This window comes from Mycobacterium sp. 20KCMC460 (assembly GCF_022179425.1).
In the GTDB taxonomy this organism is placed as follows: Bacteria; Actinomycetota; Actinomycetes; order Mycobacteriales; family Mycobacteriaceae; genus Mycobacterium; species Mycobacterium kiyosense.
On record NZ_AP025524.1, the window covers coordinates 4,977,011 to 5,090,223 of the forward strand.

The window sequence follows — 113,213 nt, forward strand, 5'->3', positions numbered from 1 at the left end:
CCACCGTCGCCCTGGATACCTTGGTACAGCAATGAATACCTACGATCCCCGGACCACGCTCGACGCGATCTCGCACAACGCGATCGCCGTCGTTGCAATCGGCGGGCTGTCGATTGTCGCGATGTTCGTCTTCTTCATCGAAGGCGCCCGGATGGGAAAACGCGACCGGGTTTATCCGATGGCGCTGTGGATGACGGCCCTCTGGTGGCCGCACGACGGGTCCTATCTGCTGCACTTCAGCGACTGGTTCGGCGGCCGGCACAGTCACTGGTTCATGCAGCTGTTCTGGTTCGCCATCATCGTGACGTTTGCCGCCGAGTCGATTTTCGCTTGGCAGACAATTCAATACGGCCGCGACGAGCTCTCCCCCGGCCGGTCCCAGCGGGAGCACACCATCCGGATCGTCGGCGCCATGTCCGCCGGCGTGGTCAGCTGGGCACTGTTGAAAGGCGCACTCGCCGACGATCTGTACCTGTTGTCGTTCATGGCGACGCTGTTGTGGGGCGGACCCTCGGCGAGCGCGATGCTGGGCCGTCGCCCCGACGGGCGTGGTCAATCCCTGCTGGAGTGGATCGGCTACTCCGTTATGGCCGTGCTCTATTCGGTCGTGTCGATTTTCTTCTTCGGCGGCGGATTCTTTCACTCCTGGCAGTACGTCGGCATCTGCCTTGCCGCGTGCGTCTGGAGCTTCGTGATCATCGTCGATGCCAAGCGTGCTGGAGCGCCGATGACGTCGTGGCGGTCGAGCCCCGCGCCAGTCGGCCGTAGCCCCGGGGCGCGGTCGAGGTAGGTCTAGCGGCCGAGCGCGAGAATTTCGTCCAGACTCTCCTGCATCGAGTTCCACAGCAGATCAAGGTCTTTGAACACCTCGCCGTCGGCGTTCATGGCGATACAGCACACGCCGCAGTGGGTGCACATGGCCGAGGTCAAAACGGTGCCCGGCAACGGCGCGAAGACGAACATCCGGTCGAAGCGCGCGCCCGCCATGTAGCGGTCCTCGGTAATGCCCGGCCATGAGCTGGTGGTGAGCACCGCTCCCCCGACAGCGCCGAGGATCGCCGCGGCCACACCCGAAGGGGTGCGGTTGAGCACCGGGGTGATGGCACCGAGGAAGCCCAGGGCGGGTTCGGACCGCACGTGCTGGACCCGCTCGTGCATCGCCCGGATCCGCTCGGCAGGATCTGCCACGCCGGACGGCACCAGGAAATAGGCGGCGGCAAAGTCATTGCCGCCGGTCGCGTTGTCCGCAGAGCGCATGGCCACTGGCATCGAGATCGGAACATCTTCCAGTTCTTCGCCGTTGGCGCTGCAATACCGCCGCAGCCCACCGAGGAGCGCACTGACGTACGCGTCATTTAGCGTGCCGCCTGCCGCTTTCGCCGCACGTTTCAGGTCGTCGAGTTCGCATTCCATGGTCCCGAAGCGCCACATCTTTCGGGAACCGCCCTGCAGGACCTTGGACGGATTCTTCGGGGGCGGTCCGGCCACCCGCGCCAACGAAGTCACGTAGTCCGCGGTAGAGCGAAGGTTGCCGACCGCTTTGACTACCGCTCGCCCAGTCCCGAAAAGAGCCTTCGGGGTGCCGGCGATCTGATGGCCGATCTGTTCGACTGCCACACCGATGGGGCTGCGCCGCACCGGTTCGTGCACCGGCATGGGTTTGTCGGGCTGATGCTCACGGCCCGTGTTGAGGACACGCTCGTGCAACCGTGCCAGCGCCAGCCCATCCATGAAGACGTGATGAGCGTGCATAACGTAGGCCGCGCGGCCACCCTCCAGGCCTTCGACCAGGTAGCCCTCCCAGGGCGGGCGGGACCGGTCCAACGGCGTCAGCCCGATCGTCTGCGCGAGTTCGAGCAACTGACTGCGCGTGCCGGGTGCGGGCAACGACACCCGCCGCAGGTGGTAGTCCAGGTCGAAGGACGGGTCGTCCTCCCACATCGGTGGGCCGACCGGAAGCACCGGATCGACCACTCGCTGCGCGAACCGCGGAACGATCTCCACGAACCACTCATGAGCAGCCCGAAGCCGCTCCCAATCCGGGACGGTGTCAAGCAGCTGCACCACCACCCCAGACCATGCGCCCTGCGGGTGCCGATCGGTACGCCACATCAGCGCATCCAGTTCGGACAGCACTGGATCGCGGCCCCAGTTCTCCAGGTCGGACCAAAGTTCCTCCCGGTTCATCCCCAGTTCTCCTCTCCGAAAGTATTCTCCCACTGCGCAATCCGGGCGCCGGCCTGACTATCGTCACGGTCGACCACGTCCGTTGCGGAGTCTCTCGCGGCCCGGCCGGCCCTGGGGTCGCGGACGAAATCGATGATCAAAGCCGCAGTCTCGGCGGGCTTCTCGAGCATCGCGCAGTGTGCGACGTCATCGAGTACCACCAGCTGCGCATCGGGAATGGCTGCTGCCAGTTGGCGTCCCGACGAGAGTGGAACGATTCGGTCGCCACGGCCCCACACCACCAACGCGGGAGCGCGGACAGCTTCGGGGGTAGCTTCTCCCACCGCCTTGCCAGCGGCTTCCATGCCGGCGATGAACCCCGGCGCCGCCATCCGCGGCACCAGTTCGGCGGCCAACGACCGCGTGATGTGATGTGTCTCCGCCACGGCGAGCTTGAAGAACGCGGCCCGTAGGCGACGCCATCGCACGATAATGCGCGGCACGGTGGGAAACCGGAAAACCCGGTCGAACAATCGGAAGCCCAACAAGATCGCCCGCAGTCGCGCCGGACCCATGATGTTGCTACCGGAGCCGATCAACATCAACCCGTCGACCCGGTGGGGGTGGTCGCACGCAACTTTGAGCGAGACGAGGCCGCCCATCGAGTGACCCACGATGGTCGCTTTGGCCAGCCGCAACTCGTCCAACAGTCCGACCACGGTAGCGACCTGTTCCTCGAAGACATCCCCGGCGCCCACCGGCTCCGATGCGCCGAAGCCCGCGAGGTCGAGCGCAATCACCCGGTGGTGGCGCGCCACCGCGGGGATGACCCGCAGCCACCATTGCCATGCTCCGCCCTGGCCGTGCGTCAGCACCACCGGCCGGCCGGTTCCGACGTCGACGTAGTGCACGTACCGGCCACGTACGGCAGCGCCACGCACGTGCTGATTCCAGTCCATCTCCGCCCACTCGCGGTCGGGGTGTTCGGAGTGCGTCGCGCCGGTATTCGGTCGCCGACGTCCGCGCAGACCCAGGCGTCGGCGCGTGCGATCCCGCATCGATATTTTGACCATCAGTCGCAATAAGTCCGATCGTTCACAGCGTGATACGCACTACATTAGAGGTATTACCAGCTATGTCGATGCTATAAAGAAACGATCGTTATCGCAATTATCTAGGTTGAGACATGCCCCACGCTGAGTTCGAGGTCGAGGCGGACGGCGCCGGTGATGACGGCGATATGAGCTGCGAACGCGCTCGCCTGCTCTATGAGACAGGCAACGTCGCGCTACGGGCGGCGGCCGAGAAGTGGTGGCGGCGTGCGGCAAGATCTGGAGACCACGAAGCTCAATACAGCCTCGGTGTGATGCTGCACGAAGATGCAACAGGACGATCGGGCGAAGAGGCCGAATACTGGTGGCGCCTTGCGGCATCGGGAGGCCATGTCGAGGCGCGGTATAACCTCGGCGTGCGGTTGCAGCTGCGGGGCGACCCCGAGGCAGAGGACTGGTTGCGCCTGGTCGCCGGAACCGGCCACACCGATGCGCAATACAACCTCGGCGTGCTGCTCGATCTCACCGGCACCGAATCGGCGCGGTCCGAAGCTCGGTGTTGGTGGCGCGTAGCAGCACAGGCGGGGCACGCCGGGGCGCAATACAACCTCGGGGTCGATTGCCAAGATCGTGGCGCCCAACGGGCTGCCGAGCGCTGGTGGCGCAGCGCCGCCGAGTCCAGTCATGTTGACGCCCAATATCATTTGGGCGTCAGTCATCACATGCGGGGCGAACATGACGTCGCCGAACACTGGTGGCGCATCGCCGCACGGGCCGGACACCGCGACGCCCAGTACAACGTCGGCACCTACCGCTATCAGCACGGCGACATTGCGGCCGCCGAGCGATGGTGGCGCGCTGCGGCCGAGGCCGGGCAGCCCGAAGCGAGCACTACGCTCTGCTGGCTGCGGAGCCGACGTGCTGGTGACTGAGCGCGGAGCGATCTGCACTGTCGTGCGATGCTGTTGACCTACCCGGGAGAAGGGCGCCGAAATGTCAACGTTCGTTCTCGTCCATGGCGCGATGCACGGATCGTGGTGCTGGGACCGGGTAGCGGAACCATTGCGCGAACAGGGGCATCACGTCGAGGCGGTCGACCTGCCGGGGCGTCCGGGCGGCGCCACGTTGGCGCGCCCGCACCTGGCCTCCTATGCGGCGACGGTGATCGCGGCGATCGACCGTTGCCAGGAGCCGGTGATACTCGTCGCGCACAGCTTGGGTGGTCTTGCCGCCACCCTCGCCGCAGAGGCGCGGGCAAAGTCTTTGGCCCGAGCCGTCTTCGTAAACTCACTGATCCTGCGTGACGGCGAGGGCGCGTTGCAGACCATTCTGGCGCCCACATCACAGAGCTTCTTCGCCCGCGAAGGCACGTTGACCACATCGGATGACGGGGCCAGTATTTTCGTGTCGTCCGCGCAGGCCGCGGTCGAAGGGTTCTTCAACCGGTGCGACCACGCGGACGCGATGGCAACCGCATCCCGACTCGTCCCCGAGCCGCTGCCTCCGGTCCTCGAAATCGTGCGGGTGACGGGATCGCGATTCGGTGCCGTGCCGAAGACCTACATCGGGTCGAGGGAGGACCGTGCGGTGCCCTGGCAGCTGCAACGGGACATGAGCGAACGGGCAGGAGCCGAATTCATCGAGCTCGACGCCGACCACTCGCCGTTCCTGTCGGCCACCGACGACCTGATCGCGGCCCTCACCGGACTTTGAGGCCACAGCCGTCTTGACGCTGGCGCGCGGCCGTCGTTACAGTTTTACACTGTGGGCGTACTCGGTGTAAAGCAACCTCAGCGGTCTCCGTCGCTCGACGGCTTCCTCGAGGACCCGATCGACGCCTTCGCGGGCTCGCTGACCCGGATGAACGGCATCGAGTCCGACGCCCTGCAAGACCTGCAACGGGATGCGCTTCGCACCCGGTTCACGCAGTTGCGCAACGAGATCCCGCTGCTGCGCCGAGTGGCCGACGAGCTGAATGTGCAGCGCGTCGACACGCTGGATGATGTCGTTCCGCTGCTGTTCGATCACGCCTTCTACAAGTCTTACCCGGCATCGTTGATCGACCGGAAACGCTTCGCGGACCTCACCCGTTGGCTTTCGCGCCTGACCACCGTCGACCTCACTGGCTTCGATGCCGGCGAATGTCGTTGCCTTGACGACTGGTTCATGCAATTGGACGCACAGACTCCACTGCGGGTCTGTCACTCCTCGGGCACATCCGGTTCGTTTTCACTGGTGCCGTGGAGCCAAGCGGAATTCGACACCCTGGGCGCCGCATTCGCCGCCGTGTTCATCCAAGACTTCGGTACCGATGAGGACTGCCGCCAGACCGCCCCGATCGAGGTCTTGTTTCCCTATTTCCGCCACGGCAGCGCAATGGTCACCCGGCTCAACGACGCAATCGCGGCACACGTCGCGAAGGGCGAGGAGCACTTTCACGCCGCCCTACCGTCGCGACTGAGCTCCGACGTGATGTATCTGGCCGGACGGCTGCGCGATGCCACCGCCAAAGGCACAGTGCGCCAGCTGAATCCGGATCCAACGCTATTGGCCCGCAAGGAGGAGTTCGACACCTTGCTCTCGGCGATGCCGCAACTGCTGCTGGAATTCCTGGACCGGGTCACCACCGAGCTGGCGGGCCGCCGGATCTTCACCGTCGCGGTCTGGCATACCGTGCACAACCTGGCGCTGGCCGGCCTGGCCGCGGGTCGGCGCGACGTGTTCGCGCCTGACTCGGTACTGGCGTTGGGCGGTGGCGCCAAGGGCATGGTCCAGCCCGACGGCTGGGAAGACGACGTGGTGGAGTTCTTCGGCGCGAAGCGGATCCGTCCCGGCTACGGCATGTCCGAAATCACCTTGGCCGCACGCGAATGCGATCATGGCCGGTTTCATTTCAACCCGTGGCTGATACCGTTCGTGCTGGATTCCCAGACCGGCGCTCCGCTGCCCCGATCCGGTAGCGTGACCGGACGCGCCGCATTCTTCGACCTCGCGGTGAAGACCCGTTGGGGTGGATTCATCACCGGCGACAAGGTCAAGGTCCACTACGACCCATGCCCCTGCGGGCAAACCACCCCCGGTTGTGAGCGCGATATCGAGCGGTTCGGCGCGGCGCGCGACGGCGAGGACAAGATCACCTGTGCGGCCACCGACGCGGCCCACCGCGAAACCGTCGAATTCCTGTCGTCGATATGAACGCCCCGAAGCTCACGCAGAACGTGGTGCCACTGGTCGTGCGGGGCCGGGTTGTCACCGAGGATCTGCAGGAGTTCGGTGCGCGCTCCGACAGCGGGGTGTTCCTGGCCCCCGACATCTCGCGTCACCTGGCGTCGCTGCCGCTGACCGATCCGACCGCGCTGAGCGACCTGCTGGCGTTGCCGGTCGCCGAGATCATTGACTACCTGGTCGAACTCGGCGGCCGGCTGGACTGCCGCAGCAACCAACACCTCGCGCTGGCGCGGGAGATGTCGTATGCGGCGGCGCCCACGACCCAGCCGATCGTCGACGAGCAATACCGTTTGATGCCGGCGCTTTTCGCGCGCCCCGCGCTCGACGACATGGTCGATATCGGCATCGGCCGTGCCTACCTCGACGGCTGGGTCCCCACCGTGCTTTCGGACGGCCGAACGCTGCGGGTCCGCGCATTCGGCAGCAGGTGTGTGCACATCACGGCGGGCAACTCACCAATGCTGTCCGCGCTGAGCGTGATTCGCAATGCGCTGACCCGGGGCGACGCGATCATCAAGAGCCCCTCCAACGACCCGATGACAGCCACGGCGATCGCGATGACGATGTGCGAGATGGCGCCCGATCATCCCGTCACCCGGCATCTGAGCGCCGCCTACTGGCGCGGCGGCGACGAGCGGGTGGAACGGTCGCTCTACCAGCCCGCTCACTTCGACAAGGTGGTGGCATGGGGCGGGTTCGCGTCCATCAAACACCTGACCCGGTATCTGCAGCCCGGCCTCGAGCTGGTGAGCTTCGACCCGAAACGCAGTGCGAGCGTGATCGGTGCCGCGGCGTTCGCCGGTGACGCGGCTTTCGGCGAGGCGGCCCGCCGGCTGGCGGTCGACATCGGTCACCTGAACCAGGCCGCGTGCGCCAACGCTAGAACGGTGTTCGTGGAGTCCGGTACCGACGGCCGGGGTGTCGAACGCCTCGCCGAATTCGGCGATCGGGTTTACCGCGAATTGATCGCGCTGCCCGAGCACGTCAGCACCCGGCCCAAGCGCGGAATCGCCCCCGCCTTGCGCGGCGCGCTGGATGCCGCACGCTTCGACGAGGACTGGTTCACCGTCATCGGTGGTCGCGACGGCGAGGGCGCGATCATCGTCTCCCGGCTTCCGGAGCCGGTGGACTTTGCCGCGGCCCTCGACGACCGCGTCGCCAACCTGGTTCCGGTGGACTCGGTCGCCGACGCGGTCAACCAGTTCGACAGCTACACACAGACTGTCGGTGTTTATCCCGAGGCCCTCAAAGAACAGCTGCGCGACGCTGCCGCCTTGTGTGGCGCGCAGCGCATCGTGTCGCTCGGCTACTCGTGCGTACCGACTTTCGCGGGGCCGCAAGACGCGTTCGAGCCGCTGCACCGGCTCTGCAGGTGGGTGACCGACGAAGAGCTCACTCCCGCGTCGCACCCGCTCGGGAGCCTGTTCCTCGACGGCAGCCAAGCCGGTAGCTGCTGAACCGCGCTCAGACGCGGAAGAAGGCGGGCAGCACCCGGGAAGCGACCACGGCCGGTGTCCTGCGCGCCGCTGTGGCGGCAACGCGGACAACGGCGTTGGGGATGGCCTCCCGCCTGCCGCGCTGCAGCGCCGCGAAGGCGGCGGCGACGCAATCCGCGGGGGTGGCCTTGGCGAAAGCCGGCATCGCGGACATCGTCTTTTCCAGGCCGGAGCTGACACCGAACTCCGTGTCGATCGGGCCCGGGCACAGCGCGGTCACCGAAACGTCGACTTTGGCCATCTCGTAGTGGAGCGCGTGCGCGTAGCGCAACGAAGCCCCCTTGCTGGCCCCATAGGCTGCGAAATTGACTGGTGGACAGAGTATCCCGGCAAGGGACGAAACGATCACCACAGCGCCGGACCGGCGCGCGGCCATAGCCGGCGTCAGCGCCCCGCACAACGCGAACACCGCTTCCACATTGGTGCGCAGCATCTCCACCGCGCGGTCCGGGTCGAATTCGCACACCGGCCCGCCGCCGCCGAAGCCGGCGCAATTGATCAGCACGTCGACCTGCCGGCCCGCGTCGGTGATGGCGCCCAACAGATTTGCGCGGGATTGCGGATCCGCGACGTCGCATCTGACCGGCAGCGCGTCGCCGAGTTCACCGGCCAATTTCTCCAACCGGTCCGCGCGCCGGGCGGCCAGAGTGACGTGGTGGCCCCGGGCGGATAGTTGGCGGGCGAACTCGTCGCCGATGCCGGAGGACGCGCCGGTTACCAGAGCAGTGCCGGTGCGCCGCGGTGCGGGTAGGCCGCGTCGGGATCCAGATGTCATACAGAGTTCTTACAGCATGTCCGCACTGCGGGTAAGACATCGTTGACATTGAGTGCGCACTCTTCGTAAGGTCTTGCGAATGGCGCTCGTGAGCAACATCGATCCAGCCCTGGCGACCGAGTCGCTCGCCGGATGGCTCGCCGGGCGTCTTCCCGCCGGCGCGGACCCGGTGATCACCAATTTGCGCGTGCCGAAGGAAAGTGGGCTCTCGGCCGAGACGGTGATGTTCGATGCCGAGTGGACGCAGGACGGCGTACGCAGCGCGCGGCCGCTGGTGGCGCGGGTGGCGCCGACCGGACCCGGCATCTACATGGATTACGACGTGCTGCGCGAGGCTCGGGTATTGCGCGCGGTGGCCGAGCATTCGAGCGTCCCCGTCCCGGAGGTGCTGTGGTCGGAGGGCGACACCTCGGTGCTGGGTGCGCAGTTCTTGGTGATGACTCACCTCGACGGGCGGGTGCCGCGCGATGATCCGCCTTTCACCGCCGAGGGGTGGGTGCTCGACCTCACCCCTGGTGAGCAGGCGACGATGTATGACAACAGCCTCGCCGCGATGGCCGCGGTGCATGCGATCGATGTCGACGCCACCGGACTACGGTCTGCGTTCGCCCGACCCGATCTCGGCGACACACTGGTGGCGCAGCACGTCGGCTATGTGGCGTCGATGGTGGATTGGGCCTGCGGCGGCCGACCTAATCCGGTGATCGATGCGGGCCTTGCCTGGCTCCGCGCCAACCAGCCGGCCGAGCCCGATCGGTCGTGTTTATGTTGGGGCGACGGCAGATTGGGTAACGTCATGTTTGCCGACGATCTGTCGGTGGCCGCGGTGCTGGACTGGGAGGCCGCCACGGTCGCAGTCCCGGAATACGACCTGGGCTGGTGGCGCTTTGCGATGCGCCATCACTCCGATGGCATGGGATTGCCGCTGCCACCGGGCTTTCCGCCGGACGACGAGGTGTCCGCCCGGTTCGCGGCGATCAGCGGCCAAAACTTGGCCGACGTCGAGTTCTGGGAGATCCTCAACGGGGTGCGGTTCTGTTGCATCGTGGCCCGCGGCGCTTCCCTGATGATCGCCGGCGGGCTGCTGCCTCCGGACGCCCCGATGGCGGTGAACAACCCCGGCACCCGCGTACTCGCGGATATTCTCGGAATCCCAGCCCCCACTGGGCAATCCGCATACTACGTCGGAAATCGTTAGACGCTGCCCGCCGGTTGGTACAGCGTGAACCACACCGTATCGGCCCACGCTTCGACCAACTCCCGCACACCCCGCTCGGGTGCGGGACCGATAATGTGCCGCAGCCCGTTCTCGGTCAGATAGATCAACCACCGCGCCGTTTCGCCGTCGTCCAGCGCGGCGTTGGCCCACCCCTCCTGCTGGCCTCGCGAGATATGTTGGCGCAGCGCACCTTCCATCGACTCGAGCGCCGCCGCGAGCTGTGACCGCAGTTCGGCGTCGCTTGCCGCAGTTTCGTACACAGCGGCAACCAACGGCAACCGCGGCCGGTACACGGCCGCGACCTTCCGCATCCCTTCGGCCAGCCCGGCGCGAGTCGGTGCCGCCACACCGGACCATGTTCGCGGCGCCTGGTCGAGCAATTGGATGAATTCGCCGAGCCAGCTGGCCAGTACGTCGACTTTGCTATCGAAATATTTGTAGAAGCTGGTGCGTGAAATGCCTGCCGCAGTCACGAGCCGCTCCAGCGTCAACTCCGTGAACCGCGGTTCATCGGCGATCAGGCGCTCCAGCGTCGCGACCAACGTCCGCTCCACCTCGGAACGTCGCTGTGCCCGAGAGTCGGCCCGAGTCCCGTTTCGCACCACGACTAAACCGCCTCGTACAAGGTGAACCAGTGCACATCGGTCATCGCAGCGACCGCCTCGGGTGCGGCCGTCGAACGCCCGGCGAAAGCGCGCCGCAAACCGAGCTCGGTCATCCATGCCAGCCACCGCGCGGTCGCCAACGGGCGCAGACCGGCTCGGACCAGCCCCGAACGTTGGCCTTCGGCGATGTGTTCGGCCACGCGACGCGCCGCGGCCTCCATGGAGGCGATGAAGGCGTCGTGCAATTCGGCATCATAGGCCGCGACCTCGGCGGCCGCGGCCATCACTTTGCGGTGCGGAGCGTATCCCTCGAACAGCTGTGTCATCGCCTGATTCAGCTCGGCCCGGGTGGACTTCGGGGCGTCCAGCCAGGAGGCCGAGACACCGACCAGTTCGCCGATGGTGTCGGCGGCGATGGCGCGAATCAGCTCGACCTTGTCGTCAAAGTACGCGTAGAACGTCGGCCGCGAGGTGCCGGCTGCCGCGCAGATGGCGGCGACGGTCAGTTCGGTGTAGTTGCTGATCTCTTGCTCGAGAAGCGATTCCACCGCCGCGCGCAGACGTGCAATCAACGCTTCGCGGGCCGAAAGTGGGCTGCTCATCAGGACCAAGGTACTGCACCGCGCTGATTGACACGTAGTACGCACTCTTTGTAAACTGCCGCAATGTCAAGTCTGACCGCAGTTGATGAGATCGATGCTCCGGCGCCCGTGCTCGAGGACCTCGGTATTTTTCTCACCGCGGGCCGCCAGCGCAGGCCCGGGGTGATCCTTGAGGAAGCCGTCCTGGCGGAGCGCCTCGGGCTGCGCCGGGGGTTCCTCTCCGAGCGGTACGACATCAAAGTGACCGGCCCGCTGCTGGGCGGTGTTGGCGCGGTCACCTCACGACTGTCGCTGGGCACCGGCGTGCTGGCCGCGGGTGCCCGTCACCCGGTGCTCACCGCCGCGCTCGGCGCCACGATGCAGGCCGCCTACGGTGAACGGACCGTGCTCGGGCTGGGCCGCGGCCACACCACCTGGATGGAAACCCTGGGGCTGGCGAACCAGCCGGGTGCCTTGGGCAAGATGTACTCGCTGGGCGCATTCGTCGACTACATCGACATCATCCGCAGGCTGTGGCGCGGCGAGACCATCGATTACGACGGTCCGGCCGGACGCTACGAAGGCATCTTCATGGCCGACCCGCCCCAGTGCGCGCCACCCCCGATCTGGTGGGGCCTGATGGGCGGACCCAAAGCAGCAAAGCTGGCCGCCACCGCCGCCGATGGGGCCATCATGCTGGATCTCGTCACCCCGGACGCCGTCGCGCGGACCGCACACATCATCCGGACCGAGCGGGAAAAGGCGGGCCTCGACCCCGCGGCATTCCGATTGGCCGTCGGCGTCATCACCACGCCCGACTTCGACGACGTCGGCGTGCTCAACCAGACCGCTGCTCGGTTGCTCACCTACATCGTCGGCATGCCGTCGGTCGTCGAGACCTACTCGAAGGTCAACGGCTGGGATGCCGAGACCTTGCACAAGCTCACCGAACACGAACTGTTCAAGGCACAGAAGACCAAGACCGCCGACCTGACCTATCACCGGCACCAGCTCATCGAAGCGGCCAAGCATGTGCCGATGGAATGGATGCGGGACAGCTGCGCCATCGGCACCGCCGCCGAATGCGTCACCAGCCTGCAGCGCTTCCGCGACGCCGGTGCCGACGAGATAGTCATCTACGGCAGCAACCCGACGGACAACGCCAAGCTGGTCGATCTCTGGCGTAACCGCCCGCACGCCGGCAACTGAGCACGGTCAACGCCTTCAAGGCAGTGACCGGCTACTCGATCGGGATTCCGAAGTAGTCCTGGTAGCCCTGCAGTGCCTGCCGGGCGCGAGCGACCACGTCGGATGAGCCGAAATTGAACCGGTGCGGCGGGCGGTTGTCGCGCGGGTTGTCGATCATGTACTGGCCCATGGCTTTACGTCCTTCTTCGGTCAGCTCGATGCCGAAGTGGCAGTACATGTCCTCGATCGTCCCCAGCACGTCGCCGACCAGATCCTGGTAGAGCACGTTGAATATCTGATCCGACGGAATGGCGCCCGTTTCCATCTGGTTGATCACCGCGGCGAACCGGGCCGCCGAAATATTGGGATCTGTCATGTATTCCAGTGACACGCCGTTGAACGGGTGGTCACTGCGGCTCCACTGGATGGTCCCGATGATGCTGACCAACGACGCCAATGCACGGGTGGGATCACGATGCGGCCAAACGAATTTGGCGTCGGGATAAACCTTGAGCAGGTCTGGCATCCGATCAAGGTGCATCGGATCTTTGAGCACCCAACGCTTGCGGGGATTGCGCCATTGCAGCAGCTTGAGAACCCGCTGGTGCCAGTGAAAAGCCGGTGCGGTGTCCTGGGCGAAGATGTAGGCGTCGTAACTGGGTACCTGGCCGAAACAATCCAGCCAGGTGGGCGCCATGAAGTTGATGGCCATCATCGCGCTGTCCTCGAACGGCATGTCGCCGGCGAGTTCGTGCATCGAGGGCATGGTCGGCGTGACCCGGTTCCATTGGTCGACAAGCTTGTTGGCCTTCGCGATGCGCGGATCGGTGCGGTAGGTCGCGGTTTCCGGTGGCGGACAGGGAAACATCATCTCCCAGTGCATCAGGGTGCCGTTGTCGGGGTGGGCGGCCAGGACATTCTGCAGTAGAGACGTTCCGGAACGGCCTTGCCCGACGATGATGATCGGCTCGACGATCTGCTCGTCGTCGATCTCCGGATGGCGTTTGTAGGTATCTTCGATACGAAGTTTTGCTTCGAGCAATATCAGGATGTCCGAGCGCGTCCGCAGTCGCCCCACGAGGTTCAACTCGGCTTCGTCCTCGAGCGCCCTGATGAAATATCGGAAGGGCTCGCGCCAGTCGTCGGCGCCGAAGTCATCCAGACCCGTGTTGCGCTTAGCCGTTTCGAGAAGGGAGCGTTCGTCCAATGGCACGATGCCCCGGATGTCCATGCAGGCGCCCTCTTCGTTGACCACCCGGACCCAGTCCGGGCGCGGTGGCGGCTGCCACTGCATGCGGTGGTCGGGTTGCGCCGTTGCCGTCCCGAGATCTGTCACCGTCGCACTCCTCCTGATACCGGTTGGCTGGTCAAATGATGTGACGCTGCTGGAAAGCCGCGAACCGCTCGGCGAGTTGGTGTTCGCGTTCCTGCGGCGACAGCCACGTCGTGCCCGTCGGCAACGTGACCTTGAGATCGACGAGCTTGACCAGTTCGCCACGCGCAGAAGGATTTCCGCCCGCCCACGGCTGGTCGTCGGCGCCCGTATCGGCGCGCGGCAACAGTTGCCAACGCTGCATGAACAGCGTCTCGTGCAGTCCCAGGGTGTCCACCCAGTTGTGCACCCCGGGATCCTGAATGGAAAACACATAGGTGTACGTGCCGTCCGGGTTGGCGACGCTTTGGGTGGTGTTGAGACAACTGGTGCGACTCCAGAAGTTTCCACTCATCAGCCACCAGTCGTACAACGTGAGCACCCAGTAATCCGAGCCGCCCGGATCGAGCGTGAGCACGTAGGCCTCGTCGTCGGCCAGGCTCAGCCGACCGCGTAGCAGTTGTTGGGTCTGCATCCCTCCGACCCCGGAACTGTTGGCCGGCGCGGTGATCGTGTTGGGCTCCAGGAAGGCGACCATTTGTTTGAACCAGTAGTTCGTCGGGACATCGTCGATGATGAACCGTTTCGCCACTGCCGTGAGTTGTTCGACGGTCCGTGGCGGCGCTGTCGGCGCATCCAAGCGTTCGATCCGGTAAGCGTTGGGAACCTGCCCCCAATCGCGGCGGCCGTCGCGGATGAACAGGTACTTGGCATCGAGCGTCGTTTGCAGGTGATTGGGCCGCCCACTGGCCGGTTCGGGATCGATGGTGATGACGAAGGTGCCGTCATCGGCGATGACCACGTCGCGCCAGTCCAGCCAGGCTACGTTCATCGATTGGGACAGATTGCTGGTGATGAACATTGGACAGTCGCCGACCGGCTGGTCGGATACCTTGCCGTACAACGCAAACCGTGAATGCCCGTCGACCGGGACGAAGCTGTAGTGGTTGTCCGGGTTCTCCCCCGTGCCCAGGCCGCGGCAGCCGGGCACCTTCATGCCGAACCACTCGTGCGGCGGGCCGTATCCGTGGCCCAGCACCTTGGGGTAATTGGAATCGGAGTTCAGCGCCAGGATCACGTAGTGAAACGCCCACTCCGCCATCTTTTCGTCGATCCCGTCCAGCGCCTCCGCCGGAATGTCGGATCCGCCCATGATCTTGAAGCGCGTGGTGGCCTGCGCCTGCGCATCGACGATCGTCGGGGATTTCACGATTTCCAGCGCCAGTGCCTCCAGTTCGCGCTGATCGGCGGTGGCCGTCGGGTTGACCCGGGAGAGAAAGAATGCCTCGTCGGCGAAACGGTCGTTCACGGATCTCGACATAGCTGTCAACATAGGCACTGACTGCCACGACGTCAATACATGACAGTTGTATGCTGACTGCCATGGAACGTCCCACCCGTCTGATGGATCGCCGGCGGCAGGACGCACGGGCAGAGATCGTCGCCATCGCGCTTGACCTGTTCGTCCGCGACGGTTTCGAGGCGACGACCGTCGAGGCGATCGCGGGGGCCGCCGGGTGCGCCCCGCGCACGTTCTATCGGTACTTCGGATCCAAAGAAGACGTCATGTTCCACGACCTGCCGGATGTAATCGCTGGGCTTGGCACGCTTCTGGATGCCAAACTTGCAGCCGGAGTGGCCGAGTGGACCGCGGTGAGCGAGTCGTTGATCGACTTCATCGGGCGGTTCGATGCCTCCGACGTCCGCGCCGCGACCCAGCGAATGGACCTCTGGTTGCACGAGCCGGCGCTGCGAGCGCGCTACCTGCAATATGTCGCGCAAGCCGAAACCGTCGTCGTGGACTCGTTGTGCCGACACCGGGGCACCTCAGCGGACGAAGACGACGTCGCCAAGCTGATCGCGGTCGCCGCGGTCGGGGCGTACCGGGTCACCGTCAGCACCCACCGGGGTCGGGCACAACGCAGGCTCGGCGATCACCTTCGGGAGGCCCTCAGCACCCTGGGCGCCGGCCTCGCGGGACTTCGTTAACCACGACCAATCGACGACTGCTGGGTCGGGTGCGCACCGAAACCGTTGTGCCACAGCGTCTGTTGATGACTACCCGGATCGCTGTCGTTAGCTTTGCCCCGTCCGCCGCCGGCGTAAGAATGTGCGTGAGTGGTGCAGTGGCCAATAGTCTTGGCCTTCACCTAAAGCTGTTTGCCCGTCGAAGTCCCATTCGACCAACGACCAGAAGGTAGTCAGCCAGGCATATCCCTGCCAATTGAACATATTCCGCACGCGGCCCGTCGCCGCCAGGCGCCGGCCCAGCGAATCGGTTGCTTCGACCCGATAGGTCGCCGGTCGACCGGATTCGTCTCGCTGGGTCACCGCGATCGTGTTGCCTTCGCCAAGCGTCAGATCGCCGTAGCGTCCGTCCCTCAGGTAGTAGCCGAGGATCATGTCTTCTGCGGTGCCGATCACCGGATCATCCTCAGGTTTGCGGAAACTCACCGCCAGGGCATGGAAGCTGCTGCGCTCGCCCACCGCCCAGACCATCTGGCCGCGCGGGTTGTTGACGATGTCGCGGATACCCCATGACCGATCGCGCTGAGCGACACAGTTCACGGCGATCACTTCTCCGTCCACACACAGGGTTCCGGTCATTCGCCCCGGCTGGTCATAATGGCCCTTGCCCCACTCTTGGAGGCCACTCGGGAAACCCGTGTCGTGCGGGGGACAGTCGGCGACGAAGTCGAGGTCGACGGCCACGCCCGCGTTGAAGGCGGTCTGACCCCGATAGGTGAACCGGTAGTGGCGCAGTGGCTCGAGGAGTTCGACGCGCAACCCGTTGGCCAGCTCGAAGTCGAACATCTGTGCGCCGCTGGGAGTTTGAAAGCCTTCGCCCCAGTCGTACAGCAGGCAGTCGTACGTCTCGCTCCCGCTGCCGTCCCAGGCCGCTACTCCGCCCACCGTATAGCCGATGTTGGGCCGGTGATACAGGTAGACAAACCCCGAGAGGTCGCGTTCGGGGACCATAAAGGAGAACCAGCTGGCCTCGTTCCAGAATGGCTCGCCGTGCGGTGCCGGGTGAAACAAGTCGTCTTCGGCGGTGATGCCCATCGGCTCCTCCTCGTGATGGTCGGATGTGGCTACGTGGCCCGTTCGAGAACCTCGACCGTGCCGCTGGCGCCGTCGACGCGGACCCGGTCGCCGGTGCGCAGGCTCCTGGTGCCGGTACCGGTGTTCACGACGCACGGGATCCCCAACTCGCGGGCGACCACCGCGGCGTGGCTGAGCGTTCCGCCGATGTCGACCACCAGGGCCGACGAGATAAGCATCGCCGACGCCCACGACGGATCGGTGGTCGCGGCGACGAGCACATCTCCCGGTTGCGCCTCAGCCAAACTCGGGTCGGTGATCACCCGCACGACGCCCTCAACGACACCGGCACTCGCGCCGATACCGGACAGATCGGCAGTGGATTCCCCGGGTTCGGCGGACGTTGTCCAGACCGGCTCGGGGCAGCCCCAGAACGCGGTCGGGATGTCAAAGGAGCGGTAGCGGACCTGCTCTGCCCGGCGCTCGGCAACCAAGGTGCGCGCATGGTCGGGGATGACACCGGAGATCTCGGCGGCGGTCAAATACATGACGTCATCCACGGTGTCGAGAGCTTGCGTCGCCACGAGAATCTCGCCGATGCGGCGGGCGGCTGCACGAGCGACGTCGAGTGAGCGCAGGAAGTTGGCTTTGCCGATGCCTCGCATGGGCATGTTGCGACGGGCCAGCCAGAGGATGAGCCGCGCCGCCGTACGGCTGAGGGGGTTGGGCATCCGCGACAGCAGTTCGGCTTCCGCCGCCTTTCGCTCGACTGTTCGCCGCGCGGCGGTGCGACGAGGATCCTTGTCGTCCGGCTGGTTTCGGTAGATCTCGGCCAGCCGTCGGATGGGGGCCGGATCTTCGCGCCACACGCGTCCGGCGATGTCGCCCTCCAACGTTCCGTGAAAACCGTGCCGGCGCAGGAACTCTTCCTCGGTCAGCCGGCCACGCCCGAGGTCCCATAGGTCGATGACCACTTCCGTTTCGGCGTGCTCGCCACCACCAGCGGTCAGCGCTCCGAAAGAGTCTGCCATGCCGGCGCGGGCGACGAGCTTGCGCAGCGCGTCGAAGACCGGTGGCACCCCGACAATGTTGCCCTGCGCCTGTAACGCGGTCGCTTGCCGGAAGCGTCGGTTAGCCTCGCGGAATTGTTCCTGCGCACCAACAAGATCCAACTTCGGGGCGCGGAGCACCTCCGCTGCCCACCATGGCGCAATCTCTTTGTTTTGTTTTACGAGAACAGCTTTGGCGCGAGCAAAATTGCGCGGCATGTTCCACGCGACATGCGGGTAGCGGCGCCGGGTCGCGGCCTTCCTCATGCCCTCGGGCACGCTGCCCAGTAACTGCTCGGCAAGCATTTCACCGCTAGCGCCCGGAATCCGTTCGCCCATCGCATAAAACGCACTGACCGAGGCGACGGCGCGCCCGTAGGCGATCTGGATGATCCGCTCATGCGGGTCGTCGGGAACCCCAGCGGACGAGCGCTCCAGCACTCCCATCTGGACGAAGCCGTAGCGGGCAGCGATCTCCGCGGCGGGACCCCACACCGACCAGGTCAGCGGGGACAGCACACCCGGCGCGGCCTCACCGAGGTTGGCCGTGGAGTAGAACTGGGCGGGGTCGAGATCGCCGTGCAGGGTGCTGGGTGTGCCCAGGTCGGGGCGGTTGCTCCAGACGGTTTCGGGACGCGCCTGCAGTAGCAGCAGCGTGCCGTCGCGGTCGAGCGCCCATTCGACATCCATCGGATGACCGAACGCGGTCTCGATCGTGGCGCCGAGTTCGGCGAGGGACCGGGCCTGCGATGCATCGAGACTGGGCTGAGCGCCGATGGCGGGGTCGAGTGGTTGCAACGTCACCTGGCCGGTGGCGCGGTCGAACGCATACTGAGCGGTCTGCTCGCTGATCCGCGTTTTCCTCGGTGCTGCCAGGTCGCCTTTGGCGAACCAAAACTGGTCGGACAGCACATCGCCGACCACCACACCCTCACCGAGTCCGTGCGCGGATTCGATGTAGATCAGCCCCCGGTATCCACTGACCGGCTCCAGGGTCATCATGACTCCGCCCGCAGCCGCCTCGACCATCCGCTGCACCACGACGCCCATGGCCGTATGGTCGGCGTCGACCTCGAAGCGGCCCCGGTATCCGATCGCACCGGCGTTGTAGAGACTGGCCCAGCATCGCTTGATCTGTTGGTGTAGCGCATCTCGGCCCTGCACCCACAGGTAGGTGTCATGCTGGCCGGCGAAGGACGCGGCAGCGGTGTCCTCCGCGATGCCACTGGATCTCACGGCGACGGGCCCATTTCCGATCTCGGCGTAGGCGGCGTCTATCGCGGCGACCAGATCGACCGGTAGCCGCACCGCGGAGATCAATTCGCGGATCGCCGTTGACTTGTTCTCGTCGTTGAGATCTTGGCGCGCAAGCACTTCGGCGATTCGCGGCCCGATACCGGCGGCTGCGATCACGCTGCGGTAGGCGTCGGCAGTGACCACGAAACCGGCAGGTACCGGCAAACCGAGTTGAATCAGCGCATACAGGCCTTTGGCTTTGCCGCCGACTTGGTCTGTACGTTCGGGCGAGCATTGCGCCAGCGGGAGGACGACAGGCCGGGACGACTCGAGGCCATCCCTGAACTGCTGCGCGTCGTCTCCGTCCATGGCGTGGTCCCTCACTCTGCGTCCACTCTGACCCGAACAGAGCTAACTGTACACAGTGTGGATAGATCCGTCGTCGGCGGGTTACGCTCGGGTGGACGTGTACGTCCGAATCCCAGGAGGGACCATGGCGGTGCGGCAGCACCAACGCGCGCGCCCGGGACCGAAGCCACGGCTCAACCGGGACGAGATCGTCAGCGAGGCGCTGCAGATCCTGGCGGTCGATGGACCCGATCAACTTTCGTTGCGTCGGCTCGCAGCTCGGCTCGGCGTCACGGCCCGCACGTTGTACGGCTATTTCGACTCCAAGGAATCGCTGGAGTCGGCCCTGGTGCGGCGTGTCATGCCGGTGCCGCCGGCACTGGATCCGGCTCAACCATGGCATCAGCAGCTTCGCTCCTACGTTCTGCGAATTCATGACGCCTTCGTCGAGCAGCCCGGGGCAGCCCAGCTTTTCGCGGCGCGTTCGGCACGCAGCAGCGCAATGGACCAGGTACGCGAATATCTGTTGACGCTCTTGGTGGATGGCGGTCTGAGCCATGCCGACGCAATCGCCGCCCTGGGCACTCTAAGTCGCTACCTGATGGGCTGTGTCGTCATAGAAGCGCAGCGTCATGCCGAGGCCGACGTCATGGCCGGTCGGTTCGCCGGGCTTTCTCCTGAGATGTTCCCCGTGCTGGCGTCCTTCGCCGACGAATACGACGGGCGCGACTCGGAGGAATCGACGCGATATGGCTTAGACCTGATCCTGACAGGACTGCGGGATGTGGCGAATCGTCAAGCGCCAAGTGGCCGGACCAACGGCGCTTTGCCGGCCCGGGACTAATCAGTACGCCCGGCGTCCATGGTGTCGAGGACGGCGTTGACACCATATTCGAATGCGCGTTCCGACCAGTGCTGCGCATACTCGCCGGCCATCGCGGTCAGGTGTGGGTAGTCGTCCGGCGAGAGCTTGCCCAACCGTTCGTAGGCGTGATCGTTCAGGCCGATGTTCCTGGCGCGGGCTCCCACGGCGAAACCCAGCGTCAGCGCCACCAGGCTGCCAAGACCGTCGACCGCGGTGCGGTCGTCGATGCCGGCGTTGCGCAGGATCCCCAGCAGGCCATCGCGTTGCCTGTCGGCGCTGGGCGCCTCGTCGTCTTGAAAGCCGAGCAGTTCGATGAGACCGGGATGCTCGCGCAACGCGGTCCGCAATTTTCCCAACTCGGTCTTCAGCTGGTCCCGCCAACTCAGCGCCGGGTCCGGCGCGGGCGCTATGGAACCCATTGCGTGCGTGCCCAATTGAGAAACCAGGTCGTCTTTGCTCTCGAAAAAGCCGTACAACGTCATCACGCCGATGTCCGCGGCTTCGGCGAGCCGGCGCATGCTCAGCGCCGCCAGCCCCTCCCGATCGACGATCGTGAGTGCGGCGTCGAGGATCTCGCCCTTGCTGATGACGCGCCGCCGCCGGCGCGCCGAGGCGGCCCTCGCTGACGTCATCTGCTTCCTCCGGCCCTTGACGCGAATTCCGTCACAGCGTAGCGTCCGTACGCATGTACGTAAACCGTACGTTTGTACGTGCCAGCGCCGACCCTCAGGAGAAGACGATGCCCCGCTATGTCGTCGGCTTGGCGGACTGCTCAGGCGAGCGAGCAGCGGAGGTCGGCGGGAAGGCGGCCGGGCTGGGCGCGTTGCTGGCGGCGGGCATGCCGGTGCCCACGGGCTTCGCGGTGACCACCTCGGCCTACCGGGACTCAATTGCGGCCATCCGCAGTGCAATCGAAGCGATTGCAGCGGTGCCCGAAATCAGCGACGACGACGCATCTGTACGACTGCGCGCGCTGTTCGAGGAGCTGCCGCCGCCCGAGGCAGTAGCAGCTCAGTTGCGGGAGGCCTACCTGGCCCTGGATCCTGCTGGCACCGCGCTGGTCGCGGTCCGGTCCAGCGCCACCGCCGAGGATATGGCAGACGCGTCATTCGCCGGTCAACAAGACACCTACCTCGGCATCCGCGGGGTGGATTCGGTCATCACCCACGTCGCACGGTGCTGGGGAAGCCTGTTCACCCCGCACGCGATCGGCTACCGGCGCCGCTTCGAGGTCCCCGTCGACGATCTCGCCATGGCGGTGGTGGTGCAACAGCTGGTGGACGCGCAAGCGGCCGGCGTGATGATGTCGCTGGATCCTGTTACCGGCGACCGCGCAACGGTTTTCATCTCCGCGGCACACGGCCTCGGCGAAGGCGTCGTGGTCGGCGACGTCGAGTCGGACAGCATCTGGGTCGACAAGGACGGTCCGTCGGTCATTCGCCTGGAATCGGCGCACCAGACAGAGTCCTACCGCTACGACGTCGACGGCCGCGTGCGCCGGCAGCCGCTGGCTGCCGAACTGCAAGACCAGCCTGCGATTTCGCCCCGGGAGGCGATCGAGCTGGCGTGCATCGCGATTCGGATGGAACAACGGCAGGGTCGCCCGCAAGACCTCGAATGGGCGATCGACCTCGACGACACGGGCTCACGCAGAATCTGGCTGCTGCAGTCGCGTCCCGAGACGGTGTGGGCAAACCGAACCACCGCGGACCGCCCGCCCGCCCTACACGGCCCGACCCGACCCGACACCACCTGGACCACCACCAACGTCGGCGAATCGGTGCCCGGAATCCCGACTCCGCTGGGTTGGTCGATGTGGTCGGTGGCCGGCGAAATCGCCATGCGTTCGGCGTTTCACGCGATCGGCGCGCTCTCGCGTGACGAACTCGCCATACCGGCCGCGCCACAAGACCGTCTGCTCGGCATATTCCTCGGGCACGCAGCGCTGAGCGTCAGCCTGCTGTGTGAGTGGGCCGAACGGGTACCGGGAACCGACCCCGTCACCATGTGCGAACAGATCTTCTCGGCGCGGCCGCGAGACTACGTACCGCGCAGCCAGAAGCGGTACTACCCACGGGTGGCCCTCAAGGCCGGGGTACCTATGTTCCGCGTCAAGTCGATGGTGCTGCGCGACCGCGCCGACGCCGAGGCATTTCGGTCGAAAAGCCTTCGCGCGCTTGCCAGCTCCGACGACGAGACCACTCGTCGTATTCTTGCGGAGGCGCTCGAAATCCACCGGCGTTGCCTTTCGACGCAGACCCTGCTCACGATGGCGGTCTGCCAGCCCATCACCGACGCATTGCTACGGATCGCGGCCAGCGTAGGGTTCTCCGGCGAGGAATTGATGGCGGGCTACGGTGGGCACGACGAAACCGCAGCGGTCACCGACATGTGGGCGTGCTCGCGCGGCAAGCTGGACCTCGACACGTTCCTGGCCAGACACGGATTCCACGCCTGGCAGGAGGGTGAGCTCTCGGCCCGCAGCTGGCGGGAAGACCCCACGCCGGTACGCAATCTCATCGAAAGCTACCGGGCACGCGGCGACGAGGCCGACCCGGCCATCGCCGAGTGGTTGCGGATGGCGGCCCGGGAAAGGCTGGAGCGGCAATTCCTGTCCGCGCTACCCCGCACGCGAAAGCCGTTGGGCCAGTTGTTACTTCGCATGGCTCGCTCGTATGTTCCCCTGCGGGGAATTGCCAAAGGGTCGTTCGTCCAATCGCTCGATGTGGTTCGCGCGGCGGCGCGCCGACTCGGCACTCTGCTGCGCGACCGCGGCGTACTGGCCGAGAGCGACGACATCTTCTACCTGACTCTGCCCGAGCTGCGCGGCGGGTTGCCGGCCGACGTGCGCGCGGTAATCACCGAGCGCAAGCGCGAACGTGCCAGTTATGCAGCGCTCGAATTACCCACCGTGTGGGTTGGCGAAGCGGCCCCGACGCAGACCACACCCATCGCCGACGACGACATGATCGTCGGCTCCGGGGCCAGTCCAGGCGTCGTCGAGGGACGGGCACGAGTGGTGACGCATCCCGACCACGCTCACATCGCCGAGGGCGAGATCCTGATCGCCCACAACACGGACCCCAGCTGGGCGTCGTTGATGTTCCTCTCGTCGGGGCTGGTGGCTGATATCGGCGGCGTCATGTCGCACACGGCGATCGTCGCCAGGGAACTCAGCCTCCCCTGCGTGGTCAACACGAAATCCGCCAGCAAGGCGGTGCGGACCGGCGACCTCATTCGCGTCAACGGAGCGCGCGGCACCGTGGAAATACTCGAGCGATTCTCAACGCCGCCAACGACCGTCGAAACCCAGTCATTACCAACATCGCCGAGCGGACGGGACGCCAGATGACCATCAACGAGATAACAAGCACCGTGCAGGCTGCCGAATACCAGCGCGACCCGATCTGGGGCGCCATGAGCCATCCCGCGCTCGACAGCATCGCGGAAGGCTGCGCACCGTGGAAAGACCACATTTACATCGCCTTTTGGGATCCCACCCACGAGGCTTACGGGTTTTTGCACTGGAACTCATCGCCCAACCACGACACCACCAAGGTCCAGGCAAACATCTCGCTGCGCGGACAGCAGATCGACATCATCGAGGGACTCCGTCCGCAGACGGATCATTTCAGTAGTGACTCAGCCGAATTCGACCTCAAAAGCGAGATCAGGTACCACCACGAGCGACTTTCGGGGACGCTCACCATGGCGCCCCGCTTTTCGATCATCGACTTCGGCCCGGGCGGTTCGCTTCCGCCCCTCGGTGACAACGAACCCCTCCAGCACTTCGAGCACGGTCTCACCGTCACCGGACGGCTCACCCTCGACGGCGCGAGTCACGACATCGATGCAGTCGGATTCCGCACTCGCACTTGGGGTTACCGGGATGACTCGCAGCAGTTCGCCGAGTACTTCTTCCTTTGGGCGACCTACGAAGATTATGCGGTCGGCTTCATCAAGCAGCTGCACCCGGACGGCAGCCAGCGAACGGGCGGCGGGCTGGTCCGTGACGGTGCCGTGCAGACCATCGTCGATGCCCACCTACCGAAGAACCGGGCGGGTTTCGCCCAACGGGTCATCGTCGAACTGGACGACGGCACCGAAGTGACGCTGCAGCGCGGCGAGCGGGTCTGGGGCGGCTGGTGCCCGATCGGTCTACCCGAACGGAATGGTCCCGCCTTCAGCGCCTACGACGAGATCGTCGACTGGACCGGACCCGGCGGCGAAGTGGGCTTCGGACTCTCCGAATACGGCCAGATTCGCAACGTGTACTGACGCCTAGGCGTACTGATCGGGCGGTGCGCCGCCGAGGATCTCGACGCAACCCGTCGTGCCGTCCACCCGCACCCGCATACCGTCTCGCAGGGTGGTGGTCCCGGTACGGGTACCGGCAACACACGGCAGGCCCAATTCACGGCAGACGATGGCGGCATGGCTCATGGCACTCCCGACATCGGTGATCACGGCTTCGGCAAGCGGGAACAGGGAGGCCCAGCTGGGATCGGTCGCCCGGCACACCAGCACGGTGCCCTCGTCTATGTCCGCCTCGTCGAGATCGTGGATCACTCGCACGACGCCCTCGGCGATCCCGGCGCTGACGCCGAGACCCTCCAGCATGCCGGGCCACCGGCCGGCTTGCGTTGTGTCGATTTGCGTTGTGTCGTCTTGCGTTTCGACGGCCGGGGCGGTGACCTCGACCGGGGGTTCGCCGCGCCAGACGTGTGGAAGCACGATTCGGTCGAACGCCGCGTGTTCACGCCGGCGCCGGCCCACCAGCTCGGGCCAGCGGTCGCGATCGCCTTCGGCGATCTCGTCGATGGTCAGAAACCGGATGTCCGCGGGATCGTCGAGCACTCCGGCATCGGCCAGGTCACGACCCACAATCCGCGATGCCGCTCGGGCGCCGTCTACCGCTCGCAACATGCTGGCACGGCCGGTCTCACGCCAGGTCGGCGCGTGTGCGGCGAAGCGGACGAGAGCCCGCGCCGGTATGGCACGGATCGGGCCGAGCGCCTGTTCCAGGCGCTGGACCGCCGCGGCATGCTCGTGCCGGCGGCGGACTACCAACTGATCCACGTCCTCGGAGGCCTGACGCGAGCGGTAGGTCGCCGCCAGCTCGAGGATGGGCCGCGAATCCTCGCGCCACACCGTCGATTCCACCAGTCCCTCGCGCGGCCCGTGGTAGCCGTGCCGGCGCAGAAAATCCTCGACTGTGATCCGGTCAGCAGACAACCGCCACAGGTCGCGGACCAGATCGAATTCGGCGGTCCCCTCCTCACTCTTGATCAGTTCGTGTTGCAGGCCCTCGAGACCGGCATTGATCGCCAAAGTCTCGACCCGCCCCATGACACCTTGGCACGCCATCGACAACACCATGTGAATGACCAGAATGGTCTCGAACCGTCGGCGCGCTTCGACCAATGCACGCACCGCCGAATCACCCCGGAGCCCTTCGTGTTCGAAGACGGTGGCTCGCCACCATCGCGCGGTCTCATCAGCGCATGGCTCGAGGGCGCGCATCGCACGTCGCAGCGCGACCGGAAATTTCGCGATGACAAAGGGATATCGGCGCATCTTACGCAGGCCGGTGGGCTCGGGGTCCCCTCCGCGCTGCACCGAGCCGAAAAGCTGTGCTTCCATCAAGGCAGCAGATCCGCCCGGCACCCGTGCGGCCATTCGGCCCATCTGGTCGAGGTTGGCGATGGCATGACCGTAGGCCACAGACAGAAAGCGAGCGTCGACGTCGTCGGGAATGGGCCGCTGCGACTTCGGCAGCACACCCAGGTCCACCCAGCAACCGCGCATGGTGGCTTCGGTCGGCGGAAAGTACATGGACCAGGTCAACGGCGTGACCGTTCCGGGCAAGCCCTCGTCGACATTGGCTGTGGTCCAACGCAGCCGGGTACCGGGCCAGTGCACCGGGCTGGCGGCCAGCACATCGGGCGTGAGGTCAGCTGCGGGTTGCGGCTGCATATCAGCGCACCTTCGGCGAAAGGTGAAGGACTGTCGGTAGGGCGAGCACAGCCGAGGGGCCGTCGCCGATCGGTACACGGCGAACGATGGCAGACCGATGCATGCTCCAAGCATATGTAATCGCGATTAAATTCTTCGCAAGGTCGGGCGATCTGCCCGTCCCGGCGCGAAAGTGCGCTTGCCGAAAGATCGTAACGACTGCAAGCAACAGTGCGTCTCTTGACAAGGGACATTCTGTCCTCAATAGTGGGCGGCGTCACTGTCCGCAAAGGAGCCCGTCGTGTCAGTCGCCGCAATGTCCGAGGCAGGGAAAACCGGAGCGACGTCGATCCCGGTGGTCAACGATCTGAGCATCACGCTGCTGCCGGGGCGACAAAGCAGTTCACTGCCGGGACTACACGAAGCGATCGACGCGGAACGCCTCGGTTTCAAACGGGCTTGGTTGCCGGAGCGCTACAACGTCAAGGAAGCGGGTGTACTGCTCGGCGCGATGGGCGCCGTCACGTCGCGGATTCCGCTCGGACCGGGCCCGTTGTCGATCTCCTCTCGACCTCCGATCGTGATCGCCTCGATCGCGGCAACCTTTCAGTCCCTGTTCGGTGAACGCTTCATGCTCGGCCTGGGCCGCTCGAACGCGCTGTGGTTACAGGGCCATGGGTTCACCGAGCAGGGATACCGGGCCACGATCGACCGCGCGCGCATCATGAAGCAACTGTGGGCGGGTGAAGTGGTCGACTATGACGGACCTGCCGGTACCTACCGGCGGCTGACGATGATCGACCGCCCTGAAGGCCTGAGCCCACCGCCCGTGGTGTTCTTCCATCTGGGCGGCCCCGCTGCTTCTCGAGCGGCGGCCGACCCGGTGTGGGACGAGATAGCGCTGTGCAATCTGGTCAGCGCCGAAGCGATGGCCGAATCGATCGACATAACCAAAGCCGAGGCGGAACGCCAAGGCCGCGACCCCGATTCGCTGCACTTCATCGCCCCGGTCACGACGGCACCGGACATGGACGAGCTGGAAACCCGCGCCATGGTGGCCGCCCGGATCGTGATCGGGATACAACTACCCGGCATGGGCGATCGCCTCATAGAGCTCAATGGGTGGGATCGCGATGTGGTCGAGGACATCCGCAACCACCCACAGTTCGCCGACATGAACCGCGCCCTGATCGACCACAGCTTTCACCGCACCGGACTGCTGGGTCCCGCTGAACTTGTCCCCGAACGCTGGATGCGGCACAGCGCGGCAATCGGTTCGAGCGAAGAGGTGGTTGCCAAACTGCGCGAGTTCAAAGCAGCGGGCGCCCACGAGGTCGACCTCTACGGCTCCACGCCGGCGCAGAACGTACGGGTAATCGAACTTTGGCGCACCACTGCCGATAGCAAATCGGAAGCGGGACAACATGTCTGACAGCGAGGAAGTTACCCTATTGCAGCCAGAGGCACTGATGGCTGCGGCCTGCGCGCAGACGGGCCTGACCGACTTCCGCGACGAAAACTTCCGCGAGCCCCTAGCGCAGTTTCTCGCCTCGGCGCGTGCGGAAGCACGCATGAGCGATATCGGCGTGGCGACCCTGGCCCAGGACGTTATCCGGCTGCTTGCCAATCGGCTGCTGCTGCAGGCCGACTTCACCGCTCATCCCGAAATCGCCGCTGAGGATGCCGCAGACCCGATCGTGATCGTCGGCAATCCACGAACGGGCACCACGAAGTTGCAGCGCATGCTCGGCGCGCACCCCCACATCCAATCGGTGAAACTGTGGCAGATCCTGTTTCCCGGTCGACTGCCCGGCGATCCCGATCCCCGCCTGGGCCTGGCCACAGCGTTTCAGCAGCAGCTCACCGACGCCTTTCCGGCATTCATGGCCGCCCACCCGATGGTGGCCGACGAACCCGAAGAAGAAGCGCTGCTGTTGCAGATGACTTTTGACCGGGTCGGTGCGCACAACTGGTTTTACCGCACACCGACCTATCACTCCTGGCTCAAAGACCGCGACCAGCACGCCGCCTATGCCTACCTGCGCGAGGTGTTGCAACACCTGCAGTGGCAGGGTGGCGGCCGGCGCGGTCCGTGGGTGCTGAAATCGCCCCTGCACACCGGGAACATCACCACATTTCTCGAGACATTTCCGCGGGCCACGCTTGTCCATTGCCACCGTGACCACGTCAAGACGGTGCCCTCGTTCTGTGGGCTCGTCGAGCTCATCCGGATGTCGCGCGGTCAAGAGGTGGACCGGGACGAACTCGGCGCGTTCCTGCGCGACGAATTGGCCGAACACTGGCGCCAAAACCTGGCCGCCCGAGCCGCCCTGCCCGCAGAGCAGATCCTCGACGTCGGCTTCGACGAAATAGTGACCGACCCGATTGCGGTGATACACAAGGTATTCGCGGCGCGCGAGGATCGGCTCGACGAGGCGGACGCCGAGACGATGCTGAGATGGAATCTCGACAATCCCGCGGGAAAGTACGGTGTTCACCACTACTCGCTCGAGCAGTACGGGTTGTCCGCCGATTCCGTCCACGATGCGTTCGCGGATTACTACGCGCATTTCGGACGGCTGCTGCCATCGGTAGCGCTCCGGTGAAACTCCCCGGCATGCACGCGGTGGTCACCGGGGCCTCACGGGGCATCGGTGAAGCGGTCACGCGTGAACTGATCGCACGTGGTTGCCGGGTGACGATGGTCGCCCGAACGGTCACGGCACTAGACACCATCGCCGCCGAGACCGGCGCCGCGGCTGTACCCATGGACCTGGCCTCCGGCGGTGGAATGGACACGGCAATTGCCGGCATAGAGACCCAGCACGGTCCCATCGACATCCTGATCAACAACGCGGCCCTGGGCGACGTTGCGCCGTTTCTCGAGCTACCGGTCGACGCGAGCCGACGCCATATCAATGCCAACCTCATCGCCCCCATGGAAATGACGCGACAGGTGCTACCCGGAATGGTCGAACGCAGACGCGGCACCATCGTCAACGTCTGTTCCCTCGCGGGCGAGATCGCGACCCGTAACGCAGCTCCGTACGCCACGAGCAAAGCCGGCCTGAGCATGTTCACCTCGTACCTGCACAGAGAACTGCGCAAATCACCGGTGACCCCCTTGCTGCTCCTACTCGGCGAAGTCGACACCGCGATACTCGAGCAGGTCCGCGCGGACCCGGTGATGAGTATCGTCGCCAAGCGGGTGGGCAAGCTGCGGGCGCTGACCCCACAGCAGGTGGCGACGAAGCTGGCCGACGCAATCGAAAAAGACAAGCGGATCCTGGTGTTACCCCCCGCTGCCCGCCCCATTCTGGGCGTGCGCCACGTTCCGAGCCGACTGATGGATCTGGCGATGATCGGTGTCCGGTGAGCCCGCCGATAGCATCACGTGATGGCTTCAACCGGTCCAGCACGCCGCCGCACGTCTGCAGAGGTCGTGGCGCTCATCCTCGCTGCCTCGGAGCGGGTGTTCCATGAGAAGGGCTACCTTGCGGCAACGACCGATGAGATTGCGGCAGAAGCCGGGGTGGCACGCTCGGTGCTCTACCGGCATTTCGCGAACAAAGCGGACCTGTTCCGCAGGTCGGTCCTGCTACCTTTCGTCGAATTCTTGCGGGACTACGGCCGGGCTTGGCGCTCACAGCTCGAATCGCCCTGGCCTGACGAGCGACTCATGCAGACCATGGTCGGGCTGTTCTACGACAGCTTCGAAACCCACCGCGACACGATCCTCACCATCGCGATCGCCGCGGATGACATCGATGCCGAAACCAACGCCTACCTCGAGACCGAACTCGACGAGTTCTTCGCCACCATGCTGATGATCAGTGAGAACGAGATCCACCGGCGGCCCTGGATGTCGCTGGACGGCCTGGACTTGACCATCCGGCTCACGCTGGGTTCCGTCGCCGCTGCGGTCGTGTTGTCGCGGCTGTTCATGCCACACGGCACTGCTCGCCCCAGCCGTGACCAAGTGGTTGATCACATTGCGCGAATGACACTTTGGGGCCTTCGGATGCGTGATCCCGACGAGGTCGCGCAGGGATGAACGCTGCCGGAATTACCGCTTAGGCGCCTAACTCTGCACGGCGACAGGCTGTTTGATCAGCCGGCAGATCTCGGCTGAGGCCTCGATGGTGGCTTCGGGCTCGACCGGTACCAGGATCGGACCGAAATCAGCGACCAGATTGATCGTGGAGCCAGCTTCGACGAAAGGCCTTATCTCCTTGGCGATATCGTCGGGAGTGCCATAGAAGAAAGTCCTACGCACCATTTCCGGCGTGACTCGGTCCGTGACCGCTTTGATCTCGTCAAGCGTCATCGAATTGGGCTTCATGTGGAAGGCGTAATGCCAGTCGAGCGGCATCACCGGCTCGATTCCCTCTGGCTCCCAATCCCGTTGGTTGATCCGACCACCGGTCGCCGCGTACCACTTCACCAGCGGGTTGTCGACGTACTGTTCGAAGTCGTCTTTGCTCTTGGTGATGAATGCGATGTGGTGCAGCGCGAAATGGAATGTGTCGTCGCCGCGACCCAGGTCGTTCAAGGTCTGCCGGTGGCCCTGCACCAACTTCTCGAAGCGTGCGGGGTCGGCGTAGACGAACGGGGCACCGGTGCCGAAACCGTCGGCGTATTTCAGTGCCATCTCCGTCAGCCGAGGTCCGCCGCCCATCGCGATGACCTCGGGCCGGCGGTCCTTACCGGCGTTGCCGATGAACGCATCCTCGAGTTTGAAGATCTCGCCATCGAAACTGACGGGTTCGCGGGCCGTCCACAACAGCCGGAGCACCTGCAACGTCTCGTTGAGCCGCTTGAGACCCAGTGAACGCTTACGGCCGAAAGGCCCGATGTTGCGCATCTCGCCGGCTCCCAGCGACAGCAACGCGGGACCGGACGTCGACGAGGCAAGGGTAAGCATGGTTTGCGCCAATTCCGGTGCGTCGCGCCGCAGCGCGTCGGTGCATATCGCAAAACCCAACCGGTCGACGGCGCTGAGCGCGAACGCCATCGTCGCGAAAGGATCTTGCAGAGAGTCGATGTCGGGGAATTCCGCTGCCAGCGGCGTGTTCTCGGGAGTGAACAGCTTGTTGGGCCACCAGCTGGTCAGCTGGTCCCAGATCACCGCGTAGTCGATCTGGCCAGTGGCCTGCAACGCTGCCGCGTAAGGCCCCGCGACTTTGGGATCAATGTGCCTGGATGCCCAGATACCGATGCCGGCACGGATTTCGTTCATGAGTGCTCCCACCTGCGACAGTGCTGCGGCGACAATATGGCCAATTTGTAAAGCCATATTGTGCAAACGTAGGTGCAAGCATCGCGCGATGTCAACAGTTACTCTGCTGCTTATGGCGAGCATCAACGTTTCCCCGCCCACCGCACGCGACGCGGCACGTGGCCAGGTTCTGGACGCGGCCCGCCGCTGCTTCCTGCGCGACGGATTACGCGCCAACACCATGGAAGACGTGGCACGCGCCGCGCAGACATCGCGGCAAACCGTGTACAAGTACTTCTCCGGGCGCCGCGAACTGATCGAAGCCGCGATCGCCGCGCGCATCGCCGAACTCGCCGACGACATCCTCGCTCACGACTGGAGCGCGACCACGTTGGTCGATGCGTTCGTGGCCCGCACCGCGGCCATCGTGCAGTCCATCCGCGACGACCATGAACTGGGTGTGTTGCTCGGTGAGGGATCGCCGCTGACTTTGCACGAAGCGCTGTGGCAACCGTCGGTACGGCAGCGCGGACTGGCCGACTGGCGGCCGTGGCTGCGAGAAGCCAGACGTGCCGGACTGATTCGCGGCGACGTCACCGACGACGATCTCTACGACTGGTTGCAGACCGTGCTTACCTCGGTGATTCTGCGTCCCGATCCCGACCCACCCTACGAGCGAATGCTTATCGAGACTTTCCTACTGAAGTCGTTGCGCGATGGCTGATTGACACAGGCCGGCCGGCCAGGCCGCTACCGCGCCCGGAGCAGGGCACGAGCCTGCTCGGTCGGCAGGCAGGACCAATCCTCGCCACCCGCAGTGAGCCCGTCGAAGCTCCATCTCATGCCCGCGCACAACTGGTAGGTGCGGTCATAGACGGGCCACACCAAGGTGTTCAGACTTGTCCCAGCGGCATCGAGCACACGGCCCCGGTCGTCGACGGCGTGCAACTCCGCGCGTCGGGCGCTCAGATCGGGCCCACGCTCGAGGACACGGCACGTCCCACCGGTGACCAGCCCACTCTGCCCGTCTCTGCAGTAGAAGCCGAAGGCAACGCTGTCCTGGACCCCGAGAACCGGATCCCGTTCGGGCCCTTGGGTACTCACCGAAAGCACCGAGAAATAATTGCGCTCCGACGCGCAGCACCACATCAGTTCCATCCGCCGCGCGGCAACCGCATCGCGCGGACCCCAAGACCGGTCGCGGATCGACGGCTGGTCAACCACGAGCGTCTCGCCGCCCACGGTCACCGTTCCCGTCATCCGGCCAAACTGCTGATAGTGGCCGTTGGTGAAGCCCTCTTCCGCTGTCGTCCATCCGTCCAGACCCTGGTTCTGGCCGAACGCGAATGGGTCGGTAAGTCTGCGCCACTCCAGATCAAGGTCCAGCGCGCCGCGGTGGCGGATCCGGAAGTGCCCGAAAGGCTCGATCATCTCTACCGACAGCCCGTTTTCGAGAGTGAAGTCGAACATGTCCGCCCCGGCGGGAAGTGCGAGATGCCGGTTGTAGTCATAGCCCAGGCAGTCGTACTCGCTGCTTCCGGACGGATCCCAGACCTTCACACCGCCGGAAGACAGATTCATGTTCGGCCGATGGAAGAAGTACACGTAGATGGTGGTCCGGCGCTCCGGCAGGACGACGCCGAACCAGGCGCTCTCATTCCAGTGCGGATGGGCGCTGCGGGCATGGAAGTGTTCGTCGGCGGCGTCGATCTGGATCGCATGGGTTTCCACGCTCATCTGGTCTTCTCCTGCTGCGTATCGGCGCTTCTACTTGACGAAGATGTCGAGGCCCACCAGAACCAAGAAGACCACCAGCACGTAGGCCTCGAAGAGCGCCCGTAGGGCGAGCGGCGCGGACCGCAAATCCATGAAGTGGACCCCGATCAGGCGAACCTTGAACAGCGCGATGCCCACGATGATGATCGCACCCACCGAAGCGAATCCGGCGCCCTGCTCGATGCCGACCAGAAACGATCCGAAAGTCAGCACCAGCAGCAGTACCCACACCAGCGTTACGCGACGGGTTGCCGTCATTGCCGTCATGCCGGTCACCTCACCAGGTAGAACAGCGCAAAGAGGACGACCCACAGCAGATCGACCATGTGCCAGAAGATCCCGCCGGTCTCACACAGTCGCGCCTGCTTATCTGCGAACTCCGGCCGCCGGACAACGACGATCAACCGGCTCAAGATCGCCATCCCGATCAGCACATGCAACAGGTGGATACCGGTGAACATGAAGTAGTACGAGAAGAATTCCCCGCTGCCCACACCTTTGTGGGCAGCGAACAGCTGGGTCCATTCGACAGCCTTGACGACGACGAAGCCGGCTCCGCACGCCAACGCACCCGCGAACAGCCGCCACGTGTCGGCCCGCCGTCCGGCGAGGACCCGCTGGACCGCCAGCACCACCAACAGCGAACTCGACAGCAGCAGAACGGTATTGATGGTCCCCAGCGCGACGTGCAACTGCGTGTGGTCGCGCGCGAAGATCTCCCGATTCTTGCCGCGGGAGAACATGAAGGTGGCGAAGAACAAGGCGAACACCGTCATGTCGCCCAGGACGAAGACCCAGATTCCTTCTTCGCCAGGGATTTTCCGCGAGGAATCGGCGGCTGCCTGGTGCACCCGCGATTGCTTGATCAAGGTCATCGCTGCAACTGGCTCCGTCGTAACTCATCCCCGGATGCCACCGGTTCGATCGGCTCGTCCTCGGAGACACCGACAGTCGCCCACAGCTGCCACGCCATGGTCAGGAACCAGACTCCGAAGAAAACCGCCACCAGCCAGAACGCCAGCAGACCGTTCCACGCGAACACACCGTTCTTGAACAACACCACCAAACCACCTGCGGCGAAAAGGAACCCACACCATACGTTGAAGTAGCCCAGCCAGCGGGGCCAAATCTGGTGCTTGGCACCGAAGATGGCAAATCCGATGGCCAAGCACTGGATGGTGGCGGCCGGCCAGTTCATGACGAAAGGCAGCCAGCCGAGGTCGTTGAGCGCCTGGGTGATCTGCGGATCACGCTCGGGACGGTAGGACGCCGCGGCGAAGAAGAAGACGGGCATGATGATCGCCATCACGGCCAGCCCGACCCCGACGAGCTCGGTATAGGCAAGCGCGGAGTATCGGCTACCCTCCATCTGCCTGATCCGCACCGCGACGAGCGCACCGAACGGCGCCTGTAGGCCCGAACCGGTCAACATCAAGACAAGCCCCAGCCGTTTGAGACCGGTGTTGGTCGACCAGAATTGAGCTATCTGATTGGCGTCCCGCATCGGTGATATCGGCGGCAGCAGACCGATCATGAGCATCGCCGGGAACAGGCACAGCACGAACGCCGCGCCGCAGATCGCCATCGTCTTCTGCATGCCTGGTGTCATGACAGGACTCCCTTATTGCCTAGGTGCAATTCGGCTCAGCGCCAATGGAACTCGCGTGGTGGGTCGTCCAGGGCTGCCCTGGACGACCCACCACGGAGATGCGTCAGACCGAGGCTTCGTGCCGACTCGGTTTCGCGGCCGCGCCGTTGGCGAACACCACCGTCGGGCCGACGATCAGCGCCTGCGTCGGGTCCTCGGGATCGGTCGCGATTCCGTCGCCGGGCTGCACGCCGCCTTCTTCGCACATCTTCTGCCACATGTGCATCCGCGTCGAGCGCTTCGGCGTCAGCTTTCCGTAGGCAAAGATCCGCCACAGCGTCCAGTTCGGCGCCGGCAGAGACTGCGGACGCCCAACAAGCTTGTGCAGGACGAACATCCAGCCCACCATCATCGCCATCATGATCGTGGTGGCGACCCAGCGCGCCGCGACCGGCAGCGTCGAGTTGTGCGCGAGCAGGTGGATCCAGCCGATCCCGAAGTAGTTCATCATCATCCCGGTCGGTGCGATGAGCAACAGCCACAGCTTGTGCGCACCCTTCAGGCGCGGCACCGCGAAGGCCAGCATCGCGCCAATGGTGACGAACGAACCGCCATTGATGAAGCCCCACCAGTACGGGAAGCCGAGGAACTTGTAGGGCTGCACACCGTAGTACTCGTAGGTCCGCAAATTGATGCCGATGGTCTCCATCAGCGCGTCCGTGGCGATGCCCAGCCCCAACAACATATAGAAGTGCCGGACGTGCGCTCCGTTGCGGATGACGAAGTAGCAGAAATAGGCCTCTAGACCCAGGAACGCCACGTAGCACAACGGGATCAGCGCCGGAACGGTGATGCCGAAGTTGGTGAAGGCGGGGACCAGGTTCTTGGCCCAGTGCAAGTGGCCCAGCATGTCGAGCATCGGCTCGACCTGGCTGCAGATGAATCCGCTCGCGATGACCAGCAGCGGAATGTAGTTCCTGCTCCGCATGGCAGCTCTGATCGCCCATGGCAGCGCGAAGATGACCGCAGCGGCGCCGGCGACGAAGAAGAAGGTGATCTGGGCGGGAGCGCTGGCGATGAAGTCCCCAGGGCTCGGTTTGATGTTGGGTGGCCAACCCTCCTCGCCGACTAGCGGCCACCAACTGCTACTCATCAAATTCATCGAACTCATCGATATCGGACCTTTCTTGCTACCGACGACATGCATCGCAATTCGAGTGCGGGTCATCCGCGCCAGCCGTGACGGCATCCCCCTTGCTGGTGTGGACCAGCTCACACTAACATGATGTTCAGACAAGGTGTATACCTAATTTGAAATCCGCTTAGATTTGTTCCGGTGAGGCGCGGTGAGATGCAGAGATCGCGGGTAAGGTTTCGGCGATGACCGAGATGACGCGGCGCGCGGTCAGTCGGCGACGAGTGGCTGATATCGACACGTCGGCGGCGGAAAGCATCTTCGCAGCGACCGCTCGGTTGTTGGCGCAGCAGTCGTTCAACGACATCAGCGTCGCCCAGATACTCACCGAGGCCGGAGTGTCGCGGGCGACCTTCTACTTCTACTTCGCTTCGAAGTTTTCCGTACTCAGCGTGCTGCTCGAGCGCGCCATGAACGACATCTTCGAGACCGTCCAGCCGTTCTTGGCGCGATCACCCGATGACCCCCCGGGGGCTGCCCTGCAGCGAAGTATCCGAGCCGTCACCCAAGCCTGGCATCGTCACCGTCCGGTACTGCAGGCGGCGAACCATCACTGGCACTCCGAGCCGGAGTTGCGCAAGCTGTGGTTGGCGATCACCGAACGATTCATCACCGCGGGAGCCGTCGAGATAGATCGCGAACGTGCCGCGGGGATCATCACCTCGCGCGTGCCGAGCAGAACCCTGGCCGCAACGTTGTTCTGGGGGACCGAACGCGTGCTTTACATCGCCGGGCTCGGCGTTGAACCGAGCCTGGTCGACGAGGAAGCCACCGTCGAAGTGCTGGTCACCATGTGGCGCGGCACCCTCTACGCGTCCTGACGCGCATTCGTCGATTCGGCGGTCGTGGCAACGCCGAGCATCTCGGCGAGGTCGACGAATTTTATCCGGGGCCGGCCGGCTTGCTCGCCGCGCCGACGCTCAGCCTCATCGATCGCAAGCCAACCCTGCCAGTCCACCCGTTCAACGCCCCGCTCGACCAGCAGTCCCGCCAGCGCGTCCGGCTCATCCAACTCGCGGTCCAGCAGACCCCTGTCGAAGTCCGCCCACAGGCTGGCCACGGATTCTTCGGCGCAACTCCGGTTGGTGCCAATGACGCCGCGCGAACCGCGCTTGATCCATCCGGTGACGTACACCCCCGGGGCGGGCACCCCGTCCTCGCCGAGGACACGACCCCCGTCGTTAGGCACCACACCGACGGCCGCGTCGAAGGCGACGCCGCCGATCGGCTCGCCGCGATAGCCGACCGAGCGCAAGATCAATCGGGCGTGGATCAAGTCCGTTTCTCCGCCAGGCAGACTCACCCGCAGACCCTGCGCACGGTCGTCACCGACTATCTCCAGCGGAGAAGTGAGGAACCGGAAGACAATTCGCTTGTTCTCCGGATGTCGCGGGCGCTCATTGAATTCGCGAGCGATCTCCAGTTTCATCGTCGTCGCCACGTCGTCGCCGGGACGCGGCTCCAAGTCGTCACTGTCGATGACGACGTCGACGCCCGGAAGTTGCCCGAGTGCGAGAAATTCGCCCACCGAGAATGCGGCGTCGCGCGGGGCGCGGCGGCCAATGATCTGCACTTCGCGAACCGCGCTGTCGGACAGGCTGTCCAGCGCGTGCTGGGCGATGTCGGTCTGCCCTAGTTGCTCGGATCCTTTGAGCAACACACGGGCCACGTCCAGCGCTACATTGCCGTTTCCGATGACCACTGCGCGCTCCGCGGACAGATCGAATGTCTGTCGGGCGTGGTCAGGGTGCCCGTTGTACCACCCGACGAAGTCGGCCGCCGGATAACTTCCAGGTAGCTGTTCGCCGCCGATGCCAAGATCCCGGCTCCGCGATGCGCCCACCGCATAGATCACCGCATGGTGGTGCGCCAGCAACTCCTCGTGGGAGATGTCCCGGCCGATCTCGACGTTGAGGTGGCAGGTTAAGGTGCGACTGGTCAATGCGGGGCCGAAGACGTCGACGACGGATTTGGTGTGCTGATGATCCGGCGCCACCCCGGCCCGCACGAGGCCGAAAGGTGTTGGCAGACGGTCGAATACCGAGATTTCCACTCCCGCGACCCGCGCTAGTGCACCGGCCGCGTAGCAACCCGAGGGACCCGCTCCCACGATGGCCACCCGCAGTGAACCGGCACCCACCGGCGCATGGGTGTCGACCGTCGACACAGCGCCGATCTCCAACGGCGTGTGCTCGAAGTATCGGGCGTTGATGTCCAAGTACCGCTGGAGATCAGGCGGCAGTTCTTCCTCGTAGTAGATGGCGTCGACCGGGCACTCTTCCGCGCATGCGCCACAGTCGATGCATGTCGCCGGATCGATGTAGAGCATCTCGGCGCCGATGAACTCGCCGGGGCCGCCGACGGGGCGAATGCAGTCGACCGGGCACACCGGTACGCAACTGGCGTCCTTGCAACAATTTTGAGTGATGACGAAAGTCACTGCGCCGCAATCCTCGATAGCCGGTGCGTTGGCCGATGGGTTGCGCCCTGCTCGAAGGCGGCCGGGCCCGCGCACAGATTATTTATTCTAGGTTCAATTTTCAGCCTAACATAAGTCGACTTATGGTGGCTACCGGCCGGCGCCGGCGACAGCGCTGTGGGCTACCCCCGGCGAGAGATGGCTAGCCCCGGGCAGTCAGCGCCGCTTCTCGAGCGGGCCGCTCCCCACGATCGTGACGTGCCGCAGCGACCACGAGATAAGCGGTGACACAGATCCAGACGAAGAAGATCGCGACGCCGATCCCCCAGACGACGATCCCGTTCCAGGCGAGCGGCCCCTCTTTGAAGAACACCACGAAGCCCGCGGGGAAGACACCTAGTACGGCGAAGAAATTCAGGTAGGCGTACCAGCGGGGATACACCGGCGACGAATTGCGGTCCTGCAGCACGATCACGCCGATGATCGCGTTCTGGATCAGCACGGTGGTCGTGGTGCCGATGAAGGTCAACCAGGCCACATCGTTGAGCGCCTGGGTGACTACCGGGTCGCGCTCCGGTCGATAGGCAACGCCCTGCCACAACATCAGCGGCAGGATGATCTCGAGCACCGTGCATGCTGCGGCTGCGAGCTGGGCGTAGACCAGGGTCCGCGGCGCCCCCTCGATGCGACGCATCTGGGCGGAGATCACCGCGTAAAACGGTGCGAGTAAACCCGTTCCGAGCATTGCGATGAACAGACCGATCCGCTTTGCGACCGTGTCGTGGGCGAACCATGCCGCGATCTGCGTCGCACTCAGCGAGGGCGCCGGCGGCCAGATGAAATGCCCCACCGCCAGCAGGCCGATGAAGAACAGCAGTGTCATCAACGGGCCGCACCAGGCGCACACCACCTGGTTGCGGTACGTCACAGCGGTACCCCTTTCCGCTCGCCGGCCAGCCGGGCGACCGCGGCGCGCAGCTCCTGCACCTGGTTCGCCAAATCATCTTGGGCTGAACCGCTTTCGGGTCGCGCACCCGAGGTACCGATCGCCTTCAGCATCAAGACTGACATGGTGATCATCCAGATCGCGAAAACGGTCAAAGGGAGATACCAGGTGAACAACCCGTTCCACGCGAACGGGCCGTCGTGGAAGAAGACCGCGATCGTCCCCGGCGTGAACAGCACCGCCACCCAGTAGTTGAGATAGCCTGCCCACCGGGGAAACACCGGGTCTGGGAGTCCGTCGCGGGTGTCGAGGAAGATCGCGGTGCCGACCGCAACGGTCTGCAGCATCGGCGTCGAGGTGATGCAGACGAACAGAAACCATGCGGTGTCGTTCATCGCGAGCAGGATCTGAGGGTCTCGGGCCCGGTAAGTCATGGACTCCCAGATGATCAGCGAAATGATGAACTCCAACACGAACAGCGCGCCGACGGCCAGATTGGTGTAAGCCAGCGCCCCGACGCGCCCGCGCATGCGCAACATCAGAACGGTGATCGCCGCGCTCCACGACGCGAGCAGCGCCGCGGCAAATACCGAGACGATCATTCCGATCCGGATCCGCACGGCATTGTCGGTGAACAGCTGCCCCAGCTGCGCACCGGTCAGTTTCGGGGACGGTGGTGGAATGAAGCCGGCGATCACCCAGAATCCGGCGAAAAAGGCCACGAGGCAGGCGATCCCGCTCCAGGCGCAAATGCGTTGAGCCGTGGTGTTCATTCGGTGGCCTCTCCGTTGAGGTGTGTTACTTCTCGGCGCGTTTGATCAGCTGCACGGTGCCGGCGGACCCGTCGACCCGGACGAGGTCGCCGTCACGCAGTACGCGAGTTCCGGTGCGGGTGTTGACCACACAGGGCAGCCCGAGCTCGCGGGCCACCACCGCCGCGTGGCTGAGGACGCTTCCGATGTCCACAACCAGCGCGGACGACACGAACATGATGGACGCCCAGCTTGGGTCGGTGGTCGGGGCGACCAGAATCTCGCCGGGCTCGACTTCTACCACCGCCGGGTCGTGGACCACCCTGACGGGTCCTTCCACCACACCGCTTCCGGCGGCAATCCCAGTGAGGCTCACCTCGTCGGCGGAAGTGTCGTCCGGCGCCTGGATCTCCGTGGGTTGCGGGGTGCCGCGCCACCATGACGGCAGCTCGAGGCGCTGATACTGCGCGCGTCTTTCGCGACGGCAGCTGACGAGTTCCCGCGCAACTCCTTTGTCGGCGGGCGGATCCCCGACGATTTCATCGACGGTCAGGTAGAAGACGTCACTGGCGTCGGCCAAGACACCGGCCTTCGCGAGATGCTCGCCGACGCGGCGCGCAGCGGCTCGAGCCACGTCGAGTGCCTGCAGAAACGAAGCCTTCCCCACCCCGCGCAGCGGAACTGTGCGCGCGGCGTGGTTGAGCAGCAACCGAATTGCGGGCCGTGCGGCGGCGGGCAACGCCGCGAGCACCTGCGCCTGCATCGCGGGCAGGCGGTCGCGGGCCGCCCGCTCCCGGGCCAGCGGGCCGGCACTTTCGTCGATTGCTGCGTAGCGCTCGATCACAGCCGCCAGCGGGGAAGGATCCTCGCGCCAGACGCGGCTGGAGATCTCACCTTCCAAGGGTCCGTGGAAGCCCTGGTTGGCAACCACCTCATCGAGGGTCAACTCACCACGCGAGGCTTTCCAGATGTCCTCGATCATCGACATTTCGGCACCCCCGGTACCGGAGAGCACCCCGACGTCGCCGATGCCGGCGCGTTCAACCAAAGCCGTGAGCGCGTTGATCAACGGGGTGATCGCGGCGAACAGTGCGATACCGTGCGCGGTCATCGTCTCGGAGAATCGTCGGGTTGCGCCGTCGAAAATCGTGACAGCTCCGGCCAAATCGGTAGCTGCCAGCCGCGGTATCTCGGCCCGCCACCACGCATCGATCTGCGGTGCCAGCCGTCGAACCTTGCCCGGCATCGTCAACGCCGCATACGGCAGCCGGTAGGCGATGACGGGATAACGCCGCATCGTCGGCGCGAAGGTCATCGTCGGTGGGGCCTCGCCGAGCATGCCGGCGATCGCTACCTCGCCCGTGGTGCCGGGCATCCGGTCGCCGACGGCGGCCAGCCACTCGGTCCGCATCGCGATACGTCCGTAGAACGTGGTGATGATCCGATCGGGTCCAGGCGGCGGCTGGAGACGTTCGGTCTTGTCGAATACCCCGATCGCATAGGACAGGTCGCGGCACATGCGGTCGCCGATGTCCGACCAGATCGACCAACCCAGGGGTGTGGCGACACCTGGCAGCGCCTCCCCCACATTGACTGTGGACCAATGGGTTTCATCCCGGCCCGGTTGATGCAGCGGATCCCATCCGGCGGTCATGCTTGGCGTCACCGGAGTTTGAGTGATCGCTCGGTGTGGCCGTAGCCTATCTCACCGTCCCACTCGAACCGCGACAGATTCTCGAAGTTCGCGGTCGCGGTGACGGCCGGGTCGTAGCCGATGCAGATGTCGTTGGGCCCGTCGAATCCGTTGGGGAGCGGATGAAGGATCTCCGCGCTGATACGGTGCTCGCCCAACTCCAGCACATAGGGCTCGGCATGTTGGGAGCGTTGTGTCAGCACCGGCGAGTTGTGCAGTTCCACCGCGGTCAGCGTGCCGTTCTCCTGGATTACGGCACGCGTCAGGTACTGGCCGTTGACCACCAGGTGGAGCAGGATGAACCCGCGCCCACTGGGAAAATTCGCCCAGGACCAGATGTGGCTGGAGAATATGGTGAAGTCCCGCGCGCCGCTGGTGTGGTCGCGCAAGCCGTGACCGTCGAACGGAATCGACTGTCCACCAACGGCGATCGTCCCCTTGACGCCGACGAGCTGCTCGTAGTGCAACTTGCCCCACTTATGGGCATCCTCGACCTCGCCCCAATCCCACACTCCCCCAGAGCAGTCCAGGGTGAGATCGAACGCTACGCGTTCGTGGCGCTGGTCGGCGACCATGCCGTCATAGAGACGGTCCACGGTCGTGCGTATCGAACCGCCATCGCGACTCATTCGCCACTGCCGGAACGGCTCGACACATTGGAAGGCCATGGTCGCTCCCCCGGGGCCGTGCGGTGTCTCGCTGCGGCCATAACCCTTGTTGACCAGCCGGTCGCCGTCGGGCAGGTACACGATGGAAAGCTCACGCCACAGCGTGGAATCGAAAGGAGCGCGGCCCAGATGCGTCCACAATCCCACTTGGCTGCCGGGGTCGTAGGCGACGAAACAGTAGTTTTCGGTCCACAGGGGGATGTTGTCGGGGTAGCTCTGCGCTGGGAACTCCCGCTCCGGTTCCAGGCCGTGCGGCAACTTCAGCGAGGCGCTCATGGTCGTGCCTCGCTGGAATCCCATGCCAGCACCAGCTTCTCGGGCCCCCGGAAAAGCAGCGCGTCACGCTCCCATTCGAGTTCTTCGATCCGCAGTCCGCGCAACCGGGTGAGCAGGGCTTCGACGCCGATGCCGATCACCGCGCGGGCCATGTGTTGTCCCGGGCACTTGTGCGGACCGTGGCCAAACGCGAGGTGATCAGATGGCACGTCGCGGGTGATGTCGAAGGACTCGGCATGCGGACACCAGCCTTCGTCGTGATTGGCCGCTGAGAGGTACACCATGATCGGCGTATCCGCCGGGATGTGGTGGCCACCGAGCTCGATGTCCTCGGTGAGCAGTCGGTGGGTGCCGTGCACGGTTCCGATGTAACGCAGAATTTCCTGGACAGCGTTGGGCAGCAACGACATATCCGATTGCAACGCAGCGAGTTGGTCTGGGTGCAGCAACAACGTCGCCACCGCGTTACAGATGGACAGCGCGCTGGTGTCGTGGCCGCCGACGTAGATACTCCACAGGTTGGCGATCAGTTCGTCCTCGGTCAGCGTGCCGTCGTCGGTGTCGGCGATCATGCTGTTGACCAGATCGTCTTCCGGTTCGGCACGCCGCTTGGCGACCAGACCCCGAAAGTAGTTGTCCAGCGCGATCATCGAGTCGTTGGCCACTTTCAGCTGGGTGGCGTCCAGCGGCAGCATCTGGATACCGAGTTTGAAGCCGTGCATCCACTCGTGGATGTCGGCTTCGTCCTCGTGCGGGACGTGCAGCAGTTGGCTGATCGCCGACAGCGGTAGGGGTGAACCGTAGGCGGCCATCAGTTCGACCCGGCCGGGTCCGCCGCTCGGATCGGTGAAGGCATCGATCAGTTCGTGAGCGCGGTCGGTGATCACCGGCCGCAGGCTGTCGACCAGGCCGGGACGAAAGTTGCGCTGAAACGTCTTGCGCACCCGGGTGTGATCGTCTCCCGCCTTCATCAGGACACTGTCGGCCATGATGGTGAAATACGGTTCGTCGATGACACCGTCGCCGTGCCGCATACGTTGGAACTGTTCCCAGCGCAGGTCACCGTCTCTGCGTGCCAACACCTTCCAGGCCGGGTCGTGTCCGGTGACGACGAAGGAGCCGAGCGCGGCCGCGTGGAACACCGGATCGATCTCGCGCAATCGTGCCAGGATCGGGAAGGGGTCCACCGCCAAGTCCGGGTCGAGCGGGTTGAACACGAACTGATCGTCCTGCGTGGTCATCGGTTTCTCCATGCCTCGATCAACTTGGCATTCTGGCCGGGTGTGCTTCCGTACGTGGCGATTTCGTCTGCACCGGCGTCACGGAACCGCTGCAGCGAGGTGACGCACTCGTCGACCGATCCGATCGCGCAACTGTCGATCATGTACTCGTCGGGGATCAGTTTGGCAGGCTCCAGCAATTGGTGGCGGTGGTAAAGCCGGTCGGCCACTTTCTCGTTGGCGGCCAGCTGGCGGTGCGCCCGGAGCTGGTGAATCACCGCCATATCCCAGCCGTTCTCCTCGATCAACGTCTCGCCGTAGCCGGGATACTGCAGATAGCCGACCGCTCGGCCGTGCGCCAACGAACGTGTCTCGATGTCGTCGAGCCCGGGCGCGGTGATGACCGCCTGGCAGATCCGAATCGTGGTGGGATCACGGCCGATTCGTTCACACGCCACCTTGATGCGTTCGACCGCGTTGGCGGTGGCCTGGGGGGTCAGCACCGGCGGCAGCAGCACTCCGTCGAACGACGAAGCCAGCAATGCCGCCCCCTTGGGTCGGGCGAACGTGCCGAACCACACGGGCGGCGGCGGACCCGGCACCGTCTCGGAGAAGGCCAAGGCCGGGAAGCGGCCCACGGGTCCGTCGTAATTCACTGTCTCGCCGCGCCACAGCCGGCGGAGGATGTCGACGTAGTCGGCCATCTCTGTGTAACTCGGCATTTTCAGGCCCATGTCATTCCAGATCGCATCGGTGCCGCGTCCGAGGCCGAGCGTGAACCGGGGGCCGTAGCAGGCCTGCATGGTGGCCGCCAGCGCCGCCATCAGCCAGGGTTGCCGGGTCGGGGGGCACACCATTGCGGTGCCCAATTCGATGCGGGAGGTAAGCGCCGCCGCACCGGACAAAATCACGTCGGCCTGTTTGATATCCCAGCGTTCGGAGAGGAAAACAGCTCGGAAGCCCAGCTTTTCGGCTTCGACGGCATCTTGGATTCCCTGCGCGGGTGTGCGCTGATCGGACTCGTAGTCCACGTCGCCCTGCACCGCGCTCACCGCGCCCGAAATCACGTAGGCGCTGAGGTCGTCGACGACCTCACCGACTACCCCGTCGTTTATCGTCATAGCCACCTCGACAACCCAATTGGCACCCGTCTCCACCCGACGCGGGGGTGCACTGCGATCCTTGACGCAGTATGTACAGTAGAAGCCATTCTTACACTTGTAAAGAGAAAGCTCGATGACGACAGATGAACGGCGCCGCCGCGGCCCGAAACCGACGCTGAGTCGCGAGATGGTGATCGAGGCCGCACTGGACCTGGTGGACGCCGAAGGACTGGCGGCGTTGAACCTTCGCAAACTCGCCGGGCGCATGAAGATCAGCGCGATGACCCCCTACCACTATTTCGAGGACAAGGCCGACCTGCTCGCGGCGATGGTCGGGCATGCGCTCGCCCCGCTGGCCAGCGACCTGGACCCAAACCTGGCCTGGGACGACCAGATTGACGCGGCGATGCACGATTTCCACGACACGTTGAAGCGTCACCCCGGCGTGGTCGAGCTGATCATCGCCGAGGCCGACACGGTGCGACTCGACGATTTCCGGCAGGCGCTCATCACGACGCTGCGCAAGGCCGGCCTGTCGCAGGCCCACAGCGCCGACGTGTTGCGCTCACTGACCAGCTACATCCTGGGATACACCTTGCTGGACCGGCTCCGGCCCAAGCAACCCGGCCGCCCCGACCCGCCGGCCTCCTTCGATACGGGGCTGGAAATGATGATGCGCTCGCTGCGCGAGGACGTCGCCGCGCGCCAACGCGCCGGCAAACCTCGGGCGGGCCGAACTCGTGCGGGGACGACGTGAATCCGATGACCGCTGCCAAACCCATGAGTTCTCAGCCTGATATTTCCCTGGACCACAACGTCGCCACCCGCGACGACATCGCGCGGTGGAGTGAGACGCGGTGGAACGGGTGCTGGAACCCGGACCAAGGCGTCGGGCTCTATCTGCATGCCGGCCGCCATCCCACCGATCTGGCCATGTGGTGGGTGCAGGTTGTCGTTTACCTGCCCAATCGTCGGCTTACCGTCGACCGTCGTTGGGGCCGCAGCACCAATCCCCTCGGTGTGACGCTCGAGGGATTCGATCTCACCATGACACCCGCCGGATGGACGGCACGCTTCGACAGCGTCGCACAGTTGACGACGATCGACAGCTTGGCACTGCGCCACGAGGGCAGCGGGGCACCGCTTGCGACCGTCACGTTTGACGTCGAAGCGATTGGGCGCCAACACGAATGGGACATGTATTCGGGCAGCGACACGCGGCTGGATTTCGCGGGCGAAAAACACATCCAGCAGGGGTTCACCACCACCGGAACCGTGCGGGTAGGCGACGAGGTGTACTCACTCGACGGCATCGGTTTCAAGGACCACTCAGCCGGGAAGCGGGATTTCACCGGCTGGCACCGCCATCATTTCATGATGCTGGTCCACGATGACTGGACCTGCCACGCGGTCCGCATGCTCACACCCGACGGGGGCGGTCATACGCTCGGCGCGCTGATCCGCAATGGAGTGCAGCACAAGGTCACCCGCTTCGAGCTGGCCGAGCTTGCGGACACCGCGGGCGGACCGAGCACCGGTGATGTGCTGATCGAAATCGACTCGGGTGAGCGCCTTGAGTTTTCGTCGGAGTTGCGCCATGCGCTGCCGATGCTGATGACAATGGACAACGAATATGTCAACGGCATCGACTGGCAACTTGCCGACGATCCGATCGTCCTCATCGAGGGCAAGGCGAGACTCGTTGCGTCCGACGGATCGATCGTGCACTGCTTCCACGAGCGATCCGCACGGCGCAGCCTGGTCAGTCGACCGATCACCGGAGAGCAGTAAGACGATCCGCGCGCACCGGATACGCGCCTGGGAGTGTGTCTCAGAAGAGCCTGCGGACGACGCCGTGTTCGGCGAGCCCGAAACCGGCGCGCCCACCCGTTGTGGTGAAGGACGCGAATTCATCGAAGCAGCTCATCGCCGGCCCAGCCCGCTCCTCGCCCATCGGCACCCAGAACCCGGCCCGCCTACCGTTGGAACGCATTTCGAACACATGGCCTCCGTTGCGGCTCAGCACCACACCGGCACACAGCCCCGTCGCATCCCGAGTGAGTGCCATGCCGTCGACGGGTTGGCACCCGTGCTCGTCCAGCACGAACCCGTCGGTGACATCGTGGCCGCCGTCGCCCAGAAATCGCATCACCGTCACGGAGAAATCGGCGAATGTCACGAAGATCCAAGCGTATTCGGAGATATTGACCGACTCGTCGCGGTGGCCCCAGGTGCGATCACGGATACCTCGCCCGTCGATCACGCTGTCGCGTCCGTCGATGCGACAGCGCCCTGAAACGACCACCGTCGTTTGAAAGTGTTGCAGCGGTTCGCCCCCCATCCGCGGGATCACCTCTTTGGACCTGAAGTCAGCCACTGTGAAACACGGCGCCGTCTGCAGATCGAGCTCGAGTCCCGGCGCGTCGACGCTGGCGCGACCGGATTGCAGGTCGAAGGATATGCTCGCGCTGCGAAACGATCCCGGCTGCAGGGGTTCGATGACTTCGCGAACCAGGCCTGCGATGCTCACGCTCACGCGTGCCCTTCTGCCGCCACTGTTCGGCGACGTGGAGACGTGCACGGTACCGAAGACCTCCCGTGCCGGGTCCCAGAACGACAGGAACGCGTTGTCGCGCCACGGCGTAAGGCCGCCCGGATCGTCGGCGCGGATGGGATGGGCAAGTGGCGAGGCCGTCGCGGAACTCATACTTTACGAGCGTAAAATATTACGATAGCTTCGGCAACCATGAGCGACGCCGATCCGCTGCACTGCCCCGGCTCGGGCGCTACGCACTGGACGACTGACAACGTCGGCGAAGCCATGCCGGGTGTGGCGAGTCCGCTCGGCTGGAGCATCTGGGAATCCGACAGCGACCCGGCCAACCGGGAACTCTTTTACCGCATCGGAATCATCAGTCGCGCCGAGCGTGACTCCATGGGCCCCATCAGCGAGCCCGTCATCCGAATCTTCTTCGGCCGCATCGCGATGTGTATGGAATGGCTGGGCATGGTCGGCGATCGCATGCCGGGCACCACGGGTCCCGATGCCATCGCCGGGATGCTCGGCCGGGTTCCGGACACCATGGCGTTCACGCCCACCCGCAGGCGTTACCCCTTCATCGCCACCAAGATGCCCATTGCCGCGCACCGCGCGATCCGCGAAGTACGTGCCCTCTCCCACCCCACGAAACAATGGTGGAAGGACAGCGTTTCGGTCGCCGGCAACGCTGACGAGCTCGCGGCCCGGGCGATCCTGCTCGACGGCGCCGCCCGCTATCGCCAGTTAATCACCGAGCATGGGGTCGTGCTGTTCTCCGCCACCACGCCGGTGACACACGCATTGAATGCGTTGGTGGCGCGGGCCGGTGTTGGCGACATCGGCACCCTCAGCGGAACCGGCGGAGCCGAAATGCGTATCGTCGAGGATCTCTGGCACGCATCGCGGGGCGAGATCGACATCGACGACGTCGTCGCCGAGCACGGATACCATGGACCGCTGGAGGGCGAAGTAGCAAGCCACGTGTGGCGAGAGGACCCGGAACCGTTGCGGCGCATCGTTTCCGCGTATGCCGAGCGACCCGCCGATGAGAGCCCGATCGTCCGCAATGCCCAGCTTCGCGCGGAGCTGCCGCCGATGCAGCGGGAGGTGATCTGTGCGTTACCCCGGACCTACCGGACACCGGCGCGCGCAATCCTGGCGCTGGCAGCCCGGGTACTGCCCATGCGCGGAGTGGGCAAGGCGGCTTTCGTTCAGGCACTGGACGTGTCGCGGGCGGCGGCGCGTCGACTGGGGCAGATATACGTCGACGGCGGCCGCCTCGACGATCCAGATGACATCTTCTACCTCACGCTCGCCGATCTGCGCGGTGGACTGCCCGCCAATGCCCGCGACCTGGTGGCGACCCGACGTGCCCGCCGCGAGGACTACCGGCGCATCCAGCTACCCCACTCTTGGCGTGGCACACCGGATCCCGTCGACGTCACGGCCGAGCGCGCCACCATCGGAGACGTGATCTGCGGGGTGGGCGCGAGCGCCGGGCGCGTCGAAGGTCCGGTGCGAATCGTCACCGACCCCAGCTTTGCCGAGGTCGAGCCCGGCGAGATTCTGGTCAGCCACACCACCGACCCGAGTTGGGCATCGATCATGTTCGTCTCGGCGGCACTTGTCGTGGACATCGGCGGGTTGATCAGCCACGCCGCTGTTGTCGCGCGTGAACTCGGCATTCCAGCGGTGGTCAACACCCGTCACGGCACGGGACTACTCCGCGACGGAGACCGGGTCCGCGTCGACGGCGGCGCCGGCACGGTGGAGCTACTCGAGCGAGCCCCGCTCTCGGTCGGCTGAGGGCGCCGTCGGCTCCCGTGCCGCAATGCGCCGGAAGGCCTACTGCGGCACCGGTATTGGCCGCGTATTCACACCCTCGGACCGTGCTGACGCGCGGTTCACATTGTCAATGCCCCGCGGATGGACAATTTGCGGCCACCAGAACCAGCGGCCCAGCAAGGTAGCGATCGAGGGCATCAACAGCGTACGGACGATCAGTGTGTCGAGCAGCAGGCCCAACGCGATGGTGGCCCCCATCTGGGCGACAATGCGATCGTCGCTGCCGAGCATCGCCGCCATAGTGAACGCGAACACCAGGCCGGCGGAGGTGACCACGGCACCCGTTCCGGCCATCGCCCGGATCGTTCCTGTCTTCAGCCCAGCGTGAATCTCGTGCCTGATTCGATGAACCAACAACAGGTTGTAGTCGGAACCGACAGCCAGCAGGACGATGACCGAGAAAAGCATCACCGAGAAGTGCAGCCGGATACCGAACAGGTCTTGCCAGATGAGCACGGAAAGCCCGATGGATGCCGCGATCGAGCTGGCTGCGGTGCCGACGATGACCAGCGCGGCAACCAGGCTCCGCGTCAGCACGAGCATGATCAAGAAGATCAGCGTGAGCGAGGCCACCGAGGTGATCATCAGGTCGTAGGTGTTGCCGTCGTGCATGTCTTTGTAGGTGGCGGCCGTGCCGCCGAGGTACACCTTGGCAGTCGACAGCGAGGATTGCTTCAGACCCTCCTGCGCCGCCGCTCGCTCGGCGTCGACTCGCGAGATGCCCTCCGGGGTTGCGGGATCGCCCGCGTGGTTGATGAAGAACCGCGCGGACCTGCCGTCCGGCGACAAGAAGAGCTTGAGGCCCCGCTGGAATTCCGCGTTGTCGAAAGCCTCCGGGGGCAGATAGAAGAAGTCGTCGTTTCTGGCAGCGTCGAAACTTTGCCCCATCACCACGCCGGTGTTGCTCATCGCCTCCATCTGATTGATCATCGCCTGGAAGGTGCTGTGCGTTGCAAGCGTGAGCGCCCGAGTTGTCCTCAAACTGGCCAGCATCGGAGGCAACAAGTCGGCCACTTCGTGTGTCAGCGAGGCGGTGCGACCGATGTCCTTGGTCAGCTCGTGCAGCTTCTCGTCCAGCTGATCGATCCCGTCCAGGCCATCGAACAGAGAACGAATCGACCAGCAGATCGGGATGTCGAAGCAGTGCTTCTCCCAGTAGAAATAGCTCCGGACGGGCCGCCAGACATCCTCGAAATCCGCAATGTGGTTTCGTAATTCGTCGGTGATAGCCGCCGTTTGCGCGGAGTCGTCGGCGGTTTCGTGTGCGACGTTGGCAAGCCGCGTCGAAATCTCATACATCCGCTGCAGGTAATCGATCGATACCTGTTGTTCGTCGGCCATCTTGAGTATGTCGTTCATCCGCTCCCGCAGAAATGCCATGTTCTGCATCGTCGTCTGGCTCTGCATGCTCATCAGGAACGGTATCGAGCTGTGTTCGATCGGAATGCCCAGTGGTCGCGTGATGTCCTGCACCATCACAATGCCTGGGACCCGCTGCACGTTCTTGGCCACTCTGTCCAGCACCAGCATGTCGGCGGGGTTGCGCATATCGTGGTCGGCTTCGATCATCAGCGAGTCGGGATTGAGCCGCCCCTCCGAGAAATGGCGCTGCGCGGCCGCATACCCGACGTTGCCCGGGGCACTGTCGGGCAAATAGTAGCGTTCGCTGTACAGCGTCTTGTATCCCGGCAATGCGATCATCCCGATCAGGACGGCCACCGCACTGGCGGCAAGGATCGGCAGGGGCCAGCGCACCACGGCGGTACCCAACCGTCGCCACAATCGACCCTGATGCGCCTTCTTGGGCTCCAATAGGCCGATGCGGCTGGCCACCGTGAGCACGGCCGGACCCAGGGTGAGCGCGGCGGCGACGACGACCAACATGCCGATTGCGACCGGCAAACCCATTGTGGTGAACCAGGGCAGTCGGGTGAAGCTCAGGCAATACGCCGCTCCCGCGATCGTCAAACCCGAACCCAGTACGACGGGACTGACTGCGTGAAAAGTGGTGTAGTAAGCCGTCTCTCGGTCTTCACCTGCCGTGCGTGCCTCTTGGTAACGTCCGATCAGGAATATTCCGTAGTCGGTTCCGGCGGCGATGGCCAACATGGTCAGCAGCGCCGTCGCGAATACCGCAAGCTCGATGAATCCGTAATTACCCAACACCGCGATCACGCCCCGGGATACCGCCAATTCGACCAGGGTCATGAAGAGCTGGATCAATGTGGTCCCGATCGAGCGGTAGACCAGGAACAACATGATCGCTATCGCGGCAAGCGTGAACAGGGTGATCTTGTTCATGCTTGCGTTGCCGATCATGTACTCGTCATAGCTGTGCGCAGTTGAGCCGGTGACGTAGGCCTGCACACCCGGCGGGGCCTGCGTGGAAGCGACGACCTTACGGACGGCTTCGACGGACTCGTTCGCCAGCGTCGTGCCTTGCTCGCCGGCGAGATTCAGGATCACGTAGGCGCCTTTGGCGTCGGCGCTTTGGACTCCGGCCGCGGTTAGCCGATCGCTCCAGAAGTCCTGAATGTGTTGCACATGCTCGGGGTCCTTCTTCAACTTTGCGATGATTTGGTCGTAGAAACGGTGCGCCGCCTCGCCGAGTTCGTGTTCACCTTCCAGGACGATCGTGACCGTACTGTTGGAATCGAATTCCTTGAAGTTGTGGCCCTGGCGCATCATCGCTTTCATCGACGGCGCATCCATGGGTGCCATCGGCGCCGCGTGCCGCTCTCCGACCACTTCCAACTGCGGCGCAATCATGTTGACGACGACGGTCAGCGCGATCCAACCGATGATGATCGGCACCGCAAACCAACGGATCAGGCGGGCCAGGACGGGCCGCCTGGTATCAACGTCGGTCATACCGTCTTGACCCGGCCGACGACAGGAGCTTCGGCGCCATCGATGCCCCCCTGATCTCGGGCGCCTCTGTCATGCTCCCGGACTCCGGAGCTGTTGACGTCCAACGTCGCGACACGTCCGGCTACGCTGGTGCTGCGCCACAGTGACCGCCGGTGCGCCAATGGTTTTAAGTAAAGTTAAAAACACAATGGCTGGTTTTTACCACACGCCCACCGTCGTGGTCTAGGTCTTGACCACTCGCCTAGCAAACTCAGATCCAACTCAAATCTAACCCGGGGAATTCACCGCAGGTGCCATGATCTCGACCACGCCGGCGTCGCCATCCACCCTGATCATCTGGCCGTCCCGGATTCGCCGGCTGCCGATCTCGGTACCGCACACGCAGGGGATGCCCAATTCGCGGGCCACGATCGGACCATGACTGAGCATGCCGCCGTGATCGGTCACCACGGCCGCGGCCACCAGGAACAAGGCAACCCAACTGGGGTCGGTGGTCTCGCATACCAGGATGTCGCCCTCGTCCAATTCGGTGGTTGACGGATCGTGCACCACCCGCGCCCGCCCGGTCACGACGCCGGGACTGGCCGCCACGCCCTTCAGACTGCTGACATCGCCCGCGGCCGAATCATGCTGTGCCACGGTGGTGATTTGCGGCCGGCCCGACCAGGCGTGTGGCAGCCGGTGCGACTGACGCTCGACGAATTGCGCACGGCGAGTGGCAATCTCACCGATTTCACGATCGAGTCGCCCGCTGCGCAGGGCTGCGTAGCTGAGGTGAAAGACGTCGTCGGGCTGTTCCAGCGACCCGGCCGCAACCAGATCCGCGCCCAGTCGTCGCGCGCAGGCGCGGGCCACATCGAAGGTCATCAGATATCCGGCCTTGCCCTGTTGGCGCAGCACGAGAAAGCGCACGGCGGCACGGATTGCCAAGTCCAGCACGGGCCGCTGCAACGCGGGCGCCGCCGCCTTAGCACGCGCCATCGCCTGGCGCCGCGCTGCCATTTGCTGAGCGCTACGCCGGTGCGGTGCCCGTGGATTGTCGGCCTCGATAGTGCGGTAGTCGTCCAGCCGCGCCAACACCGGTGACGGGTCTTCGCGCCACGACACGCCGGACAGCTGACCCTCGTCGCGCCCGTGGTAGCCATGACGATCAGTGAAGTCGCGCAACGTGATCCGATCGTGCGCCAACGCCCAGAGGTCGGCGGCAACCTGATTCTCAACGGCACCGACGCCGGAGAGAACGGGCGCCTCCAGTTCAGCCAGCCCTAGCCTGCCCAACATCGCAGTGACCCGCTCGGCCAGCCCGGAGCTGGCCAACGCGACGATCAAATGCAGGATCATCATGTCCTCAAACCGCTGGCGCGCGTCGGCGAGCAGCTCGAGAGTTCCGGCACGGTCGAGTCCGTCAAGGCGCGCCAACGCAGCAAGGCGCCAGGAGCGCAGTCCGACGACCATGCTGTCGTGCCGGCGTGGCAGGGTGGCCATCAGCAACGGCGCCTTGGCGGCGATCGCCGGGTACCGGCGCCGGGAATTGTGGTCGACGGTTTCGGGGCGCACGTAGCCGAACAGCTGCTGTTCCACCGCGGAGGCCGAGGTTCCGGGCATCAGACCCGCGATGTCGTGAAACTTGTTGATGTTGGCCACACCGCGGCCGTCGAACAAGGTGAAGCACATGTCCTCGGCGCGCTCGGGCAAATACACCTCGCCGGCCTCATACACCCCGAGCCGGACCAGCATCTTGCGGAACGCCAGCTCCATCGGTTCTTCGACGAAGGTGTAACCGAAAGTGGTGAACACGCCGGGGAAGGCCTCGGCGATATTTCCTGTCGTCCAGGTCAGCGCCGGATCGACCTCGGGATTGTCCAGCTGCTGCGCGACGATCGATCGACTACTCATGCGACGCGTTCAGTGCACCCGGTGCAGGATGCCCTGCTCGAAAAACCCGGCACCGGAACCATTTTCGCTGTCCAACGCCATGAAGTCGTCATAGGTGCCGAACGACGGACCGTCGGAGTCCGCGCCCATCGGCACGAAGAATCCGGCCAGTCTCGAGGACAGTGTGACCACGCGGGTATCGCCGTCGACGTCGCGCAACCGGGCTGTCCGGAACTGTCCGGCGGCGTTGCGACCGAAGTTGACGTCGGCGATCGTGCGGGATCGGTCGGCGTCGATCAGGAAGCCGTCGGATCGCAGCGTGCCGTCCGCGCCCAGAAACTTCATCACCGTGATGAAGGTGTCGCCGATGACTGCCACCAAACCGGCATATTCGATCCACTGTGCGGCCTCGTCGCGGAAACCCCAGGTTCTGTCGCGCATACCGTGCGCCCGCACCGTCGTCTCGGCGCCGTCGAGCACCAGAGTGCCGGTCAACTCACAGGCTTGCTGGAAATGTTGCAGCGGTTTGCCCGGCACCAACTCGGGCACCACCCCGCCGACCGCGTAATCCGCCGCGACGAACAGCGGAACGTTGACCAGATCGGCTTGCAACCGCGGGTGACGCACCTTGATCACGCCGTCGAGTCCGAAGTCGATCGATTCGCTGGTGAAGCTGCCTGGTGGCAGATCCTCGATGATCTCGAGAACTTTGCCCCGTACCGTGACACTGCACCGTGCCCGCCGGGCGCCGGTGCCATTCGGGGACGTCGAGACGTGGAAGGTGCCGAAAATCTCGTTCGCCGTGTCCCAGAAGGCAAGGTAGGCATTGTCTTTCCACACCGGGTCACCAGGCTGGGCGGCATCGGGGTGGATGGGTTCGGCCAACGGCCCCCAGGTCTTGGCGATCTCGGTGACGGTCATCGACTTTGCCGCTCCTATCGATTGCAGTTTTCCGACGGTGCCGGCGGAACGCATCACGTCGCCGGTATTTGCGGCGGTGCCGCTTGCTGCGTCGCGAGTCCGCCCGCGCAAGCCACGATCCACCATTTTCTTACTAACATTAAAATCTAGCACGTATGCGACGCTTGTTGTAGCGTTTTCCGAAGTGCGGGACAGCGAACGCGCCGGCGCGGCGACCGGAGGTTTCTGATGACAGCTACGTCGGTCGACCTCCCTCACCGATGAGTATTCCTGCACCCAAACCGAATTCGGCGGCATTCGTCACCGGAGCGTCGTCGGGAATAGGTCGGGCATTTGCCGAAGAACTCGCCGGCCGCGGCCACAATCTCGTACTGGTGGCCCGCCGCCGTGCCCGCCTGGAGACGCTGGCGGCCGACCTTCGGACCCGGCACGGAATCCGGGCCGACATCCTGGCCTGCGATCTTTCCGATCCGCTGGACCGCGCACGCATGTTGGTCGATCTCGGCGCCCTGGATTATCAACTCGACGCCCTGATCCTGTGCGCCGGATTCGGGATGGTCGGCCCCTATCTGGATCACGATGTCGACCGGCTGATCACCATGGTGCGCACCAACGTCGAGGCAACCGTTGCCCTGACCCGCGAATTGGCCCCGCCGATGGTCAGCCGCGGACACGGAGCAATATTGCTGGTCTCCTCGATGGCCGGTAACCAGCCGATGCCCTACTTCGCGCCGTACGCGGCCACCAAGGCCGCGATCACGTCGCTGGGTGAAGCGCTGCACAGCGAACTCAAACCGGCCGGAATTACCGTGACGGTGCTCGCACCGGCGAACGTCGACACCGAGTTCGCGGAGACGGCCAATGCCTCGCGCCAGACCAATCGTCAACCCGCGTTTCTGACAGCTACCGCCGAAGAATGCGCGCGGGCAGGCATGAAAGCCCTGCAGGACGGCAGGCGACAGCTGGTGCCGCTGCCCCAGGCCGCCGCCTTCGCATGGCTCGCCGCCCACCTGCCGCGGCGGATCTGGTTCCGTGCCTGCCGCACAATGCTGCGTTGAACAACCCCGGCGCGCAGGGACCTTGCTGCGTCGCTCAGATCCCGCCGCGTGCGACGAGTTGAGCGGCGATCACGTTGCGCTGGATCTCGTTGGTGCCCTCACCGACGATCATCAAGGGTGCATCGCGGAAGTAGCGTTCCACGTCGAACTCAGTGGAGTAGCCGTAGCCGCCGTGGATCCGCACCGCGTCCAGCGCGATCTCCATGGCCACCTCCGAGGAGAAGAGCTTGGCCATGCCGGCCTCCATATCGCAGCGCTCACCCCGGTCGTAACGCTCGGCGGCATGAAGGGTGAGTTGGCGAGCCGCAGTGAGCTTGGTGGCCATATCCGCCAGATAGTTGCCCACCGACTGGTGTTTCCAGATCGGCTTGCCGAAACTCTCCCGTTGCTGCGCATAGGCGAGCGCGTCCTGCAGGGCGGCCGTGGCCACACCGAGCGCACGCGCGGCAACCTGAATACGTCCGGTTTCCAAGCCTTTCATCATCTGGGCGAATCCCTTTCCGGGAGTGCCGCCCAGAATCGCCGACTTGCTGATGCGGTAGCCGTCGAAGGACAGCTCGCAGCTCTCCACGCCCTTGTAACCCAATTTGGGCAGATCACGCGAAACCGTCAGGCCTGGACCGTGTTCCACCAGAACGACAGAGATGCCGGCGTGCCGCGGTGTGGCCTTGGGGTCGGTTTTGCAGAGCAGGGCGATCAGCCCCGAGCGACGTGCGTTGGAGATCCAGGTCTTGGTGCCCCCGATAACCAGATCGTCCCCGTCTGATACCGCGGTGGTGGCCATGTTCTGCAAGTCGGAGCCCCCGCCGGGTTCGGTCAATGCCATCGTCGCGCGCACCTCGCCGGACGCCATGGCCGGAAGATAGGTCTTCTTCTGTTCCTCGGTGCCGAATAAGGTCAGCAGCTTGGCCACCACGGTGTGCCCACCCATCGCGCCGGCCAGGCTCATCCAGCCGCGCGCCAATTCCTGGGTCACCAGCACATAGCACGGCGTCGATACCGGCGAGCCACCGTATTCCTCGGGGACGGCCAGCCCGTAGATCCCGATCTGCTTCATTTGCTCGATCCACTTCTCGGGATACTCGTTGGCGTGTTCGACATCGCGGACCGTCGGCTTGACGTCGCGATCGACAAACGCCCGGACCGTCTCTACCAGCAGGCTTTCCTCGTCGCTCAACGCAGAGCTCACATCCACCACCTCTCAACCAGAGATTTTTATTCTAGATTAAACACCTGGCTGCGGCGCGGGACGTCGGGGTGCGAGCTAGCTCGCGTGACCCGCCCTGGCTTCTTCCTCGCGAGTGAGTCCCGAGGCGGCAATGAGCTCCTCATGCAGCTCAAACCATACCGTGTGATAGGAGTCGATGATCGGTCGCGCGAGCCAGATCGTGTCGCCGGCCTTCACCTTGGCCAAGGCCGACTCCAGTTTTGTGCCGTATGCGCTCAGCCTCGGCACCAGCGCGGTTACCGTGGCCACGATGGGTTGTACCTGCTCATGCACGGTGTCGAGGCGGCTCAGCACGGCGGCGTCATAGTCGGCGTCATCGTGGGCATTGGGTTGGCCGTCCTTGATCTGCCAGTCGGCCATCAGCGCCTTGAACGTGTTGTTGACTACCCGGAAATCGTCGTAAGCCTTCGCCAGGACACCCTGGTCTATTCCCGAACGCTCTTCTGCCAGAAGAGAATTGAGCCGCTCACGACCCTCGGGGCTGATACGAATCGTTTTGGCCGCGACCAGCAGGCCGGCGGCCGTCAGTTCGGCCAGCGTCGCCTTCACGTCGGAGGGGTCTTCGCCCAGAGTCGCGGCGAGATCGTCTTCGGCGACGCGGCCTTTGAGCCGGACGGCCTGCAACACGGTCAATTCAGACATTCGCCAGTCCTTTCTTGTCTTCGTCCAGTCGTAGCGCGATCAGCATGGTGATGAGTGGGTGAGGTGAGACGACATCGGTCTGACCGGCGGCGAGGGCGTCGGCCACTGCCGCCGGAGACGTGTCGGCAAGCACTGCGTAGTCACCACCTGGGTGGGCACGGATCGGGCTGATGCTTCGGGCGATCTCGGTGAGCTCGGCCAAGTCCGGCGAGCCCGTCTCGGACCACGCCGTGCGTTCCAGGATGCCCTCGCGCACCTCGCCTTGATCGCCGTCAACGGTGATCATCTTGCCGTCGAGGGCGGCCGCCACCCCTGCACCGCACCCCACCACGGCGGGACGACCTATCTCCCGGCTCACCACCGCCGCATGCGATGTCGCGCCGCCGATCTCGGTGACGATGCCCCGCGCGGCAAGCATTCCGTGCACGTCGTCGGGATTGGTCGCCACGCGCACCAAAATGACGTCCTCGCCTTCTTCGGCCGCATCGATGGCGTCGTCGACGTCGGCATAGGCCTTTCCGGAGACGACGCCGGGGCAGGCCGGTAGTCCGCTCGCCAAAAGCGTTGCGGAAAAACGTGTTTCCGGCTGCAGCGCAGGCTCGAGCAGGGTTTCGACATGCGTGGGTGTCACCCTGCGCAACGCCTCCGTGTCGTCGATCAGTCCTTCATGGCGCAACTGCAATGCCAGGCGCACCGCTGCCTGTGCCGACCGCTTGGCGGTCCGGGTCTGCAGCAGCCACAGTTTCCCTTCTTCGACGGTGAATTCGATGTCCTGCACATCGGCGCCAATGCGCTCCAGCGTGCGTGCCGCGGCCATCAGTTGCTCGTAGACCGCAGGTTGCTCAACCTCCAATGTGGCGATGGGGTGCACGTCCACACTGCCCGATACGACGTCCTCACCTTGGCCGTTGGCAAGCCATTCGCCGAACGGCTCGTTGGCCCCGGTGATGGGATTGCGGGAGAACAGCACGCCGGTTCCCGAATCGCGCGCCAGATTGCCGAAAACCATCGCCTGCACGACGACCGCGGTGCCGGCACTGTCGTCCAGGTCGTGATGCGCCCGGTAGCTTATCGCCCGCGGGCTGTTCCACGAGGCGAAGACGGCCTCGATCGCGCCCCGCAGCTGCGCCCAGGGATCGGTAGGAACTTCGGCGTTTTGGTCACCGCCCAGCACGATGCGGCGGTACATCTCGACGAAGCGCCGTCGGGTGTCGCGCGCGAATTCCACCGAGCCGGCGGCCGCAAGTTCTGCTTCGACCGCGTCGTCGATACCGAGGTCGAGCACGGTGTCCATCATCCCGGGCATCGATTGCGCCGCTCCGCTGCGCACGCTGACCAGCAGCGGCCGCGGACCGTGCCCGAACGTGCGCGATGTCTCGCTTTCGAGGGCTTTCATCTTGTCGCGCACGTCATTCCAGATGTCGTCGAGACAGCGTTGCGGATCGGCGAAGAACCTGGCGCACACCTCGGTGGTGATGCAGAATGCCGGGGGCACCGGCAACCCTTGCCGGCGCATCGCATCAATGCCATAACCCTTATTACCCAGCACCATCCGAGGAAGCTGGGCGCCACCGTCCAGCGTCACGACCAGGGGATGCGCTTCGCCCGTCATTTTTGACATGAGATTAGATTCTAACCGAGTGCCCGGATAGCGGAACGGACCTCGTCGACGAAGACGTCGGGCTGTTCCAATGCGGCAAAGTGGCCGCCCTTGCTGACGGCGTTGTAGTAGCGGAGGTCGGTGAATCTGGTGCGTAGCCAGCGTTCGGTGACTCTGATGATTTCTTTCGGAAAGAGGCTGAAGGCGCTGGGCAGGGCGACCTCGGCAAACGAGCTGATCGCCGAGAAGCTTTCCCAATACAACCGGGCCGAGGAGGCGGCCGTGTTGGTCAGCCAATACAGCATCACATTGTCCAAAATGACATCGCGCGCCACGGCCTTCTCCGGATGTCCGTCACAATCCGTCCAGGCGTAGAACTTCTCGGTGATCCAAGCGAGCTGACCGACGGGCGAGTCGGCGAGCCCATACCCCAGCGTCTGCGGGCGGGTGGCCTGCTGCACGGCGTAGGCACCCTCCTGCTCCAGGTACGCCGGCAGTCCCCCGACGGCCTGCTCGTCGGGGGTGAGTTCACCGAGGCCGGCCAGCGCTTCGGGCGAAGCCAGCGCCATGTTGACGTGAATCCCGAGCAGCCCGGCCGGACGCTTGATGCCCATCGCCGTGGTCACGAAGGCGCCCCAGTCACCGCCCTGAGCGTAGTAGCCGTGATAGCCCAGGGCGGCCATCAGTTCATCCCACGCGTCGGCGATTCGCTCGATGCCCACGCCCGTTATCGTCGGCTTGGCACTGAACCCGTATCCCGGCAATGAGGGAATGACCACGTGGAAGGCGTCTTCGACCGCGCCACCGAACCGCTCCGGCTCGGTCAGCGGACCGATCACGTCCAGGAACTCCAGCACCGAGCCCGGCCAGCCATGCGTCAGGATCAACGGCCGGGCACCGTCGTGCGGGGAGCGCACATGCAGAAAGTGGACCCCTAAATCGCCGAGTGTCGCGTGGTAGTTCGGATAAGCATTGAGGCGCTCGGCGAGCCGGTTCATGTCGTAGTTCTCCGCCCAGTACCCGGCCAACTCGCGAACATACGACGACGGGATGCCCTGCGACCAGTCCGAGACGGTCTCGGCGTCCGGCCACCGGGTGCGCTTCAACCGCTCGCGCAGGTCGGCGATGTCGGGCTCGGAAATCGTGATACGGAGGTCGTGGATCTCGGCCATTCCGACATTGCCTTCCCATTCGGGTTAACGATCGCTTGCCACCACGCACGCAGCCGATGGTTTGCGCTCTGCTGCAACGAGAATAGTTCGCTAAATGCGGTGGTCAAGAATTTTGGTTCACAAGTTCTCAGAAATATTCGCCGGACGGTGTGCCCGAGCGACGGCCCGCCCCGGCTCTGAGTCCGGTGCACGAGACTCCATCGACACAGCGGGTCTCATCCGATACGATTTTAATGATAATTAGATTCACGCTGGGCGCAGCACGGCGCCCCACCGCACCGAAGGGCTGGTCATGAAGGACGCTCCCGTACCACGTGAGGCAGACGTCGTCGTCGTCGGCTCGGGCCACAACGGGCTGGTCGCGGCCGCGTATCTGGCCAAGGCCGGGCTCGACGTTCTCGTCGTCGAAGCCGCACCCACCGCGGGCGGTATGACATCGACGAATCCCTTTGCCCCCGAGGCGCCCGAATACACGATCAACGAGGCGTCCATCCAGGCGTCGCTGTTCCGCACCACCACCATCGACCAGGACTTGGGCCTGTCCCGCCAGTACGGGCTGCGCCAGACCGTCATCGATCCCGCACACTTCCAACTCGCGGCTGACGGCGCGTCCTTGGGCCTGTGGCGCGACCCCCGCAAGACCGCGGCCGAGCTGGAGTACTTCTCCAAGAAGGACGCTCGCGCGCTGCTGGAACTCTACGAAGTGATCGACGCCGCCGTCGAGATCGGCCTGCCGATGATGCAGACCAGCGTCACCGAGCCGGAGATCAAGAACATCTTGAAGTCGGCTCGCGCGGTGCTGAAGAACCGTAAGCAACTAGCCGCTCTTGGCCGCTGGATGTCCAGTTCGCAGGCTGAGGCCGTCGAAGAGAGCTTCGAGCACGACATGATCCGCGCGCCGATGCTGTCGAGCCTGCCGTTCATGCCGTTCGACGCCGATATGTCCGGCTGGTCGTTGATCTACCTCGGTGTGCTGAGCAAGTACGGCGTGGCAATGTTCCACGGCGGCACCGGATCCTTGCCCAAAGCGCTGATCGGCGTGATCAAGGACAACCACGGCGACGTGATAACCAACTCGCCCGTCGAGGAGCTGATCGTCACCAACAACCGGTGCACCGGGGTGCGCATCCGGGGCGGAGCCGAAATACGGGCCCGTCGCGCAGTGCTCACCGCGTGCAGCCCGAAGACCACGCTGACCAGGTTGTTGCCCCGCGGCGTGCTGGAGCCCAAGAAGCAGAATGCCGCCGACCACATTCCGACCCGCAAGCGGGGTATCGCCGACGCCAAGGTGAACGTGGCGCTGTCCGGGCGGGTCGACATGTCCAAACACGAGAAGTGGCGTGGCGACGGCATCGACATGCGACAGGCCTGCAACTGCTACCACACCTACGAGCAGGCCCTCGAAGCCGCACGTGCCTGTGTGCGCGGCAAGGTTCCCGACGCGATTCCGGGGCTGGCCCAGGTGACCAACTCCTTCGACCCGTCGATGTCGCCGCCGGGTAAGGATCTGTGGTGGTTCTGGACCGGCCTGACCCCCTCTTACCCCGAGGACGGCTGGGACGTGGCCCGCAAGAAGATCACCGACAGCATCCTCAGAGACGCTGAGATCTACTACAAAGGCGTGGAAGACATGCAGGTCGCCGTCCGCCCGCTGGTGCTGCCCGACATCGAGGAGCGGTTCTGGGCGATCGACGGTTCGGTCTATCACGTGGATCCGACCATCAGCCGGTTCGGCCCGAACAAGCCGGTGGCCGGCTTCGCCGGCTACAAGACTCCCGTCGACGGCCTCTACCTCACCGGGTCGGGCACGCACCCGGTCGCCGGCATCAGCGGTATGCCCGGGCAGAACGCGGCACGCGTCATGCTCAAGCACCTCCGCCTCGAGGACAAGGGCGGCCGACTCGGCGTCCTCAAGGAGTTGGTGACGCGCCGTAAGAAGGTCGAGGCCGACCCGTACTCCAGCGGACAGAACGACCCCTTCCCGGGCCAGTTATAGCCGCGAAACCCCGCCCGGCAGCGGCTGCCGTCGAATTCTTCTATTTACCAACCATTCTGGGTGCACCGGACACTCGAGTGACGGTGCCGCGGCTCCCGTCGACTCGAATCGTGTCCCCGTTTCGAATGAGTGCCGTTCCGGTTCGTACATTTGTGACGCCTGGCCAGCACAACGGGATAGCGCATTGGGGTGTTCGGGGGAAGCGCGGTGATGTTGTCCGCGGTATCGCCGAGGATGTTGGCGGCCACTTCCGCGGCGTTGGTGCCGGGCAGTCCCGCGCCCACCGACAGGATCAGGTTCACGTTGAGCACGGCACGCCCGAATACGATACCGAGTGCGGTGTCATCGGGATCGTCGGTGACCTTTCGCCCCTGGGCGCGTGATATCACACCCATTTCCGCGTAGCTGCCCCGCACACTCCGCTCGAAGGGCCCAGTCCAGAACGTATATGTCAACGGGGTTAGCACGCCGGGCACCGCCTCGGCGACATTGCCTGTGGTCCACCAAGTTCGGCTGCTCGACGGCCGGTGGATGACGCCAGGATCGGTCGTGCTCCGCGTAACGGGTTCGGCGCTCATGCGGACGCCGGATCCACCCGCCGCACGATCTGGATCAGGCCGTTACCCCCGTCCAGCCGGATGACATCGCCGGTGCGCAGCATCCGCACCGCATGCCCGGTGCTGACGACACAGGGGATGCCCAGTTCGCGAGCCACCACGGCCGTGTGGCTCATGACGCCGCCGATATCGGCGACCAGGCCGCCGGAGACGAACATCAGTGACGCCCAACCGGGATCGGTATCGCGGGCGACCAGGATCTCTCCCGGCACAATCTCGCATGTGCCCGGGTCCAGCGCCACCCGCACCGGAGCCTCGACCACGCCGGGACTGGCGGCAACGCCGGAAATGGTCTCGGCGGCTGGATCGATCACGGGCTGGTCGACCACCGGTTCGGGTACCCCGACCCAGACGGCAGGCACATCCATCGAGGTATAGATCTGGTGGATCACGCGGCGCTGCGTGACGGCATCGCGGAAGCCCGCGGAATCGGCGCTCACGATCTCGTTCGCGGTCAACATGAACACGTCGTCGCGATGGTCGAGTACCCCGTCGGCCACCAGCAGGTCACCGAGATGGCGCGCCGCGGCCCGAATTACGTCGAAGTTCTGCACAAACGCGCCTTTTCCTATCCCGCGCATCGGGACATAGCGGCGCGCGAGCTTGAGCAGCAACCGCGCGACCGGCCGCTTGACCGCGGGCACCCGCGCGATCAGCTCACGCTCGGCGGCTTCGCGGTCCGCGATCCGGCGACGCGCCGCGGCAGCGGGCGAATCTTCCTCGCGCAGGGAACGATACGTTTCGATCAGCCGGATGACCGGCGCCGGATCCTCCCGCCAGGGCACCGACAACAGGTCCCCTTCAGCGGGCCCATGGAATCCATAGCGGTCGATGAACTGCGCTAGCGACATGCGGTCATGCGCGCACTCCCACAGGTCGACCAACACCTCGGTCTCCTCGTGCCCGCCGTGGCCGGCCATCAGGCGTTGCGGGTCGATACCGGCAGATTTCGCGAGTTTGACCAGCTGCTCGAAGGCGGGCTGAACCGCCCCGAACACCAGGGTGGTGTGATCGACGATGGTACGGCCCGTCCTCGGGATGGCCTCGGCGAGCAGCCGCCTGGTGGCGTCGGCGTCGAGCCCGGGTAACGTCCGCAGCGATTCCGACCAGTAGCTGCGAGCGTCAGCACGCTGCCCCGCAACGATCCGGGGATATTTCACAAACGGCACCCACATGCGGCTCAGCACCCGCGGGTAATGACGGAACTGGCGACGACGTACGTACCCGTCGGGCACATAGCCGAAAATGTCCTTCGCGGTAGCCTCGCCGTTGCCGCCGGGGATGCGGTCGACCCAGTCGCAAAGCAGGTCAACGCGCAGTGCGCAGCGACCGAAATGAAAGCCGATGATGCGGTTGGCGCGGTCCGGTGTGTACCGGGCCTCCTCCGGCGACAACGCGCCAATCACCTTGAACGTCTCCCGGAACGCCAACTCGGCATGCTCCTCGAAAATCGAAGCGCCCAGCGGCGATTGCACTCCGGGGACCGCCTCGCCCGCATTGGTGGTGCTCCACGTCGCATCCGGCGGAGAACCGAAATTGGTCACACTGATTGCGCGCCAATGTGGTTCGGCGGCGCCGGGCGGGTCAGGACGGTTGCTCCACACCGTTTCCGGCCTGCCTTGTACCAGGTGCACTTCGCCGTAGGCGTCCACCGCCCACTCGATGTCCATCGGGCGTCCCGCGGCCTTCTCGATGCGCAGGCCGAGTTGCGCTATCCGCCGGGCCACTTCGTCGCTGATGCTCGGCGCGCTCCCCTCGTCGGGTGCAAGTTCGACCAGACGGACCGTGGAAGTGAGCCGATCGAAACGGTGCGCACGCGACTGGGCCGCGATCTCGCACCTGCTGATTTCGCCGGTGGCCTTGTCGATCCAGAACCTGTCGGTTTCGACATCGCCTTTGACGACGCCCTCCCCCAGCCCCAGCGCCGACTCGAGGTAGATCTGTGAGCGGTCGCCGGTGACAGGCTCGAGCGTCATCGCAACACCCGCGGCGGCCGCGGGCACCATGCGCTGCACCACGACGGCAATCGCGACGTCCTCCGGCGCGACACCCACCCGCGCCCGATAGCCGATCGCCTGTGGCGTGAACAGGCTTGCCCAGCAACGGATTATCGAGCGCTCAACGGCCGCGCAGCCCACGACCCACAACTCCGTTTCCTGCTGGCCTGCGAACGATGCGTCCTCGCGGTCCTCGGCGATGGCACTCGAGCGAACCGCGACCGGTCCGGTACCCAGTCGCTCCCAGGCGGCCCGGATCGCCGTCGTCACCTCACCGGGCAACGTCATGTCGGCGAACAACGACGCGATCTCCTCCGACGCATGCCGGTCGGCGGCGGGATCCCCGGTGCCGGCAAGGATCTCGGGCAGCATGGTATCGAGCCCGGCGGCTACGACCGCATTGCGGTATGCCGTTGTGGTGACCACGAATCCGTCGGGCACAGCGAGGTCGAGAGCCCTGAGGTCATACAGTCCGCGTGCCTTACCCCCGACGGCGCCGGCCATTTCCGGGGTGCACTCGTCGAGCCACAACACCGCCGCACCTGCAACCCTCGCCGGCTCCTTCGGCATGGTCGATCACAACTCGTCGACGGCGAACGTGGCGCGGGAGACGCGCGAGCGTTTGCAGCTGCGCTCGAGGTGCCCGTAGCCGACGACTCCGGCCCCTGTGGTGAACCGCGCCGGACATTCCGCCAGAAACAGCGGTTCGCCGGGGGCACGCCAATCGAGCCCGTTGGCATTGTCGTTGAGTTCGGAGATGGTGGCTGGAAGTGTGTGCAGCACTTCGACACTCCACTCCTCGCAGCGCCCGGACTCGGTGGTCACACCGAGCTCGAAGCGTTGCGGTGCACCCAGCAGCGAGCTGAGCCGGACCGCCTTGGCCTCGATGATCGGATCGGTTGCGCCGTCCTCGAGCAGCAAGGCACCCACCGTCGACGCCGGGGCGCCGTCCGGGGCATCCACCAGAATCAACACCAGACCCAGATCGGGCAGCGGCGCGTTGACGAACACGTGCCCTCCGAAGCCATCCCAGGTCCGCACCCCGGACGAATGGTCGCCCCAGCCGGGGCCGTTCAGGCTCCACGTCTGCCCGTCGACAGTGAGCGAACCATGCACCCGGTACTGGTGCTGGGTGTGTACCTCGGCCCACTCCGCGGAATCCCCCGCATGGCTGAACGGCGACCACAGAGCACGAATCGGTTCGGCGTCGAGCTGCCAGGTCATGTAAACGCTGGCGCCCTGGCCCGCCGGGTAGTGCGCGAGCGCCGCCGTCGGCTGCCGTTCGGGAGCGCCGCGGAACGAACAGGTGGCCCCGCCGTCGGGTCTTCCGCGCAAGCTGCAAATGTGCGACGCGACGGTCCACTCGTCGGGATCGCTTCCCCACGAACGGTCGACCGCGAGCGTGCCGTCCGGCAAGTAGGCCACCGATTGGATCCACCACAGGTCGAGATCGTCACGGTAACGTCCGGCGTGCAGGAACAGGCCGACCCGGTCGTCGTCATTCCAGCAGCCGAACCATTTGGTTTCGCTCCATGCCGCAACGTCGCGCTTCGGCAGCCGATTGGGAAACACCGCTAGACCACGGCGCTGCGTAGGTCTTGGCGCCAGTTCAACGCCGGCCCGAATGACGGCAGCACCCCGGGGCCGCTCGCGACAAGGTGGGGAATTGCCTGCAGACACGAGGCGATGACGCCGTGGTAGCCGGGGCTGCTTTGCAGATTCCCGAAGTCGTAGGCCAGCGGGGCATCGTCTGTCAGTGTCGTGCGCATGTCGATCGACATCCGAATCGATGGGGTGCCTTCGATCTCGGCGACCCAGTACTCGTTTTCGGCGACACCGTCGGGCAGCTCCGATGTCCCGACGAACCAGTGGTACTCCATCGTGAAAAACGCCTCGTTACCGATGGAATCGACCCAGCCCTGAAAGCGGTGTACGACGCGGCCCAGAGTGCCCTTTTCGATCTTGGTGTGCAGCATGGTGACGTCAGTGGTCGCCGGCAGATACTCGTGGGTCTCCTCGACGCGGTCATAGCTGACGCCGAGTGTCTTCTCGACGGTGCGGCCGATCGCGTGCAGGAAGTTGGTGGAGATACCCGGTCCGATCGGGCTGGCCTCGGCCACCTCCACGGGTCCGCCGAAGCCGACGACGGCCAGCAGCTCGGCGGGCACCGCGTGACAGTCCCACAGCTCTTGCAGCCGAATGGTTTTGATGTCCGTGCAGATTCCGGTGATACCCATCAGCACCCGGTCGCTGATCAGGTCGGGGTCGATGCCGGTGGCGTGGAAGGTCGAACCTCCCTTACTGCAGGCCTCGGCGAGGCGATCGCCGAAGCCGTCGGAGCGATAGAGCACGGCGTTGTGGTACGGCAGCGGAGTAACGACGTTGTGGCCGGCCGCCAGGATTGCGAGCAGCTCGGCGTCGGCGTTGTTGATGCCGAAGTCACGAGGCGTGTAGATCACGCAGTCCGCCTCGACCGCGAGCAGGGCGTCGACATCATCGGTCGCGGTCACCCCGAGGGGGTTGATCCCGATCAGCTCGCCCGCGTCCTTGCCAACCTTGCCGGCGGAGAAGGCGCGCAGGCCCACCAGCTCGAATGCCTCCAGCCGGGCGATCTCCCAAAGTGCAACGCCGCCAAGGCCGCCCGGGCCCCAAACGATGACCTTGTAGCTCTCGCGCATACCGCTCCCCGTCCGACAACTCGCTGTCCAAATTAATTATGAACGTGTGTTCAGAGATACTGTGCTGCCGGTCACATGTCAAGAGGGTGGAGCCGGAGATTACGCCCGGCGGTAACGGGCAATCAGCTTTGCGTACGCAGCCCGGAGATCGCATCGAGCAACGCCTCGAGACCCGTCCGGAACGTGTCGTCGCCCGGTTCCTCGTTCTGAACGCGAGCCGCCGCGTGCAGATACGGAAACACATCCGGGCTCAAGTCACGGCGACGCTTCAATTCGGATGCCCGGTGCGCGCGGGTGTGCGCCTGAAGCACGACGATGTCACCCACCGCGAGGGACACCAGCATATTCAACGCACGCAACTGATTCGGGGTCGAAAGCCCAGCGCCGGCAAGCGAACCGAGCAGGTGCTCGCGGATCGGGTCCATGGCCTCCGCGCCGACACCAGCGCCTACCAACGACACCGCTGCAGGTCGAGCCCGCAGTGCTGCATGAAAGGCGACCATGGTGTCGCGCAGCTCAGTACGCCAATTCCCGGACCGAACAATGCTGCGCATGACCGGCGCGAGTGCTCGCGCCAGGGCGGCCTCGACCATCGTCTGCTTGCTGTCGAAGTAGTTGTACAGCGTGCCGGGGCTGGCACCGAGACGGGCGGCGACCGCACGGACATTGAGACCCTCGAGTCCGTGCTCAGCGAGCAGCGATAGCGCTGCGTCGAGGACCTCGTCCTCGGTCAGCTTTCGTGGGGGGCCTGGTCGGACAGCGATGGACCCGCAGTCTAGTCCTGGATTGACAATGCGCCAGTGGGGCACTCGCTCACAGCCTGTTCGACCGCGGGGCGTTCGCCCTCGGGCGGTTCGGGATCGATTGCGTGCGACTGGCCGTCGTCACCGACCTCGAACACCGCCGGCGCGGTGACCTCGCACAGTCCGATTCCCGAGCACTTGGTGGGGTCGACCGCCACGCGCATCAGAAAACCTTCCGCATGATCTTCAGCGCCCGCGGACTGTACGGCGGGTAGACCAGCCGCAGATCGGGTTTGGCCGTCTTGGAGAGCACCGCGCGCCGATGACTCAGCGCCTCGAAACCCCACTTTCCGTGATAGGCCCCCATGCCGCTGGCGCCGACACCCCCGAACGGCAGCGAGGGCACCAGACACTGCATAGCGACATGATTGATCACGGCGCCGCCGGACGGAATGCGGTCGATCAGGTCGCGGCCGATCTGGCCAGAAGCGAAGACATACAGCGCCAACGGCTTTGGCCTACTGTTTACGAAATCGACTGCCTGATCGAGCGATTCGACCGCCAAGACCGGAAGTATCGGACCGAAGATCTCCTCGGACATCACCGGATCGGTCGGTGCCGGATCGACGATCACCGTCGGTTCGATCCGCAGGGTGGCGGCATCCGACCGGCCCCCGGTCACGACTTTCCCGTCGGTGGCGCTGATCAGCGAAACCAGGCGGTCGAACTGGCGTTGATTGACGATCCGCAACGCCGGATCCGGCTCCCCCGAACGGAAATCACGGACATTGGCGACGATCCTGCCGACCAATTGGTCGACGATCCGGCGGTCGGCCAGCACGTAGTCCGGCGCGATGCAGGTTTGACCCGAATTCAACAGCTTCACCCACGCGATGCGGCGCGCGGCGACATCGATGTCGGCGTCGGCCGCAACGATCACCGGGCTCTTGCCGCCCAGTTCCAGCGTCACCGGGGTGAGGGTCGGTGCTGCCGCGGCCATGATCTTCTTTCCGACCTCGGTGCCGCCGGTGAACAACACGTGATCGAAGCCCGCCGCCAGCAACTCCTGGGTCACGGTGGCATCGCCTTCGACGACGCGGACTGCCTCCGGGTCGACGTAGAGCGGAAGCAACCGCGCCAACAGCGCCGACGTCGCAGGTGCCAACTCCGACGGTTTGATGACCGCGCAATTGCCCGCGGCCACCGCGGCCACCAGCGGCGCCAGGCTCAGATACAGCGGGTAATTCCACGGCCCGATCACCAGCACCACGCCCAGCGGATCGTACTGCACCCAGGCGCGGCCGGGTAACTGCGCCAACGGTAGTGACTCACGGCGTCTGCGCATCCACCGCTTCAAATGCTTGCGCGCATACACCGCTTCGCCTTTGGTCGAAGCGACATCACCCAACCACGCCTCGGCCGGCGAGCGACCCAGGTCTTGGGCCAGGGCCGCGGCGATGTCCGGCTCGCGCTCCTCGACCAACCGCTCGATTCCCCGCAACTGCTCCAGCCGCCACTTCAGGCTGCGGGTGCGGCCGGAACCGAAGACACGGCGCAGATCGCCGAGCACGCTGGCATTGTCGGTGGTCTGAAGTTCGTCAATAGTCATGGCTTCTCCTGAGCCGGCTCAGATTTCGGGGGCCGGCACCACGCCACTGGCCACCGCCCCGCTGATCCCGCCGTCGACCGCGAGCGCCTGCCCGTTGACCCACCGCGCATCGTCTGACGCCAGGAACAACACCACATCGGCGATGTCCTCCGGGCTGGCGTGCCGCCCGAGCAGATTCTTCAACCCGTCCAGGGTGTCCTTGCCCATCGACTCCTCGAAGTCCACCAGAATCGGTGTCTCCACGGGCCCGGGCAACACCGCATTGATCCGAAAACCCATCTCCGCCAACGCCAGACCCATCGACATGGCGTAGACGGTGGTGACCTCCTTGGAGAAGTTGTAGGCATTGCCCTGCTGCGGGTTGGCCTTGAACCATGCCGCACCCTCTTCGAAGGTGTCGGTGCACAGCAGATCGCGAATCGCGTCGAGTCGCTGCGGCCAGCCGAAGCCGGCGGTCGACGACACAATTGTCACCGCCGCGCCCGGGTTGAGCCGCTCGAAGAACGACTCGGTCAAGTGCCGCACCGCAAAACTGTTGACGGCCATGACCAGATCGGCGGGAGCGGTGCCGGGAATGCCGGCAACGTTGATCAGCCCGTCGAACTCACCAGTGAGTTGCTCCACAGCGGTGTCGATACTGTGCGGGTTGGCCAGGTCGACCTCGATGTGTTGGGTCACCTTGGCGGTCGGTTGATTGCGGTCCAGGCAGTAGACCTCAGCGCCGGCAGCCAGCAGTCGCTCGGCGACCGCATGCCCGATACCTGATGCGGCGCCGGTGACGACGTAACGTTTGCCCGTGAACTCGGCCATGATTCTCCTAATCGAGGGTGTACGGCAGCGATTTGACTGCGGTGATGAAGTTGCCGGTCAGATACTCGGGTTCGCCCACCCGCAGCGTCGGCGCGCGGAAGATCAACTCGCGGAAGATCGACTCCAGCTGCATCTTGCCCATGAACGCACCCATGCAGAAATGCGGACCGCCACCGCCGAACGCGACGTGGGGGTTGGGTGATCGGGTGATGTCGAACTGGTACGGGTTGGCGAAGACCCGCTCGTCGCGGTTGGCCGAGGAATAGACCATCGTGACCCAGTCGCCTTCGCGGATGTGCTGGCCGTGCAACTCGGTGTCCTGAGTGGCCGTGCGACGAAATGTCATCACCGGCGTCGTCCAGCGGACGAACTCCTCGATCGCCACCTTGATGTGCCCGTCGAAATCCTGCTCCAGCAAGGCCTTCTGGTCGGGGAACTGTTGCAACGCAAGGGTCGTGAAGGTGGTCGTGGTGCGGGTGGTGTCGTTACCCGCCACCGAAAGCAGCACGAAGTACGGACCCAGCTCGTCGTCGGTGAGGCGGCGCCCGTCGACCTCCGCCTGCACCAGCGAGGTCATCAGGTCGTTCTGCGGGTGGGCGCGTCGCGCCTCGGCCAAGCCGATCCCGATGTTGAGCAGGCCCACCAGGGAATCGGTCAGGACTTCCCCGGGCTCACGGCCGGCCGCGACATCGGGGTCTGCCCAGGCCACCATTCCTTCGGCCAGGTGCGCTGCCTCGTCGCGTTCTTCTTCGGGCAGGCCGAGCATTTCGTAGATCGTCCACATCGGAAGGCGTTTGGACACCTGCTGGACGAAGTCGCCGTCCTTGGTCTTGAGGAGGTCATCGACGATCGACTTCGCCTGGTGCTCGATCTGGTCCTTGATCTTGGCGACCTGCCGCGGCGTGAAGACCGAGCTGACGAGCCGTCGCAGACTCGAGTGCTTGGCCCCGTCCATGCCGAGGAAGGACTGCGTGGCATCGAGCATCTCTTCGGGAACGGCCTCGAAGGTGATGCCTTGCCCGGAGCAGAACAGTTCCGGGTTCTTGCTGACATAGCAGACGTCTTCGTGGCGCGTGACCACCCAGACTCCGTCGATCTCGGGTTCCATCATGGAGCCCTCGATCGGGCGGTGCCAGCTGACCGGGCGTTCGTCACGAAGAATCTTGAAGGACTTCTCGCGTTCGTCGAAACTCTGCGCCCAGAAATCCAGCGACGAGATGCTTACCGGGTCGAAGGGCGGACGGTCGATCTTCGACGTCGTTTCGGTGGTCATGCGTTTGCCTCCATGTAGCGGGCCTTCAGGCTTCTCTTCACGAGCTTTCCGGTGGCTGTCCGGGGTAGCTCGTCGACGAAGTCGACGGTGCGGGGTGCCTTGTAGTGCGCGATACGGTCCCGGACGTAGCTGATGATCTCGTCGGCCAGTTCGGCGGAAGGTGTTGTGCCGGGCTTCAATTGGACGACCGCTTTGACTTGCTCGCCCATCTCCGGATCGGGCACGCCGATCACCGCGACATCGAACACCTTGGGGTGCAACGCGAGCACGTTCTCGACTTCCTGCGGATAGATGTTCACCCCGCCGGAGATGATGACAAAAGCCTTGCGATCGGTCAGGAACAGGTAGCCCTCTTCGTCGACATAGCCGATGTCGCCAACGGTAGCCCAGTTTTCATGCGCGGGATGCCTTGAGGAAGCGGTCTTTTCGGGATCGTTGTGATATTGGAAGGGCACGACGTCGCGCTCGAAGTAGACGGTGCCGACAGTGCCGGGCGGCTGTTCGTTGCCGTCGTCGTCACAGATGTGCAGGACTCCGAGCGCGGCTTTGCCTACCGACCCGCGCTTGTCCTTCCACTCGGCGGTGGTAATCACCGTGGTGCCGTGTTGTTCTGTCGCACCGTAGTATTCGACGAGGATCGGGCCCCACCAGTCGATCATGGCGTCTTTGACCTCGGGCGGGCAGGGCGCGGCGGCGTGCACCGCCATGCGCAGAGAAGACACGTCGTAGGCGTTGCGAACCGCCTCGGGCAATTGCAGCATTCGGACGAACATGGTCGGCACCATCTGGGTGACGGTCACCCGATACCGCTGGATGGCGGCCAAGGCCTTTTCGGCGTCGAAGCGCTCCATCAGGACAACGGTGCCGCCCAGCGCCTGCACGCCGGCGCACCACTTCAGCGGGGCGGTGTGATAAATCGGCGCGGGAGAAAGGTATACGTCGTCACTGGAAATCTTGAAGGCGTGCGCCAGCAGCCCGACAAGCGGATCCCCCGGCTGGTCAACCTGGATCGGCAGCAGATGCGGCTTGATGCCCTTGGGCCGACCGGTGGTCCCCGAGGAGTACAGCATCTCCGCGCCGCGCGGCTGCTCGGTCAGGCGTGCTGTCGTCGTGGACAGCAGGTCGACGTACGGCTGGTAGCCGGTGATGACACCGCCGAACGAGTACCACTGTCGCACGCCGGAAACCAGGTCCAGCAGTCGCTCTGCCAACTCCCGCACGCCGGATGAGGCGAGGACCACTTGAGCCCCGCTGTCTTCAACGATGTAGGCGGCCTCCTCGGCCGCCAAATGCCAGTTGACAGCGGTGATGTAGAGGCCGGACCGTATTGCGGCCCAGTAGATCTCGAATGCCTCGGCGGAATTATCGGAGAGTAGCGCGATCACATCGCCCTTGCGCAGGCCCATCCCGTACAGCGCTGCCGCGAGCCGGGCCGAGTTGTCGTCGAGTTGTTGGTAGGTGAGCACCCGTCCCGAATCAGCCATGATCACCGCCGGCCGCTCGGGCGCGGTTACCGCATGAGTACCTGGAAACATGGGCTCAGACGAGCAGGTCGTCGCGACCGTCGTTCTTCAATCGTTCGATGTAGCTCGGGTAGAGCTTCTTGCCCATCGGCGCCAGCTTGAGCAGGCTGGCCACGTTGCCCTCGACCTTGATCTTCTTCTTCGCCATGGCCAGCGGCAGGTTGACCTTGCCCTGCCAGTAGCCGTTGCCGGTGTCGGCCGTCATGGACATCGTCGCCACTGGCGCCGGTCCACCGTCCAAGCCCTCGCGGACCGATTTGTTCGGCATGTCGATCACGACGACAGCCTCGGGATCGGTGAAGTCGAAGGCGACCACCAGACCGGTGGCAACCAGCTTCGGGCCGATCTCCTCGTCTTCGAAGGCAGTCTCGAAAATGCCGCCGATGTACTTCCTCACCTCGGCAGAGTCTTTGAACCCCATCGTTCTCCCTCTAATTTACTTTCGATTAAATTCCCGCCCCAGAAGGCCGCCGCGCCAAGGGGTTGAACCCTCGAAGACAGGATATGACCTCTATCACAAAAACGATAGCATAAGTTGACTTATGGTCAAGCCTCCCTAGCGCCCAACTCATTGGCTAACATCGCTGAACATGTACGACACCCACGCGATCCTGGATGCCATCGACAATCACACCGTTCCGATCCTGGTCGGATTCGGGTTGGCGATGGTCCTGCAGAACATCGGGATGATCACCGCGGTCATCATGACGCGGCGTGAGGGTTGGATCTCGATCCCGCTGCCATGCACATTCCTGTGGTTCGCTCACGACCTCGGTGTGGTCGCCCGATTCGATACCTGGTTCAACGTGTACAACCACTGGTTCCTCAAATTGTTCTGGCTCGGCCTGCTCAGTGCGCTGATCATCGAACTGATCTTCTTCGCTCAGGCCATTCGCGTCGGTCGTGCCGAATACCTGCCGAACGGCACCCAGGCCCAGTGGTGCGCGCTGGTAGTCGGCGGAGCGGTCGCATTCGTGGTCATCTGGGAGTACATGAAGATCGTCTGGGATGATCCGCTGTACCAGGCCGCACCGGCGATCACGCTGTTCCTGCTTCCGCTGGCAACCACGGCACTGCTCCTACGCCGGCGATCGGCCGTCTCGCAGACTCCGCTCATCTACGGCTGCTTCGCCGCGATGGTCGTGCTGTGGTGGGGTGTGACGGCGGGCTACTACGGCTACGGATTCGGCAGCTGGCAGTACCTGCTCGCCGGTGTCATCGCGTTCGTGATGTTGGTCGGCGTCACCGTCGCGGTCGCGCGGATGCGGTCGGGTGCGGTCGGAGAATCCCATCCGGCAGCGTCAAGGGACTTTCAGTCCCTTGACGGATTTCGATGACCGCTATAACGTCGGCCGCGTGCGCAACCGGCGCGATACGTCTGGCTCCCGAGACCGCTTGACGTTCAGGCGGATCCGTCTCGATCGTCGTACTCGCCACCGGTCAGTCGGCACACCTGGATCAGCCCTATGACGCTGGTGGTGTACGGCGCGACCGGAGCCACCGGGCATCGCGTCGTCGAATTAGCCTCAGCCGGCGGCATTCCCGTGATCGCCGCAGGGCGGAATGCGCAAGCACTCGCCCGGCTCGGTGTCGAACATCGGGTGGCATCCCTGGCACCCGGGGAATTGGACAGTGCATTCTCGGGCGCATCGGTAGTGGTCTCGTGTGCCGGTCCCTACACCCAATTCGGGCCCCCCGTACTGGATGCGGCCATCCGCGCCGGCGCCAGCTATGTGGACTGCACCGGCGAACCGCGTTGGGTGCAGACCATCATCGACAAGTTCGAAAGCCGGGCCATCCAAGCAAGAGTCGCGGTGGTGCCGTCGCTGGGGCTCGGCGTGGCGACCGACATCGCCGCCGCGGCTGCGGCAGACCGCGTCGGCGGCCCCGACACGGTGCGCCGGCTGCACTGCGCGGTACGGATAGTCGGGATGCGGCCGTCACCGGCGACCATGCGTTCGACGGTCGAGCTAGTGGCCGGCGGTGCGCCGGTCGTCGACAGTGGTTGCATCCGTTGGGAATTGGCGGGACGGCGCGTTCACCGATTCGCATCCGGGCGTGGGGCGCTGTTCGCCACGCCCGACGCGCTGGTCCTGTCCAGGGCGTATCCGCACGCCCATATCGAATGCCACGTCCAACCTGTCGTCATGGGTGCGGCGCTGGCCACCGGCGGCTTGATATGGCGGATTCCGGGGTCGTTGCCCGCGACTCGTACGTTGTTGTCCCGTCTCGGGCACTCCGGCACTGATGCCGGCGGCGGGCGCTCGCTGGTGACTGCCGAGGCCGAGGGCGGCGCAGGGGTATGCACAGTCACCGGCGCAGTGGAGGACGTCTACGACGTCACCGGCCGCGGAGCCTTCGAAGTCGCTCGAGCGCTCCTGGCCGGACCCGGGAAGCGGACTGGATTACGCAACGCCGGACAGTTCTTGTCCGCACCGCAGCAGGCCGCCGAAGACCTCGGTGTCCAGCTTGCGTTCTGCTGACTCGATGATGTGACGGGCCTAGCTAGGCGCGGTGCTTGGCACCAGTCACGGCTGTGGACTACTCATACCCGCCTGCGCCACACTGACCTGGCACGCCGGCGTAGCGCGTCTTGCCGCTCGGTGGGCGTGACCCTGGCTGTCGCCTCCGGCAGCTCGGCTGCCAACGACGCAAGCGGTACCGTCCGGATCTTCGGCAATGGAGTGGTGTCCGCTTTGTAGTAGCGGGCGGTGATTAGTCCGACCGTATGTCCGCCCGCATCAAGCCAATTCGTGTAACCGGGATCTTCGTGGGCGATCACGGCGCGGAACACACCGTCGTCGTCGAGCACCGCCTGGTGACCGTTCAGCGACGTTTGCCGCAGGTTCCAGTCCAGCGCTTCCCAGAAGTGCGAGGTGAGCTGGTATTGCCAATACCTGGCGTTGGGCGGCGTGACCTCGATGATCACCGCCTCGTCCTGCTCGCAGCGATAGATCCCCTTGCCGTACAACAGATCCGCCCATGCGAAGTCGATCTCGACGAACTTCAACGAGTCCGGTGGCGCCTGAAAGTATTCGTCGACGGCATGCTTGCATGCAGCCGGTACGATCCGAACCCAGTCGATCAGCAATTGCAACCGCTCGGCCATGTCCGCCGGCTGCAACGTCGGCGGCGGGTACGTCACACCGTCACGCTCGATCAGAAGCTCCGCGGGTTCTTCGGTGTCCCAGTCGTAGTAATACTGGCGCACGATGATCGAGCCCGGACCTTCACACGTCCGCACCCAGTTGCCCGGCTGCTCCGTCGCCGACAGCACAACTTCGATGGTGCCGTCGTCCTCGACGTGAAAGTCGCTCTTGCGGTCCACCAGCTTCCAGTCCGCGAGATGCGACGTGTGTCCGGTGCGGGTCTCGACGTCGAAGAGGCGCGCGGTTCCACGCTTGCCACGGATACGGTAGACGCCATCGCCGTGCACAGCCGCCCAGTGATAGCAGCAATCGGTCGCCGGAATGCCGTATTGCATATAGGGACTGATGAACTTGACCAGCCACGGATAGTGGGCGTCCCACCCTTCCATCGTCATCATGATTCCCGACTGCAGCAGCCGGGTCAGGTAACGGATGCCTTCGGCACGCAGCAGGGGCGTGTCGACCTTGTCGTTGTCGTGGACGTAGGCCGTCATGTCGGCGATCGCCTCAGCCAGCGTTCGCCACAGGTCCGCCTCGGACACCCGGGGATCGTCGGCGACTTCTCGGTCCATGATTGTCATCGGGTGCAGATCCTTCTAATTCGGCGCAAGTTCCGGAAATTCGGCGAGATACGCCGTGAAACACTCCCGCACCAGGTCAGGAGTCACGCCCCAGCGCGTCGGTTTGTACTCGTGTGCACCGAAATGCCCTTCTGGCCGGCGCGCGTTGTAGGCGTCGAACGCGGCCTGCGCTTCGTCGGTGATGGGCCGGCCCGCCCGCCGATAGATTTCGGTGACCACACCGTTGATGTCGTCGCGGATCTGCGTGTAGTCGACGTCGAAGATATCCAGATCCGGTATCGATTTCCGGGCCTCGAGGTTCCGCGCGGTGTAGCCGCCCCAGAATTGTGCGAAGTCCGGGCCCAGCGCCGGCAGATCCACGACGTCGCTGTTCATCCCCCGCGCCACCTCGATCAGCGAACAATAAGATCCGAGCACCGTGTAGACGTCCCGGTGACACTGCACGAACGTGGCATCCGGGAAAAGGCCGTGCAGCACCGCTACCTGGCCAATGTGCATGGGCGACTTGAGAACCCATGGTCGGCCACGGGCGCCGCCGTCCTGCCATTGCAGATACTGCAGCACCGTGCGCAGGTAGGCGTAGGCCGACTCCTGGCGGTCGGCGATCCACTTGCGATGGTTGGGTAGGTGCAGGCGGTGCGAGGCCACCGGGGCGTCAAAGGTGAGCTCCATCAGCCATAGATCCTCGTCGGGCTCGCGCGCTTCCATCGGATGGCGGGCCATGAATTCCGGGGCCTGACGCAGCATCGCCTCGAACTGCTCACCGATCGCGATACGGGTCTGCGGATCGCCGGGCATCGGAGCCGGATTCAGCAGCCGCCATACCTCGAGTCGCTGCATCCCCGGATCCGACGCGATAGTGCGCTGCAGCTTGGAGGTACCGGTGCGTGGCAATCCCAGGATCACGATCGGCGGCACCAGCTCCTCGTCCAGAATCTCCGGATGCTCACGCAGGTCCCGGGTGAATCCGAGCCGGTTGATCAACAGCCGCAGAATGTCTTGGACCTGGGTTGCTACCCCAATCTCGTTGAGATCGGCGGTAGTTCGCATATCGGCGAGCAAGATGTCCAAGCTGTCGAGAAAGCCTGTGTCACTTCCCCAATCGTCGAGACCGCTTGCCGCCGAGGCCGCCGCCAGCAACGGTTCGCGCTCAAGCGGTGGTAGCGCGACGGTCACGATGCATCGGCACCCGAGACGCTGACCCGTTCCAGTCGCTCGGTCAACGGCAGACACAGCGACGCGCCGAGCTTGCTCATGTCCAGGTTCGGTGAGATGTCGGCGGTGCCGTTGGCGAGCGATTCGCGCAGCACAGCGGCGAACTTCTCCAGATCCGCCTCGGTCTCGCCCTCGATCTCATAGATCGCCAGATAGGCCTGCTCAGGACCGACAACGCCGGGCAGCGTCTCGACCTCCTGGGCGATCTTGTATCGGGTGGCCGCGATGACACCCGGAATCGTCACCAGATCATGGATGTGTTTGTTGGAATACCAGTCGTTGTAGGCGTCTTCGGTCTCCGCCGACGTGGGCTGGGTGAAGGCGAGCATGATGGCATGCGGCACTTGAGTTCTCCTCCGCTAGTGGTTTGTGGTCTGGGCCTTCAGGCCGGCCGCAACCTGCAGCAGCCGGACGATCGAGGAGGGAAATCCATCCGCTCCGGTATGCAGCGGCATGACGTCGAGCAGTCCGACGAATGTCGCGCCGGCCTCGATCCATTCACGGCCGATCTTGACGGCTTCTTCCGGTGTGCCCCACGTCGCCGACTTCGCGCACATCTCGCGAGGCACCTGTGCAACGACGGCTTCCGCGTCGGCGGCCGTCATCGTGAACGGCAGGTAGTCATTGGAGTAGTGCCAGCCGCGTGGAAAAACGCTCTGCAGACCCTCATTCCGCCACTCGTCCTGGTTCATGCGTCCGTAGCTGGCCGAGTACCACTTGATCTGCGGGCTCTGCTGTGCTGCCGCAATCACATCCGGATCCTCGTGCAGACCGCACGGCAGCCATACCCCGAACCCGAATTCGTCGGGGTCGCGACCGGCAGCTTCCACCCGGTCGCGAATGGCGGACACTCTTGAAGCGAACACATCCAGGTTCGGCACCGCGTTCGGAAAGGACGATTCGATGCCGTCGGCGTATTGGGCGCACAATTCGGTGAACTTCGGTCCGCCTCCCAGCCCCCAGATTTCCGGCCGGGCCGGCCGGTACGTGCCCAGGTATCCGTGGTCGAAGCTCCACCGTTTTCCGGTGTAGGAGAACGGTTCGTCGGTGTCGAGCAGCTTGCGGATCAGGATCAGGACATCCTTCAGGCGCGATAGCGCCTGGCCGGTGGGGTGCCCGAACGGCGTCATGTGCCGGGCCTCCCCCAGACCGATGGCGCAGGTGACGGTGCCCTGCGTCGCCGATGCGAGCGACAGTAATGTCCGAGTCAACTCGGCGGGTCGCGATCGGACCGCGTCGGTAGTCATCCGTACGCCGATGCGCGGGCTGGCGGCGAGCGCGAATGCGCACTCGATGAAGGGGTCGTGTGTGGAGTGCGCGTCCGGGGCTTCCATACCCGCCGGGACACCGAAACCCTGTGGCGCCCAACCTGTCAACTCGTCCCACACCCAGAACTGGTCCACCACCCCGGATTGTTCGAGGGCACCGACGAAGTCCTGGATTCCGGCCAACGGAGTGGAGCGGTGGTTGGGGTACGCGACGGCGATGCGTGGGGAGCGCATAACGCTCGACATTAAGGGACTGACAGTCCTCTAGTCAAGGGACTCTCAGTCCTTTGCCAACCGGGCTCCGTACAAGAACACCCGAGTCACGTGGTCGATAACCTCGTCGCGCGAGGGTTTATCGCCACCGCTGGGGACCAACGGGTGATCGAAGACCACGATCGATGCGATCGTGCCGAAAAGCAGCCGCATGGTCAGGTCAAGACCCGTCTGCGGGACCCAGCCGCGCCGATGCGCTTCGATGCTGGTCGTCCGCATTATCTCGGCGAAGAATCGGTCGAATTGCTCGTCCAGGCCCGCCAGCGTGGCCGAGTCGAGTTCATGACCGACGACGGCGACGCCGACGAGCGCCTCTCGGTGCGCCGTGCAGCTGTCGTAGAACATCTCGACGATCGTCCGGGTGATCTCGAAGTCTCCCCATTTCGGGTTCCCGATGTCGTAGGCGACCGTGTAATTTTCCAGGAATTCTATGAACGGTTGCAATACCGCGGCCCCGAAAAGGTCTGCCTTGTCGGTGAAATGGCGCCAGATCGCCGAGCGAGCGACGCCGGCTTCGGCCGCAATATCGTCGGCCGTCGTCGCGGCATAGCCCTTGGCGGTGAATACCCGGGCCGCGGCGTCTATCAGCAAATGGCGGACTTCCGCGGTCGATCGCCGTGTTCGAGCGGGCATCCTGAAATGGTAGCCAGGTCCGTCAACTCGCCGCTGCGCACGTTCGCGCAGCAACGTCGCCTGGTCAACGACCCGTCGAGGTGAGCTGTTCGACGAGCTTGTACTTCTGCACCTTGCCGGTGGGGGTCTTGGGTAGATCCTCCGCGCGGTAGAACACCACCCGCTTGGGCACCTTGAAGCGGGCCAGCTTCGCCCGGCAGAGATCGAGCACATCGTCTTCGGTGAGGGTCGATCCCGGCACCGGAACCACCACGACACAACCGATCTCACCCCAGCGCTCATCGACCAGCCCGACGGCAAAGACCTGGCTGATGTCGTCGTGCGCCGCGAGCAGATCCTCGATCTCCTTGGGCATCACCAGTTCTCCGCCGCTCTTGTACAGATCCTTGTGACGGCCGGTCACCTCGAGGTAACCATCGGCGCGCACCCGGCCAAGGTCCCCCGAGAAAACCCAGCCGTCTCGCAGGGTCGCCTCGGTCTCCTGCGGACGGTTCCAATATCCGAGCATCGACGTCGGTCCCGCGGAAATCAACTCGCCCTCTACTCCGACCGCCAGGTCCTCCCCCGTCTCGGGATCCACTGCCTTATAGACCACAAGTGCATCGGTTCCCGGAATCGATGCCACGCCAGCCATTTTCGGCTTGCCGACGGTTTCGGAGGTCAGGTGCAGCGGATCCTCGGGCCGCGTCAGGGTCATCGCGCCACCGCATTCGGTCATCCCGTAACCGGTGACGATCTCGTGGACATCGAAATCTTCGGAAATCCTGCGCCAGAGCCAGATCGGCGCCGGGGCTGATCCGCACAAGATCGCGTTTATCGAGCCGAGATCGTACTGCCGGCGGGTGGGATTCTCCAGCATCGCGACCGCCATGGTGGGGACGCACAGGATGTCGTTGGCTCGGTGGCGTTCGATGCCGGCGAAATAGCCCTCGGCGCTGAACACCGTCTGCGGGATGATGGCGCCGCCCACGAACATGACGGACAGCAACCCCTCGATGTAGCCGAACATGTGGTAGCAGGGCAGCGAGAAGAGGATTCGCCGGCCGTCCTCATAGGCTCGCGTCAGCGCGGATGCGTACGCCGTGCGCAACACCGCGTCGTGGGTAACCAGCACACCCTTGGGCGAGCCGGTGGTGCCCGAGGTGTACAGCATGTCGCTGACGTCGCGCGGATGCATATTCAAAGCGCTTCGGGTGCCAGGGTTTTCGTCGCCGAGGGCGCCGAGGCCGGCCACCGTCAAGCAGCCGGGCCGTGCCCGGCCATCGGTATCGAGCAACACCACCACGAAGGGTGCCCGGGATGCCGGTGCATCCCAGCCCGGGGCGATGGCATCGAATATCGCCTGGTAGTCCAGGTCGCGGAAGCCCGTCATGGTGACCACGACGCGGCACCCGGAATCAGCCAGGACGTACCGCAATTCATCCTGCCGGTACAGGAAGTTGAGCGGGACCGCGATCGCCCCGAGACGGGCAATCGCGAACTTGACGGTGACGAACTGCGGATAGTTCGCCATGATCATGGCTACCCGGTCGCCGGGGCAAACACCCAGTGCGGCAAGGCCATCGGCCAGTCGGCGCGATTCGGCCGTCACGTCAGCGTAGCTGAGTTCGACCTCGTCGGTCAGCACAAAGGGGCGCCCACCGAAGCGGTCGGCGCAGTGGTCAAGCCAGTCGGCCAGTGTGCGCTCGCGCCATATCGGGAAGCGCTCGCGAAGCGTTTCTCGTCGCGCTCCGATATCGATGGTCAACGGTTCGACCATATGGCGTTGCTATCCCACCGGATTGCTGCCGAGCTTCGCGTCGGACATGTCGCTGATCTCCGGCCAGCGCTTGGCGATCTCCTCGAGGCTCGGCGGTTTGCCGAATGTGACGCCGGCGTTCTGGAACTGCGCCACCCGTTGGACCAGGCCGCCGCCGACGACGAACACCGAGCCGGACTCCTGGTTTTCCTCGGACAGCAGGTAGCCGACGGGCGGCGCGACGTGGTCGGGGTCCAGCTTGTCCAGGACCTCCTGGGGAGCGATGTCGGCGGTCATGCGAGTGGCCGCCATCGGCGCTATCGCGTTCGCGGTGATCCCGTACTTGGCGCCCTCGATCGCCAGGGTGTTGAGCAGGCCGACCAATCCCAGCTTGGCCGCCCCGTAGTTGGCCTGGCCGAAATTGCCGTAGATTCCGCTGGTCGAGGTTGCCATCACCACCCGTCCGAAACTCTGCTCACGAAAGTGCGGCCATGCGGCGCGGGTGACGTGGTAGCCGCCGTACAGGTGGACCTTGATGACAGCATCCCAGTTCTCGTCGCTCATCTTGTGAAAGGCCCCGTCACGCAGAATGCCGGCGTTGTTGACCACTCCGTGCACGGCGCCGAAGTGCTCGATCGCGGTGGCCACGATCGCTTCCGCCCCCTCCCGGGTGGCCACGGTGGAATAGTTCGCGACCGCCCGGCCGCCGCTGCTACGGATCTCTTCGACGACAGCGTCGGCCATGCTGGTGCCCGACCCGGAGCCGTCGCGCGACCCGCCGAGGTCGTTGACCACGACCAGGGCGCCGTTGTCGGCGAGGAACCGGGCATAGGACCGCCCCAATCCGCCGCCGGCTCCGGTCACGATCACGACTTTGTCCTGCACTCCGGGCACTTTCGATCCTCCACTGATTTCATGTCCACTACTGGCGGGCCGAGTTTAATTTAGTTTCAAATTTTTGTTCGCGTCAAGGTGATGGCCACCTGAGCGCTGCGGTCCAGCGATGCGGTTCAGCCGCTCGGCCTGTTGTCTCCCGGGCACCCGGTATATCACCCATTGACGGTGTCACTGCGTTCCCGTGCGGTGACCGTTGAGATCGTGCACAGCGTGTCGTCGGCGGACCGTCCGAGGACTTCGACGACAGCGAACGACGATCCCACGTGACGTGCACTTGCGCTGACGGTGACGGGCCCGTCCCCGCGTGCGGCGCGGACGAAGGCGACGTGCAGTCGCGCGGTGCCGAGCCTTGGATTGCGCTCGCTGAGCAGTCGCGCCGCCGCAATCTCGGACAGGCAAGCCCAGACCCCGCCGTGCAGTAGTCCGAAGACATTGGTCCACGAATCCGAAGCCCCCAAGGTGAGCAGGATCGAATCAGGTTGGCTCGCAAGGCGCTCGAATCGTAGATGGTCCTCGAGGGAGGCCGCGGCCGTTATCGGCTGGCATGGTGGCCGCACCACGCGCCGCAAAGGGTTGCCCCGGGACGGCAGGTGGTGCGCCCACGTCGAACCCGCGGCCACGACAGTCCCGTGCTCATCGATGATCCGGCCTTGGGCATAGCCGCCGCGGTATTCGACCTGAATCGGATCGGCGGTGGCCCGTAACCGACTCGGCCGATCAAACGGGGCGAGGAAATCTATGGCGAGTTCCGACGTCGTCGTCCACCAGCCCTCCGGGCGGTGAACAGCCAGGGATTCACCCAGTACATGGTCGAGCGCAGTGGCAAGCGCACCGGGCCGCGGTGTGCCGTCGCGGTCCAGCGACCATGCGCCGACGACAACGTCACAGCGCCGGCCACCCTCGTGTGCCGCGCATCGCGAAAGCCCGAACCGAGCTTCGACCGACGTGCGATCATCGACCTCACATGTAGACGCAAGCATTGTCGCACAAGTCCTTTCGCGCGAAGCCTGTGTTGCTCACGGAGCGCGCTCGTCAATCCGACTGGCGGCGAGCAGCCGGCGCAACACCACCGTGGTCGCTACCAAGTCGTCTGGATCCTGCAGTGTCGCGCCCAGGCTGCCCAGGCCCTCCAGGATGCCGACGATCGTCAACGCAACCCCGCGGACGCCGACACTCTCTGTCAGGGCCGCCGGCGCCGTCCGCGCGATATCGGTGACAAACGCCGAGAATGACGCGAACGTAGCGCTCATCGCCGCACGGATCTGTTCGCTGCGCGCCACCTCGAGTTGGACGGTAACGGTCATCGGCGCCAGAGTCGGATCCGACCGGTGCAGCTCGCCGGAGGCCCTCATCAGCGCATCCAGCCGGTCGTCGAACGACTCCGCCGAGGCGACCGCGGCGCGCAGGTGGCCGATGAAGACGTCATAAACCTCGGCGCCGACCGCGACGAACAATCCCAGTTTGTTGCCGAAGTGGTGGTAGAGCGCCGTCGGCGCCACCCCGGCTGCCGCCACGATGTCCTGAGTTCCGGCGCCAGCGAAGCCCTCTTCGGCAAAGATTCGCCGACCGCTGTCCAACAGGCGACGCCGCGTCGCGTCGCCGGCCGGGCGTCGCGGTCGCCCGGCGACGCGCAACACCGACGCAGGATCATGCTGCGGCATCGGCACGCGCTTCCGAACTGCGCGGGCCGCGCGCAATCGCCGCCCTCATCGCCCAGAACATCACCGCGAACCACGCCACGAACACCACCACCGGAATCCAGAAACTCAGAATGCCGTTCCATGCCAACGGTCCGTCCTTGAAGAACGGGATGAGGCAGGCCGGCACCAACAACAGCCCGATCCATAAGTTCGCGTAGGCGACCCACCGCGGGAAGATCGGCGCGGCCGATCGATCGAGCAGGATCGCCGTACCGATAGCGATGTACTGCAGGGTGAACGGCGCGACGGGTGAGAACGTCATGATGAAGCCGAGATCGTGCAGTTGCTGGGTGATCTCCGAAGGCCGAGCCGGGCGGAACGCGACGACGGCGAGGATAAGGAAATTCAGCGTGAAGAACACTGTCCCAAAGGTCCCCAGCGCCGTCTGGGTCGTCGACAAGACGCGCTCACCCACTTCGGTTCGACGCAGCAGCAACCCCACCGCCAAGGTAAATGGCACGTAGAGGGTTCCGCCCCAGACACACATGACCATGCCGAGCCGCTTGGCATTGGTGTGGTGAGACCACAGGTCGGCCACCTGCTCCGGCGAGAGATCCGGCGAGGGCGGCGGTAGGAAACCGGCCAAGACCATCCAGCCCAGCAGCACCAGTGCGATGCCCACCGGCCCACTCCAGACGACAACCATCAATCTGCGATCGGGTGCTGACACCGTGCGACCCTTCCAAACTTCCGTCTAGCTAATGTAGTGGCTAATACTGTAGAAATTACTACAGTAGGGTCCAGTCAATCGCAAGTTTCGCGCGCCCGCCAGCAGGAGACCCAATGAACGGCACCTTCGTTAGTCGCGAACACGACACCATCGACTTGTCCGCCGACGGCCTGTGGCACGGCCCCTGCGATGAGCGCGATGCACTATTAGCCCAGCTCCGCCTGGAACGGCCGGTGAGTTGGCAACGGCCCGTCCGCAGCCCGCTGATGAACCTGCTCGGCCAGGAGGATCCGCCCGGTTACTGGGCGGTGGTCCGACACGAGGACATCGTCACAGTGAGTCGGCACGCGGACGCGTTCTCCTCAGCAGCCGGCGGGGTGACATTCGAGGAGCTGCCGCCCGAGGTGCTAGAGGCGTCATCCTCGATCCTCAAATCCCGATCAACGCGCATGCCTGCTGGCGGATTTCGCCTCCCACATCGACACCGCGATCGAGGAGTTCCTGCGATGGGCGTCGCCGGTGATGACATTTCGCCGCACCGCGTTGCGGCGGTTCGAACTTTCCGGCGTCACGATCGAGCCCGGCGACAAAGTGGTCATGTTCTACAACTCCGCGAACCGCGACCCTTCGGTATTCGCCGAACCCCGGCGATTCGATGCGACCCGCAAGCCCAATCCGCACCTGGCGTTCGGGGGCGGCGGGAACAGATTCAGACCCGCTCAAAGCTGCGCGACATCCGCACCTGGCGTTCGGGGGCGGCGGACCGCAATTCTGTCTCGGCAGTCACGTGGCGAAGCTGCAGCTGAAAGCCATTGTGGGCGAACTGTATCGTCGTCTGCCCGACATCGAGACCGTCGGTGCGCCTGAATATCTCACCAGCACGTTTATCAACGGCATCAAGCGACAGTACGTTCGCTTCACCCCGGAGTCGGGGTGACTCTGGGTCCTGAGTCATCCACCTGAAATCGCGGGCGGCCGATCACGAACTAAAGTCCCACCCATGGCGAGCGGCGTCTCCCGGGTGGCCTACTTCGAAACGGGCCTCGAGGTGCTGTCCGACCTCGGTTACGGCGGGCTGAAGCTCGCTGAGGTATGCAGTCGGCTGGGTGTCAGCACCGGGTCCTTCTACCACTACTTCCACAACTGGCCGACCTACACGCGGGAATTGGTCGAGCACTGGCGTCAGGCCAACACCGTGCGACTGGTGGAATGGATCCGCTCCGAACCCGATCCGCGCCGTCGCATCGACAGCATCATCGACATCGGCTTGAACCTGCCGCACGGGGCGGAAGCCGCGATCCGCGCCTGGAGCGGCGCGGACCCCGGTGTACATGCCGTCCAAGTGGACGTCGATCACGAGCGTCATCAGATTTTGCGGGAGTCCGCGCTGCAGATACTGGGTGACGAACGGCAGGCTCAACTGTTCGCCGACTGGGCCGTCTACCTGCTCGTCGGCTACGAGCAGGCGACCCTGCCGCCGGACAAGGCGGCTCTGGAGTGGATCGTCGGTCAGCTTCTCGACGCGCTCGACGGGGGCCGGTTCGACTCCGTCCCGCCCAGTTAGGAATTGGTTTGCCGCGCTTGGCCTTCCGGCACGCGTAGACCGCGGACGGTGAGTTGGGTCATGGCGTCGATCATGCGTTTGTAGGAAACCTTTTTCCCCAGGCCCATCCAGTCGCCGTGCAGTGCGGTTGACAGCACCATCGCGAACATCGCCCGCACAGTGGGGCGAAGGTCGAAGTCGGAAAACTGGCGTTCCGCCGCCTCGGTGGCGACCACTTCTTCGAATAGCGCCAGTAATCGGTCGAAGGCGGTGTCGATCTGCGCCGAAGCCTCTCGGCTCAGTTCGTGGTACTGATGTGCCGACATCAGGGCGAGCAGGAGCTCACGCTCGCCGTGCAGCACGTTGAACAGCCCGGTGTACAGGGCCGCACCCTCCTGCTGGGGACTGAGCGTGCCGTGCTCCCGTGACCGGTAATCGCTGATGTAGTCGTCCATGAACTCGGTGAACGGAGTGATCACTGCCTCTTGGAACAGGTTGGCCTTGGTGCCGAAGTGGCGGAAGATCATCACTTCGGTGAGTTGGGCGCGCTTGGCGATGTCGCGCGTCGCGGTGCCCCTGAATCCCTTCGCGGCGAACTCCTCTCGGGCCGCGCGCAAGATCAATTCCCGGCCCTGCCCGTGGGCGCGACTGCGGGTGCGCTCGGCGGGCCTGCCGGAGCTTGCCGGTTCCGTCATATAGCACTTACTATATCAGCGGCTGAGCAGACTCGGGCCGGCGTCGGCGACCTAAGGACGTGGGAAGTGAACCCACCGGTAGATGCACCGATCGACATGGTGGTCGACCCGTTGTGGCAGTGGATCTTCGGTGTGCTGCACTTCGCGGTGGCGGCCCTGACCATCTATTTGGCCCTGCGCAACCCGCTTCGCCGCCGCGACTGGTGGGAGGCGCTGTTCCGGTCGGTCATCCTGGTCAGCGGCGCTCTGGGCGCGGTCGTCTTCGAAGGTGCAGTCGACCGGGCCGGGAAGCTTTGGTACGCCGAGCACGGGGCCTGGCCCCTGGTGCAGTTCTGGGGAACCCATGTCCCGCTCTGGGTCGCACCGGTGTACCTGTGGTTCATCGGCGGCGGTTCGCTGTTCATCATCCAGCGCATTCGCAGTGGCTGTCGGCCCAGGGATTTTCTGTACATCTTCGGCGGAATCGCGATAGCCGACCTGCTGCTGGAGATCCCGATCATCAAGATCGCCAAACTCTATACCTATTACGGGGACAACCAACCGTTCTTCAACCAGCGCTGGTTCCCCTTGCCGCTGTGGTTTCTCAGCACCAACCGTCTGTTCGACCTGGTGCCGGCGCTGTTGATCCTGCTGCTGATGAGTTTCCGGACGAGATGGGTGATCCTGGCGATCCCGTTCGTCATGTTCGGATCGATGTATGTGTCCTACGGTTTCGTCACCTGGCCGACGGTGGCAGCGCTGCACTCCGGAGCCAGCCCGCTGGTAGCCGGCCTAGCCGCCACCTACACCATTGTCTTCGGCGTCGGCGCGACCTTCGCCGGCGCACACCTCGGTCCCAAAATGACGAACATCATGACCCATCACGACGGGCCGTCGACCCGACCCGAACGACCCCTTCGGCCAGCCGTCGCACCCGAACTCGCCTCGAGCGCTATGTGATTTCCACGCGGCAGTCCCGACCGCAGGTCACCCACTCGGCGCGAAACCGGCAACCGCCGCCCAACCGGGTACCGGCAACGCCAACCAGCGCCGGAGACCTTTCAGGAACGGCGCCGCGCCGGCACCCGTGGTTGCGAGCGGCCGAATAGGCGCCAGCGCGAGCCTGGCTTGACGGCGCCCTCGCGCGATGCGCTCGGGTCACTGTTGGATGTCAGGCCCCTTCGGAGGATGAGTTGCGCCTTCGCCACGATGTCATCGACCGATCCGCGGCGAGGATCCCACCACTCCGCGACCCAGTTCAAAGCCCCGAGCGACAGCAACATCGCAAGCGCGACATCCAATTCGGGATCAACCTGCCCCGCGGCCGCCGCATCGTAAAAGAGACTCTGCCAAAGCTGCCCGTAGGCGGCCTCTTCTTTCTTCTGTCGTTTGCTCAATTTCTCGGGAAGCTGACCCGAATTCCGGATCGAGGCAGTGCAGTAATCGGAGAGCTGCAGCTCGTTCCGGAGGTGCGCTTCGACGGCGACCATGATCCGATCCATCGGCGACGCGCCTGGCGGCAACGCGTCCAGCGCTTGCTGCAAACGCTGGCGCATATCGCTGATCCCGCGGTACATGACCTCTTCGATGAGGTCATCGCGAGTCTGGAAGTGGTCGTAGATCGCCACCGGCGCGATGTCGGCCGACTCAGCAATGTCGGTCATCCGCGTCCCGGCGTAGCCCTTGCTGCTCAGCACGTGGGCGGCAGCATCCAGGATCCGCGTCCGGGTTCGTTCGGACTCATTGTTTTCAGTGTTTGCCTTAGTAATAAATGGCACCTTGGACATATATTAATTTTACGCTTCTAACGCGGCCCTGAAAGGTATTTCCCGGCCGGAAATTTTTGCTCCGTCAGCCGTGCCTCGCCCCGCGATCAGGCGGTGGGCGACCGCCTCAGCGACCGTCGTGGCGGCTGAGCACCGACACGAACGAAACGCAGGTGCCCGGCCGTCCTCCCAGGTTGTGAGTCAGCGCGGTGTGCGGGTCGGGCAATTGCCGCTGGCCCGCCGCACCACGGAACTGCAACCAGGCTTCGTAGAGCATCCGCAACCCACTGGCGCCCACCGGATGCCCGAACGATTTCAAGCCACCGTCGGGATTGATCGGCAGTCGCCCGTCGGCGTCGAAGTCGCCGGCCAGTACGTCCTTCCAGGACTGGCCGGGATCGGCGAAACCCAGGTCCTCCATGAGCACGATCTCCGTCGGGGTGAAACAGTCGTGCACCTCGGCGAACGAGAATGCGGTGCGCGGGTCGTCGATGCCGGCTTGCCGGTAGGCGTCGCGGGCCGAGCGAACCACCTCGGGAAAGCTGGTGTAGTCGTAGTCCGGGTCCGTCGCGCCCAACCCCGAACCGGCGACCAGCGACAGTGCCCGCACGTACATCGGGGTGTCGGTGTAGCGCAAGGCGTGTTCGGCCGGCACGACGATCGCGCACGCCGCACCGTCGGAGACTCCGGAGCAATCGAATACACCAAGCCGGCCGGCCACCTTCGGCGCGTTGTCGATGGTTTCCTTGGCGACGGCAGACCTGAACTGCGCTTTGGGGTTACGGGCCCCGTTCACGTGGTTCTTCCACGCCACGTGCGTCATCGCGTCGCGCATCTCGCCGGCGTCCACCCCGTACTTCGCGCAGTAGGCGGGGTCGAGCAACGAGAACGCCGCGGGCGCGGTCATCGAGAGTTCGGGGGCAGTGCCGTCGCCAGGCGGGTCCTGGCGTAACAATCCCGAGAAGCCGGAATCCTTCAGCTTTTCCACCCCGACCGCCATCGCTACGTCGTAGGCGCCGGCGGCGACGGCATAGCAGGCGTTACGGAACGCCTCCGACCCACTGGCGCACATGTTCTCGACGCGAGTGACCGGCTTGTCCCCGATCCCCAACGGCCGGCTCAACGTCAAACCGGACATGCCCGAGCTGAGAGTGCCCAGCCAGTAGGCGTCGATATCGTCCCGGTCCAGCTCGGGTACTGACGCCATACATTCGGCGACCGCTTCCATGAGCAGGTCTTCGGTCGAGCTGTCCCAGCGCTCGCCGAACCGCGAGCACCCCATTGCGACCACCGCTACCTTGCCGGCAATACCGTTGCTAGGCATGGTCTCTCACGTCCAGTCGGGCCTTCCAGAAGTAGTTGTGCACGCCGCCCGCGGTGAACAGGCGACGGAAGGTGAAGTCCACTGACGACCCGACGCGGATTCGCTCCGGTTCGGCGTCGGCGACCTCACAGGTGAAGCGGCCGCCGCCCGCCACATCAATGACGGCCTGCACGACCGGCGGCGACGGCGAGTAGGCCAGGTGGTCGACGGTGTAGGTGGCCACCGACCCACGCAGTCCGGCTACCGGCACCGCACTCATCTGATCCTTTGCGCCGCACTGCTTGCAGACGCGCGCCGGCGGAAGGTGGATGAAATCGCATGCCGCACAACGTGAACCGCGCAGACCGAATTTCCAGGGGGCGGCGCGGCCGGCGGCCGGCCCAGACGGACGGTCCGGCTCGGGACGACGCGGCGGCTCCAGCTCGACCAGCCCTCGCCACGACAGGTAAGTGAGATAGTCGACCGGCAGGCCGCCGGCCCGCTGCGCGCTGACCGGATGCGGTTGGCGCGCGCCGGGCAGCGCCGTGGTGGTCCGCAACAGCAGCGCGTCGCAACCGTCGACGGCCGACAGCATCAACACGGTTTCATCGGGCTCGGCGATGTCCAACACGCTGCACAGTGCCAGCGCGGCGTCACAGGCACCGGAAAAGCCGATCGGCGACGTGACCACCGACTTCTCCCCCTTCACCAAGGTGGCCGCGCGTTTGACGATCCCGCTGTTCGGGCAGGTGAGCACGACATGGTCGACACCGGGCAACCCCGAGGCGTCCAGCACCCGGTCCGCGGCGGTGCGGATCAGGGTCGCGTAACGCTCGGCGCCGAACCGCTCCTCCCATTGCTCGCCGGTCGCCGAAGTCGTCGCGCGCCAACGGTCGATGAACTCCGCCGTCAATGAGTACGTCTCGAGCACCTCGGCGATCGCGGGTGCGTCGGCCCCGAAAACGAGGGCCGCCGCGCCATCGCCGCCGAGTTTCTCGTCGGCTGACTTCGGCCGGCCCACCCGGACATCGGCGCTGGCCGCGATTCCTCCGGTGCTCGCCGCCGCCAGAATCGCGGCGAAGCCGCTCCGCCCCGATCCGCACAAATCGACGGCAAGCGCCTCGAACGGCAACCCCAGCGCGGCGTGGATGGCCGTGGCGTTGGTCTTGTCCGCGTAAGCCGGTGTGCTGCTGGCGAAATACAGGGCCGCAGCGGTACGCGAGTGGGGTATGTCGGCGATGGCCGCCACCGCCATGGTGGTGCTGTCCTCATCGAACCCGGCAACGACCCGGTCGCCCCGGCGCAGACCGATGTCGCCACCGGCCAGCCGGTACCGCGGCACATACGCCGCGTAGCCGATCAGGCCCTTCATCACGAGACTCCCCGGAAGATCGCGGCCAGGCCCTGGCCACCGCCGATGCACATGGTCTCGAGCGCCAGCCCCCCACCGCGCCGGCGCAGCTCGTGCAACATGGTCACCATGATCCGGACACCCGTTGCGCCGATGGGATGTCCCAACGAGATACCGGAGCCGTTGACGTTGAGCCGGTCGTCGACGTCGTCCGGCTTGACGCCCAGGCCGGCCAGCACTGCCAGCACCTGGACGGCGAACGCTTCGTTGATCTCGATCAGATCCATCTCGTCAAGACCGAAACCTGTTCGGCGAAACAGCTTTTCGACGGCTGCGACCGGTCCGATGCCCATCCGCGACGGCTCACAGCCGACCGCTGCCCAGCCTTCCAGAAAGCCAAGCGGAGTCAGGCCGAGTTCGTCGAGCCGATCCTCGGCGACCACCAGGCACGCCGCCGCGGCGTCATTCTGCTGACTGGAATTGCCTGCCGTAACAGTGCCGTCCTTCATCAGCGGACGCAGCCGGCCCAACGTCTCGACAGTGGTGTCGGGGCGGATGCCCTCGTCGCGGTCGAATTGCACCGGGTCGCCTTTGCGCTGCGGCACTTCCACCGCGACGATCTCTTCGTCGAAGCGGCCGGCCCGCTGGGCAGCGGCGGCGCGCTGCTGACTGCGCGCCGCGAAACTATCCGCGGCTTGGCGGTCAATCCCGTAGTCGGCGGCCAGATTCTCCGCGGTCTCGATCATGCCGCTGATGGGGCCGAATCGCCATATCGGCTGCGACATTTCGCGACCGCGGTCGAGCCGGTCGTAGAGCGTCTGGTTGCCCGAACGCGAACCCCACCGCGCGGTGGTGGTGTAGTGCTCGATGTTGCTCATCGATTCGACGCCACCGGCCACTACCACGTCGGCGGCCCCGGTCTGCACCATCATCGCGGCAGTGACGACGGCCTGCAGACCGCCGCCACAACGCCGGTCGATCTGCAATCCCGGAACACCGATCGGGAGCCCGGCGTGCAGCGCGGCCCAGCGGCCGATGCACGGCGCCTCGGAATTGGCGTAGGACTGGGCGATCACCACATCCTCGATAGCGTCGGGGTCGACGCTGCTGCGCTCGACGACTGCCTTGATCGTGCGGGCGGCGAGGTCCTCAGCCCGCAGCGGCCGCAGGCTGCCGCCGAACGTTCCTACCGCGGTTCGCACCGGACTCGCTATCGCGGCGCGCCTCATGTATCACCGCGCCAACGCCCGTCGGAGGGATCGAGCAATTCGGTCAGGTGCTCGTCTGACAGCCAGATGATCGTCTCCAGTTCCAACGCGTCCAGAAAGCGGACCCGACCGGAGCGCAGGTCCTCCAACCGCAGCCGCGGAGAGTTGCCGGATATGTCGAAATTAACTGATACCTGGGCGAATTCATTACTGATCACCGGACCCACCCCAGGCACGCTCACCGGATCGCCGTCGCCGACTTCAATGGTCATGGCGGCTCAGATCAGAAAGCCAAGTGTCGGGATCGGCTGGTCGTTGTTCACCAGCACGACCTTCTTATACGCCAGCCGCAACTCGCCGTCCTGGCGGCGCAGCCGATAAGTGGTCCGTCCGCCCCACAGCTCGGTGCCGCGGGCGCGGGACTCCAGGACCAGGAAGTTCGCCGCCACCTCCAGGTCGACCCCGCCGCTGGAATTGGTACGGCCGCCGAGGAATTCGATGTTGGACACCAGGCGCCGCAGGTTCGATGGGGGTGCCTGAGCGTAACGTTTGCCGGTGCGGACCTGCTTGAGCCGGGTCGCGATACGGCTGCGGTTGTCGTAGATCACCGACATCGTTCTGGCAGGGTCGTCGGTGCCGGCCACCGGCACCCAATACAGCGCATCATCGGTCCACAGCGCTTCCCACGCATCGTAGTCCGACTCGTCGGCCAAGCGGGCTTCGCGGTACAGGAACTGCTCGACCTCCCAGCGATCGAAGCCGTCAGGTACCGGTCCCGGTGCGGACTGCTTGTCCAGTGCGGTAGTCACGATTCGGCCTCCATCAGCGTCTTGTACTGTGACCAGAACCCCCGCATGCCGGTCTCATCGGTGGCTCCCCCGATGGTGAAACCGTTCTCGTCCACCCGCTCCCGGTTCAGCCCGCGGCGGATATCCAGCCACTCGGGCGTCAGGCACTCCAGGCCGAGCTGGTTGCGCTCGTACATCTCGGTGTCGTCGGCCAACAGCATGCCGGCAGGACCCACCGAGCCCATGCATTGCGACACCATGCGCTCGTTCAGCTCCGGGGCCCCGACCATCTGCACCGCGGTGGCGTTCTGGATGCACTCGCCCACCGAGACCGGTTGGAGGTTGAAGACCTGGATTTCGGCGATGAACAAGTTCGGGAAGATCATCACGTGCGGGCCGCCCTCGATCATGATCTTGTCCGCCTCATCGCCGTAGCGTTCGCGCATCGCCGCGACGTACTTCGGCACCCGCGACTCGGTGGTGCCGAACCACCGCATCGGCTCGGCGAACTTACGAAATTCCGGGCGCAGGTCGTTCTCGCTGTGTCCCTGGCCCAGGTCTCGGGTGACCGCGGTCGAGCTGTCGCTGTAGAGGGCCCCGATGGGGCTACCGGTCACGCCGAAAATCGAGCCGTGCACGAACTGCGGGTGGTATCCGTCAGTCTCGTTCTCCGCCAAGAGTTTCCAGTTCGCACGAGTCTTATGCTGCAACCATCCCGCGGTGAGCTCGACCCTGCCTTCCGGAGACAGCCGGGCCAAGCGGTCGATCTCGCCCGCCGCGGCACCGAGGTGTTCTGACAACCCGGGCCCGTCCTCGGCGAAGCTGCCGAACACGAAACCCTGATAGCTCTCCATCCGCGGAACCCGACCCAGGTTCAGGTCCAGCTTGCGCTCACCGTAGCCCTTGAAAAACGGAAAACCCACCAGCTCACCGTTGTTGCGGAACGTCCAGCCGTGATACGGGCAGCGAAAAGTCGACGAATTGCCTTCTGCGTCGTCACAGATCTGATTGCCGCGATGAGCACATCGGTTGAGCAGCAGATGTAACTCCCCGTCGCGGTCGCGGGTCATGATCACGTCCTGCAGGCCCAGCCGCCTGCGCACGTAATCGTTCGGCTGCGGCACCTCGCTTTCATGGCCCACGAAAACCCAAGTGCGATACCATATTTTGCGTAATTCCTCAGCGAAGATAGCCGGGTCGGTATACATCGACCCATGCACCTTGTCTCGTCTGATCAACCGGTCATAGCGGTCGCCGGTAGCGGCGGCCGGCTCGATGAGCGATGTCACTGGTCGGGCTCCTCTCTGAACAACTCGCGTACGCTGCCCTGCGCGATCAGGTTGGGCAGGGCGAACTTACGCACCTTCCCGGTGGGCGTTCTCGGCAGATCGCCGGCGGCAAACCAGCGCTGCGGAATTTTGTGCGGCGTCAGGCTCTTGGCGGCGTGAGCGCGCAATCGCTTCGCCGCATCCGCCGGCAGGTCACCTCGCGCGACGACGACGGCGGCCACGATCTCGCCCAGCCTGTCGTCGGGCAGGCCGATCACGCAGGCTTCCGCGACCATCTCGTGGTCGGCCAGGCACGCCTCTACTTCGGCGGGGGCGATGTTCTCGCCGCCGCGGATGATCAGCTCTTTGAGCCGACCCGTGTGGGTCAGGTAGCCGCGTTCGTCCATCACACCGAGATCTCCGGTGTGGACGAACCCATCGGCATCCACCGTGGCCGCGGTGGCGGCGGGGTCGTGCAAGTAGCCGATCATCTGTTGATAGCCGCGTGCGCAGATCTCCCCCGGCTGGCCCACCGGCACGACCGCGCCGGACTGCGGGTCGACGATCTTGCAGTCGACCTGCGGAAGCGGCCGGCCTACCGTGCCGAGTTGATCGTCCCGGCTGTCGTCGGGTCGGGTGGCGGTGAGCACCGGCGAAAGTTCGGTTTGACCGAACACGTTGACCACGGTAGCTCCGAACGTGCGCTCGGTGGCCATGATGAGCTCGGCGGAGACCGTGGCGGCACCGCCCAGACAGATCGACAACCGCGGCGCCGGCTCGATGGATTCGCGTTGCGCCGCCAGGAGAGCGGTCAGCATGGCGGGCACGAAGAACAATACCGACGCGTGCTCGCGGCGCATGGCGTCGAGCACTGCCGCCGGCTCGAACCGGCTCAACAGTATCTCGGTGCCACCGATCCAGAGCGGGCCTAGGGTGCCGACCACGCAGGCCGCCGTGTGAAACATCGGCAGCGGGTTGACGGTCACCGCGCCCGCGGTGATGCCGGCGGCCTCGAGTGTCAGTTTGGCGACATTGACCAGAGAACGGTGGCGCAACAACACCCCTTTGGGTGTCCCCGTGGTTCCCGAGGTGTACTGCAGCATCACCGGCTGGTCCGGATCGGTAGGCGCCCGGGCGATCACGTCCGGGTCGACGTCGTCGCTTCGCCACTCGGCGCGTGCTGACAGGCTGATCGTGCGCACACCGAGCGAATCCGTGTCGATTTCACCGACCGCGGCGGCAGTGTCGTAGTTGCGGCTGCGGTCGGCGTGGATCAGCACCTTGGCCTGCGAATGCCGTAGCGCGTATTCCAGTTCGGCGGGGCGCAGCGCAGGGTTCAAGGCGACGAGCACGACACCGGCAAGTGCTGCCCCGTACTGAATCACCGGCCACTCCACCACATTTGGCGCCCACAGCGCGACATAGTCGCCGGGCGCTGTGCAACATGCCAATGCGGTGGCGACGCGGCAGGCCTCGTCGAAGAGCTCACGGTAGGTCAACCGCACCGTAGCCCCGTCGTCGTGGGCGCTGCCGACCAGGGCTGCGACGTCACCGTGCGTCTGCGCCCGCTCGGCCAGCAATGCGCCGACGGTGTGGTCCTCCAGCTTTGTGCTGGAATCGGCGGGGAGGTACGACAGCTCGAGGCGGCTGCGCAGTTTGGCGGTCATCTCGGCGCCGCCCCGAACTGGGGGCGGCGCTTTTCGCGGAATGCCGCAATTCCCTCCGCGAAGTCATCGCTGTCGAAGAGCTGGGCCTGGTGCTCGGCTTCGATCTCGAGCAGATCGAACGGGTTGAGCGCCGATCCGGCGGACAGCAGCGTCTTGATGACCCCGTATGCCCGGGTCGGGCCGGCAGCGAGTCGCTCGGCGTCCGCCAGCGCGGTCGACAGTGCCTGACCGGGGTCGGCCAGCGCATCCACCAGCCCGATCGTCAGGGCCGAGGCCGCGTCCACGGGCGTCGCCATCATCAACATCTGGCGTGCGCGGGCGATGCCGACCCGCGCCGGCAAGGACGCGAAGGTGCCCATGTCACCGGCCAGTCCGACATTGGTGAACGTGGTCGCAAACCGTGCGTCGCTGGCCGCGATCACGCGATCGCATGCGGCGGCCAGCGCCGCACCCGCGCCGTAGGCGCTGCCCTCCACCGCGGCGAGCACCGGCTTGCCCGCGTTCCAAATAGCGCGAATCACTCGCTGCGCCAACTGTGTTCGCTCCATCGCACGCTCGGGCGACATCCGTTCCATCGAGGTGATATCGCCACCTGAGCAGAACGCCGCGCCGGCGCCGGTCAAAACTATGGCTCGGACGGAGTCGTCGGCCCCGGCACCCTCGATCGCCGCGGCAAGCTCGAGCCGGACGGGGATGTCGATCGCGTTGCGCTTGTCGGGGCGGTTCAGCGTGACGATCCGCACCGCGCCGCGGTCCTCGACGAGGACGACAGGCGTGCTCATTGCCCGGTGAAGTTTGGTTTGCGTCGTTCGATGACTGCCCGCAGGCCCTCGAGCGCGTCGGCGGTTCCGGACAACTCGGAGACGGTTCGCGCTTCCTCGGCCAATCGTTCTTCGACCGATGCTCCCAGTCCGCTCCAGACCAGCCGCTTGGTGGCTGACAGCGCGCGGGCCGGCATCGCGGCCAGCTCGGTGGCGATTTGCCCTGCGCGACCGAGCAGTTCAGCATCCTCGACGACCTCGGTCACCAATCCGATCTCTAGTGCTTCGGTTGCGGTCAGCGTCGGATTGGTCAGCAGAATCCGCAATGCTTGTCGCAACCCCACCAATTGGGCCAGCGTGACCGACGAGCCACCATCGGGCGCCATGCCGACCCGAACCGCGCCGGAAAAAAACTTTGCCGACCGTGCCGCGACGACGATGTCGGAGGCACAGACCAGTCCCAACCCACCGCCACCGGCGGCAAAGCCCTGCACCGCGGTCACCACCGGCGCGCGCAACTGGATCAACGCGGCCGTCGCCAATTGCAACCAGGCCGTGGCCTCGCGCAGATAGTCGGGGAGGTCGGCCCCCTTGGATTCGAACGTGTGAATGTCGCCGCCCGCGCAGAAGTTCCGGCCTTCACCGGTGAGTAACACCACGCGCACGGCGGGATCCGCATGGCAGGCCAGGGCCGCCTCATGCAGCGCCTTGAGGAACTCGACGTTCATCCCGTTGGACGCCTCGGGCCGGTTCAGCCGCAACCGGGCGATGCCGGCCGAGATCTCAAGGGCGACCGGGGCTTTGGTCTCCGCATTGCTCATCTAGCGGGCTCCTCGCTGTCGAAAGGCGGATACACCGTTGTGTCCGGAGTGCCCGCAGATGTGGTCCACTACGAAGTCGATTTCGCGTTCCAGCCCGCTGGCCAGCGGGACCCGCAGACCCTCGTACACGAGGCGCTTGATCCTGACCACAGCCTCGCGCTGCCGCCCGGCCAGATCCATGACGAACCCACGGACACCGTCGCTGAACTCGGCCCGCGCAAAGCTGCGATACGCCAGACCGCGGCGCACCGCCTCGACGCCGGAGATCCGGTCGCCGGACAACAACAGCCCCAGCGCCTCCTGACGGCCCACCAGCCGGCTCAGCCGCTGGGTACTTCCCCCGCCCGGGATCATTCCGAATCTGACGTGGTTGTCGGCGATCCTGGCGTCGTCGCTGACCAGCACGATGTCGCTGGCCTGCATCAGTTCGAAACCGCCCGCCATGGCGACGCCCTGCACTGCGGCGACAACCGGGACCTCGATCTCGGCAATGGCGTCGCACGCACGACGAAATGCCACGAACAGGGTGCGCAACGCGTCCGGGCCTTCAGCTCGCAGGGACTCGACTTCGTTGAAATCGCCGCCCGCACAGAAGTTTCCCTCCGAACCCCGGATGAGGATGACGTTCACCTCGGGGTCGTTACCCAGCTCCCGGACCGCCCGCTCCAATTCGCCGCTCAGCGCGACGGTAAGCGCGTTCATCTGCTCGGGCCGGTTGAGGGTGATCACCGCTACCCGATCGACGACCTCGCGCACCACCAGTGTCATATGTCGTGACCCCCACCGGTGTCGGCAAACGCTCGGGCGATCTTGCACCCGACTCTGCGACCTGCGCCGGAGATGACGGCGACACGCTGGTCGAGCAGCCACTCAACCATGCACCAATCCCTCCTCGTCCGACCGATAATCAATATTTCTAATCTACGTTAAACTACCATGGCGACGGTCACAACAAACGTCCACGACAGGGAGCAGAGCATGGACCTTGGGCTAGCTGGGGCGCGAGTGGTGGTCACCGGAGGCGCCTCGAACATCGGGCGCGGCATCGTCCACGTGTTCGCCGCGGAGGGTGCCCGTGTTGTCATCAACGACATCGACGAGCCCCAGGCCAAACGGGTTCGCGACGAAGCCCTGGCCAGGGGTGCGGCCGCCGCCGAAGTCGCGATCGCCGACCTGACCACCCAACGCGGAGCCGACATCGCGGTCGGCACCGCCCTGGACACCTGGGGCGGCATCGATGTGCTGGTCAACAATGCGGGCTGGAGCGGTCAGCAATTCTTCGCCACAGACACCAACCGTGACAATTGGCAACGCACCATCGAAACCAACCTGTTCACCGCCATCGGCACCACCCAGGCGGCGATCGGTCCGATGAAGGAGGCCGGCGGCGGCGCCATCGCGTTCATCGCCAGCGACGCGGCATTCGGTCAGATCCGCACCGGTGTCTATGGGGCGTCAAAGGCCGCGATGATTGGCCTGGCCCGCACCGTCGCGCGTGAACACGGCCGGCACGGCATCAGGTCCAACGTCATCTGTCCTGGCTTGGTGATCCCGGAGAGCCCCGAAGCCGTGGGCGAATCGAGCCTGTGGGCCACTGGCCAGGACAGTGTGTTCAACGCCGACCAGATCGACTACATGGTCAAGGGGACACCGCTGCGCCGCCTGACCACCGCGGAGGACATCGGCCAGGCCACCGCATGGTTCTGCTCGCCGACGGCGGCTCGGCAGGTGACCGGACAGCTGATCTCGGTCAGCGGCGGCTACACGATGCCCTAGTGCCCTGGGCCCAACTTGGCCGACTCGTCCGGGCTTCGTCCGCTACTCGGCGCCGGGGCTGCCGAAATATTCTTGACCGGGCGGGGGGCGGTAGCCTTGCGCCGATTTGCGCAGTTGCGGGATCACGGCGGGGCACAGCAGATCGACGGCGTAGGAGACCAGATAGTTGGCTGAGAACTCGTCGTTGGGCGTCACGTCGTTCTTCACATCGCCCATTATCTGGGGGTAACCCTCGCCCGCGGTGACCTTGTCGCAGATCCCGTAGCCATAGCCGACCGCGTCGTTGTTCGGGAAGTCGAAGTGCCGGCGCACCGACACGTTGTACGTGTACTCCACCTCGGGCGCCGGTTTGGCGTGCGCCCCGGGGGCCGGCATCGACACCACCGCACAGGCGGCAAGTGCGACGGTTCCGGCGGCCAGCGAGGTGCGACGTTTCATGCGTGACATCCTTTGCAGTCGCGCCGGCGGGGTGAACCGCTGAGTTGAATCGTGCTTAGATTCAACGAGACGAACAAATTCCCGATGCATTGTCAAGACCCGGAATCCGACTGCGCTGCGCTGGGTTCGCGGCATTCGGCCACCCTGTACCGATAACGCCGACAGCCGTGTCATCGGCCGACGAAGTTGGCGGCGCGGCCTTCCTGGAAGGCAGCGATTCCCTCCAGCAGATCGGCACTGGTCAAGGTGCCCTCTTCCAGCTCGAAAGCCAGATCGACGACTTCGGCGGCTCGAAGCGACGTGACACGATTCAGCGCACGCTTGGTGCCCTGCACCGCCAGCGGCGCCAGACCCGCGATGCGCCTGGCGATTTCGCGAGCGAAAGGCAGTGCCTCGTCGGGGTCGTCGACTAGGTCGGTGACAATGCCGAGCTGATAGGCCGTAGGTGCGTCGAGTGCGTCTCCGGTGAGCAGGTGACGGCGGGCGCGCAGCATCCCCGCGGCCTGCGGCCATACCAGGCAGCCGCCGTCACCGGCGACGAGCCCGACCTTCACATGCGTGTCGGCCAGCTTCGCACTCCGTGCCGCAACCACCACATCGCACATCAGTGCCACGGTTGCGCCCAGGCCGATCGCTGGTCCCTGCACGGCCGCGACGATGGGCTGGGGCAGATCAAGGAAGGACTGCAGCAGCCGCCGCCCCGCCTCGACAGTTTCGCGCCGTGCCTCGTCGTCGTCGTGCGCCGCTCGCATCAAGGCGAAGTCGCCGCCGGCGGAGAACGCCTTGCCGGTCGAGCCCAGCACGACAGCGCGCACACTTTCGTCTTTGGCGAGTTCCTCGAGTGCAGCCGCGAGTTCAATCTGCGCCCGATTGTCGAACCGATTCAACAGCTTTGGACGAGTCAGCGATATCTCCCAGACGCCGTCGCCGCCCGAACTCACGGACAGCGTTTCCAGGCTGGTGTTCATCGGGCCTCCCCCGTATTATTAAGATCGCAAAGCTCATAAATCTGCGGTAAATCTACATGATCGAAGGTGATACCAGAAGTGCCATTCATCGACGCGGATGACGGCGTGCGGATACACGTGCAGGATCTCGGCGATGGGCCTGCGGTAGTACTGATTTCGGGTTTTGGCTTGGACCACGAGCTTTGGGACCGCCAGGTACGCGTGCTCACCGGCCGCGGGTTTCGCGTCTTGTGCGTGGACCAGCGGGGTCACGGTTTCTCGGACAACCCGTTGGACGGCTACGACATAGACCGTCTCGCAGCAGATCTCGTCGCTGCCCTGACCCGGCTCGATGTCGGCAACGCCACAGTTGTCGGTCACTCATTCGGCGGGCAGGTGGCCTTCCGAGCCGCTGCGACCGCACCCGAATTGTGCACCGCATTGGTACTCGTGGGATCAAACGGTGTCCGCGCCAGCCGCAGCGACGAGTTTCCATTCGGCGGACCTCCCGAACCGCTGCTGGCGGGAATGCAGGCCGAAGAGCACGCGAACCGCGTCGGGTCCCGATACCGGACAATCGCTACAGCATTCGCGCACGAGCCGGACCCACGAACGGTCGATTGGCTGGTCCGCTGCTCGCTGCGCATGCCTTCGTGGGCCGCGACGGCATGTTACCGGTCGCTGCTGACGACCGATTTGCTGGCCGACATCCCCCGCATTGACCAACCGGTGCTGCAGGTCATCGGGACGAACGATCCCGTGCACTCGGCCAAGGGGGCCCGCTGGCTACAGCAGCAACTGAAGAACGCCACCCTCGTCGAGATCCCCGACTGCGGGCATTACCCGATGCTGGAGGCGCCGGACGCGTTCGAATCGGCACTGCTGCAGTTCGTCACCGCTTAGTTGCCCCCTCCAACTCCAGCGCCGTCACGGATGCCAATGCCATCTGGGTCAACAGTTCTTCGGCTTGCTTGGCCCGACGGCCGCCCGGTGGGCGCATCGCCCCGGACAGCAGCAACAACTCCACACCCCTTGTGGCAGTGATGATCTCGTCGGTCGAACGGTCGGGATAGCAGCGCTGCAGGCAATCGATCCACCGTTGATTGATGCGGCGATGCCTACGGTCGTGCTCGCGGCGGTAGCGCTCGGCGAGGGAACGCTGATCGCGCAGCCAAATCGACACCAATCGCTCGTGACTCTTGGCCAGACCCACAAACGCGCGCACGAGTTTGTTCAGCTCGGTGACGGGATCCTCTTCGGGTTCCCCGAGACGAACCAGAATGGTGTCCAGGGTCTTGTCGAACAGGGCCGCCAAGATTGCGTCTTTGCTGGGAAAGTGGCGATAGATGGCGGAGCCGGTGGTGCCGGCGGCCTTGCCGATCTCGTCCACGCCGACACCGTCGAAACTGCGCTCGAAGAACAACTTCTCGGCCGCAGCCAGGATCTTTTCGTCGGGCGTCACCTCAGCAGCTTCTCACAAGCCCAGGCCCTGGCCGATGATTACCTTCATGATTTCGCTGGATCCGCCGTAAATCCGGCTTACTCGGCCGTCGAGGTAGGCGTTACCCAACCGGGAGTCACCGCGCAGCGCAACCGACGGGTTCGACAGCGATAGGCAGCGGTCGACCACCCGGCCCTGCAGCTCGGTGCAGTACAGCTTGGCGATCGCGGCATCGCTGCCGCTCAGCCGACCTTCGACGTGACGCAGTAACGCCTGGTCGATGAGCGCCTGACCTGCGGCTACCTCGGCCGCGCACTGGGACAGCGTGAATTTGACCTCCTGGCCCACCTGGCCATCCTGGTGGTCTTCAAGGGCCCAGGAAAGCGCCGCGACGGCCGCGGCCTGCGAGTTCACCGCGATCGACAACCGCTCCTGGGCGAGGTTCGACGTCAGGTAGGTGAATCCTTCGTTCTCCACACCCAGGAGGTTTGCGACCGGAATCCGCATGTCGGTGAACGAGATCTCGGCCAGATCCTGCGCACGAAGACCCAGCTTGTCCAGCTTGCGCCCGCGCGCGAAGCCCGGCGTCGAGGTGTCCACCAGTAGCAGGCTGATGCCCCGCCGACCCGCCTCCGGGTCGGTCTTGACCGCCAGGATCACCAGGTCAGCGGCCGCACCGTTGGAGATGAACGTCTTGGCGCCGTTCACCACATAGTGATCCCCGTCCCGGCGAGCCCGCGTCGACATCGCCTTGAGGTCGGAGCCGGCGCCAGGCTCGGACAGTCCCAGCGCGGCCACCACCTCACCGGCCACCATTCGGGGTAGCCAGGTGGCGCGTTGTTCGGCGGACCCGTGGTGCAGCAGATAGGGCAGACAGATATCGGTTTGCACGCGCAAACCCCCGATGGCCAGGCCCAGCGCCTGAATCTCCTCGGTGACGACAACGCTGTGTCGATAGTCCGAGCCCGCCAGGCCACCGAACTGCTCGGGCACCCCGATGCCCAAGATGCCGACCTCGGCCGCGCCGCGCCAGAATTGCCGCGACGGCTTGCCGTCGGCCAACCACGCCGGATACTCCGGTACGACGTGCTCATCGAGGAACTTACGCACCCGCAGGCGGAACTGCACCTGCTCCGGGGTGAAAATCGACCGGGTCTGCTGGGTGCTCACTTACCGCAAGTCCGTCGGGTGCGGTTGACTGGGTCCGGTTCCACTACGCCGCGAGGTGCGGACTCCTGCGGACGCGGGTATTTCATGATGCTCCTTCGCGAGCGTATCTCGGTGCAAATCGATTTATCGTAAACGGTCGTTATCTGCGCTGGCGACGGGGGAACCTGAGCTCGGGCCGATCCCGGTCGGCTCAAGACCAGGACCGCCCCGGCTGTACACGGTTGCTAGCGTTGATAACCACGATGTTGACCCGTCGAAGGGTCCCCGCCTACCATTCGGTTTGAGTCGACCCCCGGTGCCCACCGGTGCTGGTGACGTTCCTGTCGCTGACGCGAGCGGTCGTTCTGCTGAGGAGCTTTGATGGATGCGGTGGGGCTCACCGAGGAACAACGGGATTTCGCCATTGCCGTGCGCGATTTCTGTCGCAAGGAATGCGGCACGCGCGAGCAACGCGACGCGTTGACCGACAACGGTGCCGAACAGCACCATCCCGGCCTGTACCAAAAATTGGCAGCGACAGGATATCTCGGCGTTTCGATACCCGAAGAATACGGCGGCAGCGGCGGTGGACTCACCGAGCAGGTCATCTTGTTCGAGCAGCTGTGGCGGGGGTTGGCCCCCGTCCACGGAGCCGGCACCTCCCATACCGTCGCCGGCATTTACAAGAGGTTTGCGACCGAGGAGCAGAAGCAGGCGGCGCTCGGGGCGATCTGCTCGGGCAAAGTGATGTCGATCAGCATCTCCGAACCCGGCGCCGGCTCGGATGCGGCCGCCGTCAGCTGCAAGGCCGAAAAGGTCGACGGCGGCTGGCGCGTACACGGACAGAAAACCTGGTGCTCGGATGCCCAATTCGCAACCACGATCCTGGTGGTGGTGCGCAGCTCGCGAGGCGTTCGGCCGCACGACGGTCTCACACTGCTCGAGGTGCCCACCGACGCAGCAGGCCTGGAGATCCGTCCGATCTCGACGATGGGCGGCAGCGAGGTCAACGACCTGTTCTTCACCGATGTCTTCGTTCCCGAATCGGCCGTGGTGGGCACCGAGGGTAACGCCTGGAAGCAGATAATGGCCGGGCTCAACGGCGAGCGACTGGTTTGCGCGGCGCAGGGCCTGGGCATGGCGCAGCGCGCCTTCGACGACCTGTTGGCCTACGTCGGCGAGCGCGAACAGTTCGGCGCCCCGATCGGATCCTTCCAGGCGCTGCGGCATCGCATCGCCGACCTGGCCATCGAGATCGAATCCGCGCGAGCCCTGACCTACGCCACCGTGCACCACATCGAGCACCAGATCGGTACACCCGAGGAATGGGTTCGCGCCACGTCGATGTCGAAGGTTAAAGTGACCGAGACCGCGAAAAAGGTTGCACTGGAAGGCGTTCAGATGATGGGCGGCTACGGCTACAGCACCGAGTTCGACATGCAGAGGCACCTGCGGCTCAGCATCGCGCCCACCATCTACGCGGGGACGAACGAAATCCAGCGCGACATCATCTCGTCCACCTTCGGGTTGCGTCCAGCGCGCTGACCAGGCTCAGGGTGACGCCCGACATACCGCGGCCCCGACTATGACGCTTGACACCTTCCGCACCGACGAACCATAATTGAGACTGCTTAACTCATAATCCGCCGGGGGGCGGATAGGCCAGCCAGCCCTGCGCCTTTGGTTTCTCGATTAGGAGTCGATAGATGACGACGGCAAAGCCCGACATCCGCGTTTTGGACGCCGATACCTACGCCAACGGCGACCCGACGACCTTCGGGCTACCGCTGGAGCAGTATGCGTACCTGCGTGACGAGGCCCCCTGTCACCTGCACGAATTCGACGACCCGATGCTCATCGACCGGGCCTGGATCGTCAGCCGAAACGCGGACATCTGGGCCGTCGACCGTAATTCCGAGCTCTACGCCGCCGACCGTGGCGGGGTGAACATGTGGAAGGTGACCCCGCTGGACCCCAAAGTGGGCGGCAAACCGGCCATGCTGACCATGGACGGCCCGAAGCACCGCACTCAGCGCGGGGTGATGAGCAAGGCGTTCACGCCGGGCATGGTCAAAAAACTCGAGGACAAATTCCGCGAGTACGCCGTCAACATCGTCGACGCCGCGCTGGAGAAGGGCTCGTTCAACTTCGTGACCGACATCGGCCACGCCATGCCGATGGAGGCGCTCGGCGACGTGCTGGGCGTACCCAACGGTGACCGGGAGAAGTTCTTCGCCTGGGTTGACACCTTCGCCGCGCCATTCGACACCCGCATCACCCCCTCGTTCGAATACGTCATGCAGGCCATCTTCGACCTGCTCGGTTACGCGGTCGAACTGGGTGAGCTCAAGCGCCGCGAACCCGGCGAGGACGTGATCACCCAGCTGGTCCAGGCCGGTGCGGAGGTCATCTCCGAAGACGAACTGATGGGCAACGTGGCGTTGCTGGCATCCGGTGCCGCCGAGAGCACCCGTACCGCGCTGAGTCACGGTATGCACGAGCTGATGCGCAACCCCGAGCAGATGGCCTGGCTGCGCGCGCACGTCGACGACATCCCGAACACCGCCATCCAGGAGATCGTGCGCATCGCCACCCCGTTCACGCACCTGGTGCGTACGGCCACCGCGGACCACGAACTGCACGGCCAGCAGATCAAAGAGGGCGATGTGGTGCTGATGCTGTTCGCCGCAGGCAACTTCGACGAGCGCGCGTTCGACAATCCCCATGTCTTCGACCTGTCCCGGGAGAAGAATCCGCACGTCAGCTTCGGCCGCGGCCCGCACCAGTGCCTAGGCAAGCACGTCGCGGGCCTGGAGATGAAGATCCTGCTCGAAGAACTGCTGCGACGCACCAAGGACATCACCCCCGCCGGGGATATCAGCTATATCCGCGACGCGTATTCGCGGGGCGTGTACCAGCTTCCCGTCACCGTCACACCCGCCTGATACACCGGAATCGATACGGCAGATGAAGATCATCGTTGACAATGACCGCTGCGAGCTGCACGGGGAATGCGTGATGGCCGCGCCCGAGGTGTTCGACATCGAAGACGACAAAGAGTGGGTGACGGTGCTCGATGCCAATCCCGGCGAGCATCTGCGGTCAGCGGTCGAGGAAGCCGCGATGATGTGTCCGGTCGCCGCAATCCGAATTGAGGACTGAGCCATGACCACCGCCGAGGAAGCCAAGCAGAAGAACGGGACGCGGCCGGCAGACGAATCGGTTGTCGAGGTACGCAACCCGGCCGACAACTCGGTGGTCGGCGTAGTCCCGAACGTACCCGCGGACGAGGTGGCCGCGCTGGCCGGCGAACTCCGCAAGGCCCAGCCGGCATGGGAGGCACTGGGGCCCGAGGGCCGTGCCGTTCACCTGCGGCGGTGGCTGGACTGGATCGTCGACAACCAGGACCGCATTCTCGGCCTGGTGCATCGCGAGGCCGGAAAGTCCTGGGGCGATGCGCAGATCGAGTTGCTGGTGTGCATGGAGGTCATCAACTACTACACCAAACACGGGGCAGAGTTCCTGGCCGACGAGACCCGCCGCCCGCACGGACCGGCGTCGGCAACCAAAGGTCTGCGAATTCGTTACCGCCCTTACGGATTGGTTGGCGTGATCACTCCGTGGAACTATCCGCTCGGCATGCCGATGCTCGACGTGCCGCAAGCCTTGATGGCCGGCGCGGCGGTACTCACCAAGCCCTCAGAGGAAACACCGCTGGGCTGGGCCGAGGTGGTGCGTGGCTGGAGCGAGATCGGTGCACCACCGGTGCTCGGTTGCGTGACCGGACGCGGCGATACCGGGCGGGCCCTGGTGGACGTCGTCGACATGGTGCAGTTCACCGGTTCCACCAAGACCGGCCGCCAGGTCGGCATCCGCTGTGCGGAACGGTTGATTCCGGTCAGTCTCGAATTGGGCGGCAAGGACGCGATGATCGTGTTGTCCGATGCACCGCTCGAACGGACCGTCCGCGGCGCGATCTGGGCGGGATTGTTCAACTCGGGCCAGTCGTGTGTCGCCGTGGAACGGATCTACGTCGAGGATTCGATCTACGACGAATTCACTTCGCGCCTGGTCGACGAGGTCAACAAGCTCCGCCAAGGCCACGATACGGCCGGCAGCTTCGCCACGGATATCGGCGCCTTGGCCAACGAAGCCCAAATGGCAATCGTCGAACGCCATGTCGAAGACGCGGTAGCGCGCGGAGCGCGCGTCCTGACCGGCGGAAAGCGGGCCGAGCATGGATTGTTCTATCCGCCAACGGTGTTGGTGGACGTCGACCACACGATGGCGTGCATGCGCGAGGAAACCTTCGGGCCGCTGCTGCCGATCATGAAGGTATCCAGCGAAGACGAAGCCATTACCTTGGCCAATGACACCAATTACGGTCTGGGTGCCAGTGTTTGGACGAGCAGCAAGGAGCGCGGCGAGCGGGTCGGCAGGCGGATCGAAGCGGGCGGCGTCAACGTCAACAACGCGATGATGCACGTGTTCCAGTTCCCGCTGCCGATGGGCGGCTGGAAGGAATCCGGCCTCGGACACCGGATGGGTGGGGCCGACGGCATCCGAAAGTACTGTCGCGCACAGGCAGTGGTCACCGAGAAGGTCCACCTGCCCACCGAAACGCACTGGTATCCGTATTCGCCGCGCAAAGCCCGGATCACCGGCGTGATGCTGCGACTTCTGGAAATGCACGACTGGCGCCGCCGGCTGGGCCTTCGCCCGAAGAAGTAGAACTTCACCCGCACAAGCAGAAGCGCTAGCCGCGCCGGCACTCGAAGTCGAGTCGCCTCTCGATATCACTGCTCGAGATCACTGCACTTTGAAAGGCGCTCTGCGCCAAAGACAGCCGACACCCGGCATCGATGCGTCTCGTCGCCGGGTGTCGCGCTACGTCAAGCGTCGATGACGAAATCAGTGGCTCGGCCGACGGGCGCTGGCAGCAGCGCCAGCCGCCGCGTCGGCCGAACCACCAGGCCAGCCGCTAAGCCGGCTAAGCCAGCAGTTCGGCAGCCTCCGAGGAGACTGTCACCTCGTGGTGGTCACTCGGGTCGAACTCGCGGAGCCGCTGCCAATAGTCGACGTACTTCCACGGACTGCTCACCACGATGCGTCCAGCGTCGTTGCGGTAGTAGGTCGTCATCCCCTTGTGCGACCAAATGCAGTGTGCCAAGGCCTCATCGAGCTCGTCGTTGTAGCGCTGGAACACGCCCTGATCCACTTCGACCGACGCGATCTCGTTGACCAGCAGATGACGGATCGCCTGCATGGTGTAGCGCACCTGAAATTCGGTGGCGTGAATCGCACTGCCGCCGTGACCGGCATTGGTATTGGGGCCGTTGAGGATAAAGAAGTTCGGGAAGTCCGGCACGGTCACCCCGAGGTATGCCCGCGCATCGTTGGCGCCCCACTGCTCGCGCAGCGTGGTCCCGGATTTGCCGATGATGTCCATCGGCCACAGGAATTGCAGAACTTTGAATCCGGTGGCCAACACGATCACGTCGGCGGGCACTTCGACCCCCGAGCGCGTCACCACATTCTGCCCCCTGACCTGTGCCACCGCGTCCGTGAGCAGTGTTACGTCGTCACGGCACATGGTGCGGTACCAGTGGTTGTCGATCAAGGGACGCTTCCCGTAAGGCGGGTAGTCCGGCAGACACGCATCGAGCAGATCAGTTCGATCACCAAGCTGCTCCTTGATGTACTTGGTGAGGAATACCCGGTGGCGATCGTTGGCCGCGTTGACGGACCGTTCCGGGTGCGGCCATTCCGGATCGATCTGCAACGCCGAATGCAGTCGGTCGCTGAAGTTCCAGAACGACCGCAGCCGATACCACTGGATGTAGAAGGGGATTTCGGTCATCAGGAAGCGCACCGTCTCTTTGACCGCGCGATGATAATTCGGATGCGGCAACGCCCATTGCTTGGACCGCTGGAATACAGTCACGTGACTGGCAATGTCGACGATGGACGGCACCACCTGCATCGCGCTCGCGCCGTTACCGATCACGGCGACGCGCTTCCCACTGAGGTCGACCGATCTGTCCCAGGCCGCGGTGTGCATGGCCGGTCCCGGGAATTCGTCCAGTCCGGGGATCGGTGGAATCGACGGCCGGTTGACCATGCCCACAGCGCTGATCAAGACGTTGGCCGTTAGCGACTCCACGGCTCCGTCGGAGGATTTGATGTCGATCTGCCAAACGGCGTCCGTGGTCAGATACCGCGCCTGCACCACCTCGGTGCCGAACCGGATGTGCTTCTTGACATCGAATTCCGACGACACGCGCTGGATGTAGTCCTCGACCTCGTCCCGCTTGGCGAAGTAACTGGTGATGTTCGGATTCGGGGCGAACGAAAAAGCGTAGAGGTGACCGGGTGTGTCCACGCCGCAGCCTGGATACACGTTCTCCAGCCAGGTGCCGCCCAGATCCTGGTCTTTTTCCAGCACAACGAAGTTGACGCCGGCAGCTTCCAGTTTCGCCGCCATGCAGACACCCGACAGGCCTGCCCCGATGATGGCCACCCGGAAGTCGCTGCGGATCGACTCAGCGGGTATCTCGACATCGCGGGAGATGAAACCCATTTCCTCAGAGAGTAATTCGCCGTAATCGACGGACACCTCTTCAACCATCGCGCAGCTGAGCATGCGTGTCACCTCATCCGGGGAGGGGGTGACCGGCGCCAGCCGTCCTTCGTAGTAGGCGACCACTGCGTCCAAGGCCGCGGCGCGCACCTCGGCTTGGAGTTCGGGAGACAGTCCTCCGGAGTCGTTGTCGTCCAGAGGTTTTCCGCGCGCGGGCCGGAACGGTGGGCTGGTCCACTTTCGATCCCCGGTGAGATGCTGCAACACCAGCAGCAGGGTAGGCAGATTGGCGTCTTCGAGCGCCGCCTGCATCCTCTCAAACCAGTTGGGAATCCGCGCCCACGGCGCCGATACGGCAGTGGTCATTGATGTTCTCCGCCTTCAGGGGCACGACGCATCGGTCAACGCCTGACGGCGAAACCTTTCGTCGCTGCCATCAACCAGTCTTTTTGAACTGACGCGTCTCAATATACGCAGAGCTCTCGATCAACGCAACATCTCCGGCCGAACCTGGTTGCGGGAATTCATTGGCGCCCTACTACAACATTTCCGCTGCTCACGCGGCTCGAACAGGTCGATCAGCCGACTGGCCCGGCCGTGTCGATCCAGCCCGGCTCCGCGAGAACGATCGTGCACAGGGCGGGCACCGGGCCGCGCGCCGACTAACGGTTCCCGGTGCGGCGACGCCGCGGTGCGGTGGACTTGCGCTCAACGCTCTCCGGGGCGACATATCCCAATCGCAACAGGCCGATCGCGTGCTCCGCGATCTCCTTCGAGGTGATCTTTTCCTTGGGCCGATACCACCGCGAAACCCAGAGAATCATGCCCAGGATCAATCGTGTGGTGATGACAACGTCACCTTTGTCGATATTGCCGGCTTCCATATTGTCGGCGACCACCGAAACCCACAGCTTTTCGAATTGCCGGCTCCACTTGTGCCAGCGCTGTACCACGTCGTTGGGCAGGTCGCCGCCGTCGAAGAATACGGGCATATAGCTCCGCATTTGGACCGCCGCTTCGGACTGCAGCCGAACCATTTCCCTGAGTCGCTCCGCGGGATCGGCAATCTCGCGGATGGCGCCTTCGACCTGCTCGGTGATCTCGCGGGTGCTGCGTTCGAAGAGTATGCCGAGTAGATCCTGCTTGGTCGGAACGGTGCGGTACAGCGTCGCACGGGACACCGACAGCTTCTCGGCGGTGTCCACGATGGAAACCGCCTCGTAGCCGCCCTCGTGGAATAGCTCAGCCACCGCGTCGGCGACCGCATCACGGTCGATGGTCAGACGTGGCCGTCCCCGTGGGCGACCACTGCCCTCACCGTTCACATTTTTCGGCACCGCGCTCCTTTACTGTTCGACACAGTTTAGAGGTTGTATGTCGCACAATGCGCGGCATGGCCCATCAGGCGAGGACGAACATCGCTGTCAGCAGTGCCAGCAGGCCGACGCAATAACCCTCGAAAATTCCGCGCAGCACGCGCGGGGCCATTTTCAGCTCCATGAAGTACAAGCCGACCAGGCGGACCTTGAAGATCGCGACGGCGAAGATCGCCAGGCTGGCCGGGAGGTGATGCCCCTCTC

Annotated in this window: 108 protein-coding genes (2 of these 108 running past the window's edge); 35 read left to right on the forward strand and 73 right to left on the reverse strand. The window is 64.8% G+C overall.

Going from position 1 to position 113,213, the window contains the following annotated elements:
* Positions 1-35, forward strand: partial view of an acyl-CoA dehydrogenase family protein gene (locus MKCMC460_RS22890; protein ID WP_236977287.1) — the 3' end only. It extends 1,018 nt beyond the left edge of the window; only the last 35 of its 1,053 coding nucleotides appear in the window; its start codon lies off the left edge, out of view; its stop codon occupies positions 33-35.
* Positions 32-790, forward strand: coding sequence for a hypothetical protein (locus MKCMC460_RS22895; RefSeq protein WP_236977288.1), 759 nt, complete (start codon positions 32-34; stop codon positions 788-790). Before MKCMC460_RS22890 ends, MKCMC460_RS22895 begins: the two co-directional genes overlap by 4 nt.
* A gap of 2 nt (positions 791-792) precedes the next feature.
* Here MKCMC460_RS22895 and MKCMC460_RS22900 read toward each other — a convergent pair whose 3' ends face one another.
* Positions 793-2,187: a wax ester/triacylglycerol synthase domain-containing protein gene (locus MKCMC460_RS22900; RefSeq protein ID WP_238304864.1), complete on the reverse strand. Its 1,395-nt coding sequence runs from the start codon at positions 2,185-2,187 to the stop codon at positions 793-795.
* A complete protein-coding gene (locus tag MKCMC460_RS22905) occupies positions 2,184-3,224 on the reverse strand; it encodes an alpha/beta fold hydrolase (RefSeq protein ID WP_236977292.1) in 1,041 nt (346 codons plus the stop codon). Before MKCMC460_RS22905 ends, MKCMC460_RS22900 begins: the two co-directional genes overlap by 4 nt.
* A 128-nt stretch (positions 3,225-3,352) precedes the next feature.
* Between MKCMC460_RS22905 and MKCMC460_RS22910 the strand changes: the two genes are divergently transcribed.
* The 4 genes from MKCMC460_RS22910 to MKCMC460_RS22925 all read left to right on the forward strand — a co-directional run bounded on the left by MKCMC460_RS22910 (position 3,353) and on the right by MKCMC460_RS22925 (position 7,903).
* Complete coding sequence (locus MKCMC460_RS22910) at positions 3,353-4,150, forward strand: tetratricopeptide repeat protein (RefSeq protein ID WP_236977293.1); 798 nt, start codon at positions 3,353-3,355, stop codon at positions 4,148-4,150.
* 61 nt (positions 4,151-4,211) lie between these two features.
* Positions 4,212-4,931 (forward strand): alpha/beta fold hydrolase, encoded by a 720-nt coding sequence (locus MKCMC460_RS22915; RefSeq protein ID WP_236977294.1) that lies wholly within the window; start codon positions 4,212-4,214, stop codon positions 4,929-4,931.
* A gap of 51 nt (positions 4,932-4,982) precedes the next feature.
* Positions 4,983-6,413: a hypothetical protein gene (locus MKCMC460_RS22920; RefSeq protein WP_236977295.1), complete on the forward strand. Its 1,431-nt coding sequence runs from the start codon at positions 4,983-4,985 to the stop codon at positions 6,411-6,413.
* Complete coding sequence (locus MKCMC460_RS22925; protein WP_238304865.1) at positions 6,410-7,903, forward strand: acyl-CoA reductase; 1,494 nt, start codon at positions 6,410-6,412, stop codon at positions 7,901-7,903. Before MKCMC460_RS22920 ends, MKCMC460_RS22925 begins: the two co-directional genes overlap by 4 nt.
* 7 nt (positions 7,904-7,910) lie before the next feature.
* On the opposite strand, the gene MKCMC460_RS22930 is transcribed toward MKCMC460_RS22925, so the two are convergent.
* The gene (locus tag MKCMC460_RS22930; protein ID WP_236977296.1) at positions 7,911-8,717 is read right to left on the reverse strand and encodes an SDR family oxidoreductase; all 807 of its coding nucleotides are present in this window, start codon (positions 8,715-8,717) and stop codon (positions 7,911-7,913) included.
* Between the two features lie 79 nt (positions 8,718-8,796).
* On the opposite strand from MKCMC460_RS22930, the gene MKCMC460_RS22935 reads away from it, so the two are divergent.
* Positions 8,797-9,915, forward strand: a complete 1,119-nt coding sequence (locus MKCMC460_RS22935) for a phosphotransferase family protein (protein ID WP_236977298.1) — start codon at positions 8,797-8,799, stop codon at positions 9,913-9,915.
* Here MKCMC460_RS22935 and MKCMC460_RS22940 read toward each other — a convergent pair.
* Together MKCMC460_RS22940 and MKCMC460_RS22945 are read right to left on the reverse strand one after the other, a co-directional pair.
* Positions 9,912-10,490 carry a TetR/AcrR family transcriptional regulator gene (locus MKCMC460_RS22940; RefSeq protein WP_236977300.1) on the reverse strand — a complete coding sequence of 193 codons (579 nt, stop codon included), beginning with the start codon at positions 10,488-10,490 and terminating at the stop codon, positions 9,912-9,914. The two genes, MKCMC460_RS22935 and MKCMC460_RS22940, sit on opposite strands and share 4 nt — an antisense overlap.
* A gap of 53 nt (positions 10,491-10,543) precedes the next feature.
* Positions 10,544-11,143, reverse strand: a complete 600-nt coding sequence (locus MKCMC460_RS22945; protein WP_236977302.1) for a TetR/AcrR family transcriptional regulator — start codon at positions 11,141-11,143, stop codon at positions 10,544-10,546.
* A 63-nt stretch (positions 11,144-11,206) separates the two neighbouring features.
* Here MKCMC460_RS22945 and MKCMC460_RS22950 point away from each other — a divergent pair, with 63 nt between their 5' ends.
* Positions 11,207-12,331 carry a TIGR03857 family LLM class F420-dependent oxidoreductase gene (locus tag MKCMC460_RS22950; RefSeq protein WP_238304866.1) on the forward strand — a complete coding sequence of 375 codons (1,125 nt, stop codon included), beginning with the start codon at positions 11,207-11,209 and terminating at the stop codon, positions 12,329-12,331.
* Positions 12,332-12,362: 31 nt separating this feature from the next.
* Here the strand turns inward: MKCMC460_RS22950 and MKCMC460_RS22955 are convergent, their stop codons facing one another.
* Both MKCMC460_RS22955 and MKCMC460_RS22960 read right to left on the reverse strand, forming a co-directional pair.
* On the reverse strand, positions 12,363-13,646 hold the full coding sequence (locus MKCMC460_RS22955) for a sulfotransferase (protein ID WP_236977306.1): 1,284 nt from the start codon (positions 13,644-13,646) through the stop codon (positions 12,363-12,365).
* A gap of 31 nt (positions 13,647-13,677) precedes the next feature.
* On the reverse strand, positions 13,678-15,003 hold the full coding sequence (locus tag MKCMC460_RS22960; RefSeq protein ID WP_238304867.1) for a DUF1214 domain-containing protein: 1,326 nt from the start codon (positions 15,001-15,003) through the stop codon (positions 13,678-13,680).
* 62 nt (positions 15,004-15,065) lie between these two features.
* Here MKCMC460_RS22960 and MKCMC460_RS22965 point away from each other — a divergent pair, with 62 nt between their 5' ends.
* Positions 15,066-15,671, forward strand: a complete 606-nt coding sequence (locus MKCMC460_RS22965; protein ID WP_236977310.1) for a TetR family transcriptional regulator — start codon at positions 15,066-15,068, stop codon at positions 15,669-15,671.
* 87 nt (positions 15,672-15,758) lie between these two features.
* On the opposite strand, the gene MKCMC460_RS22970 is transcribed toward MKCMC460_RS22965, so the two are convergent.
* Positions 15,759-16,745 carry a hypothetical protein gene (locus tag MKCMC460_RS22970; protein ID WP_236977312.1) on the reverse strand — a complete coding sequence of 329 codons (987 nt, stop codon included), beginning with the start codon at positions 16,743-16,745 and terminating at the stop codon, positions 15,759-15,761.
* 29 nt (positions 16,746-16,774) lie between these two features.
* The gene (locus tag MKCMC460_RS22975) at positions 16,775-19,378 is read right to left on the reverse strand and encodes a PEP/pyruvate-binding domain-containing protein (RefSeq protein ID WP_238304868.1); all 2,604 of its coding nucleotides are present in this window, start codon (positions 19,376-19,378) and stop codon (positions 16,775-16,777) included.
* Positions 19,379-19,502: 124 nt separating this feature from the next.
* On the opposite strand from MKCMC460_RS22975, the gene MKCMC460_RS22980 reads away from it, so the two are divergent.
* Positions 19,503-20,201: a TetR family transcriptional regulator gene (locus MKCMC460_RS22980; protein WP_236977317.1), complete on the forward strand. Its 699-nt coding sequence runs from the start codon at positions 19,503-19,505 to the stop codon at positions 20,199-20,201.
* Here MKCMC460_RS22980 and MKCMC460_RS22985 read toward each other — a convergent pair.
* On the reverse strand, positions 20,198-20,854 hold the full coding sequence (locus MKCMC460_RS22985; RefSeq protein ID WP_236977319.1) for a TetR/AcrR family transcriptional regulator: 657 nt from the start codon (positions 20,852-20,854) through the stop codon (positions 20,198-20,200). The genes MKCMC460_RS22980 and MKCMC460_RS22985 overlap by 4 nt on opposite strands.
* 107 nt (positions 20,855-20,961) lie before the next feature.
* On the opposite strand from MKCMC460_RS22985, the gene MKCMC460_RS22990 reads away from it, so the two are divergent.
* Positions 20,962-23,574, forward strand: a complete 2,613-nt coding sequence (locus tag MKCMC460_RS22990) for a PEP/pyruvate-binding domain-containing protein (protein ID WP_238304869.1) — start codon at positions 20,962-20,964, stop codon at positions 23,572-23,574.
* Entirely contained in the window at positions 23,571-24,500 is a 930-nt protein-coding gene (locus tag MKCMC460_RS22995) for a hypothetical protein (RefSeq protein ID WP_238304870.1), read from the forward strand. Before MKCMC460_RS22990 ends, MKCMC460_RS22995 begins: the two co-directional genes overlap by 4 nt.
* 3 nt (positions 24,501-24,503) lie before the next feature.
* Here the strand turns inward: MKCMC460_RS22995 and MKCMC460_RS23000 are convergent, their stop codons facing one another.
* The gene (locus MKCMC460_RS23000) at positions 24,504-26,198 is read right to left on the reverse strand and encodes a PEP-utilizing enzyme (RefSeq protein ID WP_236977323.1); all 1,695 of its coding nucleotides are present in this window, start codon (positions 26,196-26,198) and stop codon (positions 24,504-24,506) included.
* Positions 26,199-26,532: 334 nt separating this feature from the next.
* Here MKCMC460_RS23000 and MKCMC460_RS23005 point away from each other — a divergent pair, with 334 nt between their 5' ends.
* Genes MKCMC460_RS23005 through MKCMC460_RS23020 form a run of 4 tightly spaced genes read left to right on the forward strand, consistent with a single transcriptional unit; the run spans position 26,533 to position 30,231 of the window.
* Positions 26,533-27,609 carry a TIGR03857 family LLM class F420-dependent oxidoreductase gene (locus MKCMC460_RS23005; RefSeq protein WP_238304871.1) on the forward strand — a complete coding sequence of 359 codons (1,077 nt, stop codon included), beginning with the start codon at positions 26,533-26,535 and terminating at the stop codon, positions 27,607-27,609.
* Positions 27,602-28,783, forward strand: coding sequence for a sulfotransferase (locus MKCMC460_RS23010; protein ID WP_236977325.1), 1,182 nt, complete (start codon positions 27,602-27,604; stop codon positions 28,781-28,783). Before MKCMC460_RS23005 ends, MKCMC460_RS23010 begins: the two co-directional genes overlap by 8 nt.
* A gap of 11 nt (positions 28,784-28,794) precedes the next feature.
* Positions 28,795-29,553 (forward strand): SDR family oxidoreductase, encoded by a 759-nt coding sequence (locus tag MKCMC460_RS23015; RefSeq protein WP_236977326.1) that lies wholly within the window; start codon positions 28,795-28,797, stop codon positions 29,551-29,553.
* Positions 29,554-29,574: 21 nt separating this feature from the next.
* Positions 29,575-30,231: a TetR/AcrR family transcriptional regulator gene (locus tag MKCMC460_RS23020; RefSeq protein WP_236977328.1), complete on the forward strand. Its 657-nt coding sequence runs from the start codon at positions 29,575-29,577 to the stop codon at positions 30,229-30,231.
* 27 nt (positions 30,232-30,258) lie between these two features.
* On the opposite strand, the gene MKCMC460_RS23025 is transcribed toward MKCMC460_RS23020, so the two are convergent.
* The gene (locus tag MKCMC460_RS23025; RefSeq protein ID WP_236977330.1) at positions 30,259-31,416 is read right to left on the reverse strand and encodes an LLM class flavin-dependent oxidoreductase; all 1,158 of its coding nucleotides are present in this window, start codon (positions 31,414-31,416) and stop codon (positions 30,259-30,261) included.
* 112 nt (positions 31,417-31,528) lie between these two features.
* Between MKCMC460_RS23025 and MKCMC460_RS23030 the strand changes: the two genes are divergently transcribed.
* Complete coding sequence (locus MKCMC460_RS23030; protein ID WP_236977332.1) at positions 31,529-32,119, forward strand: TetR/AcrR family transcriptional regulator; 591 nt, start codon at positions 31,529-31,531, stop codon at positions 32,117-32,119.
* Between the two features lie 26 nt (positions 32,120-32,145).
* Here the strand turns inward: MKCMC460_RS23030 and MKCMC460_RS23035 are convergent, their stop codons facing one another.
* The 5 genes from MKCMC460_RS23035 to MKCMC460_RS23055 all read right to left on the reverse strand — a co-directional run bounded on the left by MKCMC460_RS23035 (position 32,146) and on the right by MKCMC460_RS23055 (position 35,921).
* Positions 32,146-33,132, reverse strand: coding sequence for a hypothetical protein (locus MKCMC460_RS23035; RefSeq protein WP_236977334.1), 987 nt, complete (start codon positions 33,130-33,132; stop codon positions 32,146-32,148).
* A gap of 30 nt (positions 33,133-33,162) precedes the next feature.
* The gene (locus MKCMC460_RS23040) at positions 33,163-33,438 is read right to left on the reverse strand and encodes a cytochrome C oxidase subunit IV family protein (protein ID WP_236977336.1); all 276 of its coding nucleotides are present in this window, start codon (positions 33,436-33,438) and stop codon (positions 33,163-33,165) included.
* A gap of 5 nt (positions 33,439-33,443) precedes the next feature.
* The gene (locus MKCMC460_RS23045) at positions 33,444-34,046 is read right to left on the reverse strand and encodes a cytochrome c oxidase subunit 3 (protein ID WP_238304872.1); all 603 of its coding nucleotides are present in this window, start codon (positions 34,044-34,046) and stop codon (positions 33,444-33,446) included.
* The gene (locus tag MKCMC460_RS23050; protein ID WP_236977337.1) at positions 34,043-34,780 is read right to left on the reverse strand and encodes a hypothetical protein; all 738 of its coding nucleotides are present in this window, start codon (positions 34,778-34,780) and stop codon (positions 34,043-34,045) included. Before MKCMC460_RS23050 ends, MKCMC460_RS23045 begins: the two co-directional genes overlap by 4 nt.
* A gap of 103 nt (positions 34,781-34,883) precedes the next feature.
* A complete protein-coding gene (locus MKCMC460_RS23055) occupies positions 34,884-35,921 on the reverse strand; it encodes a hypothetical protein (protein WP_236984339.1) in 1,038 nt (345 codons plus the stop codon).
* A gap of 218 nt (positions 35,922-36,139) precedes the next feature.
* Between MKCMC460_RS23055 and MKCMC460_RS23060 the strand changes: the two genes are divergently transcribed.
* Positions 36,140-36,775, forward strand: a complete 636-nt coding sequence (locus tag MKCMC460_RS23060; RefSeq protein ID WP_236977338.1) for a TetR/AcrR family transcriptional regulator — start codon at positions 36,140-36,142, stop codon at positions 36,773-36,775.
* On the opposite strand, the gene MKCMC460_RS23065 is transcribed toward MKCMC460_RS23060, so the two are convergent.
* The 7 genes from MKCMC460_RS23065 to MKCMC460_RS23095 form a co-directional block, all read right to left on the reverse strand.
* Positions 36,763-38,394 (reverse strand): FAD-dependent oxidoreductase, encoded by a 1,632-nt coding sequence (locus MKCMC460_RS23065; RefSeq protein ID WP_236977339.1) that lies wholly within the window; start codon positions 38,392-38,394, stop codon positions 36,763-36,765. The two genes, MKCMC460_RS23060 and MKCMC460_RS23065, sit on opposite strands and share 13 nt — an antisense overlap.
* Before the next feature lie 181 nt (positions 38,395-38,575).
* On the reverse strand, positions 38,576-39,301 hold the full coding sequence (locus MKCMC460_RS23070) for a hypothetical protein (protein ID WP_236977340.1): 726 nt from the start codon (positions 39,299-39,301) through the stop codon (positions 38,576-38,578).
* A complete protein-coding gene (locus MKCMC460_RS23075) occupies positions 39,298-40,092 on the reverse strand; it encodes a hypothetical protein (RefSeq protein ID WP_238304873.1) in 795 nt (264 codons plus the stop codon). The genes MKCMC460_RS23070 and MKCMC460_RS23075 overlap by 4 nt, the downstream gene beginning before the upstream one ends.
* A gap of 25 nt (positions 40,093-40,117) precedes the next feature.
* On the reverse strand, positions 40,118-41,725 hold the full coding sequence (locus MKCMC460_RS23080; protein WP_238304874.1) for a PEP-utilizing enzyme: 1,608 nt from the start codon (positions 41,723-41,725) through the stop codon (positions 40,118-40,120).
* Between the two features lie 8 nt (positions 41,726-41,733).
* A complete protein-coding gene (locus MKCMC460_RS23085) occupies positions 41,734-42,708 on the reverse strand; it encodes a hypothetical protein (protein ID WP_238304875.1) in 975 nt (324 codons plus the stop codon).
* Positions 42,705-43,949: a cytochrome P450 gene (locus tag MKCMC460_RS23090; protein ID WP_238304876.1), complete on the reverse strand. Its 1,245-nt coding sequence runs from the start codon at positions 43,947-43,949 to the stop codon at positions 42,705-42,707. The genes MKCMC460_RS23085 and MKCMC460_RS23090 overlap by 4 nt, the downstream gene beginning before the upstream one ends.
* Positions 43,946-45,049 carry a TIGR03857 family LLM class F420-dependent oxidoreductase gene (locus MKCMC460_RS23095; RefSeq protein WP_238304877.1) on the reverse strand — a complete coding sequence of 368 codons (1,104 nt, stop codon included), beginning with the start codon at positions 45,047-45,049 and terminating at the stop codon, positions 43,946-43,948. The genes MKCMC460_RS23090 and MKCMC460_RS23095 overlap by 4 nt, the downstream gene beginning before the upstream one ends.
* 115 nt (positions 45,050-45,164) lie before the next feature.
* On the opposite strand from MKCMC460_RS23095, the gene MKCMC460_RS23100 reads away from it, so the two are divergent.
* Positions 45,165-45,788, forward strand: a complete 624-nt coding sequence (locus MKCMC460_RS23100; RefSeq protein ID WP_238304878.1) for a TetR/AcrR family transcriptional regulator — start codon at positions 45,165-45,167, stop codon at positions 45,786-45,788.
* A gap of 5 nt (positions 45,789-45,793) precedes the next feature.
* Positions 45,794-46,822 (forward strand): hypothetical protein, encoded by a 1,029-nt coding sequence (locus MKCMC460_RS23105; RefSeq protein ID WP_238304881.1) that lies wholly within the window; start codon positions 45,794-45,796, stop codon positions 46,820-46,822.
* A gap of 40 nt (positions 46,823-46,862) precedes the next feature.
* Here the strand turns inward: MKCMC460_RS23105 and MKCMC460_RS23110 are convergent, their stop codons facing one another.
* Positions 46,863-47,738, reverse strand: a complete 876-nt coding sequence (locus MKCMC460_RS23110; protein WP_236977352.1) for a hypothetical protein — start codon at positions 47,736-47,738, stop codon at positions 46,863-46,865.
* 39 nt (positions 47,739-47,777) lie between these two features.
* On the opposite strand from MKCMC460_RS23110, the gene MKCMC460_RS23115 reads away from it, so the two are divergent.
* The gene (locus MKCMC460_RS23115; RefSeq protein ID WP_236977354.1) at positions 47,778-49,376 is read left to right on the forward strand and encodes a PEP-utilizing enzyme; all 1,599 of its coding nucleotides are present in this window, start codon (positions 47,778-47,780) and stop codon (positions 49,374-49,376) included.
* A gap of 39 nt (positions 49,377-49,415) precedes the next feature.
* Here MKCMC460_RS23115 and MKCMC460_RS23120 read toward each other — a convergent pair whose 3' ends face one another.
* From MKCMC460_RS23120 to MKCMC460_RS23130, 3 genes are all read right to left on the reverse strand, one after another.
* Positions 49,416-52,286, reverse strand: a complete 2,871-nt coding sequence (locus MKCMC460_RS23120) for an RND family transporter (RefSeq protein ID WP_238304883.1) — start codon at positions 52,284-52,286, stop codon at positions 49,416-49,418.
* A 267-nt stretch (positions 52,287-52,553) separates the two neighbouring features.
* A complete protein-coding gene (locus tag MKCMC460_RS23125; protein WP_236977356.1) occupies positions 52,554-54,182 on the reverse strand; it encodes a PEP-utilizing enzyme in 1,629 nt (542 codons plus the stop codon).
* 9 nt (positions 54,183-54,191) lie between these two features.
* Positions 54,192-55,082, reverse strand: coding sequence for a hypothetical protein (locus tag MKCMC460_RS23130; RefSeq protein ID WP_236977358.1), 891 nt, complete (start codon positions 55,080-55,082; stop codon positions 54,192-54,194).
* Here MKCMC460_RS23130 and MKCMC460_RS23135 point away from each other — a divergent pair.
* Positions 55,072-55,311 carry a hypothetical protein gene (locus tag MKCMC460_RS23135; protein ID WP_236977360.1) on the forward strand — a complete coding sequence of 80 codons (240 nt, stop codon included), beginning with the start codon at positions 55,072-55,074 and terminating at the stop codon, positions 55,309-55,311. The two genes, MKCMC460_RS23130 and MKCMC460_RS23135, sit on opposite strands and share 11 nt — an antisense overlap.
* A gap of 31 nt (positions 55,312-55,342) precedes the next feature.
* Positions 55,343-56,140 carry an SDR family oxidoreductase gene (locus MKCMC460_RS23140; protein ID WP_236977362.1) on the forward strand — a complete coding sequence of 266 codons (798 nt, stop codon included), beginning with the start codon at positions 55,343-55,345 and terminating at the stop codon, positions 56,138-56,140.
* A 34-nt stretch (positions 56,141-56,174) separates the two neighbouring features.
* Here MKCMC460_RS23140 and MKCMC460_RS23145 read toward each other — a convergent pair whose 3' ends face one another.
* From MKCMC460_RS23145 to MKCMC460_RS23160, 4 genes are all read right to left on the reverse strand, one after another.
* Positions 56,175-57,329: an acyl-CoA dehydrogenase family protein gene (locus MKCMC460_RS23145; RefSeq protein WP_236977364.1), complete on the reverse strand. Its 1,155-nt coding sequence runs from the start codon at positions 57,327-57,329 to the stop codon at positions 56,175-56,177.
* Positions 57,330-57,404: 75 nt separating this feature from the next.
* Positions 57,405-58,010, reverse strand: a complete 606-nt coding sequence (locus tag MKCMC460_RS23150) for a MarR family transcriptional regulator (RefSeq protein ID WP_236977366.1) — start codon at positions 58,008-58,010, stop codon at positions 57,405-57,407.
* A complete protein-coding gene (locus tag MKCMC460_RS23155; protein ID WP_236977368.1) occupies positions 58,003-59,631 on the reverse strand; it encodes a pyruvate, phosphate dikinase in 1,629 nt (542 codons plus the stop codon). The genes MKCMC460_RS23150 and MKCMC460_RS23155 overlap by 8 nt, the downstream gene beginning before the upstream one ends.
* An 11-nt stretch (positions 59,632-59,642) precedes the next feature.
* Positions 59,643-60,782: an epoxide hydrolase family protein gene (locus MKCMC460_RS23160; protein ID WP_238304885.1), complete on the reverse strand. Its 1,140-nt coding sequence runs from the start codon at positions 60,780-60,782 to the stop codon at positions 59,643-59,645.
* A 292-nt stretch (positions 60,783-61,074) separates the two neighbouring features.
* Here MKCMC460_RS23160 and MKCMC460_RS23165 point away from each other — a divergent pair, with 292 nt between their 5' ends.
* Positions 61,075-62,778 carry an NAD(P)/FAD-dependent oxidoreductase gene (locus MKCMC460_RS23165; protein WP_236977370.1) on the forward strand — a complete coding sequence of 568 codons (1,704 nt, stop codon included), beginning with the start codon at positions 61,075-61,077 and terminating at the stop codon, positions 62,776-62,778.
* 44 nt (positions 62,779-62,822) lie between these two features.
* Here MKCMC460_RS23165 and MKCMC460_RS23170 read toward each other — a convergent pair whose 3' ends face one another.
* The 11 genes from MKCMC460_RS23170 to MKCMC460_RS23220 form a co-directional block, all read right to left on the reverse strand.
* On the reverse strand, positions 62,823-63,356 hold the full coding sequence (locus tag MKCMC460_RS23170) for a hypothetical protein (RefSeq protein WP_236977372.1): 534 nt from the start codon (positions 63,354-63,356) through the stop codon (positions 62,823-62,825).
* Entirely contained in the window at positions 63,353-65,962 is a 2,610-nt protein-coding gene (locus MKCMC460_RS23175; RefSeq protein ID WP_238304886.1) for a PEP/pyruvate-binding domain-containing protein, read from the reverse strand. Before MKCMC460_RS23175 ends, MKCMC460_RS23170 begins: the two co-directional genes overlap by 4 nt.
* Positions 65,963-65,968: 6 nt before the next feature.
* The gene (locus tag MKCMC460_RS23180; protein WP_236977384.1) at positions 65,969-66,964 is read right to left on the reverse strand and encodes a hypothetical protein; all 996 of its coding nucleotides are present in this window, start codon (positions 66,962-66,964) and stop codon (positions 65,969-65,971) included.
* Between the two features lie 2 nt (positions 66,965-66,966).
* A complete protein-coding gene (locus MKCMC460_RS23185; RefSeq protein ID WP_238304887.1) occupies positions 66,967-68,070 on the reverse strand; it encodes a hypothetical protein in 1,104 nt (367 codons plus the stop codon).
* A 122-nt stretch (positions 68,071-68,192) separates the two neighbouring features.
* Positions 68,193-68,879, reverse strand: coding sequence for a TetR/AcrR family transcriptional regulator (locus MKCMC460_RS23190; protein ID WP_238304888.1), 687 nt, complete (start codon positions 68,877-68,879; stop codon positions 68,193-68,195).
* Complete coding sequence (locus tag MKCMC460_RS23195) at positions 68,846-69,037, reverse strand: ferredoxin (RefSeq protein ID WP_236977387.1); 192 nt, start codon at positions 69,035-69,037, stop codon at positions 68,846-68,848. Before MKCMC460_RS23195 ends, MKCMC460_RS23190 begins: the two co-directional genes overlap by 34 nt.
* Entirely contained in the window at positions 69,037-70,422 is a 1,386-nt protein-coding gene (locus MKCMC460_RS23200) for an aldehyde dehydrogenase family protein (protein WP_238304889.1), read from the reverse strand. Before MKCMC460_RS23200 ends, MKCMC460_RS23195 begins: the two co-directional genes overlap by 1 nt.
* Before the next feature lie 18 nt (positions 70,423-70,440).
* On the reverse strand, positions 70,441-71,232 hold the full coding sequence (locus tag MKCMC460_RS23205; protein ID WP_238304890.1) for a coniferyl-alcohol dehydrogenase: 792 nt from the start codon (positions 71,230-71,232) through the stop codon (positions 70,441-70,443).
* Between the two features lie 7 nt (positions 71,233-71,239).
* Positions 71,240-72,505 carry a cytochrome P450 gene (locus MKCMC460_RS23210; protein WP_236977389.1) on the reverse strand — a complete coding sequence of 422 codons (1,266 nt, stop codon included), beginning with the start codon at positions 72,503-72,505 and terminating at the stop codon, positions 71,240-71,242.
* Positions 72,502-74,040, reverse strand: a complete 1,539-nt coding sequence (locus MKCMC460_RS23215; protein WP_236977391.1) for an acyl-CoA synthetase — start codon at positions 74,038-74,040, stop codon at positions 72,502-72,504. The genes MKCMC460_RS23210 and MKCMC460_RS23215 overlap by 4 nt, the downstream gene beginning before the upstream one ends.
* 4 nt (positions 74,041-74,044) lie before the next feature.
* Positions 74,045-74,449, reverse strand: a complete 405-nt coding sequence (locus MKCMC460_RS23220; protein ID WP_236977393.1) for an SCP2 sterol-binding domain-containing protein — start codon at positions 74,447-74,449, stop codon at positions 74,045-74,047.
* A gap of 169 nt (positions 74,450-74,618) precedes the next feature.
* Between MKCMC460_RS23220 and MKCMC460_RS23225 the strand changes: the two genes are divergently transcribed.
* Positions 74,619-75,365 carry a hypothetical protein gene (locus MKCMC460_RS23225; protein WP_236977395.1) on the forward strand — a complete coding sequence of 249 codons (747 nt, stop codon included), beginning with the start codon at positions 74,619-74,621 and terminating at the stop codon, positions 75,363-75,365.
* 129 nt (positions 75,366-75,494) lie between these two features.
* Positions 75,495-76,511 carry an NAD(P)H-binding protein gene (locus MKCMC460_RS23230; protein WP_236977397.1) on the forward strand — a complete coding sequence of 339 codons (1,017 nt, stop codon included), beginning with the start codon at positions 75,495-75,497 and terminating at the stop codon, positions 76,509-76,511.
* A 62-nt stretch (positions 76,512-76,573) separates the two neighbouring features.
* Here the strand turns inward: MKCMC460_RS23230 and MKCMC460_RS23235 are convergent, their stop codons facing one another.
* From MKCMC460_RS23235 to MKCMC460_RS31890, 11 genes are all read right to left on the reverse strand, one after another.
* The gene (locus MKCMC460_RS23235) at positions 76,574-77,758 is read right to left on the reverse strand and encodes a DUF1214 domain-containing protein (protein ID WP_236977400.1); all 1,185 of its coding nucleotides are present in this window, start codon (positions 77,756-77,758) and stop codon (positions 76,574-76,576) included.
* Between the two features lie 15 nt (positions 77,759-77,773).
* A complete protein-coding gene (locus MKCMC460_RS23240; RefSeq protein ID WP_236977401.1) occupies positions 77,774-78,934 on the reverse strand; it encodes a sulfotransferase in 1,161 nt (386 codons plus the stop codon).
* Positions 78,931-79,317 carry a DUF4286 family protein gene (locus MKCMC460_RS23245; protein WP_236977402.1) on the reverse strand — a complete coding sequence of 129 codons (387 nt, stop codon included), beginning with the start codon at positions 79,315-79,317 and terminating at the stop codon, positions 78,931-78,933. The genes MKCMC460_RS23240 and MKCMC460_RS23245 overlap by 4 nt, the downstream gene beginning before the upstream one ends.
* Before the next feature lie 15 nt (positions 79,318-79,332).
* On the reverse strand, positions 79,333-80,475 hold the full coding sequence (locus MKCMC460_RS23250) for an LLM class flavin-dependent oxidoreductase (RefSeq protein WP_236977403.1): 1,143 nt from the start codon (positions 80,473-80,475) through the stop codon (positions 79,333-79,335).
* Positions 80,476-80,520: 45 nt separating this feature from the next.
* Positions 80,521-81,147, reverse strand: coding sequence for a TetR/AcrR family transcriptional regulator (locus tag MKCMC460_RS23255; protein ID WP_236977404.1), 627 nt, complete (start codon positions 81,145-81,147; stop codon positions 80,521-80,523).
* A gap of 64 nt (positions 81,148-81,211) precedes the next feature.
* Complete coding sequence (locus MKCMC460_RS23260; RefSeq protein WP_370652961.1) at positions 81,212-82,894, reverse strand: AMP-binding protein; 1,683 nt, start codon at positions 82,892-82,894, stop codon at positions 81,212-81,214.
* Between the two features lie 21 nt (positions 82,895-82,915).
* On the reverse strand, positions 82,916-83,779 hold the full coding sequence (locus MKCMC460_RS23265) for an SDR family oxidoreductase (protein ID WP_236977405.1): 864 nt from the start codon (positions 83,777-83,779) through the stop codon (positions 82,916-82,918).
* A gap of 155 nt (positions 83,780-83,934) precedes the next feature.
* Positions 83,935-84,762 (reverse strand): PaaI family thioesterase, encoded by an 828-nt coding sequence (locus MKCMC460_RS23270; RefSeq protein WP_238304893.1) that lies wholly within the window; start codon positions 84,760-84,762, stop codon positions 83,935-83,937.
* A 36-nt stretch (positions 84,763-84,798) separates the two neighbouring features.
* Positions 84,799-85,443 (reverse strand): TetR/AcrR family transcriptional regulator, encoded by a 645-nt coding sequence (locus MKCMC460_RS23275; RefSeq protein WP_236977407.1) that lies wholly within the window; start codon positions 85,441-85,443, stop codon positions 84,799-84,801.
* Positions 85,430-86,104: a hypothetical protein gene (locus tag MKCMC460_RS23280; RefSeq protein ID WP_236977409.1), complete on the reverse strand. Its 675-nt coding sequence runs from the start codon at positions 86,102-86,104 to the stop codon at positions 85,430-85,432. Before MKCMC460_RS23280 ends, MKCMC460_RS23275 begins: the two co-directional genes overlap by 14 nt.
* A gap of 488 nt (positions 86,105-86,592) precedes the next feature.
* A complete protein-coding gene (locus tag MKCMC460_RS31890; RefSeq protein ID WP_370653210.1) occupies positions 86,593-86,751 on the reverse strand; it encodes a hypothetical protein in 159 nt (52 codons plus the stop codon).
* On the opposite strand from MKCMC460_RS31890, the gene MKCMC460_RS31895 reads away from it, so the two are divergent.
* Both MKCMC460_RS31895 and MKCMC460_RS23290 read left to right on the forward strand, forming a co-directional pair.
* The gene (locus tag MKCMC460_RS31895) at positions 86,675-87,019 is read left to right on the forward strand and encodes a cytochrome P450 (protein ID WP_370652962.1); all 345 of its coding nucleotides are present in this window, start codon (positions 86,675-86,677) and stop codon (positions 87,017-87,019) included. The two genes, MKCMC460_RS31890 and MKCMC460_RS31895, sit on opposite strands and share 77 nt — an antisense overlap.
* Before the next feature lie 133 nt (positions 87,020-87,152).
* Positions 87,153-87,716: a TetR/AcrR family transcriptional regulator gene (locus MKCMC460_RS23290; protein WP_238304894.1), complete on the forward strand. Its 564-nt coding sequence runs from the start codon at positions 87,153-87,155 to the stop codon at positions 87,714-87,716.
* Here the strand turns inward: MKCMC460_RS23290 and MKCMC460_RS23295 are convergent.
* On the reverse strand, positions 87,713-88,390 hold the full coding sequence (locus tag MKCMC460_RS23295) for a TetR/AcrR family transcriptional regulator (protein ID WP_236977410.1): 678 nt from the start codon (positions 88,388-88,390) through the stop codon (positions 87,713-87,715). The two genes, MKCMC460_RS23290 and MKCMC460_RS23295, sit on opposite strands and share 4 nt — an antisense overlap.
* A gap of 66 nt (positions 88,391-88,456) precedes the next feature.
* Between MKCMC460_RS23295 and MKCMC460_RS23300 the strand changes: the two genes are divergently transcribed.
* Positions 88,457-89,329: a hypothetical protein gene (locus MKCMC460_RS23300; RefSeq protein ID WP_236977411.1), complete on the forward strand. Its 873-nt coding sequence runs from the start codon at positions 88,457-88,459 to the stop codon at positions 89,327-89,329.
* A 101-nt stretch (positions 89,330-89,430) separates the two neighbouring features.
* On the opposite strand, the gene MKCMC460_RS23305 is transcribed toward MKCMC460_RS23300, so the two are convergent.
* The 11 genes from MKCMC460_RS23305 to MKCMC460_RS23355 all read right to left on the reverse strand — a co-directional run bounded on the left by MKCMC460_RS23305 (position 89,431) and on the right by MKCMC460_RS23355 (position 100,070).
* Positions 89,431-90,066 carry a TetR/AcrR family transcriptional regulator gene (locus MKCMC460_RS23305; RefSeq protein ID WP_370653197.1) on the reverse strand — a complete coding sequence of 212 codons (636 nt, stop codon included), beginning with the start codon at positions 90,064-90,066 and terminating at the stop codon, positions 89,431-89,433.
* 196 nt (positions 90,067-90,262) lie between these two features.
* Positions 90,263-91,459 (reverse strand): acetyl-CoA acetyltransferase, encoded by a 1,197-nt coding sequence (locus tag MKCMC460_RS23310; RefSeq protein WP_236977413.1) that lies wholly within the window; start codon positions 91,457-91,459, stop codon positions 90,263-90,265.
* Positions 91,452-92,810 carry an OB-fold domain-containing protein gene (locus MKCMC460_RS23315; protein WP_236977414.1) on the reverse strand — a complete coding sequence of 453 codons (1,359 nt, stop codon included), beginning with the start codon at positions 92,808-92,810 and terminating at the stop codon, positions 91,452-91,454. Before MKCMC460_RS23315 ends, MKCMC460_RS23310 begins: the two co-directional genes overlap by 8 nt.
* The gene (locus MKCMC460_RS23320; RefSeq protein WP_236977415.1) at positions 92,810-94,018 is read right to left on the reverse strand and encodes an acetyl-CoA C-acetyltransferase; all 1,209 of its coding nucleotides are present in this window, start codon (positions 94,016-94,018) and stop codon (positions 92,810-92,812) included. Before MKCMC460_RS23320 ends, MKCMC460_RS23315 begins: the two co-directional genes overlap by 1 nt.
* Entirely contained in the window at positions 94,015-94,269 is a 255-nt protein-coding gene (locus MKCMC460_RS23325) for a hypothetical protein (protein WP_236977416.1), read from the reverse strand. The genes MKCMC460_RS23320 and MKCMC460_RS23325 overlap by 4 nt, the downstream gene beginning before the upstream one ends.
* Positions 94,270-94,275: 6 nt before the next feature.
* The gene (locus MKCMC460_RS23330; RefSeq protein WP_236984341.1) at positions 94,276-94,794 is read right to left on the reverse strand and encodes an aromatic-ring-hydroxylating dioxygenase subunit beta; all 519 of its coding nucleotides are present in this window, start codon (positions 94,792-94,794) and stop codon (positions 94,276-94,278) included.
* 8 nt (positions 94,795-94,802) lie between these two features.
* On the reverse strand, positions 94,803-95,993 hold the full coding sequence (locus MKCMC460_RS23335) for a Rieske 2Fe-2S domain-containing protein (RefSeq protein WP_236984343.1): 1,191 nt from the start codon (positions 95,991-95,993) through the stop codon (positions 94,803-94,805).
* 77 nt (positions 95,994-96,070) lie between these two features.
* On the reverse strand, positions 96,071-97,720 hold the full coding sequence (locus MKCMC460_RS23340; protein WP_236977417.1) for a class I adenylate-forming enzyme family protein: 1,650 nt from the start codon (positions 97,718-97,720) through the stop codon (positions 96,071-96,073).
* Positions 97,717-98,502 (reverse strand): enoyl-CoA hydratase/isomerase family protein, encoded by a 786-nt coding sequence (locus tag MKCMC460_RS23345; RefSeq protein ID WP_236977418.1) that lies wholly within the window; start codon positions 98,500-98,502, stop codon positions 97,717-97,719. The genes MKCMC460_RS23340 and MKCMC460_RS23345 overlap by 4 nt, the downstream gene beginning before the upstream one ends.
* Positions 98,499-99,302 carry an enoyl-CoA hydratase/isomerase family protein gene (locus MKCMC460_RS23350; protein ID WP_236977419.1) on the reverse strand — a complete coding sequence of 268 codons (804 nt, stop codon included), beginning with the start codon at positions 99,300-99,302 and terminating at the stop codon, positions 98,499-98,501. The genes MKCMC460_RS23345 and MKCMC460_RS23350 overlap by 4 nt, the downstream gene beginning before the upstream one ends.
* Positions 99,303-100,070, reverse strand: coding sequence for an enoyl-CoA hydratase/isomerase family protein (locus MKCMC460_RS23355; RefSeq protein ID WP_236977421.1), 768 nt, complete (start codon positions 100,068-100,070; stop codon positions 99,303-99,305).
* A gap of 210 nt (positions 100,071-100,280) precedes the next feature.
* On the opposite strand from MKCMC460_RS23355, the gene MKCMC460_RS23360 reads away from it, so the two are divergent.
* Positions 100,281-101,078 carry an SDR family NAD(P)-dependent oxidoreductase gene (locus tag MKCMC460_RS23360; RefSeq protein ID WP_236977423.1) on the forward strand — a complete coding sequence of 266 codons (798 nt, stop codon included), beginning with the start codon at positions 100,281-100,283 and terminating at the stop codon, positions 101,076-101,078.
* Between the two features lie 42 nt (positions 101,079-101,120).
* On the opposite strand, the gene MKCMC460_RS23365 is transcribed toward MKCMC460_RS23360, so the two are convergent.
* On the reverse strand, positions 101,121-101,516 hold the full coding sequence (locus MKCMC460_RS23365) for a DUF732 domain-containing protein (RefSeq protein WP_236977425.1): 396 nt from the start codon (positions 101,514-101,516) through the stop codon (positions 101,121-101,123).
* Between the two features lie 170 nt (positions 101,517-101,686).
* Entirely contained in the window at positions 101,687-102,484 is a 798-nt protein-coding gene (locus MKCMC460_RS23370) for an enoyl-CoA hydratase/isomerase family protein (protein WP_236977426.1), read from the reverse strand.
* A 78-nt stretch (positions 102,485-102,562) separates the two neighbouring features.
* Between MKCMC460_RS23370 and MKCMC460_RS23375 the strand changes: the two genes are divergently transcribed.
* Positions 102,563-103,366 carry an alpha/beta fold hydrolase gene (locus tag MKCMC460_RS23375; protein ID WP_238304895.1) on the forward strand — a complete coding sequence of 268 codons (804 nt, stop codon included), beginning with the start codon at positions 102,563-102,565 and terminating at the stop codon, positions 103,364-103,366.
* Here the strand turns inward: MKCMC460_RS23375 and MKCMC460_RS23380 are convergent.
* Positions 103,356-103,925, reverse strand: a complete 570-nt coding sequence (locus MKCMC460_RS23380; RefSeq protein WP_236977427.1) for a TetR/AcrR family transcriptional regulator — start codon at positions 103,923-103,925, stop codon at positions 103,356-103,358. The two genes, MKCMC460_RS23375 and MKCMC460_RS23380, sit on opposite strands and share 11 nt — an antisense overlap.
* 12 nt (positions 103,926-103,937) lie before the next feature.
* Positions 103,938-105,074: an acyl-CoA dehydrogenase family protein gene (locus MKCMC460_RS23385; RefSeq protein WP_238304896.1), complete on the reverse strand. Its 1,137-nt coding sequence runs from the start codon at positions 105,072-105,074 to the stop codon at positions 103,938-103,940.
* Between the two features lie 360 nt (positions 105,075-105,434).
* On the opposite strand from MKCMC460_RS23385, the gene MKCMC460_RS23390 reads away from it, so the two are divergent.
* The 4 genes from MKCMC460_RS23390 to MKCMC460_RS23405 all read left to right on the forward strand — a co-directional run bounded on the left by MKCMC460_RS23390 (position 105,435) and on the right by MKCMC460_RS23405 (position 109,784).
* A complete protein-coding gene (locus tag MKCMC460_RS23390; protein ID WP_236977429.1) occupies positions 105,435-106,598 on the forward strand; it encodes an acyl-CoA dehydrogenase family protein in 1,164 nt (387 codons plus the stop codon).
* Positions 106,599-106,759: 161 nt separating this feature from the next.
* Complete coding sequence (locus tag MKCMC460_RS23395; RefSeq protein ID WP_236977430.1) at positions 106,760-107,998, forward strand: cytochrome P450; 1,239 nt, start codon at positions 106,760-106,762, stop codon at positions 107,996-107,998.
* 22 nt (positions 107,999-108,020) lie between these two features.
* Positions 108,021-108,215: a ferredoxin gene (locus MKCMC460_RS23400; RefSeq protein WP_236977431.1), complete on the forward strand. Its 195-nt coding sequence runs from the start codon at positions 108,021-108,023 to the stop codon at positions 108,213-108,215.
* A 3-nt stretch (positions 108,216-108,218) separates the two neighbouring features.
* A complete protein-coding gene (locus MKCMC460_RS23405) occupies positions 108,219-109,784 on the forward strand; it encodes an aldehyde dehydrogenase family protein (protein WP_238304897.1) in 1,566 nt (521 codons plus the stop codon).
* Between the two features lie 259 nt (positions 109,785-110,043).
* Here MKCMC460_RS23405 and MKCMC460_RS23410 read toward each other — a convergent pair whose 3' ends face one another.
* The 3 genes from MKCMC460_RS23410 to MKCMC460_RS23420 form a co-directional block, all read right to left on the reverse strand.
* Positions 110,044-111,999, reverse strand: a complete 1,956-nt coding sequence (locus MKCMC460_RS23410; RefSeq protein ID WP_236977435.1) for an NAD(P)/FAD-dependent oxidoreductase — start codon at positions 111,997-111,999, stop codon at positions 110,044-110,046.
* Between the two features lie 296 nt (positions 112,000-112,295).
* Positions 112,296-112,970, reverse strand: coding sequence for a TetR/AcrR family transcriptional regulator (locus tag MKCMC460_RS23415; protein WP_236977436.1), 675 nt, complete (start codon positions 112,968-112,970; stop codon positions 112,296-112,298).
* A gap of 64 nt (positions 112,971-113,034) precedes the next feature.
* Positions 113,035-113,213: the 3' portion of a cytochrome C oxidase subunit IV family protein gene (locus MKCMC460_RS23420; protein ID WP_236977437.1), read on the reverse strand. 97 nt of this gene lie beyond the right edge of the window; only the last 179 of its 276 coding nucleotides appear in the window; its start codon lies off the right edge, out of view; it ends in the stop codon at positions 113,035-113,037.

Bases quoted from the DNA above. Each gene is read 5' to 3' on its own strand.
- MKCMC460_RS23035 (WP_236977334.1), bottom strand. From the start codon at position 33,132: ATGAGCGTGGAAACCCATGCGATCCAGATCGACGCCGCCGACGAACAC.
- MKCMC460_RS23155 (WP_236977368.1), bottom strand. From the start codon at position 59,631: ATGTCAAAAATGACGGGCGAAGCGCATCCCCTGGTCGTGACGCTGGAC.
- MKCMC460_RS23310 (WP_236977413.1), bottom strand. From the start codon at position 91,459: ATGCCTAGCAACGGTATTGCCGGCAAGGTAGCGGTGGTCGCAATGGGG.
- MKCMC460_RS23160 (WP_238304885.1), bottom strand. From the start codon at position 60,782: ATGGCCGAGATCCACGACCTCCGTATCACGATTTCCGAGCCCGACATC.
- MKCMC460_RS23115 (WP_236977354.1), top strand. From the start codon at position 47,778: ATGAGCGACGCCGATCCGCTGCACTGCCCCGGCTCGGGCGCTACGCAC.
- MKCMC460_RS23235 (WP_236977400.1), bottom strand. From the start codon at position 77,758: ATGACAATCATGGACCGAGAAGTCGCCGACGATCCCCGGGTGTCCGAG.
- MKCMC460_RS23125 (WP_236977356.1), bottom strand. From the start codon at position 54,182: ATGAGTAGTCGATCGATCGTCGCGCAGCAGCTGGACAATCCCGAGGTC.
- MKCMC460_RS23105 (WP_238304881.1), top strand. From the start codon at position 45,794: ATGACCGCTGCCAAACCCATGAGTTCTCAGCCTGATATTTCCCTGGAC.
- MKCMC460_RS23120 (WP_238304883.1), bottom strand. From the start codon at position 52,286: ATGACCGACGTTGATACCAGGCGGCCCGTCCTGGCCCGCCTGATCCGT.
- MKCMC460_RS23090 (WP_238304876.1), bottom strand. From the start codon at position 43,949: ATGACCACGCAGGACGATCAGTTCGTGTTCAACCCGCTCGACCCGGAC.
- MKCMC460_RS22895 (WP_236977288.1), top strand. From the start codon at position 32: ATGAATACCTACGATCCCCGGACCACGCTCGACGCGATCTCGCACAAC.
- MKCMC460_RS23150 (WP_236977366.1), bottom strand. From the start codon at position 58,010: ATGTCTGAATTGACCGTGTTGCAGGCCGTCCGGCTCAAAGGCCGCGTC.
- MKCMC460_RS23020 (WP_236977328.1), top strand. From the start codon at position 29,575: ATGGCTTCAACCGGTCCAGCACGCCGCCGCACGTCTGCAGAGGTCGTG.
- MKCMC460_RS23230 (WP_236977397.1), top strand. From the start codon at position 75,495: ATGACGCTGGTGGTGTACGGCGCGACCGGAGCCACCGGGCATCGCGTC.
- MKCMC460_RS22960 (WP_238304867.1), bottom strand. From the start codon at position 15,003: ATGTCGAGATCCGTGAACGACCGTTTCGCCGACGAGGCATTCTTTCTC.
- MKCMC460_RS22985 (WP_236977319.1), bottom strand. From the start codon at position 20,854: ATGACGTCAGCGAGGGCCGCCTCGGCGCGCCGGCGGCGGCGCGTCATC.
- MKCMC460_RS22915 (WP_236977294.1), top strand. From the start codon at position 4,212: ATGTCAACGTTCGTTCTCGTCCATGGCGCGATGCACGGATCGTGGTGC.
- MKCMC460_RS23085 (WP_238304875.1), bottom strand. From the start codon at position 42,708: ATGAGCGCCTCGCTGAAGTTGCCGCACGGCCTGGAACCGGAGCGGGAG.
- MKCMC460_RS23225 (WP_236977395.1), top strand. From the start codon at position 74,619: ATGTACGACACCCACGCGATCCTGGATGCCATCGACAATCACACCGTT.
- MKCMC460_RS23360 (WP_236977423.1), top strand. From the start codon at position 100,281: ATGGACCTTGGGCTAGCTGGGGCGCGAGTGGTGGTCACCGGAGGCGCC.
- MKCMC460_RS23370 (WP_236977426.1), bottom strand. From the start codon at position 102,484: ATGAACACCAGCCTGGAAACGCTGTCCGTGAGTTCGGGCGGCGACGGC.
- MKCMC460_RS23170 (WP_236977372.1), bottom strand. From the start codon at position 63,356: ATGAGCGCCGAACCCGTTACGCGGAGCACGACCGATCCTGGCGTCATC.
- MKCMC460_RS23110 (WP_236977352.1), bottom strand. From the start codon at position 47,738: ATGAGTTCCGCGACGGCCTCGCCACTTGCCCATCCCATCCGCGCCGAC.
- MKCMC460_RS23165 (WP_236977370.1), top strand. From the start codon at position 61,075: ATGAAGGACGCTCCCGTACCACGTGAGGCAGACGTCGTCGTCGTCGGC.
- MKCMC460_RS23255 (WP_236977404.1), bottom strand. From the start codon at position 81,147: ATGCCCGCTCGAACACGGCGATCGACCGCGGAAGTCCGCCATTTGCTG.
- MKCMC460_RS23410 (WP_236977435.1), bottom strand. From the start codon at position 111,999: ATGACCACTGCCGTATCGGCGCCGTGGGCGCGGATTCCCAACTGGTTT.
- MKCMC460_RS23390 (WP_236977429.1), top strand. From the start codon at position 105,435: ATGGATGCGGTGGGGCTCACCGAGGAACAACGGGATTTCGCCATTGCC.
- MKCMC460_RS23050 (WP_236977337.1), bottom strand. From the start codon at position 34,780: ATGACACCAGGCATGCAGAAGACGATGGCGATCTGCGGCGCGGCGTTC.
- MKCMC460_RS23095 (WP_238304877.1), bottom strand. From the start codon at position 45,049: ATGACGATAAACGACGGGGTAGTCGGTGAGGTCGTCGACGACCTCAGC.
- MKCMC460_RS23220 (WP_236977393.1), bottom strand. From the start codon at position 74,449: ATGGGGTTCAAAGACTCTGCCGAGGTGAGGAAGTACATCGGCGGCATT.
- MKCMC460_RS23010 (WP_236977325.1), top strand. From the start codon at position 27,602: ATGTCTGACAGCGAGGAAGTTACCCTATTGCAGCCAGAGGCACTGATG.
- MKCMC460_RS23140 (WP_236977362.1), top strand. From the start codon at position 55,343: ATGAGTATTCCTGCACCCAAACCGAATTCGGCGGCATTCGTCACCGGA.
- MKCMC460_RS23175 (WP_238304886.1), bottom strand. From the start codon at position 65,962: ATGCCGAAGGAGCCGGCGAGGGTTGCAGGTGCGGCGGTGTTGTGGCTC.
- MKCMC460_RS23060 (WP_236977338.1), top strand. From the start codon at position 36,140: ATGACCGAGATGACGCGGCGCGCGGTCAGTCGGCGACGAGTGGCTGAT.
- MKCMC460_RS22975 (WP_238304868.1), bottom strand. From the start codon at position 19,378: ATGGACGGAGACGACGCGCAGCAGTTCAGGGATGGCCTCGAGTCGTCC.
- MKCMC460_RS23295 (WP_236977410.1), bottom strand. From the start codon at position 88,390: ATGACGGAACCGGCAAGCTCCGGCAGGCCCGCCGAGCGCACCCGCAGT.
- MKCMC460_RS31890 (WP_370653210.1), bottom strand. From the start codon at position 86,751: ATGACCACTTTGTCGCCGGGCTCGATCGTGACGCCGGAAAGTTCGAAC.
- MKCMC460_RS31895 (WP_370652962.1), top strand. From the start codon at position 86,675: ATGACATTTCGCCGCACCGCGTTGCGGCGGTTCGAACTTTCCGGCGTC.
- MKCMC460_RS23400 (WP_236977431.1), top strand. From the start codon at position 108,021: ATGAAGATCATCGTTGACAATGACCGCTGCGAGCTGCACGGGGAATGC.
- MKCMC460_RS23025 (WP_236977330.1), bottom strand. From the start codon at position 31,416: ATGAACGAAATCCGTGCCGGCATCGGTATCTGGGCATCCAGGCACATT.
- MKCMC460_RS23210 (WP_236977389.1), bottom strand. From the start codon at position 72,505: ATGACCACCGAAACGACGTCGAAGATCGACCGTCCGCCCTTCGACCCG.
- MKCMC460_RS22900 (WP_238304864.1), bottom strand. From the start codon at position 2,187: ATGAACCGGGAGGAACTTTGGTCCGACCTGGAGAACTGGGGCCGCGAT.
- MKCMC460_RS22970 (WP_236977312.1), bottom strand. From the start codon at position 16,745: ATGGGCATCACCGCCGAAGACGACTTGTTTCACCCGGCACCGCACGGC.
- MKCMC460_RS23075 (WP_238304873.1), bottom strand. From the start codon at position 40,092: ATGAACACCACGGCTCAACGCATTTGCGCCTGGAGCGGGATCGCCTGC.
- MKCMC460_RS22905 (WP_236977292.1), bottom strand. From the start codon at position 3,224: ATGCGGGATCGCACGCGCCGACGCCTGGGTCTGCGCGGACGTCGGCGA.
- MKCMC460_RS22930 (WP_236977296.1), bottom strand. From the start codon at position 8,717: ATGACATCTGGATCCCGACGCGGCCTACCCGCACCGCGGCGCACCGGC.
- MKCMC460_RS23185 (WP_238304887.1), bottom strand. From the start codon at position 68,070: ATGCGCGAGAGCTACAAGGTCATCGTTTGGGGCCCGGGCGGCCTTGGC.
- MKCMC460_RS23315 (WP_236977414.1), bottom strand. From the start codon at position 92,810: ATGAAGGGCCTGATCGGCTACGCGGCGTATGTGCCGCGGTACCGGCTG.
- MKCMC460_RS23200 (WP_238304889.1), bottom strand. From the start codon at position 70,422: ATGACTATTGACGAACTTCAGACCACCGACAATGCCAGCGTGCTCGGC.
- MKCMC460_RS23335 (WP_236984343.1), bottom strand. From the start codon at position 95,993: ATGTATACCGACCCGGCTATCTTCGCTGAGGAATTACGCAAAATATGG.
- MKCMC460_RS22950 (WP_238304866.1), top strand. From the start codon at position 11,207: ATGTCAAGTCTGACCGCAGTTGATGAGATCGATGCTCCGGCGCCCGTG.
- MKCMC460_RS23275 (WP_236977407.1), bottom strand. From the start codon at position 85,443: ATGCCGCAGCATGATCCTGCGTCGGTGTTGCGCGTCGCCGGGCGACCG.
- MKCMC460_RS23395 (WP_236977430.1), top strand. From the start codon at position 106,760: ATGACGACGGCAAAGCCCGACATCCGCGTTTTGGACGCCGATACCTAC.
- MKCMC460_RS22925 (WP_238304865.1), top strand. From the start codon at position 6,410: ATGAACGCCCCGAAGCTCACGCAGAACGTGGTGCCACTGGTCGTGCGG.
- MKCMC460_RS23100 (WP_238304878.1), top strand. From the start codon at position 45,165: ATGACGACAGATGAACGGCGCCGCCGCGGCCCGAAACCGACGCTGAGT.
- MKCMC460_RS23325 (WP_236977416.1), bottom strand. From the start codon at position 94,269: ATGACCATTGAAGTCGGCGACGGCGATCCGGTGAGCGTGCCTGGGGTG.
- MKCMC460_RS23350 (WP_236977419.1), bottom strand. From the start codon at position 99,302: ATGAGCAATGCGGAGACCAAAGCCCCGGTCGCCCTTGAGATCTCGGCC.
- MKCMC460_RS23000 (WP_236977323.1), bottom strand. From the start codon at position 26,198: ATGCAGCCGCAACCCGCAGCTGACCTCACGCCCGATGTGCTGGCCGCC.
- MKCMC460_RS23270 (WP_238304893.1), bottom strand. From the start codon at position 84,762: ATGCTTGCGTCTACATGTGAGGTCGATGATCGCACGTCGGTCGAAGCT.
- MKCMC460_RS23015 (WP_236977326.1), top strand. From the start codon at position 28,795: ATGCACGCGGTGGTCACCGGGGCCTCACGGGGCATCGGTGAAGCGGTC.
- MKCMC460_RS23320 (WP_236977415.1), bottom strand. From the start codon at position 94,018: ATGAGGCGCGCCGCGATAGCGAGTCCGGTGCGAACCGCGGTAGGAACG.
- MKCMC460_RS22935 (WP_236977298.1), top strand. From the start codon at position 8,797: ATGGCGCTCGTGAGCAACATCGATCCAGCCCTGGCGACCGAGTCGCTC.
- MKCMC460_RS23355 (WP_236977421.1), bottom strand. From the start codon at position 100,070: ATGACACTGGTGGTGCGCGAGGTCGTCGATCGGGTAGCGGTGATCACC.
- MKCMC460_RS22965 (WP_236977310.1), top strand. From the start codon at position 15,066: ATGGAACGTCCCACCCGTCTGATGGATCGCCGGCGGCAGGACGCACGG.
- MKCMC460_RS23345 (WP_236977418.1), bottom strand. From the start codon at position 98,502: ATGAGCACGCCTGTCGTCCTCGTCGAGGACCGCGGCGCGGTGCGGATC.
- MKCMC460_RS22945 (WP_236977302.1), bottom strand. From the start codon at position 11,143: ATGAGCAGCCCACTTTCGGCCCGCGAAGCGTTGATTGCACGTCTGCGC.
- MKCMC460_RS22980 (WP_236977317.1), top strand. From the start codon at position 19,503: ATGGCGGTGCGGCAGCACCAACGCGCGCGCCCGGGACCGAAGCCACGG.
- MKCMC460_RS22910 (WP_236977293.1), top strand. From the start codon at position 3,353: ATGCCCCACGCTGAGTTCGAGGTCGAGGCGGACGGCGCCGGTGATGAC.
- MKCMC460_RS23195 (WP_236977387.1), bottom strand. From the start codon at position 69,037: ATGCGCGTGGCGGTCGACCCCACCAAGTGCTCGGGAATCGGACTGTGC.
- MKCMC460_RS22995 (WP_238304870.1), top strand. From the start codon at position 23,571: ATGACCATCAACGAGATAACAAGCACCGTGCAGGCTGCCGAATACCAG.
- MKCMC460_RS23040 (WP_236977336.1), bottom strand. From the start codon at position 33,438: ATGACGGCAATGACGGCAACCCGTCGCGTAACGCTGGTGTGGGTACTG.
- MKCMC460_RS23340 (WP_236977417.1), bottom strand. From the start codon at position 97,720: ATGACCGCCAAACTGCGCAGCCGCCTCGAGCTGTCGTACCTCCCCGCC.
- MKCMC460_RS23030 (WP_236977332.1), top strand. From the start codon at position 31,529: ATGGCGAGCATCAACGTTTCCCCGCCCACCGCACGCGACGCGGCACGT.
- MKCMC460_RS23250 (WP_236977403.1), bottom strand. From the start codon at position 80,475: ATGCGCTCCCCACGCATCGCCGTCGCGTACCCCAACCACCGCTCCACT.
- MKCMC460_RS23130 (WP_236977358.1), bottom strand. From the start codon at position 55,082: ATGACCGTCACCGAGATCGCCAAGACCTGGGGGCCGTTGGCCGAACCC.
- MKCMC460_RS23215 (WP_236977391.1), bottom strand. From the start codon at position 74,040: ATGTTTCCAGGTACTCATGCGGTAACCGCGCCCGAGCGGCCGGCGGTG.
- MKCMC460_RS22990 (WP_238304869.1), top strand. From the start codon at position 20,962: ATGCCCCGCTATGTCGTCGGCTTGGCGGACTGCTCAGGCGAGCGAGCA.
- MKCMC460_RS23205 (WP_238304890.1), bottom strand. From the start codon at position 71,232: ATGGCCGAGTTCACGGGCAAACGTTACGTCGTCACCGGCGCCGCATCA.
- MKCMC460_RS23405 (WP_238304897.1), top strand. From the start codon at position 108,219: ATGACCACCGCCGAGGAAGCCAAGCAGAAGAACGGGACGCGGCCGGCA.
- MKCMC460_RS23290 (WP_238304894.1), top strand. From the start codon at position 87,153: ATGGCGAGCGGCGTCTCCCGGGTGGCCTACTTCGAAACGGGCCTCGAG.
- MKCMC460_RS23080 (WP_238304874.1), bottom strand. From the start codon at position 41,725: ATGACCGCCGGATGGGATCCGCTGCATCAACCGGGCCGGGATGAAACC.
- MKCMC460_RS23365 (WP_236977425.1), bottom strand. From the start codon at position 101,516: ATGAAACGTCGCACCTCGCTGGCCGCCGGAACCGTCGCACTTGCCGCC.
- MKCMC460_RS23045 (WP_238304872.1), bottom strand. From the start codon at position 34,046: ATGACCTTGATCAAGCAATCGCGGGTGCACCAGGCAGCCGCCGATTCC.
- MKCMC460_RS23055 (WP_236984339.1), bottom strand. From the start codon at position 35,921: ATGAATTTGATGAGTAGCAGTTGGTGGCCGCTAGTCGGCGAGGAGGGT.